This is a genomic window from Hymenobacter tibetensis, assembly GCF_022827545.1.
Taxonomy (GTDB): Bacteria; Bacteroidota; Bacteroidia; order Cytophagales; family Hymenobacteraceae; genus Hymenobacter; species Hymenobacter tibetensis.
Window position 1 is genome coordinate 75,001 of record NZ_CP094669.1, and the last position, 115,343, is coordinate 190,343.

Sequence of the window (115,343 nt, forward strand, 5' to 3'; positions counted from 1 at the left end):
TAGAGCTACCAATAGGACTAGGGGGTGTCACAGCCTACCGAATCCTGATGAACTCCGAATGCCACGTAATATAGCCGGCAGTGAGGCTTGGGGTGCTAAGGTCCCAGGCCGAGAGGGAAAGAACCCAGACCATCCGCTAAGGTCCCTAAATTCGGACTAAGTTGAACAAAGGAGGTCCACTTGCTTTGACAGCCAGGAGGTTGGCTTGGAAGCAGCCATTCCTTTAAAGAGTGCGTAACAGCTCACTGGTCGAGCGAGAGGGCATCGATAATACGCGGGCATCAAGTCCGGTACCGAAGCGATGGATTTGCATTATGTGCAAGTGGTAGGGGAGCATTCTCGTCAGCGGTGAAGGTGCCTTGTAAGGGGTGCTGGAGCGGCGAGAAAAGCAAATGTAGGCATGAGTAACGATAAGGCGGGTGAGAAACCCGCCCCCCGATAGACTAAGGTTTCCTGCTCAACGCTAATCGGAGCAGGGTTAGTCGGGACCTAAGGCTACGCCGAGAGGCTACGTCGATGGACAGCTGGTTGATATTCCAGCACCTAGGATTTGGAGTGATGCAGTGACACAGTAGTGAAAGTACCGCGAGCGGACGGAAGTGCTCGTTAAAGGGTGTAGGTATAGAGACGGTAGTTAAGTACGCCGACTTTGCTGAAACCCGATAGTACCCTACGGCCTCGGCCACGGGGATAGTGTACCTAATCAGACTGTCAAGAAAACCTGCTAAGCGTTTACTGAATTCTAGCCCGTACCGCAAACCGACACAGGTAGTCAAGGAGAGTATCCTGAGGGGCTCGAGTGAATCACAGCTAAGGAACTCGGCAAAATGGTCCTGTAACTTCGGGAGAAGGGACGCTTCCTCCTAGCAATAGGAGAAGCCGCAGTGAAAAGGCCCAGGCGACTGTTTAACAAAAACACATGACTTTGCGAACGCGCAAGCGGAAGTATAAGGTCTGACACCTGCCCGGTGCCGGAAGGTTAAGAGGGGAACTTAGTCGCAAGGCGAAGGTTTGAATCGAAGCCCCGGTAAACGGCGGCCGTAACTATAACGGTCCTAAGGTAGCGAAATTCCTTGTCGGGTAAGTTCCGACCTGCACGAATGGTGTAACGATCTGGGCGCTGTCTCAGCTGTGAGCTCGGTGAAATTGTAGTCTCGGTGAAGATGCCGAGTACCCGCCACGGGACGGAAAGACCCCGTGCACCTTTACTATAGGTTGACATTGACGCTGGACAACACATGTGTAGCATAGGTGGGAGACGTTGAGCCCGGGCCGCTAGGTCTGGGGGAGTCGCCGTTGAAATACCACCCTTGTGTTGTTTGGTGCCTAATCTAGAAATGGAAACAGTGTCTGCTGGGTAGTTTGACTGGGGTGGTCGCCTCCAAAAGAGTATCGGAGGCTTTCAAAGGTCCGCTCAGTCCGCTTGGTAACCGGACGTAGAGCGCAATAGCAGAAGCGGGCTTGACTGTGAGGCCTACAAGCCGAGCAGGGTCGAAAGACGGATATAGTGATCCGGTGGTTCCGCATGGAAGGGCCATCGCTCAAAGGATAAAAGGTACGCCGGGGATAACAGGCTGATCTCCCCCAAGAGCTCATATCGACGGGGAGGTTTGGCACCTCGATGTCGGCTCGTCACGTCCTGGGGCTGGAGAAGGTCCCAAGGGTTCGGCTGTTCGCCGATTAAAGTGGCACGCGAGCTGGGTTCAGAACGTCGTGAGACAGTTCGGTCCCTATCTGTGGTGGGCGCAGGAAATTTGACAGGACCTGACTTTAGTACGAGAGGACCGAGTTGGACTAGCCGCTCGTGCACCGGTTGTGGCGCCAGCTGCAGCGCCGGGTAGCGACGCTAGGATGAGATAAGCGCTGAAAGCATCTAAGTGCGAAACTCACCTGAAGATGAGATTTCCGATATAGGAAGAGTCGTGGGAGATGACCACGTTGATAGGCGGGAAGTGTAGAGGCCGAAATGCCACAGCTGACCCGTACTAATGACTCGAACGCTTCATGTATACACGACGCCGTGTAGGCTACTGGTTTTCTCGCTTGTCCTTGTGTCAATGACTTTGCGTTGGCTGTTCCTCCCGTGGTGGGGGCCGCAGCCAGCGGCACCAGTAATGGTGGCTTTAGCCCGGGTGTTCACCTCTTCCCATTCCGAACAGAGTCGTTAAGCCCCGGAGCGCCTATGGTACTGCCTTCATCGGTGGGAGAGTCGGTCGCCGCCAACCTTACTGTTACTAGTCCAGCGCCCCTCCGGCTTTCTGCCGTCGAGGGGCGTTGGCCGTTTATCGCTATTCGGTCTAAGTTGAGCTAGAGTGGATACACACTAAAGTTGTTGGAGGTGGAGACTCTTGTAGTGAACTTCTTACTATAAGCAGCAGCCTCTGTTTAGAATGTTCTATAGACTTGAATCTTGCTAGGCTGATTTTATTAGCTTGATATGCTAGCTGACTGACTTGCTAGTTACTGTTGTTGTCAGGTATCAGCTGGGATATTGCAGTACGTTCGAGCTTGCTATCTGCGAATTATTATAAGTCAAGCAAAATGCCGAACAGTAAGCTACACAGCTTACTGTTCGGCATTTTGCTTGACTTACTGCCATATATACTAGTGAAGTACTACAAAGTAGCGTTCCAACCAGATTTGAGTAATATGCTAGTCTTTAGCTGTAAGCAACACACTTGCGGTGTTGTTATTACCTATGAATGACCAGTTACTAGAAGGGATAGCCAATTGCAATGTTCAGTTTAATAGCTTTGTAACCAGTGTTGTTTGCAGGAATTGTAATGGTGGGTGTGGTAACGGTAGTGTTATCGTAAGGATAGAGTAATGGGTAGGCGGCATCCAAGCGGATGACGAAGAACTGTACATCGATGCGGAGGCCAGCACCAGCGCCTACTGCCATTTGCTGCAGGAAAGTTTTGAATTGAAACTGGCCATTCTGGCCGTCGAGGTTACCGTTGGAATCATAGGTGGCGCGGCTGGGGTCAGCGTTTACGAGCCAAATATTTCCTGCGTCCACAAACAAAGCACCTTTCACATACGGAAAGAGGTCTTGGCGGTATTCTATGTTGGCTTCTAACCGAATGTCTCCTACTTGGTCGTAGAATCCGCTGTTGGCGTTATTCTGCGCTTGGGAAGGGCGGTAGGTACCTGGGCCGATACCACGGGCATTGAACGCTCGTACGCTATTGGGGCCGCCAATACCATATTGCTTAAGATAAGGCAGCACACTGGAGTTTAGGTAAGGTAGCCCAACCCCAATAAGCACGCGGGTGGCAATCTTGTTGCCGCTGGTTGTGTTGGATGAAGTCCGGTAATAGTTGCGTACCTCGAAATCGACTTTGGTGTATTGCGAATACTCTTGCCCGAATAGAGCATAGGCCCCGTTCTCGGTTTTCGAGGAGCCAGTGAGGCTCTGGACTAGGTGAGCGACGTTACCAGATAAGTCTAGGCCACCGCTGAAATAGAATTGATTGCGGCGCTGCTCCAGTGCCTGTTGGTTGTAGGTGTATTGGTAGCTACTGCCTAAGATGAATTGCTGGCGAAAACTGTTTGCTAGGAATGGCCTTTCCTGCAACAAATCGGTGAACACTTGCTCTTGGTTGCTCAGCCGGAGGTAGCGTAAGTCGATGGGTTGTAGGCGCTGCTCGTTGGTGACTTTGGTTTTCCAGCTATACCCGTAGCCAAGATTGAAAATGTCTTCCTGGAAGTATTTGGTCCGCAGTACGTACTTGTACCCTGCTTCGAAAAAAGTGCGGGGCTGAAAGTCGGAGTTGCGTAGGCGGATATCGAAAGGTGGGGTGATTAGCCTGGGGACGAGCAACTGGGCATCGAGACCGTACTGCGTGGAGGTAACGCCCGATAACGCACCTTGTCCTGTTTCCACTGAGGCGCTGGCATTAACAAGGAGCTGTTCGGCGCCGCGCAATGCCGACCGATTACGATACTGTAGTACCAGGGACGGTCCCGTGAAGATGTTGGAGGTATTCATCTGCACTTCGGCCCGTAGAGACTTTTTGGGCACTTGGGTCATGCGCAGAATGGCGTTCAGGTGACCGTAGCCAGCGGAGTCTGGAACATTGCGAGCAGGCCGAAACCGGATATCGACATACTTGAACGTGCCCAAGCTCATGAGGCGGCTTAGAGTCTGATCGGAGCGGCGGCGGCGATAGAGGCTATCGGGGTAAAGGAAGGTGGCATTGGTAATGGCTTTCGCCTTAAACATTTCCTCATCGGGGAAATAGCGGTAGCCGTTGAAAAGAATAGGAGGGCGGCCAGCGGACGCTGTGTCGGAAAGCGAATAGTCGGTGTTGATGGTAACGCGGTTCAGGATGTAAGGGCGCACTGCACGGTCCGGAACACTGTTCTTTACGGTTACATAAATGTTTACCTGGTTGTCGAGTGTGCTATCAACTTGAAAGAGAATATTGTCGGGCGAGAAATAGTAGTAGCCCTGGTTTTTAAGGATGCCGTCAATACGGACTCGTTCGTTGACAAGCGTTTGGAGGTTGTACGGGTCACCTACTTTCAGTAATGTACCCGTCTTGGTGGCTTGAATGGCCTTGTCAACTAGTGTATCCCGGCTCGGAAACTGGACCTCTTTGATGGTATAGGGCTTGCCAACGGTGGCAGTATAGTCAACGGAAGCGGTTTGCTCTTCTACTGCAACCTTGGCATGCACAACGGGCTTGAAGTAGCCGTTGTTGTTGAGCCGGTTCGCCATCAACCCTTTCACTCGTTGGGTATCAACCTGGCTGAGCAACACCGGCTTTTCCCCGTATTTGTCGGCTAGCCATTTGCCTAAGCCTTTGGTTTTGCCTTCTCCGAGGTGCCAGAAGTAAAGCTTGGGACGCTGCCCTAGAATGGAGCTGTTAGGCTTAGGCGTGATGACACCTTCTAATTCGGTGGTTAGGAGGCTTTCGTTGGGAATAGGGGTGTCTGACTTCACCTTCACGGTGCTGCCAGTGTACAGCTTGGAACCTTCAGGAATATATTTAGTGCCAGAGCAGGATACCGCCGTCAGGAGGACAACTAGAGCTGTCCAACGCCTACACTCACTTTTCCAGCTTCTCGCTTTGGAAGCTGAAAAATGAGCCAGACTATTCATGACTGGACGAGGAGCACTAGGGAGCATATGCAAGAGGTTTCGTTAGGCTTCAAAAGAAAAAAGCTACCAAGCACGGCGTTGAAAAAGCTACAGGCCATTGGCTAGGCTAGCGGCCGGAAGTGGTAGCACGTTGGGCAGTCCGAAGAGAGTCGCGGCGGGGAGCGGTGGTAATGACGTTGGAAGAGTCCGGGTTGGCCTTCCGTTCGCGGCGGTCCCGCCGGCGGGTTTCTTTCACTTCCTCCTTCACTTCTTTATCAAGACCTTTGAACAGGTCTGCTAGGCTTTGGTAATCGCGCTGGAAAATCAGCGAAACACCGTTGCGAACATATTGACCGTCGATGTCGGCGTAGGCGTTGTTGCGGAAAGCCCGCAGACGGATGCGGCCGTTGGCCAACACGTTATATTCAATGCTTACGTCGCCAGCAAAGTTGCTGATGCCTTGCTGCCCCTGAGACGCTTGGTTGCCGCCGCCGCCCAATGGCACATCAGTACCCAAGCGGACGCTTACCCGGTCGTTGAACAGCTGCCGCCGAACAGCAACATTTAGGTCGGTACGGGTTTTCTCGGAGCCACTCGAGAAGTCAGCACTGGAGTTCACACCTAGTTCCACTCCTAGGTTGGAAAGGTAGCTACCCGTGAGGTTGTTGAGTTGCTGGGTGAGTACCTGGCTTGCACTGCCTCGCAACTGCTCGGCTACAATGTTGCCACTGCTGCTTTGGAATGGGTCACTTGCCAAGAAGCGGTTGAGTACGAGCAGCGAGAATACCTGCTTGTTGAGTTCTGACGATTCGCTGGGCTGGCGCAACTGCGCTAAGCGGGCTTCAATCTCGTCGCGGCCGTAGGCGTTGCTGTTCTCCGGGAGCTTGATGTCAAACCCAATCGTTGGCTTGAGTAGCTCACCCGTCACGTTGAGATACACCTGGAAAGGTGTGGCATTGCGAAGCCGGGGGTCATTGTCGGAGGGGCCTTGGGCTGCCAGCAGTTCGGCTGGTGCGGCTTTCACGTTGTAGATGGCCGCTATGTTGAGCTGCGCATTGTACGGGTCGCCGCTCCAGACGAGGTAGCTACCCGGTCCGATGGCGAATTCGCGAGAAGCTAAATCATATAGAGACATGTAATAGCTGCCTTCTGCTACTTCAAGCCGGCCGGCAAGAGTAATAGAGCCAGCCGCATCAATACTGGTGTTGAGCGTTCCGTTGGCGCGTACTTTCAGGTTGTCGCCGGAAAGCGGGTCGATGATAACCGTGAACTGGCTCTTGTCGGTGACTGATATGCGGGCACTGATATTATAGCCGGAAGCAGTTTTGGCAGTGTCCAGCGCCAATTGTCGGCTTAGCATAGTATCGATAGGAGCACTTTTATCTACCCACTCCACTATCCCATCCGTCTCGACGAGGCCTGCTTCGTCATTAGGCGTTACGATAGTCAGGGTGGAATTATCCTCCACAACAGCGCGCGTGTTGAGCACAGGTAACGCTAGATTGCCCGTAATGCGCGTATCTGAATCAACGATCAGCCTACCGTAGAAGAGCGGATTGTCGCGGACCGTGCTTTGGATGGCTACGAAGTCTTCGGTGGTTGCATTGAGGTTAAAGCGGTAATCATCGACGTAGTTCTGCGTGAGCACCCGGCCGTTCACTACCGCCTTGTTGCCCAAGGAATCCAACACTGTGAAATCGTCGAAGCGCAAGCCCTGATTATCAAAGTTGATAGACTGGCTTTGGATGCGGAACGGAGCACCTAGCTGCGTGGCCGTGAAGCCGGCATCGGCGGTAGTGGTTAGTTGGCCATTGATGCGAGGCTGACTGACCGTGCCGTTCACGGTGAGGTTGCCGGTGATACCGCCAGACGTTTCGCGCAGCTCGCCGGCTGAAAACGGCTCGGCAATCTTCAGGTCGAACCGGTTGACGTTGATTGCAAACTCGATGGGGCTAGGCGGAGTAGCTAGGTAATAGCCAAGGGCCTGCACATCCATTCCTTGCTGGTTGGTGAGGCGCAGGTCTACATTGTAACGGTCGGGGGTGGGGTTAGTGGCTTTTAGGTTGACATCACCCAGCACCGACTTGTTGTAGGCGAAACCCGTTAGCGACACGTCGGCGGTGAAGGCCTGCTTGGGTTGCCCAAGGCTGAAGGCCACCGCTTGGCCGTTGAGCGTACCAGCCACCAGCGAGTCCTGCAGACCAGCAGCTCGGGCCAGCCCGTTGACTTCCAGATTACCCAAGCTTACTTGGAGGGGGTATTGTGCACCTGCTAGCGTTTGCAGCGTAAGGAAACGCTGGTTGCGGCGGATGTCTACATTCTGCGCAAAAATAGCTCCCGTTGCAGTGGTGTACCGCAGTTCATTGCCGGGTGTTACGTTCCATTCCACCTTGTCGAGCATCAGCTTCGGCTCGAAGCTGAAGGCATAGGCATCTCCGCCCCCTAGCACCCGCAGCACTCCTGCCATGTTCAGCCGTTCGGCACTGTCTGATTCCGCGATGCGCAGACGGGTACCAATCTGATTGTTTTGGATGCTACCTGCCAAGGTCGGGTTCGGGATGCGTAGGCTGGTATCCTGGCTGATTTGGCGCAGCCCCAACGCATAGTCTAGCTTCTCGGCATTTGAACTAACATCGAACTTCAAGGAGTCGAGGGCGAAGCCGGTGTACACAATCCGCTGAATGCGGGTGGCTAGGCGTAGGTCGGCGGCGCGGCTATCATAGGAGCCGGTTATTTTGAACGGGGTGAGCTGCTTGAGGTCGGGTACCAGCTTCTGCACCAGCTGCGTGTTCTTCACATTGGCATCAAAAGAGAACTGCCGGTAGGTGGAGGACGGACGGTACTGCACACCCGGCAGATCAAAGTACCGGTCGATGTGGCGTTGCAGTTCCAAGGCCAAGTCGCCGAGGGCAGTGTTGCCTTGCAGGTTGAAGTCGGCAATGTTGGAGTTGAAGGCTACCTCCGTGCGGCCCGGCCGCTGCACAATGCGCCCACTAACTGAGTCCAGCGCAATAGGCTGGTTGTCGCGCACGATAACGATGTTTCGGCCCGCAAACGTACCGTTGATGGAGTTGGCATCAGCGCCACGCAAATTGGCCGTTAGGTCGCCTTGCACGCGTAGGTCGCCACCGGTGTAGAAGCCGAGGGCAGTGAGGTTGGCGCCGCGCAGGTTTAGCTGCTGCACTTCATAGCTTGGGTTGTTGGTGTCGCGCAGGTTGATGGTAGCCAGCAAGTCCAGGTTGAGGTTGGGGTCTTGGCGGCTACGGGCATCCACCACGTACCGATTCCGGTCGATGCCGACTTTGGCTGTGATGCCACGGTAGGTGTAGCCGTTGTAGGTGGCACTGCGCACGTTGGCGGTTAGTTGTCCACGCAGCAAGTTGGGGTCGAGGCCACCGCGCCCAGCCAGGCGGCCCGTAGCCGTAACCCGCCCAATGGTGGGGTCGCGCAGGACTTTGCCTACGTCGAATCCTTGCACATTGAAGGTTGCCGTTATAGGCTCCTGGCCTTTGGGGCCGGCACCCAAGTCAACCTTGGCCGCTATGTTGCCAAAGCTGGTGGTAGCCCGCAAATCGGTGTCGAAGAGTAGGGCAGTAGGCCTGCCCCTGAACGTGCCCGCCACGTTGATGCGCGGTGGCAGCTGGAAGTCGGGCGGGATGGTGCCTTTCGGGGCCAAGCTCTTGATGTCGGCCGCGGTGGTAGTGAACTGCTTGATGTTGAAATCAGTGTACAGCCGCTGGTCGGTTTCTGGCAGGCCCTGAATCCGGCCGCTGGCCCGTACGATGGTGTTGCGGAAACCTGTGAAATCCAGGTCCCGGATGCGCAGGTCACCAACGCGCCCACTCACACGCCCACTCACCAGCACCGACTGGTTGGGACCGGTGTTGAAGGGTGGGGTGGTAGCCAAATCGGGCGCCAAGTACAGGATGTCGCGGAAGCCGATGCGCACGTCGCGCAAGTCGCCCTCGATGCCGAGGTTGGGAAGCTGCTTGGTATCCGACAACGCATCGAGGCTAGCGTAGCGCATACCCAGTGTTTGGCGGATGCGGGTGTGGGGCGTGATGAGGTCGAGGTTGGTGAGGCGCGTTTGCACCGAGTCGAACACCACATCGGCCTTGGTTGAAGTAATCTGGAACCCGCTTTGGTCTTTGCCCGCTAGCTGCGTGATGCGGCCCGTAGTGCGGTTTTCCGAGTAAAATAGGTTCTCTATGTTGAGCGTGAGGTCCGTGAACTTGAGGTGATTGTAGTCTAGCGCAGGTACTCGGGTTTTCTGCTTGGGCTCGTCGAAATTGTCGAACGCCACATCTACCCCGCTGATGTCGGAGCGTTTCAGCGTGACCACCCAGCTAGCTTCCTGACCAGTGGCTTTTTCTACAGCGTCGTTTAGGTCACGCACGGCCTCGGCGGGGTTTACCAGGCGCTTCTCAGTCGGTACATTCTCGTTTTGCGCGTATGCAATGCTGGTATTGCGCAACTGGAGGGTATTCAGCGCCACCCGTGAATTAATTAGGTCGATGTCGTCGGCGGTGATGTTGGCCTCGCCCACACGGGTGCTGATAAACTGCGCCGACGGGGAGTTTCGGTACACCAGGCTTACATTGTTGAGAATAGCCTTGTTGAGTCCCAGCGTCAGGTCCAACGGTTCGGAAACGGCCGTATCAGGTGGAGCCGTTTTGCTTTGCGTCATGCTGATGCTGGTGTTGCGCAGGGCCGCCTCATCTATCCTATAGATGGATTGGTCGACGTCTACAGCATCCATGTTCACGGCTAGCTCGCCCACCTTGGTGCTGAGGTCCAGGCCATCCACCTGGTCGTTGTAGGTAAGGTAAATGCCCGTCAGGCGTAGGTCACCGATGTTGTATTTAAAGCCTGATCCGGTGGTGTCAGCAGGAGTGGTAGTGGTGGTATCGCCGGCTGTAAAGGCGTTGACAATGAAGTCGTAGTTGGAAATACTGTCGGGCTCGGTGCGGCTGATTGCTAGGCGACCCTCGTTGAGTTCCAGGGACTTTAGGTTGATTTCCGACTTAGTCAGCGCCCAGATATCGAGGTCCACGCCCAGATGGCCCACGGAGAGTAAGGTGTCACCCTTCTGGTCTTCGATGTAGACACCATCCAGATTTAGGGCGTGTCGGAAGTCGGTGCGGAACTTACCGATGCGCACTTCCGTGCCAATTTTGTCTTGCAAGTATGTGGCCGCTTTACGCGCAACAAAATCCTGCGTAGAAGGAAACTGCAAGGCTACCACTGCCCCTATAACAAGTAGCAGAACGAAGCCAACGAGCCCCAAGACAACATATAGAGTACGACGAAGGTAAGTAGGCACAGTATTGACAATCAGGCGTAGTGGCGGTTTTACACAACCAAACGAGAAAAACTGCCCGCGGGTTGGAAACGGGCTGTTGAGTTCCATTTTAGAGCCCTAGCACAACCTATTGCGTGTCTGCCCGTCCTAGCAACTCCAGCGAGTAGCCCCAGGACTAACCCCTATACTCCCTATCTTTCGTCTTCAACTGCTTTCCCCATCCCCATCCATGATTCTACGTTTTTCCTTGCCCTTCCGTACTGCATGGGGCCAGCGACTGATGGTGTGCGGCTCCGAGCCCAGCCTAGGCCATTGGAACCCCGACCAGGCGCTACCGCTACGTTATCATCCTGATTCCGGCCGTTGGATGCACGAAATCAGTGTGCCTGATGACCAGCCCGGTACCATTGCCTATAAGTATGTGTTGGTTGATGAGCGGGACAACAGCCGACAGCAGGAATGGGGACCTAACCGCACCGTCGCGTATGATGGTCGCCAGTTCAGCCAACTCGTGCTCGAAGACTTTTGGCGCGCACCCGCTGAACCTGAAAATGAGCTGTTCACGGCCGCCTTCACCCGGGCCTTGTTCCGCCGCCCGGCCAAAACCAACACCCCAGCTTCCACTGCCCGAATAGCCGATTCGGTGGTGCGTTTTCAGCTGGAAGCACCTCGCGTGGAGCTAGGCCAGCAGCTATGCGTGTTAGGCTCCGATGCCGCGCTTGGCGCCTGGGATGGTCGCAAAGCGCTGGTGCTGACCGATTCTGCCTACCCAACTTGGACGGCGGAAGTGGCCTTAGAGCAACCCGAGTTGGCCGTACGCTATAAGTATGGTATATGGGACCCGCAGGAAAAGAAACTAGTGCAGCTGGAAGCTGGCGACGACCGAGTACTGGAACCCTTCACCGAGCGCCGAACCTTACGACTGCGGGCCGACGATAAGTTCCGGTACCTCTCCACGTGGCGGGGCGCTGGGGTGGCCCTGCCGGTATTTGCGTTGCGCAGCAACCGAGGCTTAGGTGTTGGCGAATTTCCCGACCTGAAGCTCCTTGTCGATTGGGCCGTAAGCACCGGCATGAAATTGGTGCAGATTCTGCCCATCAACGACACAGTGGCTACGCATACCTGGGTTGACTCGTACCCGTACGCCGCCATTTCCGTGTTTGCGCTGCACCCGCAGTACCTCCACCTCGATGCAGTAGCGCCACTGCAAGACGCGGCCGCTCAGCAGGAAATGGAAACGCTGCGGCAGCAACTGAACAGTCTCGACTTCGTGGATTACGAGCCAGTGATGCAGGCGAAGTGGAAGTATATCAAACAGCTATACCAGCAGGAAAAAGCAGCCTTCCTCGCTGACCCTGAGTTCCAAGCTTACTATCAAGAGCAACGTGCGTGGCTGAAACCGTACGCGGCTTTCTCCGGTTTGCGCGACCGATTCAACACGGCTGACTTTCAGCAGTGGCCCGAAGAGTACCGTACGCCCGCATTAGTAGACCAGCTAACCCAAGAAAACGCGCCGGATTTCGATGACTTCGGGGTGCATTTCTTCACGCAATTTCACCTCGACAAGCAGCTACGCGAGGCAGTGGAGTACGCGCGGCAGCACGGCGTGGTGCTTAAAGGCGACCTACCGATTGGCATCTACCGCCATTCTGTGGATGCCTGGACCCAGCCCGAACTCTATCACATGCACCAGCAAGCCGGTGCCCCACCCGACGACTTCTCGACGACCGGACAAAACTGGCGCTTTCCTACTTACAACTGGGAGCGTATGGCCGAAGATGGGTATGCGTGGTGGAAGCAACGCATGGGCCAGCTAGCCCGCTACTTCGACGCCCTCCGCATCGACCATATCCTGGGTTTCTTTCGCATCTGGGAGATTCCCGAGCATTCGGTGGAAGGCTTGCTAGGGCATTTTTCACCGGCGCTGCCTTTGTCACAGCAGGAAATACAGCAGCGGCTAGGCTGGTTCGACTACAGCCGGTTGTGTGAACCGCATATCCGTTGGCACACGCTGCAACGCATATTCCACGGGCAGGCACAGGCTGTGTTCGACGAGTTTATGGAAGATGCTGGTGCGCACGGAGCTATCCGGCTACGAGAGCATGTGCGCACCCAACGCCAAGTGGAAGCCGTATTTCAGGAAAAAACCACTGCGGATCCTACCAACGCCGACCATTACAAATGGCTTCGTACGGGGCTCTACCAGCTCATAAACGACGTGCTGTTCGTACCTGATGACCTGCAGCCCGGCCACTACCACCCGCGCATAACGCTCAACAAAAGCAACTCGTTTGCGGAGCTTGATGAGGAGTCGCGCTGGCGGCTGTATGATGGCATCTATGTGGATTTCTTCTATCATCGGCATGAAGGTTTCTGGCGCGAGCAAGGCCTGGTGAAACTGCCTCCGGTGCGGTATGCCACCGATATGCTGATCTGTGGCGAAGACCTAGGCATGGTACCCGAATCGGTGCCGGGCGTGATGAAGGCATTGGGCATTTTGGGGCTCAACATCCAGCGGATGCCATCCAACCCCAATACCGAGTTCGGCCACCCCAATGATGCGCCTTATTTGTCGGTTGTGAGCCCCGGCTCCCACGATATGAGTACGCTCCGCGGCTGGTGGGAAGAAGACCGCCAGATAACGCAACGGTTTTTTGAAACGATACTAGGTCACCATGGCGAGCAGGCACCGTACTACTGTGAGGCGCCAGTGGTGCGCGAGATAGTGACGCAACACCTGCATTCGCCGGCCATGTGGGCTATATTCCCACTACAGGATTTGCTGGCGATGAGCCCAGAACTACGGCGCACCAACCCGCAGGACGAGCAAATCAACGTGCCAGCCAACCCACAACATTTCTGGAAATATAGAATGCATTTGCCGCTGGAAGAATTAAACTATAATTTTGTATTTAATAATGAATTAAAAGTGATAGTGGAAGGTAGTGGACGTTAAAAAACGTTGATTAGAGGCATAGAACACGCATCATTGCAATACAAGGCCCTGCTGGACAAGCAGGGCCTTTTTACTGTCCTAAAACGGGATAAATCCGAATTGGTATTCATTTACGTAGCGCGAAATCTGCCTCTTTAGCTCGTAAAAGGCCTGTATGTCATTCTAGGAATGAGCCAGTCAGTTGTCCCGTAAATAGAACTATTTAGCGTGATTTGGATTGCGTTCATCGAAAAGCTCGACTGTAACCTATAGATAACAATTAGGTTTGTTGAGTCAGTTAGCTGTCTGTCGGATGACGCTCTAATATGGCTTTACCTAGTACGATACTTCGCTGCCAATATTCCTGTTCATGAGACTAGCATTACGCGCTTTACTTGGGACACTCTTGCTGCTCCCCGCATTTAGTACCAAAACCCTGGCTCAAACGCCGGGCCCAGCCTATTCGTGTGATGGTACATTCTACCAAACCCGTCAGGTAGCCATTGGTGCAAATTTTCACTCCCAACTATTCCGAGTTGACCGGAACGTAGCTCCCGCTGCTGATCCGACCACCACCATGTATACCACTACACTGGTGCAGGATCTGGCAACGGGCCTTGGACTACCATCTACCACTGATTTCGTTGTTAACTCCTTGGCGTATAACCCGCTGGATGGTTATCTGTACGCTCTAACCTATCCGGTAAATAACAGCGCGACCTATCCTGAAATTCACCTCTACCGCATCGGGCAGACTGGTGTTCAGGATATCGGTCGGATTACCATCAATGGGGCCGTACCAACGCAGTATCCGCAGCTGGCGGCCGGGGTTATCGACAAGGATGGTATGTACTATGCTACCGCGCGGAACCTGTCCAGTGCGACTAACAAGAATAACCTGTTTCGGCTCAACCTAAACCAGTCTTCGGATGCGGCTAAGCTCAACGCGGTAACTGTGCCAATGGATTTCTACACCACGGCCAGCCCCAACACAATAGTTACACCGGCGAGCACGCAAGACTTTAGCTTTATCGACATTGGCTTCAACCCTGCCGACAACTTGCTATATGGAATTTATAGCGCGGGTTCAGTATACAAATTTGATTTCACAACCACTCCTGGCCGGGCCCGCGTTACGCGGATTGGTACTGCTCCTGCCGCTTCTCCCAACTTTGGTTCGGTCAGTTTCGACTTGGTTGGCAACATGTTCGCGTATTCCAACGAAGGCGACTTTTACTCTGTGAATATCACTACAGGTGCCTCAACCGATATTGGTGATGTACCTAACGCAGGTGTAACCGACGGAGCCAGCTGCGTGAATCCTAGCCAGCGCATCGACGTGGTGAAGGAGGTGACCGGGGTAAGCTTTGTGAGCGGCACCACCTATGACGTGTCGTTTGCTATTCGGGTGAAAAATACGGGCACGGTTACAGCTACCAACGTGCAAGTGAGCGACTTCCTGCGCGGTGCCACCAATAACACCACCTTTCCTACGTCCACCTCGCTGACAGTTTCCGGGCTGGCAGTAACAAACACCGGCGGCTCATTGGCCCCTAACACCAATTACTCAGGCCAAGGCGGAAATGCCGACCTGCTCACCGGCAACCAGCAACTGACTGCCGGCCAGAGTGCCTTGATTACGTTCACGGCTCGTGTGGTTTTCCCAACAGGTTCGGTACCTACCACTGCTCAAAACAACACTGCGTATGCTTCCAGCACGGCGGGCACGGCCGCTAACCCCGGTTATGCGCTACAAACCACCGATGGTAGCTTGATTCTGCCGCCCGGCAACCTGGTAGCCGTTGATGCTTCAACGAACAGCGCTGCCCTCCCACTCACTCCCAACGGTGACGTGGCTTCGCCTAGCCCCGTGTATTTCCAAACGGCCATTTTGGGCAACGTTTTCGAAGACGCCAACTACGGTGGTGGTGCCGGCCGCTCGCAGGCTACCAGCAACGGCGAGGGCGTGTTTCAGGCCCGCGTTGAGCTGTATTCGTCGTCGGTGGCAGGTGCATACATCGGATTCACTACTACGGATGCGGCCGGTAACTATAGCTTTATAAACGGAGTGGACGGCATTACGCTGGCGGCAAGCACGATATATCGAGTGCGGGTGGTCAACTCGACGGTAGTAAGCAACCGTCCTGGTAGCACTGCAGGCTTGCTGCCTGTGCAGACCTTCCTTAACGGCAACGTAAACCGGGTTGGCGGCGAAAACCCCAACCAAAACGATGCAGCCCAGAACTCCGGTAATCAAAGCGTAAACGCACTGGAATTAGCGAGCAACTCCACTACCATCCAAACCATCACCCCTACTACTGGTGCCGGTACTGTTACCACACCGAATAGTGGCCCGCTCGTGGGAGTTGACTTCGGCTTCAACTTTGATACGGTAGTGAATACCAACGACAGTGGCCAAGGTTCGTTGCGGCAGTTTATTACCAACTCCAATACCCTCACTAACGCCAACCTGAATCAGGCTTATTCCGGCGCGGTGGCTGGTGAGGAAGCGGCCATCTTCATGCTCAACGATGGCCGCATTTTAGGCACTGCTCCTGCTGGCTTGCGGCTGAATATGGCGGTTGTATCGGGCTACGATAACGGGACTAAGGTGTTTACCATCACGCCTGCCACCGCCTTGCCAGCTATTTCGGATGCTAATACGACCATTGACGGGGAGCGCCAAACTGCTGTTACTGGTAACAACGTAACGCCTGCCGCTGGAACATCAACTGGGGCTGACGTGGTTATCAACTTCAACAACTTGGCTGGTTTAGTGGTAACAGGTGGCAACACCCACATTGAAAACCTGGGCCTCAACAATGCCCGGGGCACCAGCACTGCTGCCACTGGCGCAGTAGTAGCCGATGGTGCTGGTGTTACCTTCAGCGGGGCGGCCACTACGGGCTCCGTAGTAAATCTGGTAACAACCTCGGGCAACACCACAGCGGGTGTGCGGCTGCAAAACGGAGCCACTGGCGTAACCGTTTCCAACAACGTGCTGAACGGCAGCATAACTTCAGGCGCCGTAAACGGAGAAGGACTCGTGCTTTCGGGCGCTTCACAAAACACAATTTCTGGCAACACCATCGCCAACAACAGCGGGTACGGCGTACTGCTGGAAAGTGGGCAGGTGAACAACGAAAACACGATTTTCGGCAATATCATCCGTAACAACGGTGGTGGGCCCAACCCCGAAAATGCTGGGTTGGCAATTGCTGGGGGCAACAACAACTTGATTCTCCAGAACACATTCAGCGCCAATGCCGGCGCGGCGGTAGTAGCGGCCAACAGCACGAGCGGCAACCGTATCAGCCAAAACAGTATGTCGGGCAACGTAGGGGAGGGCATTGACTTGATGCCCACTGGTACCGCCGGAGTAGCCGGCAATGGCGTAACCCGCAACGACGACAACGATACTGACACCGGTGCCAACGGGCTGCTTAACTTCCCTGTCTTCACGCAGGCCGTAACTCTCAACGGCAACTTTATTGTGACGGGTTTCGCACCAGCAGGCGCTGTAGTGGAATTGTTTGTAGCCGATGTGAAAGCTGATGGCTTCGGCGAAGGGCAACTCTACCTCACCAGCCGGACCGAAGGCTCACCCCAAGATAGTGATACGGGCCGTAGCGGATACAGCGGGCCGCTGTGGGGAGTGGATCAAGGAAGTGAAGTGTGGGCTCCCCGCTTCCAGTTCTCTATTCCCCTCACTAGCCTTTCAGATGTGCAACGCACCGCACTCCTTGCTGAAGGAGCTCGGATTACGGCCACTGCTACAATTGCAAGTACCTCTAATGGGTTGGCAGTTGGGAACACCTCGGAGTTTTCGGGTAACATAGCGCTGTTACAGAACCGGCCACTCCCAGTGCAACTGGTGCGCTTCACCGCCGTGGCGCAAAACACAGACACTCAACTGAACTGGAACACAGCCTCCGAGAAAAACAACGCCCGCTTTGTAGTAGAACGTAGCTTCAACGGCAGCACATTTGAAGCTGTTGGCTCAGTGAATGGCCAAGGAACCAGCGCTAGCGGCCACAACTATCAGTTCGTAGATCGTGCGGCAGGTGCTATGGCTGGTGTAGTGTACTACCGCCTCCGTCAGGAAGACACGGATGGTACCAATAGTTTCAGCAACATTCAGGCAGTGCATTTCGCTCAAGCTACCACCGTTTCCTTCATTACTCTTTCGCCAAACCCAGCCACTACCACTACTGCTGTGGACTTGCGCAACCTGCCGGCGGGTGGCGGCGAAGTTCGCATAACCGACTTAACAGGTCGTCTTCTTTTCAGATCAACTGTAACAACGGGTCAAGTTTATCCTCTCTCTCTCTCATCGTTGCCAAGTGGAAGTTACTTGATTACATTTCTAGGAATGGGACAAAAGAAAGCTCAGGTCTTAGTGAAGCAGTAGCCTCGTTAATTCTTATTTCCAATAAGTTGAAAACCCCCTTCGTCTACTTGACGGAGGGGGTTTTTAATTTGCGCCTATTTGAAAAATTCAATAAAACAATGTGCATGCATATTATGACTATTCTGCTTAAATATGTTGTTGAAATAAGATTAAAACACTGAATTCTAAAATGTGGAATCATGTTATAATCCTTAATGATTAAGGAATGAATTAATATAGGGTTCTGTAATTCAAACTTTTATAATAATAACGTAATAATATTTACATGAGTAAATCCACCTTATGTTATAGTTCGTAAGCTCTTTTTAGCTTTGCATCTTTCCACTAAACAGTTATTTGAATACAAATGGAGTGGCAAGTAATCGGCCTAAAAGCCGGTATTCGCCGAGTCGAGGTCTTTATTCAGCGAAAACGTTCTTTACCTGTCTGTTGCCTGCTATAGTTTTGAAAAGTAAGCTCATCAACATGTGTCTCTTAAAATGGATTGCGCCGCATCACTCACTCTAGTTTTCCACCTCTTTTTATAGCTCTATGAGAATAACCTTACGGTTTGCAGTCTTGCTTCTCGCATGGCTGACGCTGCTACGAACTGACGCCTGGGCGCAAACGTGCCCGGGGTCGGCTCCTGGCGGCATAAATTATATAACCACTACTGATGTCGGCAGCCGTCAAGGGACGGGCACCGCGGGCACGGTTGGTTCTGCCAACACGTTCACCGACGCATCGGGTAGTACAGGGACCACTGTAACGTTCAACAACTACCGGAAACTTGGTGCAACAGGTAACACCAACACTTTTGCAGTAGGTACCAATGGTAGCCTCTCTGGGCAATCGTTGGTATGGCAGTTGAACTATAACTCGGGTGGAGGAATCTTGTCGCCTCCTGCTGACGCATTAGCCGACAACCAAGCCTCTGTTACGCTAACCTTCGGACGCTCCGTTAGTGGCCTCACACTCCGGCTTCAGGATCTAGACCTAGGTGGTAACTTCCGGGATAACGTAACCTTCAACGGCTACACCGCAGTAACTGCTACGGGCACTCCAACGGGTACTCCTGTAACACTTAGCAGTGCCAACTTTGCGGTTGGTACTGCCAACCAGTATGTTGCTGGAACTAACTCAGTACAAGGTATCGGTGCTAGTGACCCAGGAGGAGCCACGGCTCCAAACGGTAACCTAACGGTTAGCTTTTCGCAGGACATTCGGGCACTGACCATCATATACAGAAATACCCAGCCTATTACGGTCAATACTGACCGTACTCAGACGTTGGGTATCAACTCTGTCAGCTGGTGCCGCTTAGCTCCAATAGCGAACAACGTAACCAATTCGGTTACGCTACCTACCAGTGCAGGTCAGGTGGATATAGATGGCCTGAGCAGTACCGTGGATGGTACACTTCAAAGCTACACCATCACGGCTATCCCGCCTGCTACACAAGGTGTTCTATACTACAACACAACGGGTTCTACTTATGTAGCAGTTGCTAACAACCAGGTTTTGACGGCGGCCCAGGCTGCCAGCTTGCGTTTCGAGCCAGCCAGCAATGGCACTGCCACTAGTGCGTCCTTCTCTTACAGAGCAACCGATGATGCTGGTTTGTTGTCAGCTAACACAGCCACATTTACTATCCCATTGCGGGTACTGGCACCGTGCGTATCTATTAGTACGCTGAGCTTCAATGCCCCTCGGGCCACAGGCCAGGATTGGCGAGCTCGGGCCGCGGAAAGCGTACCGGCTGCTTCGCCGGTTACCCAGGTTACAACCAGCAATTACGCTGTAGGAGCAAACGCTGCCAACTCTTTAACAACAGCAGGTTTCAATAGCACCCAAACACTGCTTTGGAACACAGACTACTCGGCAAACAGCGCTAACAAGTCAGCCACTGTTACCTTCAATTTCACCCGCCCAGTTTCCAACTTCAGGGTGCAAGTGCAAGACATTGATAGCGGAACTGACTACATAGACCAAGTTACGTTTACGGGCGCTAATGCCGGGACTGCGATAACGCCGTCTTTGAGCAAAGTAAACAGCAACTCCACTTTTGTTTCCGTTAGCGGGAACAGTGCTACTGGCTCAGGAAACACCAATAGCCCGACGGAAGCAACAGTAATTGCTTACTTCCCCGAGGCCATTACAAGCCTTACCATAACGTATAGAAACGTTGAAAACACGAATGACGGTGCCAGTGCTTTCATTGGGATCGACTTCATGGACTGGTGCCGTTTAGCGCCAGAAACTGAAAACATCACCAATTCGGTTGTGTCGAATGCGGCGGGCCAAGTTCCCGTCAATGAGTTAAGCTCTATAGTAGATGGTGCCGTATCTACGTACCGGATTTTAACTATCCCAACAGCAGCACAGGGCATACTGTACGTGAACGGGGTAGCAGTGACAGGCGCTCGGAACCTAACGGCTCTGGAAGCAACCCAACTGACATTCGATCCGGCCGCTACCTCCTCTGGTACGGTGAGCTTCACGTACACCGTTACGGACGACGCTACCCAAACCGACCAAACTCCCGCTACCTATACTATTCCAGTATCTGCTTCGGGGGCTGCCGGCACGGTTGCCGCTTGCGCTAACCCCGGCCGTGATGGATCTCCCACTGGTTTGACCACCAACCCTAACACGTACTATCCAGGTACGGCTACTGCCGCAGTAGGCGCTACTGCTATTACGGTGGGTGGCGCTACGGGCGCAACTCCTATTGCTGTTGGCGACCTGCTGTTGGTTATCCAGATGCAAGGTGCCGATATCAACGCTACCAACACCGACGCTTACGGCGACGGTGTAGCAGGTGGTGCAGGTAATGGAAACTTAGACAACGCCAACTTCACGGCAGGCAACTACGAGTATGTGGTTGCTAACAGCGCTGTAGGTACCACTGGTGGTACCATTCAGCTGACTTCGGCTTTAAAGAACGGCTACCAGAACGCTAACGCTACGAATGCCACCGGCCAGCGCCGGTTTCAGGTAATTCGGGTACCTCAGTACGGCAACCTCACTTTGGGGGCAAGCATCACGGCAACGGCTTGGAATGGTACCGTAGGTGGTATCGTGGTTATTGATGTTGCCAAGCAGCTTAATCTGAATGGCAACACTATCAATGCAAGTGGCGCTGGCTTCCGTGGTGGAGCAGGTCGTCTGTTGGGTGGTACGGCAGGTTTCCTTGCCACCGATTACCGGACGGCTTCCACTTCCAACGGTAGCAAAGGGGAAGGCACAGCAGGTACGCCTCGCTACGTTAACTCTGGCACGGCCGTGTTGGATAACACGACAGATGGCTATCCAACCGGGGACAACGGCCGCGGAGCTCCTGGCAACGCAGGTGGTGGCGGAACGGATGGTAATCCAACCGGAAATGATCAGAACACCGGCGGTGGCGGTGGCGCCAACGGTGGTAGTGGTGGCAGAGGCGGTAACGCCTGGGCTACCGGCCGAGTTGTAGGGGGTGAGCCAGGTGCCGCTTTCTCGGCTGTGAGCAGCAGCCGGCTGGTACTTGGTGGTGGCGGCGGCGCAGGCGTAGTCAACAACAACACGCCTTATGCCTCTAGCGGTACTGCTGGTGGCGGTATCGTAATTGTGCGCACTGGTACCGTGAGCGGTACTGGTTCTATCATTGCAAACGGTACCAACGTTCCGAATGGTGCTACCATTGACGGTAGCGGTGGTGGTGGTGCCGGTGGTTCCATCTTGATTACGGCCACTACTCCTACAAGCTTAAGCGGCCTTACACTAACTGCTAACGGTGGCAATGGTGGCAGCAACAGTCCTGGTGCTGAGCCACACGGTCCTGGCGGCGGTGGTGGTGGCGGCGTGATTCTGGCTAACGGTGCAGTACAAGCTAGCAACGTAGTAGCTGGTCTCAACGGTGTTACCAACTCCACCAACACCCCAGGAGCCTACGGGGCACAGCCAGGTTTGGTGGGCGCTACCAACACGCAAATCAACGCTGCTATTGCGAACAGCACGAGCGGTGCAAACTGTCCCGCCGACGTGACGACGACTATCACGGGGCCAACTACGCTGAGCGTAGGCCAGCCAGCGGGTTCTAACACTAGCTACACGGCTACCTTTACCAACAACGGTACTGGTGCAGCTGCCAACGTAACTCGGCTTGTAACCCTGCCAGCAGGTGCTACCGTAACGGCAGCCAACTTGCCGGCTGGTGCTACCTTCACTACGGTTGGCAACGTAACGACTATCGATTTCGGTACAACAGCTACGCTAGCTAGCGGGGCTTCCAACTCGGTTTCGTTCAGCTTCACGGCTCCTACTACTGCTGGCTCGTATGCTTTAACGAGCAACGTAGCAACTGATGCCAACCAGGGTGTTGATGCGGCCGCGAATACAGCTACGCTCACTCTTCAAGTGAACAGCGCGCCAGCCAACTGCGGCCCTTCTTATTTCGATGGGGTGAATGCCTACAGCGGTTTGTCGGCTGATTACTTCGCTGGTTATTTCGGGGTGGATGGCACGGCAGCCAATGACAGACTCGGGTACTTCAACACCAACGCTGGTGCCAGCAGCACCATCAAGCGGGTTGATCCGCAGGTGAACTTTATGAACAGCGGAACGGCTGCTTGGGGCAACATCATTCCTCCAGCAGCAGGCAACACCACAAACCTCGATTCTTATAGTGCGCGGTATCGTGGTAGCATCAACATAGCCCAGGCGGGAACCTATACGTTCTACCTCAGCTCTGATGACGCCTCTTACCTCTGGATTGACGGTGCAGCTGTTCCTGCTGTTCCAACACTAGGCACTGCGTTAATCAACAACGGAGGTACACATGGTGCGCAGGAAAGAACTTCCGCCACCATCAACCTCTCGGCTGGACTGCACAACATCCTCTTATTCTACGGGGAGCAGTTTGGCGAAAATACGTTCACGTTCTCTTACGCTGGCACCACTGCCACGGGTGTTACCATTGCCAAGCAGATTGTACCTAATACTATCCTGTGCGCAGGCTTATCGAACATCCCGCCAGTTGCTACCACGGTAACCAACTCGCCGGCGATGGCGAATACCAATGGCCCAACGACTATCAATTCGTTGGCTGGTACCGACCAAGATGGCACTGTAACAGGGTACGTTATTACCACGTTGCCAACCCCAGCACAAGGTGTGCTGAGCCTCAACAACGTTGCGGTAACGGCAGGCCAGGTGATTACGGCAGCGCAAGCTGCTCAGCTGCAATTCGATCCGGCCGGTACTTTCAACGGTCCGACGGCTTCGTTCACCTTCCAAGCAGTCGATAACACGGGGCAGTATTCCAACGATGCTGTAGCCTACAACATTCCGGTATTCTCTGCTACCAACATTGCAGGTACTGTATTTGAAGATGTGAACTATGGTGGCGGCAGCGGCCGTACCCTGGCAGCCAGCAGTGGCGTAGGGCGTACGGGTGCTACTGTGGAACTCTACAATGCTAGCGGGGCACTAGTTGCTACCACTACCACCACGGCTGGTGGCGCTTATAGCTTCACCGGCGTAGGTACTGGCACGTACAGTGTTCGGGTAGTGAACAGCACCGTTACGAGCAGCCGCACAGGCTACGTAGCAGGGTTGATACCGGTACAAACCTTCGTGAATGGTGACGTAAACCGCGTAGGCGGTGAAGCACCAGAAAAGCAGGATGCCGCCGCAAACACAGGCAGCCAGACGCTTGCTCAGCTTACTTCCGGTACGCTGACTGCTCAGTCGATTGCGAGCGTAACGGTGGGAGCCACGCCGGCCCCTGTTAGCAACGTCAACTTCGGATTCAACTTCGATGTGGTGACCAACACCAACAACACGGGTCAAGGGTCGCTGCGTCAGTTTATCACGAACTCCAACGCACTCGGTGACGAGGCGAGCTTAACACAAAGCGGCAGCAACGCCGCCGGTACGCTGGCTGCTGGCAAAGAAACCAGCATCTTCATGATTCCTTCGGGTAACTCGGTGGCCGGTTTGCGTGCTGGCTTGGTCAGCGGCCTAACCAACGGGGTAGCTATTATTTCGCCTACCGCCGTGTTGCCTACTATTACGGGAGCCAACACCACTATTGATGGTACAACCCAAACGTTCAACGTGGGCAATACCAACAGTGTAACGTTAGGCGCTGGTGGTACGGTTGGTACTGCTGCTACGGCATTAAGCCAAGTGGGTGGTCCGGAAGTGCAGATAGTAGGTGCTCGCGCTACCTACAACGGTCTGAACACCACGGCCACGAACACAACTTTCCGCGGGTTGAGCATCTATGGGTTCACGGATAACATCAACACCGATATCAACGCGGCGAATGTGTTGGTTGAGCAGAACGTAATTGGCGCTTCGGCTACCAGCTTCACCGATCCAGGAGCTACGGCTCGCACTATCGGTGAGGGTATCAACCTCACCAGTTCAGACAACGGCATTATCCGCAACAACCTTGTTGGGTTTAATGGTGGTATGGGCATCTGGGTGTTGGGCAACGGCAACAACGGTGCGAACAACAACCTGATCAGCAACAACGAAATCCGCGGCAATGCCCGGGAAGCAACTGCTGCTCCAGAGCGTCTGGTTTATGATGGGGTAGAGCTACAGGGAGCCAGCACTGGCAACACTGTATCGGGCAACCTGATTACTGAATCAGTTGGCCATGGTATCGACTCGTTCGCCAATACCATCGGCGGCAACACCGTGTCAGGCAACACCATTAGCAACAATGGTCAGGGTGTTGTCAATAACACGGGCGAAGAAGGTTCTGGTATACGGGTATTCAGCACCACCAACCCAACGAACATCACGGGTAACGTACTAACGGGCAACAATGGCTCCGGCGTGTTTGTCGTGAATGGCGGCAATCAGGTTACTATCTCACAAAACTCGATTTTCAGCAACACCCGCTTGGGTATTGACTTGCTGAGCAACGCGGAGGGAGTCAACGGCAACACGAACCCAAACACTTGGAATGGTCTTACGGGCGCCTCTTCCAACGTCACGATCAACGACAACGGCGACGGTGATGGTGGTGGAAACGGCCTGCTGAACTTCCCGGTTATCACGTCGGCTACCATTCAGGGTACCAACTTGGTGGTGCAGGGCTTCGCCCGTCCGGGTGCAGTTATCGAGTTCTTCAATCCTGGTACTACTGCCGATGGTAGTGGCTTCGGGGAAGGGCAGACCTACTTGGGTACGTTCACGGAAGGCAGCACGGCAGATACCAACGCAGGTACTGGCACGTATGGCACCGCGAACATAAACGGCCTAAACCAGGGCACGGATAACACCAACCGTTTCACGTTCACGATTCCATTGACAGGCAGCTTCGCTGGCCTAACCAGCGGATCGTTCTTAACCAGCACCGCTACCATCGGCAACTCCACCTCGGAGTTCTCGGGCAACGCACCGGTGAATACGCCGCCAGTACCGCGCGACGTAACCAACGTGGCAGTAGCCAACAACAGCGGTCCGTTGGTTCTTAACCCCAACCTGACTGCCACAGCCAATGGTCTTGCGAACGGTGTAGCAAATACTATTGCGAGCTACACTGTAACCGCACTGCCAACCAGCGGTACGCTCGCCTACAACGGCGTGACCTTAACCAGCGCTAACATCGCTACCACGGTCATCAGCGACAAGAACTTGCTGACGTATCAGCCAGCCGCAGGCTTCTCGGGTAGCGTAAGCTTCACGTACACTGCAACGGATGCTAACGGCATTGTGAGCACCACCCACCTCAACGAGGCAGGTACCACGACCACTGCTGGTCCGGCTACCTACACCATCCCGGTGAATGCTGCGTCTGACGTGACAACGACGCTTGCCGGCCCAACCATCTTGAACGCAGGCTTGCCTTCCGGTACGTTCACGGCCACGTTCACCAACAATGGTCCGAACGCTGCTTCCAACGTAACGCAGCAGGTGACTCTGCCAGCTGGTGCCACGAACATAATAGTGCCAGCCGGTGCTACCACTAGTACCGCGGGCGGTCTAACGACCATCAACTTCGGCACAGTTACGACTCTGGCCAGTGGGGTTACCAATACGTTCAACTACAGCTTCACGGCGCCGACAACGAGCGGCTCTATTTCGCAGAATAGCAACGTAGGCACCGGTTCCAGCCAAGGCGCTAATACCGCCGCCGACGTGGCTATACTCAACGGCACGGTGAACCCGGTTGCTGATGTGGCTACCACGATAGTTGGCTCAGCTGCTTCGGTACCCAACGGACAGCCGGCTTCCTTCACGGTTACCTTCACCAACAACGGTCCTTCTTCAGCAAGCGGCGTTACGGGAAGCGTGCAACTACCAGTAGGTCTGACGGGTGTTGTGGTTACCGGCGCTGCTGGTACGTACAACTCTACTACAGGTGTGGTAACGTACTCGCTGGGAACAGTGGCGAATGGTGGTACTACCAACTCGGTGATATCGTTCACGATGCCTGCTAACGGCGCGGTAACGGCTATTTCTACCATCAACACTACGACCAACGAAGCTGGTCAGACGGCCAACGATGTTGCCTCGGCTACCATCAGCGGAACCCCAACCTTCGACGTAACCACGCTGATTACGGGTCCTGCTACCACGGTAGCTGGTACGATGACGACATACAGTGTGTTGACCATCAACAATGGGCCTTCTACGGCTACCAATATTGGCCAGACAGTGCAGCTGCCAGCCAACTTGACAAACGTATTTGTCTCGAACGGTGGTACCTATAACGTGATGACGGGTGTGGTGACGTTCCCAACGCTGGGAGCTATTGCAAGTGGAGTGAAGGTGAACAACACTGTTAGCTTCGTGGCGCCAGCTTTCGTGGCACCAGCTACAACCTTCCCGATTTCCGCCACTGTGAGCGGTGATACCAACACGGCCAATAACACGGCGTTCTTGAATGGCAATGCAACGTTGACAAACGTAGAGGTGACACCCGCTTCCACGATCAATGCCAACATATACACCACCATCACGACGCCGAGTGCCGAAGCACTGCCTGGTGCTCCGGTTACCTTCACGGTAGTAGCGGGCAACAAAGGACAGAGCACGGCTACCAACGTGGTAGAGCGCATTGCGCTACCAGCCGGCCTGACGGGCGTGACCATCTCGGGCAACGGGGCTACCAATGCCAACTACGACCCAAGCACTGGTCTGGTGACGTTGCCAACCATCAATTCCTTGGTTTCCGGCTCGGCTAACACGTACACCATCACGGTGAGCGCGCCTACTTCGGGCATGATAGCGGCGGTGGCAAGCATCTCGGCCGCAACCAACGATGTGATGGTAGCCGACAACGTGGCCACTACAGACGTAACGGTGAATGCTGTTTCGGATGTGGCTACCACCATCTCGGGCCCAGCTAAAGTGAATGCCGGCCAGAGCGTGACCTACAACGTAACCACGACCAACAACGGCCTCGTGCCAGCGGCCAACGTGGTGCAGACGGTGAACATTCCAGCAGGCTTGACCAGCGTGATTCTCTCCGGCAACGGTACCTACAACCCGAACACGGGTATCGTAACGTTCCCGGCCATTGCCAGCCAGGTCAGCGGCAACACGGTGCAGAACACCATCACGTACAATGCACCAGCGGTTAACTCTCTGATGGTTATTGCGTCGGTAACTTCTGCTTCGCCGGACAACGTGAAGACCAACAACACGGCTTCGGTAACGACTACCACGGATGCCATTGCGGATGCCACAGTTGTTATCAGTGGTCCTACTACTATCGTCCAAGGCAACCAGATCGACTACTTGGTGGTGACTACCAACAACGGTCCTTCGACGGCAGCCAACGTAGCTACGCGAGTACAGCTACCAAGTGGTTTGACTGGAGTAGTTCTTTCACAGGGGGGGGCTTACAACTCTACCACTGGTGTGGTTACTTTCTCGACGCTGGCAACACAGCGGTCTGGGCAAGAAGGAACCATAACCAACGTTATCCGATTCATTGCTCCTGCTGGTGTAAGCCAGATCAATGCAACGGCAAGCGTATCGACGACGACGGAAGAGGCCAGCTACGGCAACAATACCTCAAGCATTGTAACGACCGAGGTTGCGCCAACAACTGCTCAAACCAACTTGAGCAACACTATCTCGTCTACGCCAAGTGATTTAACTGCTGGGCAGCCAGTAACCTTGTCGGTAACTACTACCAATGGTGGTACTAACGCGGCAACTGGGGTTGTACAGCGAGTAGCGTTGGAGGTAGGGTTGACTATCACGTCGATCAGCAACAATGGAACGTATGACCCAGCAACAGGTATCGTAACCTTCCCAGCCATTGCGCTGCCGTCTGGTACGGCTGTTACCAACACGATTGTGTTGGCGGCTCCTGGCACTACTCCGCTGCAAGTGCGTGCACTGGTAACGGGTGAGCAGTCAGATCCGGTGTCAACAAACAACTCGGCTTTCCTAAGCCTGGACGTTACGCCTCGTGCTGACGTACTCACTACGGTGAGCGGTCCGACATCGGTAGTTGCCGGTGACGCCGTAACCTACTCGGTGGTTACGCTCAACAACGGTCCTTCGTTGGCCGCCAGCGTTGTGCAGACGGTTACTATCCCAACTGGTTTGACGGGTGTAGTAGTGTCGAATGGTGGTACCTACAACCAGATGACGGGTGTAGTAACCTTCAGCACTATCACGACGCAGGGTATCGGTGCAAGTGGTCAGGTGATGAACACCATCTCCTTCACTGCTCCAAGCAGCGCGTACACGGTAGTCGGCAGCGTGTCGACTACTACCACCGAGCCAGCCGGTGCAGGCACCAACAACTCCTCGACGGTAATGGTAGGTCCTGCCAACCTGGCGCCAGTAGCCAACTCAGTGGTGAATGCACTACAGACCCCAGAGGGCAACACGGCTGGTCCGTTATCTCTCTCTCCGCTGCAAGGCACCGATGCGAATGGCAACAACACCATCGCCTCGTACCGCATCACTTCCATCCCACCAACAACTCAAGGCGTTCTGTCGCTGAACGGTACTGCTGTGGTGGTTGGTCAGCCAATTGATGCAGCTGATGCTGGAAACCTGAAGTTCGATCCGGCCGCCGGCTTTATCGGCAACGCCTTCTTCGGCTACAACGCGGTTGACAACGCCGGAGCTGTTTCAGCAGCGCCCGCACTGTACACCATCCCAGTGGGTCAGGACATCAACTCGGTGTATACCCTGACTACGCCAAAAGGAGAAGCTAACCCGTACGTGAACGGCGACATCATTGCCAACGTGTTCGACGTGAACAGTGGTGCCTACAACAACGCCACTCCGCAAGCCGTAACCGACAACGGTGTGCGTACGGCTTCGCTCACGACTGGCACACTGCCCGCTGGTACTACTCTTGATCCTGCTACGGGTATTATCACGGTAACTAACCGCGCCTTGCTAGTTGCTGGTAGCTATCCAGTAACCATCACGACGGTGGATGCCAACGGCGGTACCAACCCGAATAGCTTCGTCATCGTCATCGGCACTCGTCCGTTGCCAGTTGAGTTGAAGACCTTCACGGTACGGGCCGAGAAAGTAGATGCGCTGTTGGATTGGACTACGGCTTCAGAGAAGAACAGCGACCGTTTCGAAATCGAGCGTAGCCTCAACAGCACCACTTTCGAGAAGATCGGTACGGTACGTGCACAGGGTACCACCCAGAACACGACCACGTATGCCTTCACGGATGCTGGTATCGGTGCCAAGACGCAAGGGATAGTGTACTACCGTCTGCGCCAGGTAGACACCGACGGTACGGTTTCTTACTCGCCAGTTCGCACGGTACGCTTCGAAGCCCAGGCCGCAGTTACAGCCAAGCTGAGCGTGTTCCCGAACCCTGCTACTGCTTCCGACCGGGTGGTAACGCTTGACCTGAGCACCCTGCCAAAGGGTACGTACCAGGCTTCACTGCTCGACGCTACCGGCCGCTTGCTAGGCACCTACTCGGTAGAGGGTGGGGTCAACAAAGTAGTGGATGTACAAACGCTGCCAACGGGTACCTACATCGTAGTAGTACGCGGCAACGGCCTGAACCTGAGCCAGCGCCTGATCAAGGAATAGCCAGCCAGCTTCAGTGAATTAAAAAGGCCCTGCCGGTATTCGGCAGGGCCTTTTTTTTGTGCCAGCACGAAGCCACGCTACTGTGCTGCTACAAGTAAATCTCCACCTCGACGCCTAACATATGACGGGTGTTGGAGGTATATGTATGCTGACTTTCCTTTGTTATTCTGTTCCATGACTGCTATTGCTGCTCCTACTTCTGCCCCTCGCCCGCGTCGTCATCGACCGCCAGCGGCCCCTCTGCTCGACTACGATGTCGTGATAGTAGGAGCGGGGAGTGCTGGCTTGAGCGCCGCACTGGTATTAGGCCGCTGCCTGCGGCGGGTGCTGATCTGCGACGGAGGAGCTCCCCGTAATGCCCCTTCGCCAGGAGTGCAAAGCTTCTTCACCCGCGACGGAATCAAACCGGCTGAGCTGTTGCGCATTGGGCACGAACAGCTCCGGCCCTACGCTACCGTGGAAGTTCGCGGCGTGCGCGTGACAGACTTGGAAGTGCTGCCCGTCGGCTTTCAGTTGACCTTGGAGGATGAATCAGGGAAAACCAGTACCTGCATGACGCGCAAAGTCTTGTTGGCAACGGGTGTGGAAGATGTGTTGCCGGCCGTAGAAGGCATGCACGAGTTGTGGGGAACTGGGGTGCTCCATTGCCCGTATTGCCACGGCTGGGAAGTGCGCAATCAGCCGCTGGCGGTGTTTGGGCACAGCAAATCGGTGACGGGGCTGGCGCTGCTCGTGAGCCGGTGGAGCGACGACGTAGTGGTATGCACCGATGGCTCGACCTGCCTGACCGACAACGCCTTGCGCCGCTTGCGCCAGCACCGAGTTCGGGTACGGCAGGAAAAGGTCAGCCACTTGGAAGGCACCAAGCGTGGCAAGCTGCAACACATTGTATTTGAAAATGGGGAGAAGCTGGCCCGGGCAGCCGTCTTCATACACCCGCATCAGGAACAGCGCAGTCATTTAGCTGAAAAGCTGGGGTGCCGTTTCACGAAGAAGGGCAGTCTGTGGGTCAACAAGAACTCAGAAACCACCTTCCCCGGCCTTTACGCTGCCGGTGATGCTACGCCCGGTACCCAACAAGCCCTGCTAGCTGCTGCCAAAGGAGGCCAAGCGGCTATCTGCATCAACGAGCAGCTCACCCGGGAAGAGTGTCCCAAGTAGCTAGGAGGTGGGTGTATTACAGCCAACTCCAAGAGAGCCGCAAACCACACAACCAGTACCCAGCACCCAGCCAGAAACAACCAAGCATAGCCGGTACGCTACATAGAAATGGAAGGTACAGACAACCGCCTACTGCTAACCTCACCCTAGCGCTTGGGACCGAATGCAGGGTAGCCACCACCTAGCTTTTTGCGTAGACAATAGACCAACCTCTACCGTACCACCTCATGGCCGCTAAGAAAGCTACTGCTCCGAAAGATTCTGCCGCAAAAGACGCTACACCCTCCAAGCCCACTGCCAGCCAAAAAAGTGTTGCTACCCCTGCGGCCAAAGCGGCTGCAAAAGCTACAACTGCTCCCAAGCCAGTGAAGCGCCCCACGGCCAAAGACATGCAGGAGCACGCACAGAAGCTGCCATATCCGGGCAAGCAGGCCGACATGAAATTGCAGCCGGCTATGAGCTTCAGCACGTACCGCGCGGCCAGCAAACTCCAAGACAAGATTGCGCTGATAACCGGAGCCGACTCGGGTATCGGGCGGGCCGTAGCCGTGGCCTTCGCTATGGAGGGGGCGCACGTAGCAGTGCTATACAACGAAAACACGGTGGATGCCGAAGAAACCAAGCGCCTGGTAGAAGCGCAGGACCGCCGCTGCATCTTGCTCCAGTACGATGTGCGCGACCCAGAGCAATGCAAGCAAGCCGTCCGCCGGACGCGCGCTGAATTGGGTGGCTTGAATATTCTGGTCAACAATGCGGCCTTCCAAATGAGCCAGGAGAAGTTCGAGGACATTTCCGAGGAGCAGATTCGCCGCACGTTTGACACCAATATTCTCGGCTATATCTGGATGGCCCAGGCCGCCATTCCACACCTTCGGCAAGACGACAGCATCATCAATACCGGCAGCATTGTGGGCCTTACCGGCATCCCGATTCTAGTGGATTATGCCTGCACCAAATCGGCCATTCATGCCCTTACTAAGAGCCTCGCTACCTACCTCGGCGAGAAAGGTATTCGGGTAAACTGCGTGGTGCCTGGCCCAGTCTGGACGCCTAACATTCCGGGTACGATGCCCGCCGAAGAAATCGAGAAGTTTGGGTACGAAGTAGCCCTAGCGCGGCCGGGCCAGCCTGAGGAATTAGCCCCGGCGTATGTGCTGCTAGCTTCACAAGACGGCTCCTTCATGACGGGCTCCTTGGTACACGTGACGGGTGGCAAGATGAGTTCCGACCAATAACGGCCCGCTAACAAGAAGTGCCCGTTTGCGTCGCGTGGCCTATCTTACCAGCCTCTGGGTGTTCTAAAGCTCAGCCTTTGGTATGAAAAAACGCTACGCTTCTGTTCTGTTACCACTGGTAGCACTGGTTGGTTTTGCTGCACCTGATACGGCCTTACAGAAGGTGCGGCAATACCGTCAGGCGCACGAGTTGCCGTTGCTGAAGGAATACATGCAGTTTCTGGCCGTACCCAACGTAGCCGCCGACAGTGCCAACCTCCGCCAGACGGCCCGCTTCATTATGGGCATGATGCAGAAGCGCGGTATTCGGGCGCAGCTGTTGTCGGCCACCACGCCGGGCGTGCCGCCGGTGGTGTATGGCGAAGTGCGGACGCCGGGGGCCAAGCGAACTATTGTGTTTTATGCGCACTACGACGGACAGCCCGTGAATGCCGCGCAGTGGGCGGCAGGCTTGAGCCCGTTCCAGCCGCAACTAGCCACTACGCTACTAGCGCAAGGTGGCAAATTGCTCCCGATGGTGGAGGCGGGCCAGCCCATCAGCCCCGATTGGCGCCTGTACGGCCGCAGCAGCTCCGACGACAAGGCCGGCGTAATGGCTATCCTAGCAGGCTACGAAGCGCTGGCGCAAAGCAAGCTCAAGGCCGGGGTCAATATCAAGTTCTTTTTCGAAGGTGAAGAGGAAAAAGGCTCGCCCCATCTCAGCGAAATAGTGGAAAAGCACCGGACGCTGCTGGCTTCCGACCTGTGGATAATTTGCGACGGGCCGGTGCATCAGTCCGGGCAAAAGCAGGTGGTGTTCGGGGCCCGTGGCGACGTGAACGTCAACCTCACCGTGTATGCTTCCAAGCGGCCCTTGCACAGCGGCCACTACGGCAACTGGGCGCCCAATCCGGCCCTGGAACTAGCCCATCTCCTGGCTTCTATGAAAGACAGTACCGGCCGCGTCACCGTTGCGGGGTTCTATGATGATGTGGTGCCACTCAGCCCGTTAGAGCGCCAGGCGTTGGGCCGAGTTCCTAACTTGGATGCTACCATTCAGCAGGGTCTGGGCTTTGCCCGCCCCGACGGCAACGGCCAGACGCTGAACGAGCTAATCAACCAACCCTCGCTCAACATCAACGGTATGCGCAGCGCCAATGTGGGGGCGCAGGCCGCCAACGTCATTCCCACCACGGCCGAAGCCGCCCTGGATTTGCGCTTAGTGCTCGGCAATGACAGCAAGCGGCAAGTGGAAAAAGTGGTGCGCCACATCCAGCGCCAGGGCTTCTTTGTGACAGCGCAGGAGCCCACCGACGCCGAGCGGGCCCGTTACCCCCGCATCGTGCGGGTAGCCCCCGAATCTGGCTACAACGCCGAGCGCACGCCTATGGACCTGCCCATGGCCCGCGAGGTGGTGGCGGCCGTGCAGCGGACTACCGCGCAACCGGTGGTGCAGTTGCCTACTTCGGGCGGCAGCTTGCCCCTGTATGTTTTCAAGAAAATAAACGCCGTAACGCTCACGGTGCCTATCGCCAACTACGACAACAACCAGCACGCCGAAAACGAAAATTTGCGCCTCGGCAACCTCTGGGACGGGCTGGAAACGATGGCCGCCATCATGCAGTTGAAATAACCTGGGGAGCTCAACCGTAATACCAAGAATATTTTCATCCTACGGGAGCATTTTGTCCGTAAGCGGTTTATACCTCAACAGTATCCGTTGTGCTGTGTTAGCTGCCTTACAATGTCTGCTCCTCTATATCCTTCCGGCACCGTCCGGGCGCTGTTGGCCACTGATCTGGTAACCGATGCCACCCGCGCAGCCCTGCAAGCCCGCCTCGATGCGCCGGTGCATGAGCCCGTATTTTTCGAGCCGCATACCTATGCGCTATTCCAAACGGTAGCCGCGCGCCTCATTCCGCAGCCCGACCGGGCCGAGCCAATTGATGTGGTGGGTGGAGTGGATAAACGACTTGCCGAAGGCAAAGCCGACGGCTGGCGCTACGATGCCATGCCTCCTGACCGAGAAGCCTACCGCCTGGGGCTGGGTGGCATCAACCAAGCCGCTGAAGCCCTGTTTCAACACCCGTTTGTGGCCCTCTCCGAAAGTCAGCAAGATGCGGTGCTCGAAGCGGTGGCAGCAGGTACGGCACCGGGCGAGAACTGGCAGCAACTGCCGGTTGGCCGGTTCTTCGAGGAGATGCTGGCCGAGCTAACCGAGAACTACTATGCCCACCCGCTGGCGCAAGAGGAAATTGGGTACGTCGGCATGGCGGACGTTCCCGGCTGGACCCACATTCAGCCTAACAGCTTAGAACCCCGCGAACCGGAAGAGGTGAAATAGGGAACTGGTGAAACAGTGAGTTGTCCGCTTCAGCGGTGCGAGTCGGTACCGGCTGTGCCCACAGAACATCAAACTCATTCACTCACCAGCACAGCAAACTCACCAGTTCACCACCTCACTATTTCACTGCACATGCCCGACGAAGAAGTTCTCGAAGAAGGCGTTCTGAACCCAATAAAAACCGAAATCCAGGATCCGCTCTTGCAAGCCATTCTGGAAGAAAATGGCACCTCCCTCACGGCCCCAACGGAGCTAGAGCAGCCCGCACCCGTACCCAACCCAACCGAGGAAGTGGACTGCGTAGTGATTGGAACCGGAGCCGGCGGTGCGCCACTACTGGCCCGGCTAGCTATGGCTGGCCTGAAAGTGGTAGCCCTGGAAGCTGGCCCCCGCCGCAACCCCATCACCGACTACGCCACCGACGAAAAAGCCCAGTCGTTCCTGTTTTGGAACGATGAGCGCCTATCCGCGGGGAAAAATCCGGTGGCCTTTGGCAACAACAATTCGGGCACCGGGGTAGGGGGCTCCACCCTGCATTACACCGCCTACACGCCGCGCGCCCAAGACGACGACCTGCACCTGCACCGCGACTTTGGCGTAGGAGTGGATTGGCCGTTCGGGATAGACGAGCTGGAGCCGTACTACACGGAGCTAGAGCAGTTCCTGGGTATATCGGGGCCAACACCATACCCGTGGAGTGGCCCGCGGAGCAAAGGCTATCCGTTGGCGCCATTGCCACTCAACGGCGCGGCGTTGCTGATGCAGCAGGCGTGTGCGCAGCTAGGCATTCAAACGTCGCCGGCCGCCAATGCGGCTTTGTCGGCGCGCTACTATCAGGCGGGCATTGGGTGGCGTGAGGCCTGTACCAACCGTGGCTTTTGCCAAGCAGGTTGCAACGTAGGGGCCAAGGCCAGCATGGACGTCACGTTCCTGCCGTTGGCCGAAGCGCACGGTGCCGAAATCCGAGCCGATGCATTTGTAACCGAAATCGAGCGCGACGAAAAAGGTCGTATCACGGCCGTGGTGTATGAGCAACACGGCCAGACGGTGCGCCAGCGCTGCCGCCACTTGTTCTTGTGCGCCGGGGCGGTGGAAACGCCGCGTCTGTTGCTGCTTAACGAATTGGCCCTCACCAGCGGACAAGTAGGCAAGCACTTCATGGCGCACCCAGGTATGCAGGTATGGGGTACGTTCTCGGAAGATATGCGGCCCTACAAAGGCATTCCGGGCGGCTTGATTTCCGAGGATACGCACCGGCCCAAAGACGCCGATTTTGTGGGCGGCTACCTTTTGCAAAGCATTGGGGTGATGCCCGTAACGTTTGCCTCGCAGATGGCGCGGGGCCGCAAGCTCTGGGGCCAGCAACTGCGCGACTACATGCGCAACTACAACCACGTTTCCGGCATCAACATCCTCGGCGACTGTCTGCCCCACGAAAGTAATTTCCTGGAGCTAGCCGACGAAAAAGACGCCCGCGGCCTGCCCAAGCCTCGCCTGCACTTCACGGCCCAGGAAAACGAGCAGCGCATGAACGCGCACTCCGAGAAGCTGATGCGCGACATCTGGACCGCTGCCGGTGCCACCGACCTTTGGTCTTTCGAGCGCTACGCCCACGTCATCGGGACAGCCCGCATGGGCTTGAGCGGCGACGATGCCGTAGTCAACCCCGACGGCCGCGCCTTTGATGTGCCTAACCTCTACATCTGCGACAACTCGGTGTTTCCGAGCGCGCTCAGCGTCAATCCGGCCCTCACTATCATGGCCCTCAGCCTGCGCACCGCCGACAAGTTCTTGGCCGCCCAAGCCCGGCTCGATGGAAATAACTAACTGAACGTCAACGTTCCTCCGCGGTGAAGGAGCGTTGCGTCAGTGCGGTTCCGCTTCCACTATTTCGCGCACTTCCCACCACCCAACATCAGCACAAGTCAACTCCTAGCTGCCGCAGGGAGTTGACGTTCACAGCTACACACCTCATGGCCAAAAGCTTCCTCACCCATATCACAGATCATTTCGGCGACGGTAGCTACGAGGGCGACGAGTTCGGTGGGGCCGCCGGCCACGATGGCAGCGGCTTGCCTACTGGCGCGCCCGGCAACTTTATGTTTGCCACTGGCATTGAGTGCTCGTACCCTACCATTGCGGGCGGCACCATCCGGCGCGACCTGCTAGCCGAAACCGACCACTACAACCGCTACAAGGAAGACTTGGGCTTGGTGAAGGAAATGGGGCTCAAGGTGTTGCGCTACAACCTCCCGTACTACCTCATTCAGAAAGCGCCCGGCAAGTACGACTGGGAGTTTGCCGACAAGGCCATGGCCGAAATGCAGCGCCTGGGCATCACGCCCATCCTGGATTTGATGCACTTCGGGGTGCCCGACTGGATTGGCAACTTTCAGAACCCTGAGCTGCCCGTATTCTTTGCCGAGTACTGCGGGGCCGTGGCCAAGCGCTACCCGTGGGTACGGTTCTATACGCCTGTAAACGAGATATACGTGACGGCCCGCGCTTCCGCCAAAGACGGAATCTGGAACGAGCAGCTCAAAGACGACCGGGCGTTTATCACGGCCATGAAGCACATTACGGCGGCCAGCATCATGGGCACGCAGCAAATTGCCAGATACCGGCCCGACTGCGTGATTGTGCAAAGCGAATCGGCGGAGTACATCCATGAAATGCGTGCTGTGCCTACCCCCGAAATCTGCCTCATCAATAAGCTCCGGTTCCTAAGTCTGGACTTGCTGTACGCGCACCCGCTCGATTCGGAAGTGTTGCTCTATTGCCTCGACAACGGCATGACCCGGCAGGAACTCGACTGGTTTATGGCCGGTGAGCCACCCGGCTACCAGGTGATGGGCAACGACTACTACGGCCGCAACGAACGGATTATCAAGCCCGATGGTACGTTATGCCAGGCCGAAGACGTGCTGGGCTGGTACACCATGACGCGCCAGTATTACGAGCGGTACCGCAAGCCCGTGATGCACACCGAAACCAACACCTTCGACGCCAAAGACGCGGAGTGCTGGCTCTGGAAGCAGTGGGTGAATGTGATGCGCATTCGGCAAGACGGCATTCCGGTTATCGGCTTCACGTGGTACTCCCTGCTCGACCAACTGGACTGGGATATTTCGCTGGCCGAAAAACGCCTCACCGTCAATGCTTGCGGCCTCTACGACTTGGACCGCAAAATCAGGCCAGTAGGGGAGAGCTACAAGATGATGATCCGGGAGTTCGGCCAGATAACCATGGTGCCCTACGCCGAGATGTTCGCCATCAACAGCCAGCCCGCCGCGCTGAAAGTGAAGGTGTAGAAGCGGCCAGACGATAAGAGAACTGGGAGCATGCGAAAGGTCCCCTTTTCGTAGGAAAGCAGAAAAGCTACTACGGGAAGGGGCCTCTTAGATCTGGTGCTGTAGATAGTTGGCTTAACCTTTGCCTAGCGAGGGGTATTCCATCCGGCACAGCTTCCTTCCTGTATTCTATGAGACTTTCTACCCGCACGCTTTTCCTAGCCGCTCTGGCTACTGTCTTGGCTACCGCTTGTTCCGACAAAACAGAAGAACCAATTCCCGCCGATCCAGACTCCACTTTACGGATGGGAAGCTACTTCGACTTCACTACCATTACGCCTGCTGGCGGCACTGCTCATTCCGGCTTTGGCACCACGCACTCCTCGCTCGACATCAAGGGTAGTGCCGCCATGGATACCCACCTGCTGGTGTTGGATTTTAGCGCGGGCACTGATGCCGTTCATTTCGAAATAGACCGCACCAAGCTAACGGCTAGCTTATTAGGTGCTTATGCCTTGCGCAGCAGTGCCCGCCCCACCGAGCCGGTTTTCACATCGTATGTATACCGCCGCAACGGAGGTTCTTCTATCTACCGGTTCAGCGACTTCACGCAAAACCTAACCGGCGATGTGACCATCACCGCCTACGACGCCAAGCGGCAGCTAGCAAGCGGGCATTACGAGGTGCGGGCCCCCGAACAACGCGACCCTACCAGCATCGGCATCAACAACGATCCGACCTGCACCATCCTGCTGGCCGGTGACTTCGAAAACCTGAAAGTGAAGACGCAGTAGCTGCTCAGCGTACCGCACAAAAAAGCCGCTCCGAGTTTTCGGAGAGGCTTTTTTAGTGGCGGTTAGGTGCCGCTATACGGTAGCAGCGGCAGGGGCGTGCTCCATCGGCATCTCGGCATCAACGCCTAAGCCTTTGGCAATGGCCATGCCCAACCGAACATCGGCGCGGAACCAATGGCACAGCTGGCGCTGGGTGATGAGGTCTTTCTTGGGGCCTTCGATGCCGCTCATGGCACCTACCACGTTGTTGATGAGGTTGCGTTGCGCTTGCGGATCGAGCAGACGGAACAGGTTGCCGGCCTGGGTGTAGTGGTCGTCGTTGCCGGGGCCTTCGTTGCGGTCATAGCGGGCCGCGAAACCGTCGAGCTCCTGCGCAGGCTCCCCTTGAGTTTTGTCTTCTACGGGGCCGTCGAACGAGTTCGGGAAGTAGTTCGGGCCGGGGCCACCGTTGTCGCCGAGGGCCATCTGGCCGTCGCGCTGGTAGTTGCTGAAACCGAAGGGGCAAGCATTGACGGGCAGGTGCTCGTAGTTCACGCCCAGGCGGTAACGGTGCGCGTCGGGGTAGCTCAGGATGCGGCCTTGCAGCATCTTGTCGGGCGAGTAGCCGATGCCGTCCACCACGTGAGCGGGCGCGAAGGCAGACTGCTCAACGTGCGCGTGGTAGTTGTTTGGCACTTGGTTCAGCTCCATCACGCCTACTTCTTGCAGCGGGAACTCGCCCTGAGGCCATACTTTGGTAAGGTCGAAGGGGTTCCAGCGGAAGTCGCGGGCCTGCTCCTCGGTCATGGTCTGGATGAACATGGTCCACTTCGGGAAGTTGCCGTTGTCGATGGCGTCCACCAAATCGTGCTGCGCGAAATCAGCGTCCTCGGCTTTCATCATCTTCGCATCCTCATCAGAGAAGTTCTTCACGCCCTGCTGGGTACGGAAGTGAAACTTCACCCACGTCCGCTCGTTAGCGGCGTTGATCAGGGAGAAGGTGTGCGAGCCGTAGCCGTGCATGTGGCGGTAGCCATAGGGTGTGCCCCGGTCCGACATCAGGATGGTCACTTGGTGCAGGCTCTCGGGGTTCAAACTCCAATAGTCCCACATCATGGTAGGGCTTTTGCGGTTGCTGCGCGCCTCCCGCTTCTGGGTATGGATGAAGTCCATGAACTTCAGTGGGTCCTTCACGAAGAACACCGGCGTGTTGTTGCCCACCAAGTCCCAGTTGCCGTCCTCGGTGTAGAATTTCAACGCGAAGCCGCGGGGGTCCCGCTCGGTATCGGCCGAGCCTTTCTCGCCGCCCACCGTGCTGAAGCGCGCGAACATCTTGCACTCGTTGCCCACCTTGCTGAACAGCTTGGCCCGAGTTAGATGCGTGATGTCGTGCGTGACGGTGAACTTACCGTAAGCGCCGCTGCCTTTGGCGTGTACCACGCGCTCCGGAATCCGCTCCCGGTTGAAGTGCGCTGACTTCTCGTGCAGGAAGTAGTCTTGGAGCAACAGTGGGCCGCGGGCACCAGCAGACTGCGAGTTTTGGTTGTCGAAAATCGGGCGACCCGAAGCGGTGGTCAGCTTCTTCGGTTGGGTTGATTCTTCCATAGGAGTACAAAGAGTTGAAGCGGGAGTAGCCGCCACCAAGCTAAACAGGAAGCCAGCGGAAGCTCGACAAAGGTGAGTCCTATCCGACTATAAGAAAAATCGATTTTATTGATTGCAGTATAGATTTAAACTATAGGATTAGTGTTGTGCTTCTTGTTACTGCGGGCGTTACTTGCCATGCCGTAGCGCAAAGAAATTTCCAGCTAGCAGCTATCCAGTTCCTTCCTTTTCAATCAGCTTTCTATGACGGTTCAGCAGCTAGAATACTTGGTGGCGCTCGACACACATCGGCAGTTTGTGCTGGCGGCCGAGAAGTGCTTTGTGACGCAGCCCACCCTGAGCATGCAGCTGCAAAAGCTGGAAGACGAACTAGGCGTGCTGCTCTTCGACCGAACCAACAAAGGCGTGCAGCCCACTGCGGTAGGGGCAAAGGTGGTGCAGCAAGCCCGCCAAGTGCTGCGTGAGGTGCAGCAACTGCGCGAAGTGGTGCAGCTAGAAAAAGGCGAGTTCGTGGGCGAGCTGCGGTTAGGCATCATTCCTACGCTAGCTCCGTATTTGGTGCCGTTGTTTCTGGTAGAGCTGGTAGAGCAGCATCCGCAGCTACGAGTGCAAGTAGAGGAGTTGCAGTCGGCCCAGATTGTGCAGCAGCTAAAGGACCATACCTTGGATGTAGGCTTGCTCGTCACGCCGCTCGACGACCGGCAGTTGCGCGAAATGCCAGTGCTGGAAGAACCCTTCCTCGGGTATATTGCCGCCGACCACCCGCTCTACCAGCAGAACGTTATTCAGCCGCAGGACATGGGCATGCCGGGCTTGTGGTTGCTCCAACAAGGGCATTGCTTCCGCCACCAAGTACTCAATATCTGCGCCCCGGCTCCCGTGGACACCACCCGCCCATTCACCTACGAAAGCGGCTCCATTGAAACCCTGAAAGAACTGGTCCGCCACAACCACGGCTACACCCTAGTGCCAGAACTATCGGTGTTGCAGGAACTCGACAACCCGATGGTGAAGCGCTTTGCCGCCCCCGAGCCCGTGCGCGAAGTCAGCTTGGTAGTGCACAAAGGCTTCGTGCGGCTGCCGCTGCTGGCATCATTGCGTAACATCATCCTTAATAAAGTGCCTGAGCGCTTACGCGCTGGCAAATCAACCCAGAAAATCCGCTGGAAATAGCTTTGCTATAACCCTATAACTGACGGCAAGGCCTGCTGCGCACGCCGCTCGGGCATTGCTGGGGAGTCTATAGCTTGGCGAAGCAGGTGCGTACTGTTAAGCCGTAGCGTAGTGGCAGCGTGAAGAACAAACAACACCTAACAAACAGATCCTGAGAGCAGCAACTGGCGGAAGTGGGAAGGAAAGGGAAGAATATTATAATACTAAAATACGGAGAATCTCATACACTAAACCATTGTGTAGTAGGAGCTTGTTACTGTTGAGGTGTACGCAGTAGCCAAGTCGTGCTCTATGGCTACTGAGCGGGTGAAAAAGCGCCGCAAGCCACTTATGAGCAAACTAGAAGCAAGCTTGTATGCACAAGCTTTTGTCATTGATTCCGAAGTTTTTTTCAGGTGTTATAAACTATAATTATTTGAGGATTTTGCTATAAGCGTGGCAAAAAGTATACTACTTTATCGCGCAAAAGATCCTATATTCAGCAGCTTGAATTGAGCAAGTTTCCCCGAAAGCAGAGACAGTGGCAGTGGCAATACGGGTTCATTACCAAACAAGTAGCACCACACCATCGTAACGTGACTTAGCGGCTGCTGACGGCTGAGCGCATCCAACATATTGCCTTTTCCTTTCTTTACTCCTTATCTCTTTTATTGCATGAAAACAAATCTTTACCCCCTCACATCTTGGCTATCTGATGGGCTCCGGCCGCAGTTGGCTGCGTTCGCCACCGCCATGTTGCTCGCTCCGGCGGCAATGGCACAGGCTCCTGCCAACGACAACTGCGCTGGCGCTATTGCCCTAACCACGGGCACCACTTGCGCCGTAACCACCGGCACTACCGTAGGAGCCACCAACGGTGCTGCTCCTTCATGCGGCAGTACCTCTGGTCCAGCCAGCAATGATGTGTGGTACAGAACAGTGGTGCCAGCCAACGGCACCGTGACGGTTACCACCAGCCCCGTAGCCGGTAGCGCCTTCGACGACAGCGTAGTGGAGATATTCACAGGCGCTTGCGGCGCCCTTACCACAGTAGCGTGCAACGATGATGCTAACGGAACCTTGTATTCCAGCGCAACGGCTACAGGCCTTGCCGTTGGCAGTACCGTTTACATCCGGGTGTTTGGCTATGATGCTAGTGTTCCAACCGGGCAGTTTGGCATCTGCGCAACTACGCCTGTTCCATTGCCCGCCAATGATGCAGCAGTTCAGATTGTCTACTCGGTAGGTAAAGCACCGATATCTTCTCGGCAAGTGATTCAGGCAACTGTGCGTAACGCTGGCTCATCTGTTCTAACCAACCTGCCCGTTATCCTCACCGTAACCGGAACGTCTCCTTTCACCAATGGAAAAGTTGTTCCAACGTTGGCAGTTGGCGCTACTACTACCGTTACGTTTGACCCTTATAGCCCAACCACCCTTGGCAGCAATACCGTGACGGTATCGGTGCCAGCCGATGGCGGCAATACCAATAACTCGCAGACATACCCAGTACTCGTTACCGCCAACAACCTCTCGTATCTCAACGATAATGCGCCTGTTACGGCTAGCGTAGGGGTTTCCAGCACCACGCCTGGCGGTACGCTGGCGTCAAGATATACCATCAACAGTGCTTCTACCATCGGTGAAGTGCGGCTGAGCTTCTTGGCCAGTGCTACCACCACGTCCACCTATCAGGTGGTGGTGCTCGGGGCTACTGCCGCCGGGTTGCCTAGCACTGTGCTCTTCACTTCGCCTACTCTGAGCCGGCCCACTACGGCTGGGGTAGTGACCGTACCCGTGGCCAACGTGCCCGTGAACGGCACGTTCTTCGTGGGCCTAAAGGAAATTTCAGGCAACGTAGGCATTGGTTATCAGGTGGAGAATCCGTTGCGGTCGGGCACGTTCTTTTATCAGATTGCCACGGGTGGCGTCTGGACAGACGTGAATACCACTACGCTGCAGACACGTCTGGGCATTGAGGTCGGCTTTAGCGCCCGGGTACTGTCCAACAAGCGCAGTGCTGCTCTAGCCCAGGCTATCGATGTGTATCCAAATCCAGCGCACGAGTCCTTCTCATTGCGCTTGCCTGCTATGGCTGGTCAGCGCAGCGCCAAGCTGACGTTGCTCAACACCTTGGGCCAGCAGGTGCAGACCCGCACGGTGCAGCTAAACGCGAGCGGCACGGAAACGCAAGTGAACATCAGTGGTCTGGCCAAGGGCCTCTACACCTTGCAGATTCAAACCGCCGACCAATATACTACCAAGCAAGTGGTGGTAGAATAAACGGCACACGTATTCGGCAGTAGGACGTACACCTCGTCCGGACTGTTTACAAAAAGAGCCCGGCTTCCACGAAGCCGGGCTCTTTTTGTATGGCGTTGGGCGCCGAGCTACCGGGTGCATATGGTAGCTGCAACTTCATCTGATGGGCTCTTAGTAAGGTAGCGGCGGTTGCTAGATATCAAGCCTTGTGCTGCCTTGCTTGTCCAAGCTACTAGGTAGTGGCAGAGGCGCCCCAACGACAGGCATCATGATATTAATACTACTTATAGAAGAAAAGCTTCTATATTGATCTGGGTAAAATTAAGACTCTGAAACGACTCTCTCTCAGTCCAAAAAATACTTCTATATCTTATATAGGCACATTCACTTATATAGTATCAAGTTGCTTCACTCCTTCTTCCTTTGCTTATGAAAGTAAAATCCTACTCAAGCACACCCGGCATACTAAAAGAGCTTCGGCCTCGATTGGCCGCGCTGGCTACCGCCTTGTTGTTGGCTCCGGCAGCATGGGCACAAGCGCCCGCCAACGACAACTGCACCGGCGCTATACCATTGACTGTTGGGGCCATCTGTACGCTGACAACCGGCACGAACGTGAATGCAACGGATGGTGCCACCCCAGCGCCTTCGTGTGGCGACACCTCCATACCAGCCAGCAAAGACGTGTGGTACAGCCTAGTAGTGCCAGCTGGGGGCAGTTTCAACGTCTCTACTAGCGCCGTAGCAGGTAGCAGTTTCGATGACACGGTAGTGGAAATCTACTCCGGTACCTGCAATAGCCTCACGTCTATTGGCTGCAACGACGATATCCTTGATGGGGAAGAGCGCTTCTCCTCCGTAACGGTCAGGGGGCAAACGCCGGGCAACACGGTGTACGTGCGGGTGTTTGGCTTCGATGCTAGCGTAGCAACCGGGCAGTTTGGCATTTGCGCTACGCTGCCTCCCGCCAACGACAACTGCGCCGGCGCTATTGCCCTGACCACGGGAGCAACTTGCACCGTAACAACGGGCACGACAGTAGGAGCCTCTGATGGTCCTGGTCCGGCTCCTTCCTGTGGCGGCGGCGGCGCCTACAACGATGTGTGGTACACCACGGTCGTGCCAGCGGGTGGCAGAATAGCCGTTACAACCAGTGCTGTGGCCGGCAGCCTTTTCGACGATACGGTAGTGGACTTGTTCACCGGTACGTGCGGTAGCCTTACTGCGGTAGCCTGCAACGACGAGGCGGGTGGGACAAGCTTCTCCAGCGCGGTAGCTTCTGGCCTCACCGTTGGCAGCACCGTCTACATTCGGGTATCTGGCTTCGATGCCGGAATTCCAACCGGGCAGTTTGGCATTTGTGCTACCATACCCCCTCCTGCACCTGTCAACGACAATCCTGCGGAAGCCATCACTTTGCCTATTGCCGCCACCTGCACCCCACTGAACGGCACGAATGCTGGCGCTACCACTACTCCTGTAAGCGGCTACCTAAACGGTACCAACCCAAATACTGCCTGCGGTATTGCGGCTAACCCCAAGGACGTGTGGTATAAATTTACCACTGCCGTGAGTGGTGCAGGCAGCACCGCAGTTGCTATTCAAGTGACAGGAAACGCTGCTGGCTATTTGCGTTTGTTTTCCTCTCCTAGCGGGGCGGCTACGGGCCCATTCACCGAAATAGCGTGCTCTTCAGGAGGCGCTAACAATACGGTGTCGGCTCCGTTGACTGCGTATACACTTACGGCCAACACCACGTACTATGTGTTCGTGTCCGGCTATGGCTCCAACGATACGCAAGGAGACTTTACCATCTGCGCGGTTTCAGTACCTGCCAATGATGCTGCCGTTCAGAGTATTTACGCGCTAGGTAAGACGCCGACGAATACTGGGCAAGTAATACAGGCAGTGGTACGCAATGCCGGTTCAGAGGCACTCTCTAACGTGGTGGTACTCCTAAATGTAACGGGCGCCAACACGTTTAACGATGGTAAAATCGTGCCTTCGCTGGCACCGGGAGCATCTGCTACGGTTTCTTTCGCCGCCTTCACTCCCGTAGCGGTTGGCAACAATACGCTAACTGTGAATGTGCTTGCTGATGACCTTGCCTCGAACAACTCGCAGGCCTACTCTCAACAAGTGCAAACTACCACCTACTCGGCAGCAGATCCAAACGAAGGCGCAACCGGCGGTAGCGTGGGCTTTACGGCTAGTGCTACAGCCGCTGGTAGCGGCATCTTTGCGGTGAAGTACACTGCCAGCGTAGCCCGTACAGTCACGGCCGTCAACGCGTGGTTGGACGGAGCCCCGGCCTCAGTCGGCCAGACGGTATATGGGGTAGTATTAAGCAGCACAGGCACTATCTTAGGTCGTACGCCCGATTATGTCATTCAAACAGCTGATATAGGAGCTTACAAGACGTTCACTCTTGCCACGCCAGTTGCTGTGCCAGTTGGTGAATTTTACGCTGGTTTTGCGCAGGCGGCCTCTCCTGCTGGTACCGCTCCCTTCTATCCGCTGGGTCTACAGACAGAAACGCCTACCCGGTTGGGTGCTTTCTACTCGGTGGCGCTGACAGGAGGTGTACCAGCCGATGCAGCATCTAACAACCTTGGGCGCTTTATGATTGAGGCTGTGACCAGCGCGGTGTTGTCTAGCAAGCGTAGCGCCGCCTTGGCTCAGGCTATCGATGTGTATCCAAACCCGGCTAGCCAAGTCTTCGCGGTGCGTTTGCCCGCTATGGCTGGCCAGCGTACCGCGCAGCTTACGTTGCTTAATACGCTAGGGCAGCAAGTACAAACCCGTACAGTACAGCTCCATAGCGCTGGCACGGAAACCCTAGTGAATGTAAACGGTCTGGCAGCAGGTGTATATACCCTACAGATTCAGACGGCCGACCAAGTTGCCACCAAGCAAGTGGTGGTGGAATAGGTAGCGCACCTCCTCGGCAGCAGGACGCCCGTCGTGCTACTGGCTTGTTGAAAGAGCCCGGCTTATGCAAAGCCGGGCTCTTTTTGCATGTATTTCGGCAGGAAGAGGGCCGGGTGCGTATGCTGATGGTAGCTCAACCTTGGCCTTGCCATTCAGCTAAGGTTCATTGCCCGGCTGCGTCCTGTACCCTGATTCTGTTTCCTATGTCTTTGCCACCCTCTCCGGCCGTCCCTGGGGCCGCTTCCCTTACGTTTGTGTGTTTGCATTATTGGGCTGGCTCGGGCCGGGAGTGGCAAGCGGTAGCTGCGTTTCTGGCGCCCGACTACGCGGTGCTAGCGCCCGATTTGGGTGGGTTTGGGGAAGCACCAGCGCCTGTCGGGGGATACTCCGTGGAAGCATACGCCGACCAAGTGGCCGCGCTTATAGCAGCACAGCAGCTCCAACAGTATGTGCTGGTAGGGCACAGTATGGGCGGCAAAATTGCTTTGGCCCTGGCTGCGCGGCAGCCTGTGGGGTTGGTGGGAGTGGCCCTGCTGAGCCCGTCGCCGCCCACACCCGAACCGATGACCGAAGACGAGCGCCACGATAGTTTGCGGGCCTTTGGAGAGCAGGCGGCGGCCGAAAAAACGATGCGCACCATCACCGCTCGGCCGCTGCCCGACCTCTTGCAGCAGCAAATCATTCACGACAATTTGCGCAGCACCAAACCTGCCTGGGACGCGTGGCTGCTCCACGGCAGCCGCGAGAATATAGCCGCTCAGCTCTGCCAGGTGCAGGTGCCCTGCACGGTGCTGGCCGGCGACCAGGACGCCATCATGTCGCCATCGGTGCACGGGCTCGAAACACTGCCTTTGCTGCCCGTGGGTACGCCCCTGGAAATTGTGGGTGGGGCCGGACACTTGCTGCCTTACGAGGCGCCCGAGGAAGTAGCCGCTTTGCTGCGAACTTTTGCCCAGCAACTCGCACGTGCTGAAAACTAACCCGCAGGTCAGTCCGTTGGAAGAAGGTGCATGAACCTTCCCAAGCAGTAACAACAGGACCGGGCCAACTGGTAGCCGCGTGGCGCCGACACTGGCCTCACTACCTGGCCGAGGCGCTGGGGTTAGCCTTCTTCGTCGTCAGTGCCAGCCTGATGACGGTGCTACTGGAGCACCCATCATCAGTAGTGCACCAAGCCCTGCCCGATTCGGAAGTGGTACGGCGTGGGGTGTTGGGCGCAGTGATGTGGCTGGTGTTGGCTGCTATTGTGTACAACCCCTGGGGCAAACGCTCGGGCGCGCACATCAACCCAGCCGTAACGCTGGCGTTCTGGCAGCTAGGCAAAATGCGTACTGCCGATGCCGTGTGGTATGTGCTGGCCCAAATAGCTGGGGCTATTGCAGCAGCGCAGCTTATGTCGGTGGTGCTGGGGGCCTTGTATGCGCATCCTGACGTGAAGTACGCCGTAACGCAGCCAAAGCCCGGAGGCGAACTGCTGGCCTTTGCTGCCGAGTTCGTTATTTCCTTCGTTCTGATGAGCGTACTCCTGACGGCCCTGCATTCCAGCAAGCTCAAAGAAGCCGCCGGCTGGATACTAGGCGGCCTCGTTGCGTTCTACATCCTGGTCGAGACGCCGTATTCGGGTATGAGCTTGAATCCGGCCCGCAGCCTCGGGACGGCCATAGCAGCCGGCAACTACCAGGGGCTGTGGCTGTACTGGGTGGCCCCGCCCTTGGCTATGTGGCTGGCCACGGTGCTGTTTCGGCGCTTCTACCACGGCGAAGCCTTGGATTGTGCGGTGCTGGCTGGCTGCGGCCCCGGCACCTCGTCGCCTCACTCCCCTGACGAAGAACCTCCGCAGTATCCGGATGAGTGAAACCACGGCACTTTGCCTTACATCCTATCCAAGTAGGTTCTGTCCTTCCGACGCAGGAGGAGTCTGAAGCAAGCCCTACGACGATTCTATTCAGATTCCTCCTGCGTCGGAAGGCCAAGCCTTTCAGCTAGTTGAATAGGGCCCTAGTCGAGCGGCCTCTCGCGGAAGAGCACGTAGCCGATGTGGGCAAACACCCCAAATTTATGGTCGGGGTCATCGTAATGAATGAACTGAAGCGAGGCAGGTCCTACAGGAGTTTGGTACACCACGCCGGTCATGGCAGTGAGGTAGGGGCGGCTGATAGTGGTGCCCCGGCTGGCAAGCAGCGTGTTACGATCCAGCCGCTCCCAAGGCCGGAACAAGGTGTGCACATACACCTCACTGCGCCATTCCAACGAACCAGCAATGCCTTTGATGTAGCGCAGCCCCAATGCGGCGTAGGCCGTGCCCCGGTAACGGTCCAGAAACAAGGTGCGCGAATCAGGCAGCGGCAGAAAAGCGGCTGATGACGTGAGAGAGGAGCGGTACGTGGAAAACCGGCCCTGGGTGGTGGCTACGGCATCTATGGTATAGCCCCAGGCATGCACGCGCCGGCCCACCGAGTCAACCTTATGAAACGTGAAGTACTGCTCGGTATAGAACTTGGCTTGCAGCCACTGGTGGTCTTTGGTGCGTGAGGTGAGGCCAACTGCCGTGGAGCCCGGTGTGTATTTTTCTTCCCCTACCACTCCCCGAAACCGAAATTCGGCTCGGCGGCCACTTACAGCGTACTGCCGCCGGTTTAGCGAGTTGCGCTGAAACTGCACGGCTGCCGTCAAGCCATTGAGGCGGTTTTGATCTAGCTGGTCGCCGCTATTTATTTCGTTGGCATTAGCAAACCGGTCACGGAGCCTGAATACGCTGCCACTCAAGATGAAACGGCTCCGGTAGTTGGGGCTATACCCCACCACGACCCCCGTTTTCAGGTCGCGCTGCTGGAGTTGCGTGTTCTGGGCAGTGCTACCCAGCAGAATGCCCGTGTCCTGGTAGTTGAAGTTGTTGAAGGTAATAAGCGGCTCGATGTAGAACGGCGCTTTGCCGGGAATGCTCACTCGGAATGTACCTTCCGCGCCGTTGTAGAAGCGGCCAATGGTGGCATCGGCGTGCACGGTGTACAAGAGCCGGTTCAGATAGCGGTAGGCACCTCCCAGGTAGAAATTGCTCATCGAGCGGGAAGACAGCAGCACCCCTAGGTCGGTGGTGAGGTTGCTGTTTTGGCGGGCGTCCAAGTTCATCACGTACCCTTGCTGCTTGGTGTCGTAGCGGACGCGCGGGTACACGTTGTTGAAGAAGTCGTTGTTAACGAGGCGGTAGTAGCCTTCTTCCACGTCGCCGGGCGAGTAAACAGAACCCGTGCGCTGGAAAAAGCGCCGGATAAACGCCTGTTGCTGAGGAGGTACGCCTTGCACGGTTATCTGCTTGAAATCGGGGCGGGGCGCTTGCTCCTGAAACGACCGGCGACGTTGCTGTAGCGCCAATGTGTCTTCGCGCCGCGGAATCCGGGTCAGCAACTCGTCCAACTTGCGCTCAGCGGCCTGCTTGCCCAACGCAACCAACTGGCCTACTTTATTGAAGTCGCCGGCCGTGAAACCGGTGATGTTGGGTTGAATGAACACCCCGTTGCGGCCTACGGAAGTGGTGTCGGCCCCGTTGAAACCCACAAACAAGATGGTGTTGGTCAGCAGCTCGTCGTCTTTCTCTTTCGGGTACTTGTCGAATGCCACATCCCCCACGTTCACCCCGATAATAATGTCGGGCTTGAACTCTTCACGCATTACGTCAGTGGGGAAGTTGTCCACCACGGCCCCATCAAAAAGGTAGCGGCCGTCAGCCTGCCGGATAGGCCGGAACGCCAGCGGAAACGCCATGGAATTGCGTACCGCATCAGAAAGGGAGCCATTGCGCTGCACCACTTTCTCCCGCGTGAACACTTCCGAAGCCACGCTCCGGTAAGGCACCAGCAGCTTATCGAAGTTGTAGCCGGAAACAGCGCCAGCCGGGGCCAGCATGGTAGCCAGCACGTAGTTGAGCGTGACGTCGTCTACGAGTTTGGGTGTCACGCGGGCTTTCAGCGTCGAGTCAAGGGCGAGGCGCAGGTGCAGGGCAGCTGGGTTGTAGTCGTCGTCGTAGTAGTTGTAGACCTTGCCTTCCAGCGGCTGACCCGACACCCAGTTTTGAAACTCGGGCTTAAGCACAATCTCCTTGATTTCGCGGGGCGAGTAGCCGGCGGCGTACATGCCGCCCACAATGGCGCCCATACTAGTGCCCACGATGTAGTCGATGGGAATCTGGTTTTTCTCCAGCACCTCCAACACCCCCACGTGAGCCAGGCCCTTGGCCCCGCCGCCACTAAGTACCAACCCCACTTTCTGGGCCTCCGCTGCTGGGCCACCTAGCAGCACAAACACCAGCAATAACAATTCAAGGAGACGATACGGCTTTTGCATACAACAAGAAAAAAGGCGCCGCTGCTGAAGCGGCGGGTTGCTTACGCTGGCTCAACTGGGAGGTTGCACCCAGAAAGCAGCGTGAACGGTATGGAACATAGTGGCTAGGAAACTACTGGCAAGCAAGCTCGTCAGAAGCAGCCCGTGAAGATACCGGCTTGTACAACCAGTTTTCACTGAAATTTATACCACCAGTTGTTTAGTACAAGTTCCCGAACATCCTAACGCATTCTGGTGCCTTATCTTGCGGATAGCAAGCAGGATTCGTTGCGAGCAGGCATACAGAACAAACAACCTCGCCTAGCCACAAGTGCCCCAGGGAAAGGCTGCCTGATAGGAGGTAAGAATACAGTGTACTTCAGGGAGCGAGCCATGCCCCTAATGGCCCGGGCAGGTTACGCAGCACCGTAAACAGAACGGTAAGGCCCACTACGCCCCAGCCCAACCACGGCCGATACAACAGCACACTCCGTTGTGCACTGCCGCCGAGCCACCCGCGCACTTCCGCGGCAACCCCCAGCACCACCACAGGGGCAAACAACGCAGCCAGCACATTGAAGCCAACCGCCTCCAAGAGGCGCCCGTGTAAGAGAGCATGCACGGCCCGTTGGGTGCCGCAGCCTGGGCAGTGCAGCCCGGTCAGCCAGTGCACCGGGCAGCGCGGAAACGGATAGCGGGCCGGGTCGAGGCGAAAGTACAGAACGGCTAGCCCCGACCCCACCAGCAGGCTTAGTACCACTATATGGTGCGCTTGTCGGCGCCTCCTAACTGAAAAGCTGCCTTCAGTCACTTAGTCGGTGATAGAGCCCAGAAGGGCACCGCCAATACCCATCACAAAAACCACAAAAATCGGTACCACAACTTGCAGCACGCCGCCTATTAGGCCATATTTCACCCATTTGCCGGCATTGACGGAAGCTTCTTGGGCGCCAGCATAGTCGCCAAGTGCCAAGCGGGAATTAACATTGGCGGCATTGATAATGGCTACGATACCGAAAGGCAAGCAGCAGAAGATGGTAATGAGAATGGACTCGACCAGCCAGTTCTTGGGAGGGATGCCCCCACCCGGCGGGATGCCAGTGGGCGAAGCGTACGATTGTTCCATGTGGGAAAGAAAGTTGATTTGATTGTGAAATGTATATATTCCCACACAAACCTCAAGTGCCTCACCCTCAATTCGTCATTTCTTGAAAATGAAGTAAACGGCCGCCATCAACAGTGCAAAGCCAACCAAGTGGTTCCAGGCGAGCTTGTCGGTCTTGAACACAAACACGGCGCACAGCGTGAAAACAGTAAGCGAAACCGCTTCTTGTATCACCTTGAGCTGGAACAGGTTGAATGGTCCGCCATTCTCCTCGAACCCTAACCGGTTGGCGGGCACCTGAAACAAATACTCGAAAAAGGCCAGTCCCCAGCTCAGAAAAATCACCCCCACGAGGCCGAGGCCGTGCAGCCAGCTTATCTTTTTAAACTGCAAGTGCCCATACCAGGCAAACGTCATAAAGAGGTTGGAAACAACAAGCAGCAGAATGGTGGTGAGGCTTTTCATAAGGTAAGGGTGTCGTGAGGCAAATGAACCGCTTTTTCTGGGAGTGATGGGTGCGCCCGCTCCACATCTTGTTGGCGCCCGCCGCTAGGTGTAGGCACAAGCCGTTGAAACATGCTTTCCGGTTGGGGTGTCGTTGAATGGTTTCTGCTGTTGCAGTGGCTCCACTTTCGCATAGCCCGCTGCCCCGGAACTGCTGTAGTACCTGCCGATAACTTGCTGCAAGAGCTAGGACTCGTAGCGCTCAGGCGGGTGATTGTTACGCTTACACAGAGGCCAGAGCGGCACTCATGTTGGCGTTGGGGTAGGGTGCTGAAGTAGGGTAGTGGTCGGCCACTTGCTCGGTTGTAGTAAGCTCAACCACACCATGCTAACGTCATGCCTACCGTGGGAAGAGTAGAGGATGAGCCTAGCAAACAAAATTTCTGCTAATAAGGCTAATTTTTGCACTTTACTGGCAAAAGTTTGAAGTTCAATTAGGTCTGTTAAACCGGTGTAATAGATGCAGTTGGAAATGCTTTATATTGTAGCGGCCTCTGTAAATGGGCTCGTTTGGGCGGGAACAAGCAGGGGTGCTGAATGCTTTTTGGGTGCGGTGCGGTTTGCTGCTTCTTGGACTTTTCCAGTTTGTTACTTCAATCTTTCTTTACGCTGTGCGATATATACTGTTCCGGTCTTTAATCGGGCTCGGCTTACTAGGTGGAACGCTAGTAGGCTCGTCTTTAACTGCGGCTCCGGGCCGCCCCGGGCCGCCCACCCGGCTGCTACATAAGGCGGGAGCCGAAGCTCCCGCGCAAGGTCCCGTCAACGGACTAACGGCCGTATATTTCAGCAACGGTACGCTAGCGGGTGCTCCTGCCCTCAAGCGGATCGATGCGGCCATTGACTTTCAGTGGGCTGCTGGTTCTCCCGGGCCTGGCGTTCCCCCCGACAACTTTTCGGTACGCTGGGAAGGGCTCTTGGCTGCTCCTACCACGGGCCGCTACAAGTTCTCGGTGCTAACCGCTGAAAGCGTGCGGCTGTGGGTGAACGGCAAAAAAGTGCTGGATACCTGGGACGGCAAAAAAGCTGATATAGCAGGTGCTTACGCTAACCTAGCGGCTGGCGAGAAAACCAGCATCAAGCTCGAGTATTACGACGAACAGGGGGAAGCTCGGATTCAGCTCCAATGGACCCCACCCGGCCAAGCCGCCCAAACTATTCCTACTGCCAACTTATATCCGCTGGGGGTTTCTGTTCCGATCGATCAAGCTGGGGCGGGTAGCGCGCCGGTAGCAGCTACCCCAAAAGCTGCTCCTGCGGCAGCTCCGGCCAAGAAGGCGCCAGTAGCCGCTAAAGAGCCCGTTGCTCCTAAGGAGCCGGCTGTAGCTAAAAAGCCCAAGGCCGTTAAAGAGCCGAAACCAACTCCCGCAGAGCCGGAAGTAGCGGAAGCGGACAGCAAGCCCGCGTCAGAAGCCAAGTCGGGGGCGGTGGCCATGGCCGAGTTTGTGCCGGGCGTCTATACCATCACAACCCGCTCCGATGGCAAGTCATTGGAAGTGGCCGACCAGGCGCAACCCAACATTGCCGTAAACCCTTCGGCAGCACTAGCCACTAACGGAGTGCCCCAGTGGAGCATAGAGAGTGCCGGCAATGGCTACTACCGCATTGCCGTACAGGGTGGGCGCAAAGTGCTGGAAGTATTGGGCAGTGCTACCTCCAACGGCACTCCGCTTAGCCTGTGGCCTTTCTATAGCGGCAACAACCAGCTCTGGACGATAGAGCCAGCCGAAGAAGGCTTCTATAAAATCACTGCCAAGCACAGCAAAAAGTCCATTACGCTGAACACCCCCGAGGAAGGTGGCCTACAGCAGCGGCGCTACGCCAGCCGGCTTACGCAGCAGTGGAAGCTGGAGCCAGCAGCGCCAGTGGCCGCGCTACCGGTTAGCGCCCCTAGCAATACACCGAGCGTGGGCGCCAACCGGCTGAGCGTATACCCCAACCCAAGCAACGGGGTGATGCAGATGGCCTATCAGCTTGGCGCTGACCAGCCCATCGGGTGGGTGCTGTACAACCAGAATGGCGTGGCTGTTCGGGTTTCCGACTACCGTCGTCAGACAACTGGTGCGCACAACCAAACCCTCGACTTTCGGGCCCTACCCCCTGGCGACTACAACCTGAACCTAACGGTAGGCACCAGCAATACCAAGCACCCCGTGCTAATCCGCCGTCCTAAGGCGGAGGCACCTACGCAGGAAACCGGTACCACCGAGTAGAAGACTACGTAGCTGAAAAGCCGAGGGTCGGCAGCGCCAATGGTTCGCAAACCGTTGATGCTGCTGACCCTCGGCTTTTGCAAGAATGTGTGCCTCCGCTTGTTGAAGCTGAGAGCCGCTAGGCTTTCCAATGGAGAATGGTGCTAGCTCTCGAATACGTTCATCTGGGCCCAAAGCCGCTCGAACTCTTGCGCATAGGGCTGTACCGTATGGTGGTCGTCGGTGATGAGCAGGTTTTCCAGGTTGTGCTCCGCGGCAGACCGGGTCCAGTTGTAGGAGCCAGTAAGGACGGTGCGCTTATCGGCCACGGCGAATTTATGGTGCATGTGGTACTCGGTATGATCGACGCGTACCGGAATGCCAGCGGTTGCCAGTTCGCGCACATCAGAGCCACGGTCGAAAAGCTTGTCGTTGTCGGTGAGCAGGCGTACCTGCACCCCACGGTGGTGGGCAGTGAGCAAGGCTTCCGTTAGGCGGTCGTCGGCGACTGTGAACACGCATATATCCAGTTGCCGCGCGGCCTGCCCAATAAAGCGCTGAATGGCGGCCACGCATTCAGTACCCGGGCTGAAATACACTTCGGAGCGGGTAGGCCGAGCTGGCGGAGCCGATGGAGGAAGTAGCAACGCGCTGGCTGTCTCCAGCCATTCCACCACCGCTTTGTCTTGGAAGTTGTTGAACCGGCTGCGGGCCAGCCCAAACAATTCGTGCCGCAACTCGTGCAAATCAGTGCCGTGCTGCCCATGCTCCGCGAGCCGCTGTCGCAACTGCCGCGCCTCTTCCACCGACAAGGTAGAGTCGGCGAAAGCCCGCTTGAAGTGCTGTAGCAGCTCGGCAGTTGCGGCTGTGAGGCGGCGCGTACCATTCGGGTTTTCCGGCATAGACAAACAAGGAGCAAGTGTGAAAAGCAAGAGTACAACAAGCACGTGGTGCACCACCAGAGTCAGCACCTATCCTGCGTATTTAGAGGCCGGTCAACTTAAGCCTTTGCAGTGAGGGTTAGATCAGAACCTCGGCACTGGCAGGTGCCACCGAGGCGCGCCGAACACGAGTTTGGGCTTCCTGTAGGGCCTTGGCGTAGGGCTCGTGCAAGACTCGTATGGGTGGGCCGTCGGGCTGCAGCACGGCGTCCCAGAGTCCGGACCGGTGCCATTCACGGTCCAGGAAATCCCAGTCGGGCCGGTCGAGGATAGGGTAGAGGCACACGCCCCAAAGCGGAACCCCCATGCGAATAGTCGCAGCGCATTCCCGCCCTATCATGTCCATCCACTTGGGCCGATCAACGCCGGGGTGGCTGGTTTCCGTTACCACTACTGGGCAGTTGTAGCGTTGGTGGGCCATGGCTAGCAGCTGCCGCAACGAGCGCCAACGTCGGTCGGCAGGCTTTTCGGCCCACGGAATGCGGTAGTGCGGGTCCAGCTCCCACTGGTTGTCGTAGTAGAAGTTGAATCCCAGAATATCCAAGTACTCGGGGCGGCCGCCCAACTCAGGGCAGATGCGGCCCGCCAGCATATCCACCGTTTGGAATTGGTAGTCGTGGAATTCGGCGGCTCGGATCCGTTCGGCACGGCTAGCCCCACTTCGGGGGATGATGTTGACGAGCGGTTCCGTGGTAAGAATTCGAATGCTAGGGTCTATTTCGCGCATGGCGGCTACGCCCTCGATGTAGGCCCGCATCAGCCCCCGCTTCACCTCCCAGCCCTGCCCCACACAATACGGAGTGGTGCCCCGGACGTCGCCGCCCAGCCAGCTCATAAAGCTAACCTCGTTGATGGGTGTCACAATTAGTTCGCCCTCTGGTACTTCACTGCGGTAGAAACGCACGAAAGCCCGGCACAATGCCGCGAAGCGCTGTGCGAACAGTGGGTGCAGGGGCGTCAGGTCGTCGGGGTAGCCGAAGTGGCAGATGTCCCAAAGCTGCTGAATGCCGTGGCGGCGCCCGGCGGCCAGCATGGTACGCACCGTGCTCCAGTCGTACTGGTAGGGTATTTTCTCGACCTGGCTCCAGCGGATGCCTTCGCGCACCGTGGTTAGCTGGTACTGCTGCAGGTCTTGGTAGTCCTGATCGAGTAATTGAAGATGGCCGGTGAGAGGCAGAAAATCGACGCGGTGTCCGAAGCAGTTGAGCTGGTCAGTACATTCGTAGCCCGCCATCCAAAATGATTGAAATGGATTGGTGCGAACAGGTGCAGGGGGCATAAGTGCAGTTATGAGAGGAGAGCGGACACACCAAAGTAGGCGTATCCGCTTCCTTTTACCGGAATATACGAGTTGGAGTTGGATCGGAGAGTATCGGGCAGCGTGGTTGTGCTTCACTTACGCCCGTGTTTGCATAGCGCCACGCATAGAAATGCGTGCTTCCACGCAGCAAGCCCAACACTACGGTGCTACTAGATCTGAGGCGAAACACCCGCTGAGTCGGCGGGCAGGGGCGCACGCTCCGTGTCCGTAATCGACTTGGCTTCAATGAAGATGCGCTTGAAATCCGGAAACTTCACGCGCACCGAGTCTTGTAGCCGCCTTACGGCTTGCTCCACCTCGTTGGAGGAAAGATGGTCGTGAAAATCAACGTCGAGTGCCAGCACAACATCATGCGGACCCATGTACATGGTAAGCGGCCGACGAATGGCTTCCACGGCGTGGTCCTGCCGGGCCAGTGCTTCCACCTCTTCCAGTGTGGTGTCGTCTACGCCTTCGCCAACCAGCAATCCTTTGGTTTTGTATATCAAGAAGATAGCCACCGTTACGAGCAGGATGCCGATGCAGATGGAAGCGCCGCCATCGAAATACGGGTTGCTGAGCAGGTGCCCGAAATACACCCCCGCAAGGGCAATAGTCAAACCCAGCAAAGCTGCCAGATCTTCCATCAGAATAGCGAATACCGAGGGGTCTTTGCTGCGACCCAAGGCTTGCCAGAAGCCAAATTCACCCCGGCTCTTATTGAACTCGCGGAACGCCAAAAAGCAGGATATTCCCTCGAACAACAGCGAAAGGCCCAGTACTACGTAGTTCCAGGTGGGGTCGGTGATGGGGGAGGGGTGCTGCAAGTGCTGAACGCCTTCATAGAACGACATGCCGCCACCCACTGAAAACACCAGGATGGCCACAATCAACGACCAGAAATACAGTTCCTTGCTGCGCCCAAACGGGTGTTGGGCATCGGCGGGTTTCTCGGCCTGCCTCACTCCGTACAGAATCAGAATGCCGTTGCCACTGTCTACCAGCGAGTGAATTCCTTCGGACAGCATAGCCGAACTGCCCGTAAAGAAGGCGGCTACAAATTTGGAAACGGCAATGGCGACATTCGCCGCAATAGCTCCGTAAATGGCAATCTTAGAACCCCCAGCAGACATGTAGTACGTAGTTTGATACGGCCCCGAAAAAAACGGGCTCTTCGTCGTACGAGGCGAGGCGAAGCGAGGTTAGGAGCAGCTACCGAATAGCAGTGGCGGCAATGTGCCGTATGGTTGAGGTAGAAAACTCTAAGCCGGAGTGCCTACTGGTGCGGGAGTAACACGTCGGCGCTTACTGAAAATACGTTTGGAGTCAGGTTCGGACAGCATGCTGATGCTGCCCGTAAAGTAGGCCGCCAAACTCTTGAAAACAGCACTAGCCAGCTTGGCTCAACGGTTCCGTACACTGCTGTCTGGGATGGAAGAATTGCCGGCCATGCAACTCAACAGACAGGGTAGTAGTAAGGCGTACCTAGCCTCTGCAAGTGCAGTTCAGCTAGCCGTTTGGCAGCACCTATGACTGTACGGTTCAGCTTCAGGAATTGCCTGCCGGGTTCGTTCTTTCCACCTGCGTAGTGGTAGTAGCCAGAACATTCCACTTTTATTCGACTTTTACGCCTCTATGGCTGCACCTTCTACTGATCCTATAGATCCTACTGCCACCACTGCTCCCCTCCGTCGTCGGCTGGGGCTGGTGCAGGCTACCGCCCTCAACATGATTGACATGGTGGGCATTGGTCCCTTCGTCACGCTACCGCTGGTGATGGGGTTCATGGGGCCAAACTTTCTGCTGGGCTGGCTGGCCGGCGCGGTACTGGCCCTGGTTGATGGCTTGATTTGGAGTGAGTTGGGCGCGGCCTATCCGGAGGCAGGTGGGTCCTACCGGTTTCTGAAGCTAGCCTACGGCGAACAGAAATGGGGCCGGCTCATGTCGTTTCTGTACGTGTGGCAAACGCTGGTGCAGGCGCCGTTGGTGGTGGCATCAGGCGCTATCGGCTTTGCGCAATACTTCAGCTACCTGGTTCCCCTCAACGACACCTGGCAGCCCAAACTAGTGTCGGGTACGGTGGTGCTGCTGCTGATTGCGCTGCTCTACCGCCGCATTGATGATATTGGGCGCCTGGGAGTCATGCTGTGGGTGGGCGTGCTCGGGCTGATGGGCTGGCTGATTTTCGGGGGCCTCACACACACCACATACGAAGTGGCCTGGCTGCCAGAAGGCGGTTTGTCGGGGTTGATTTCCTGGCACGATGGCCAACTGACGGGCTTGCTGCTTTCGGCCGCATTGGGGCAGGCCGCCGTCAAAACCATCTACTCGTATTTGGGCTACTACAACGTGTGCCACCTGGGCGGCGAGATAATCAACCCGCAGCAGGTAATTCCACGCAGTATTTTCCTGAGCATTCTGGGTATCATGGTGTTGTACTTGCTGCTCAACTGGAGCGTGGGTACCGTTGTTCCGTGGCAGGAAGCCAGCCAGTCGCAGTTTATTGTTAGCTCGTTTGTGGAAAAGCTCTACGGCGCTACGGCGGCCAAAGCCGCTACGGCGTTGGTGCTGTGGGTGGCGTTTGCGTCGCTCTTCGCGGTGCTACTGGGCTACTCGCGCATTCCGTACGCCGCCGCCGCTGATGGCGAGTTTCTGCCGGTTTTCGCTAAAACCCACCCCACCAAGCAGTTTCCCCACGTGTCGTTGCTGATTCTGGGAGGAGTGGGCTTCGTGTTTAGTTTGCTGTTCCGGCTGGGCGAGGTGATCAGCGCCATCCTGGCCATGCGGATTCTGGTGCAGTTTGTGGGGCAGGCGGTAGGGCTGGTGCTGCTGCGCCGGCGCCGGGGCACCCAGGGCCTGCCGTTCAAAATGCCACTCTACCCGCTGCCCGTGGTAGTGGCCGTTGTGGTGTGGTTGTGGGTGTTCGGGAGCATCAAGGATGGCGCCGTGCTCTACGAAAACGCGGATACGCGCATCTTTCTACCGTTTCAAGTGGCGGCGTTGCTGATGATGGCAGTTGGGTCGGTGGTGTTTCTGCTTTGGAGCCGGCGGTTAGGCCGGTGGCCGTTTGCCAATCGGGTAGCCGCCAGCAAACCCGGTAGCTAGCTACAGCGCCCGCACCAGCGCCACCCCCGCAAACGTGGCCAATAAGCCCAAGAACACGCTGCCTGCTAGGTACAGCGCCACCAGCACGTACTCGCCGTTTTCAAACAGAGTCAGGGTTTCGTAGGAGAAGGTGGAAAACGTGGTGAAGCCACCGCAAAAGCCTGTGGTGAGCAACAGGCGTAGCTCGGGCGTACTTATGGTGCCCTTTTCCGCTAGGGCGTAGAACAAGCCAATAAGCAAGCAGCCTAACACATTAACCAGCAACGTACCCAGCGGAAACGGCGTGGTAAAGTGGCGCGCCACCGCCAGCTGCAACAAGTAGCGCGCTACACTGCCCACCGCTCCACCAGTGGCAACAACAGCTAGAAGTCGAAGCATACTACATAGTTGAAAATGCATCCTGGGCCTACACCAGCCACCGTGTCTGCAGTGAGCCAGTTGTTTGTCCCCTGAAAAGTACTCACAGAATCAATACCAGCGTGCCGCCAATAATAAGGGCCGCGCCGAGGGCCGCTTTCAGCGTGAGCGCCTCACCCAAAAACAACACCGACAACACAATGGCAATAGCCACGCTGAGCTTGTCTACAGGAGCCACCTGCGACACCTTACCTAGCTGCAACGCCTTGAAATAGAAGATCCAAGACAAGCCGGTAGCCACACCTGACAGCCCTAGAAACAGCCAGTTGCGGGGAGTGAGGGTGTACACGTCCGCGGCACTGCCCCGAGCCAGCACAATGCCCCAAGCCACCAACAGAATAACTACCGTGCGAATGGCCGTGGCCAAGTCGGAGTTGACGCCTTTGATACCAACTTTGGCTAGTATGGCCGTAAGCGCCGCAAATACAGCCGAGAGCAAAGCATACGTCCACCACATACAGGTTAATTGTTGTTGGTTGATGCTTGTTAACGGCAACCAGCCAGCAACAACTAACAATCAGCCTACAATGTCTTCTCGTAGCAGAAGAAGCGCAGACCAGGGCGGAAAGCCAGCGTGATTTCGCCCGCAAATCGGTAACCTAGCTTGGGGAACAGGCGTTGAGTGGCGGCGTTTTCCGAGTTGGTGTCCACGCGTAAGGTGTTCAACCCCCATTGGTGCGCCAGCGCCTCGGCTTGCTGCAACAGGGCTGCCGCCACTCCCTGGCCCTGGGCTGCGGGGTCCACAGCCAACCGGTGCGTCACAACGGCCGGGGTGCTTGGGTCCCAATCGGCTTGGGCGTACTCGGCATCCTGTGCGTTGTTGGTAAGAGCCGCCATGCCGGCTAACGCGCCACCGTCAAGCTCTGCCACCCACAGTTGCTGCTGACGGATATCCTCCTGAAAAACAGCTTCATTGGGGTAGTCGGCAGACCATTGCTGGTTGCCATTGGCTTGCATGAAGGGAACCACGCGGCGGACAATACCCAGGATGGCTGGTAGATCGGAAGGGGTAGCGAGACGGATTGAAAGCATAAGCGAATGTAGTGCGAAGCGCTGGCTTGGCGCCTCATGGCGGCGCAGATAACCACTGATTTCCTGGCCTAACTCAGAGCATATTGCGCAAGTAACTTAAGAGTGGAGCAGCGTATTCGCAAAACAAGGCGTCCGGCCGAGCCAGACGCCTTGTAGCAGAACCACTGACTGGAGGGTAGCAGTTTCTTCGAAAAGCTGATGTTAGCCGCGGCGCAGTACGTCGGCGGCTTCCTTGGCGAAGTACGTGAGGATGGCGTCGGCGCCCGCGCGCTTGATGCTGGTCAACACTTCCATCATGGCTTTCTCGCCGTCGATCCAGCCGTTTTGGGCGGCGGCTTTCACCATGGCGTACTCGCCCGAAATGTTGTAGGCCGTAACGGGTAAGGTGGTGGCGTTTTTCACTTCTCGGATGATGTCGAGGTAGCTTAATGCCGGCTTTATCATCACCATGTCAGCACCTTCGGCCTCGTCTAGCGCTAGTTCGCGCAGAGCTTCGAGGCGGTTGGCGTAATTCATCTGATATGATTTCTTGTCGCCTTTTTTGGGGGCCGAATCCAGCGCGTCGCGGAAGGGACCGTAAAAGGCCGAGGCGTACTTGGCCGTGTAGCTCATGATGCTCACGTGCGAGAAACCGTTGCTGTCGAGCACGTCCCGAATCCAGCCAACGCGGCCGTCCATCATGTCGCTCGGCCCGATGATGTCGGCGCCAGCGCGGGCCTGCGCCAACGCCATTTGCCCGAGAATTTCCAAGGAAGCATCGTTTAGTATCTCCCCCGAATCCACATCTACCACGCCATCGTGGCCGTCAGAGGAGTAGGGGTCCATGGCTACGTCGGTCATAATGGCCACCTCCGGAAACTGCCGCTTGATGTCGGCCACGGTGCGCAGGTACAGCCCCTCGGGGTTGGTTGATTCTTTGGCGAGCCGGTCTTTTAGCGCATCATTGATGGCTGGAAACGGCGCGAAACTTTTGATACCCAACTCCACGCAACGCCCGATTTCGTCGATAAGCCGGTCGGCAGTGAAGCGGTATACACCCGGCATCGAGTGAATTTCGAGGGCCTGGCTCTGACCTTCAATCAGGAAAACCGGGTAAATAAAGTCGTGGGTCGTGAGGCGAGTTTCCTGTACCATGTCGCGGATAACCTGAGACTTGCGGTTACGACGCGGACGGTGTATAGGGACGTTGGGCATGGTGGCGGTAGTTGGTAAGACAGGATAGAACAGCTAACGCAAAGGTAAGGTTGCGGCCGAGGTAGTGGGTTTACTACTTGATACCTCCGTAAGCAACCCCAGCCATAAGGACTCCTGCTGCAAGAATGATAGCGCCTACAGTAAAGCCTGAGCTTCCTCCGATTATTAGGCCAATGACAATTCCCAACAGAATCATAATCGATCCTGTCACAAACAGAATTTCACCAATACTTATTTGCTCTTTCATTCCTAAAGTATTGAACGCAGGAAATCGTCGATAGCGGAAAGCGTCTTTTGACACCCTTTGAGCTTTAGTATCATAAGATAGAAGACGACGAACTGGCTGTACAGCATCTTGGTATAGTTGAACCGGTTTTTTATGGTCGTGCTGAGCTGCTTTGCTTTGCCTGGAGGCAAGTTGATTGAATGGACTGGAAGAGGGTGCAGTATGCGGTACAGTCTTCGCGGCAGTATTTCTTGATACCACTAATCCGCTATGCTGCATCGTATCAACCCGCGCTGCCAAACGCTGTGTCGGCCGGAACTGAAACACTGCCTTCTCACTGCGGCAGCTGGACAACAACAGCATTGGGAATAGAAATCGCCAGGGAATGGATAAGGTGATCATAATGGGGAGATAATAAGAGAGAAATCGGCTGTGAGACGACGAAGTAAAAGAGGAATAAAAGCTTAACAGTGAAGCTCAACACTACGTAAGGGCGTAAATTTTTTTCTATACCCTCTTCTAGTTTGGCCGTAGAACCAAGCAGATTACCAGCACCTATTCCTACCCGTTTTTCAACAATTAGCTGAACGCCATGAAAGACAATAAGAAAACCGAATCGTCGCCAAACAGTGCCGAACAAGGCAAGAAAGTATCTGGGATAAACGGCCAGCCATCAGGCCCGCACGAAGGCCCCGTAGCCGGCGATGCTACCAACACCCGCGGTGAAAACGTGCCCAGCCGGGAGGGACACGGCGGTGGTGCTAAGAAAGGCAAGTTCGATCCTGAAAAGCACAGCCCGCAAGGCTCCAACGCCGCCCCGTCGGATGACCGTGGCGCCGATAGCTCCGATAAAGAGTTCCGCAACAATCAACCAAACGACAGTACCTCGCAAACTGGCCGCCACACCAGCTAGTACGCTAGGTAGTTAGTGTTACAGCAAGGGCCTCGGAGTGGCAGTTTGAACTAGTTCAAACTGCCACTCCGAGGCCCTTGCTTGCGAGCTGGTCAGTGCAAATGGTGTCGGCACGGACGGGAAGCTGCCAGTGGCGTAACAGCCTAGTGGTTAGGGTGCTATCTGACTACATATTGAAGAACTCCTGGAAAACTTCCAGCCATGCGTGCTCCCCACCAAAGGCCAGCCCCAGAAAGTAGTAGCCGGCCAGTACGATAAGAGCTGCTACCCCAAAACCGGCCCATCCGCCAATCACGAGGCCCGTTGTTACGCCGCCCGCTAGTAGCAAAATGCCTAATACCAAGTGCCTGGTTCCGTGCTTTGTAGTCGCATGCGGGTGGCGCTGGGCTGGGTGGCGCGCTACTGCTGCGTGGCTGGCTGCCTCGGTGTGTTGTCCTGCGGGCACCCGGTATAGCGCCTTCGCTTGCGTAGCCCGTCGTTGGGTAGTGCGGGCCGGTTCAACAGGAGTGATGGTACGTGGGGCAGGCATCACTGCGGAGGCTAATACGGGTTCATAGGAACGGCCCGCCGGCAGCTGCGGCAAACGGTTAGGCTGGGGTGCTTGTGCGGAAGCGGGCTGGAAGGAAAAGCTGGCTTTATGAGTATAGCAGCCGGTTAGCAGTACTAGGGTAAGCAGTAGGCCAAAGCGTAAAGAAGTTAAAATCATACAGTTATTCTCTCTTCTTCGCTCCGAACGGTAGTTGGTTTTACGGCCGCCGCCGATTCAATTATGCGTAAATAACGCTGTGATACCACTTCGGGTTGGTGCGCTAGCAGATGGGCTGGAGCGGCCTGGCGAAGCTCTAGCTCCAGCATGGGGTTGTGCAGAATCTCCCAGATGGTATCAGCCAGAGACTGGGCGTTTCCACGCTTGAACACTAGGCCGGCTTTGCCTGCCGCATCAGGCAAGCCGTCGCTGTCCGACACGATAGGCAGGCATCCACAGGCGATTCCTTCGAGCACCACATTGCCAAACGCCTCGCCAAACAACGATGGCACCAGCAAATACCGGTATCGGTTAAGCTCTCGGGCCAACGTTTCGCCGTGCAGAAAACCAACAAACCGGACATGCGCGCTCAACCCCAGCCTGTCCACCAGCTGTTCCAAGTTGTCTCGTTCTGGCCCGTCACCGATAATGGTTAGGGACGGCTTATCACCAAGGAATTGCCGTTCGTCTAGCATCCCCAGAAACAAATGAAACGCCTCAATAGCCAAGGCGGTGCCCTTCTGGGAAACCAGGCGTCCTAGGAAAACGAAATCGTTTGTTTGCGGGATGTCAGAAAAAATCTTGAACTGGTCGGCCCGGTAAGGGTTACCGATGACGTGTGCAGCAGGCCAGCTCTGCTTGCGTACTGCCTCACTCACCGAAATGACCGACTTCGCTCGTTGCAGCCAGCCGCGCTTCAACCAGTTAACCCCTTCTTGCCAGTACAGTGCCGTGTTCAAGGAAATGACGGAGGGACAACCGTAGAATACGCCTGGCCAGGCCAGCCGCATACAGGGGTTGTTTTCGAACACAACCTCGGCCCAAGCATGCTGCTGAAATAAGATTCGGGTATTTGGGTTTCGAACTACTGTGAAAGGGTAGTTTTTGTCTTTACTAGGCGCCGCGACGGTCCAGGTGAGTACCCGCACCTCATGACCGGCCGCCGAAAAAGCTCTGGCATAAATTTCAGAGTTAACCTCAATCCCCCCAACATCTGGATGAAACTTGTGAGACAGGAGTAAGATTTTCAGAGACATACAACCAACTTGAAGGGAACCAGTGAACAGCTTGCTAACCCTTAACTACCTCACTTTAACAATTGCACACAGTTTAATTCGATGGCAATAAAGTGGTAAGTATAGCCAATGTCCGAATAATCATAAAGATTATTTGCTCCCTACAATAAACTGTTGGGCTTATGCAGGCGGAGTGTAATTTATGCGTAACAAACAGTACTTCTTGCTCTCAGATTACAAATTCTTCCATACTACAGGTGGAGAGAGTATCTTGCGGCCACCCTGAAGCCGCCTCTTTCTGCTTCAACTACCTCTACGTTTATTGATGATAAAAAGGGCAGAAGTAATTCGGTTTGGGGTGCTTTGCCAGGGGCCCCAACTAAGTGTATGGGAAAGCCAAGTACTGGAAGCTGTCCTGCTCCTTGGCCATACGTCGCTGGAAGTTTTGCTTCACACCGAGTTGCCAGCAGCAGAGGCAGCATCTACCACGAGGGCCAGCACTAGCCTTGCGTGGCGCTTCTACCGCAAGTGGCTTTATCGGCCCGTGGCCCTCCGGCGTGCTCCCGCCACTGCTGCCCGCAACACCCCACGTCTTGCTTGCACTACCCAGTCGTTGCGCGGTGAACTGGGCTTGGACGAGTCTACGAGGGCAGCAGTAAGCAAGTGCCAGCTCGACTTCATCGTAAGCTTTGTTGCGCAGCCAACCGGGCGTTTGTTTGCCGGGTTAGCTCAACTGGGGGTGTGGGGTTTTCAGTTTGGTTCGTGGCAGAACACGGCGGAAGTGCCCATTAGCTTTTGGGAGGTATATACGAGCCAGCTGACTAGCTATGCGGCATTGTATCGGATGACTGGTTCCGAAGAATGTGACGTGCTACAGGAGGGGGTTTTCCGAACGTTGCTGCACAGCCCTACCCATAGCGCGGCAGCTATGTACAAGGAATGCGCAAACTGGCCGGCCGATATCTGCCGGGGGGTAATGCAGGGTGGTGAGCTGAAGCGCACAGGCCGTCAGCTGGCGCCTCCCATTGTGGATTTCCAACCCCCAGCAAACGCGGCCTTGCTGGCTTTTCTGGGGCGTTTGAGTGGCAGAAAGCTTCGGCAGCTCTACGAGACGTACTTGCAGGCCGACCAATGGAACATGGGCGTGGTGAACCGGCCCATTCAGGATTTTCTGCGGCCCGATTCGCTCCGGGATGCCCACGTAGATGCACCTCCTCTTCCAGACCGCAACGTGTTCTACGCCGACAGCTTTGCCCGGCAGGAAGAAAACAAAACCGTAGTGTATTTCGAGTTCTACGACTACCGGGTCCGCAGAGGCAACATTTCCCGGCTTAGCTATCCGTGGCAGGCCGGCGAAGTACCCGCGCCCGTGCTGAGCTTTCCCCATCATCTTTCTTACCCCTTCCTGCACGGGCCTTATTGCATGCCGGAGGCCTGGGTCACCAACAGCATCCGCCTCTACGATCTGCGGGCGCCGGTAACAGACCACACGGCTGGCCAACTGCTGCTAGAAGCTCCCGCCGTGGATTCCACGCTGCTCGAATACCAAGGCCGTCACTGGCTGTTCTATGCCCGTATGGACCGGGACCCTATGCTGAACCTCTTCATTGCCTACGCCGATACGCTAGAAGGCCCCTGGCATGAGCATCCGCAAAATCCCGTCAAAACCACTATTCGGAGCGCGCGGCCGGGTGGCCCGTTTTTCGAGCACGCCGGCAAGCTCTACCGCCCCGCCCAAGACTGCGCGCAGGATTACGGCTACGGCATCACCATCAACCAGGTGCTGACCCTCACGCCAACAGAATACGCCGAGCAGGAGGTGGCCGCTCTGACCTCGCCGCACCCCGGCTATCCGGATGGGCTGCATACCATTGCGGCTGTTGACGAGGCATCAACTCTCATTGATTTCAAGCGCCGCCGTTTTATTCCGTTTGCTACCCTGCTAGCGCTCTGGATAACCGTATCTGGGGTTATCCCATTCAAACGCAAGCGGCGTTAAGGACACCTCGCGCACAAGCTAAGGTGGCGAAACCAAGTGGGTAGGGTCTAGTTTGCCTTTCTGCCCGTAATGACGTAGTGCTTGCAGAAAAGCTGTTTGAACGGATACATCTGCTTCTTTAGCGGTTCGGGCAGCCTCGTTTTCAGCCGTCGTAAGTACAAAAGCTGCAAGGGATAAATCAGTAAAGCAGCCGGCAAATAAACCAAGTCTTTCAGGTAGGAAGACGTGTACTCTATTCGCTCAATAACAATGTTGTTGGTGCGCAGCAGGCGGCATAGCTCTTGCACCGGAACGTTCTCCGTTAGCTCCTCCGTATCGTCGTAAATCGGTCTGAACAGCCGGTAGCCGCCAAAAACCAGATACGCCAATCGGTCGATGATGGTAGCAGAATTGTCGTTGGTGATAATGAACACGCCACCTGGTTTCAGCCGTGCCGTGCAATTGCGGATGAACGACAACGTATTACTGAACATCATCACCCCGCTAATGGAGGTAATCAGATCAAACTTCTGATGCTCAGGCAACGTGAAGTCCCTGGTCAGATCCATCTTCACAAACGAGATAGTAGGATGGATAACCGCCGGGGACATTAGGTCTGCGCCCGTCAGCGTGGCCGCCGGAAACAACTCGCGCACATAATTCAGAAAATCCAGCCTGCCACAAGGAAGATCGAGCACTTCAATGGCGGCATCTTTGGGAAAGGCGTTGACTGCCTCCGTCAGCACGGTATAATTGACGTCTTTCTGAGTCTCACCCCGCACAACAACAAAGTCGGCTGGAAGCGTGGTTCTTAAAGTCATAGTCTACCGTCAAGATTCGTTGCAATGCACGTAGCCAGAGCCGTGCAGGTTGGATGTTCTACAAACTCCTTACGGGTTTATCACCGCCGTTTCGAAGCCCTTCATTACTTTCTCAATCGAAAGGTAGTTCTCGGCGTAGATGCGGGCATTGTGGGTGAGATGCAAGCTGTTCTCATCAATAGCCTTCCGAATGCCCTCATTCAAGGCCTGCTGGCTCTCTGCTTCCACCAGCAGCCCCATCTTGTGCTTGTCCAGCAAAGAGTACAGGCCAGAACCTGGGTTTGCCGTCACAACAGCCAGCCCCCCTACCGCCAGTATCGTGGTCAGTTTGGAGGGCATCACCAAGTCGCCCGCGTTGCCTTTCTGAATGACCAAGTGAATATCTGCCATATTCAAAAACTTGTTGAATTTCTCGAAGGGCTGCAAGGGCAGAAATACAACGTTCTTCAAGTGCAGGCTCTCGGCCATGCTTTGCAGCTTTTCCTTGTAGGGGCCCGAGCCACAAATTACAAACTTGACAGCCGGCCTACTTTCAAAGCTTTTGGCAGCGTGCAAAATATATTCGAGGCCCTGTTTTTCCCCAATAGCTCCCGAATACAAAACAACGGTGTCGTTGGCGCTGAAACCAAACTCCTCTTTGAGCCCCGTCTTATTATCTATCGGGAAGAATAAAGAATTGTCTGTCCAGTTCGGAAACAGCAAGACTTTTTTCTGGGCCTTGGCTTCTATCTTCTTTATCATATCATCTGATATACTACTAATGTAATCAGCTTGATTGAAGATGAATTTTTCTATTTTAAAGAGAAAATCAATTACTCCCTTAGAGCGAATCATATTCAGGTCCCTAGCCGCTTCTATTTGCAGGTCCTGTATATGATAAGCGAATTTCGCTTTCGATAGGGCTTTACAAGCGGCTCCTAGTAAGCCGAATTGGAAAGAAGGGGCAACGGTAATAACAACATCAAACTTTTTGGTTACGAGCAGCTGCATAAGCTTCAGGGATGCCGTTATAGAAAACGACATATCCAATAGCATGCGCTTTAAACCCGAAGGAACTGCCGGAACATACATTGGGCACCGATGTACGGTGATGCGGCCCCCAGCGCGTGGCGTAACCTCTTCCGTTTTGAAACTATATCTGCTTTTATAATAATCGCCCTGTACTTTCCACTGCGGATAATAAGGGTACGCCGTAATTACTTCACACGCGTAATTGTTTTTAGCAAGCCATTCCATCATCTCCCCGCTGTACTTGCCAATGCCGGTTGGTTCAGGAGAAAAGTTATACCCAATAAGCAATATTCTTTTCTTCATGCTGCTGGAAAAAGGTTCGGGTTTTGCCGTTTCAACTTCGCTTACTTCGTGATTTCACGCTTGCGAATATAGGTTGCTGGGTTGCCTGCATAAATGCCCCACGCCTCTAGGTTCTTGGTTGCCACTGAATGTACCGTCAGGATGGAATGCGAGCCGCAGACGATGCCAGGGCACACCACCGACTGTGCGCCAATCCAAACGCCATCCTCCAGGTTGATTTTGCCTAGTTTGTAGGGAAAGCTGCTGACTTTATAGTCGTGGTTGCCCGTGAGCAGCATAGCGCCCTGCGAGAGCGTGACGTTGCTGCCTATCACCACGTCCTCTAGGTTGTCAATCCAAACCGACTCGCCCACCCAGCAATTATCCCCAATGGTTAGGCGCCACGGGTTCTTGATTCTCACTTTATTCTTGATAACCAATCCGGTGCCTACTCGCGCGCCAAAAAGCCGCAGAAGGGCGCTTTTCATCTTGTAAGGCCACGGAAAATAGCTGTCCAGTATCAGGTAGTTAAAGAAAAACCAAATCAATACTTTGAGCTTCGGGCCTGCCACGTAGCCATCCGTATCGAATTTAGACAAATCTGTTTGCAACATGTATTAGGTGTTATCTGGTTTGGTTTCTAAAGCTACTCCAAAGGATTTTATACAAATAAATTCCGATGACAACACCCGTTACATTCAACAACAAGTCGTCGATGTCAGGAACACCTATTTCTAAAAGAAACTGAATAAACTCGATAGAGAAGCTAATACAAAATCCGATAACTATTATCTGTCTTTTCGTATATACACCAAAGATGTTTACCAGAAAAAAAGCTAAAGGAATAAAGATGATTATATTCCCGAATATGTTGCTGAGGAAATTCACAATGCCAATTTCCTCGATTTGTGAAAAGGTTCGAATGGTATGCCGTATCGGCACTAAATTGACCAGCTTGTTGCTCCATATCAATCCATTTCTTCTGCGAGAGAAAAAAACGATATAAAGGAGCAAGCTAGAGTAAAGAATGAATAAGATATTAGTAATGTGCTTCATTACACTCTTTAATTGAAATGGTGCTTGTGCTCATTTTAAATTCACTTTGCTAGCAATGTTTTATAATAATCTGTGTATTGATTGGTGAGGTAATCTTTATTGAAATCATGTGCAATAATGGCAGGTGCCGTTTCTTTGATTACCTCTTGTTTGTGTTTCTCTTTGTACACACGCTCCAGGTTTGTAGTCACCTCACTGATATCTTCTATATCGGTAACCCAGCCCAAATCTTTGCTTTCCACGTAGCCCGACAGCCCTACGCTCCTGCTTAAGAACACAGGTGTGCCAATCGACAAGGACTCGATTACTACAACCGCGAAGTTTTCATTGTGCGAGGTCAGGGCAAACAAATCTATTTCAGAATAGAATTGCATCTTCTGCACGTTGTTTTTCCACCCGACCCATTTAACTTTATCGGCGTTTCCGCACTCCACTGCTAGGGCTTTCAGCGAGTTAACGTACTCGTCTTCGCCAGTGCCTGCAACCTGTAGCCTGTAATCGAAGCTTACTTTCGATAACGCTTTAATTAATATGTCTAGTCCTTTCTTGGGGTCTATTCTTGATATAAAGCCAATTGTGAAAGGCTGACCTGGCTTTTTCCCGCCCGTGGGCTTTACGCTGTCTAGTTCGACCAGATTCGATATGATAGCCCCTTCCCAAGGGTTCTTCAGGATGGCCTGGCTTTCCTTCCACTCCATGGGGGTGGATACATGAAGGAACGTGTTTTTGAGCAAGGACTTCCCAACCACCGTTTGCAGTATCTGCTTTTTGACCTTGTTGTTGGTGGTGAGGATATAGTCGCAGAACATGCCATGGGGCGAAAGGATGGGCTTCACCCCCCGCAGCCGACATACTGCTGCTGCTGCCACAATAGCTGGGCTCCACCAAGAGTGCAAATGCACGACATCGAAATCCTTTACAGTAAGGAATATTTTGTTCCAAAAGCCCGGCGACAAGTGGGAGTTGCCTTTCGTGTACCTTTTGAAATAAAAGACCTTAACCCCATCAACGAGTACTTCCTCTCCAACTTTAACGTCTAGCTCTTCTTTTCCATTTGCCGTGGTGGTATACACCGTTACATCGTGCCCATTCCGGACCAACGATTCGGCTAATAGGTACACAACAGCCATAAGCCCACCATATATATAGGCGGGCTTATAAACAGGAATTACGAACAGTATTTTCATGTGTGATTTACAAATCTGCGGGTGTCATTTGTGCGCAGGTTGAACAAAGCTATACCACCGAGTTGGAGACAACCCAGAGTGAGAGAAGAAAACGACGTGGCAGGGAAACAAACCGCCTTGCGTGCGAGCAGTGGGACGAGGCATAGAAAGCACGCCGTTCGTCGTTGTGTCGGCACCAAGGACGTGGAACTTACCGGTTGTAAGAACTGGGTTTGCCGAGCTTACTGCTTTATTAATGACTCCCTCTGCACCTGTTAGTGCCCTCCTTCTGCCCACCATGCTACAACTCTTGCGCGAGTAAGCACCTACCCTGAGACGATAGCCTTCCGCGCAACTTGGTGTTGGTTAGAGCGCGTGAGCAAAACTATGAGCGGTTCAAGGCAAGCTTCTTGTTGGCTGGGTTACGTAGTGAAGCTATCTGCAAGCCAGCTATGATGGTGCTGAATCCTAGCACAGTTGGTTGTGCCCACTGCCCTTGCGGGATGGTTAGTAGGCTAAAGCTAAGCAGCACCCAAGGCAGAAAATCACCAGCAACAACTTTGCTGTAAGAAGCAATACTAAGCTTCAAGGCAAAGCCTAGCCGAATCAAGATCATGCTGATACCCAATAGGGGGCCTAGCTCACCAATTATGCGTCCCCATTCATCTTCGGCTATCAGGAAGGCGATATCTCCGCTCAGAAGCATACTACCCACGTTTGTACCCATTCCGAGGCCCAAACCGAAGAAGGGTACTTTAGCGGCTCCCGCAAAAGCACCGAAAAAGCCTCCTAAGTACCGAGTGCCTATGGTGCCCTCTAAACCACCTTCCACTTCACTGGCACCCGTAAACCGGGAAGTAAGAACTTCTGTCGCGGTTTGAAACATGCTTATCTGGCTCAAGGCTGCCAGTGCTATTACCAATACAATTCCGATGGGAATTATTTGGATCAGGTACTTAGGCCTTCTGGCAAGCGCAATCAGAATGAAGATGACCGTAACGCCAACACTAAAAAACAAGGAGCGGCTGATAGAAAGAGGTATTGCCGCAAGCAAACCGAAAGTAGCCGCAATCAGAATTAGGCGGTTAATCTCTTTTGTATTCAGCCAGAAGTACAGAATAAAGCAAGCTGCAAACGAGAAGAAGTGCGTGTTGCCAGTGGTAAAAGAAAACGTGCCCGGCGGCCGGAAGTATTCTCCCGCACCGCTGTAGCCAGCGCCCGCCATATCACCCCCAACTCCTCTGTTCACCCACGCCGACTGCGGGCTATAAAACTGCAGGGCAATTAGGACCGTCATGGGAATGGCTATCCAGACGGTCGCCTTGCCTATCCTCACCACATCCTCGCGGGTGAAAATGCGGCCTATGACAAAAACTAATGGGAAGTGCAGCACCAATATGCGCGCTCCGTAGATAGCAACTGGAAAGCTACCATGCCCCAACGCAACAGCTGTAACCGTACCGATGGCTCCAATCAGGAGCATGCCAATCAAGTAGGGGTTGGCTGCGATAAGGCCGCGCTGCCAAGCAACAACAAGCAACCATAGAACCAGCGGGTCGCGGACAACGAGCAGGGGAGCGGCGAGGCCCGGCAGAAACCATTTTCGCAGTGCCCCCTCGAAAAGCAATAGTAGGAAATAAGCCCAGATTCCGATCCTGAGGGAGCGGTAGGGGTCTTTGGCTCCACTTTTCCCTTGCTCCAACATAGCCCGTATTTCAGGGTGGACGGTGGTAATGCTAGTAGTGGACACTGCGAGAATGCTTAAGTTGAAATAATCGACTATTGTGGCTCCAGGCTCTTCTTTCTTGAGCTCACACTCGTCTCCTCGCCGTAGCCATAGCCGTAGCTTGGGCTATGCTCCTTCTTCGCATCGTTCAGCACAATCATCGGATGGTTCAGGCGCTTGTTCTTGTAGATAGCGTCGATGATTTCGATCTGTTTCTTGTAGGTATAGCCGTAGCGCAACAGATAGATGGTCGAATCAACAAGAGGGCTCAAGCTGAAGGCATCCGATACCTGCCCGATAGGGGCGGTGTCAATGATGATGTAGTCGAAGATGTCTTTCAGCTCGTCGATGAGGTGAGCTAGCTTCGCGGACATCATCAGCTCTGCCGGGTTAGGAGGCAATGGGCCCGAACTTACCACGAACAAGTCCGGTGCCTTTTCCGACGTTCTGATAATCTCGTTTATGTTGAGTGTATCGGAAGTGAGGTAGTTGGTAATCCCCACGTTGTCGGTCAAACCTAATCTGGTAGACAAGGATGGTTTGCGCAAGTCAAGCTCCAACAAAACCACCTTCTTCCCAGTCAAAGCCAAGCTGGCTCCCAGGTTGATGCTGAAGAAGGTTTTGCCTTCACCGCTCATACTGGAGGTGATGAGCATCACCTTGTTCTCCTTGCCAATAGCCGCAAAATGGAGGTTTGCCCGCACCAAGCGGAACATTTCCACTATGGGGCTCCGGCTGTCTTTGTTCACCACCACCGCGTTGCGGGCGCTCCGGGAGTTGTGGCATATCTCCCCAAGAATTGGGGTTTGCGTTGCCTTCTCGACCTCCAAGCGGCTCTGCACCTTGTCGTTCAAAAGGTTCTTCAGGAAAATACCAGCGAACGGAATGCCAAGGCCCAAGATTAGGGCAATCAGGTACACGTTCTGAGAGCTTGGGCTATAAGGGTAGGGAGTGCTTACCGCCCGGTCGATAACCCGCGTGTTAGACACGGTAGCGGCCAATGCTAAGGCTACTTCCTCGCGCTTTTGCAACAAGAACAGGTACAGGTTCTGCTTGATTTCTTGCTGTCTGTTAATCTCGAGCAGCTCGCGCTCCATGAGCGGCACTTTTCTGATCCTAGACTGGAACTTGCCGGAGCTTTGCTTCAGGTTGTTGCTGGTGATAATCAAGCCGCGCTTGATATTCCGCAGGTTCTCTAAAATGTTGGACCGGAGGTTTGCTAGCTGCTCGTTGATACCCAACACAAGCGGGTTGTCAGGTTGCGTTGTGCGCAGCATGCGCTCCGCTTCCAATTGCAGTTCGTTGAACTTGTTGATCAGACCTAGCAGCGTAGGATCCTGAATGCCCAGTGAGCTAGGTACCGTCTTGTACTGCGTGGCATTGGCAGTCATGTACTGCTCGATGGATTCCAACACGTCAATCTGGATGGCCCACTCGGACAGCTGCCGGTTGTAGTCGCTGGCTTGCTCCAAGTAGTTCGAAGCCTGCGTGCTTACGTCCGTTACTTCGTTCTGGCTCTTATACTGCTGAACATTCTTCTCTACGCCAGAGAGTTCGGCCGTGATATATTTCAAACGCTCATCCAAGAAAGCAACGGTCTGTGCTGCTTTGGCATTTTTATCTTCAACCGATTCCTTCTCGTAAACTTCAATAACCTTGTTGATGATATCCTCGCCACGCTCCGGAATAGCATCAGATATTCCCATGTTAATTACGCTGGCATTTTTAGCGCTGGGCTTGATAGAAACAGCCGCGTAAAAGTTGTCGGCAGCATCTTTAAGCTGATTGAAACGAACGATGATTCTCTTCCGATCCGCTGTGTTGCTTGCGTAAAATGCATTGCCTGGTACTACTGTGAACGTACCGTATGGCTTGGTAATTTCCTTTCCCAGCTGATAGATATTGCTTTTCCCATCGCTATCTGTCAGCAGGAAAGCATTGCTCGTTTTGAGCGTGATGATAAAGGATGGGTTAGGAAACTTAGGGTTTAGTTTATTTACGATAACTTTTACAGGCAGACCCTTGCCGTAAATCTCTACGTCGCGAATGCGGCCTTCTATGATATAGCTGATAGACAAGTCCAGTTCCTTTACCACACGCTGCATTAGCGTTTTGGATTTCAGGACTTCCACTTCATCGTCAACGTTTTTTGAGGATTTGAAGAGGTCCGGATCATTGATGGCCATTGCTGTGGAACTACCACCATCCGACTTTTCATCCTTGATCAAAATCAAGCTGCTGATGTAGTATTGCGGAACAGCATAATAGCGGAGGTACGCGTAGGCCGTGCCTATGGCAATTATACCGCCAAGCGCAAACCAGTACCAGTACCGGAGATATTTTGAAAGAATGGACTTGAAATCCACGGCCTCACTCCTTTCTGAAGCTAGAGGAAACAATTCTTGATTATTCATACAATCTAAATGCTAAGGTTCGAGCGATTGAGGAATTTTTATCTAAATGCGAATAGCAAAACACTTACGATAGATGCAATGGTTGATACTAGTGGCAAGTAATAGTTGGTGCTACTAGCTTGCAGCCCTTTCGCCTTTTCAGGCTCTACATATATTATATCATTCTGCTGCAAATAGTAGTAAGGAGAATTCAAGCTTGCCTTATTAGACAAGTTAATTCTAGCAGTATTGCGTACGCCATCTTTCTCCCGAATAATTAACACGTTGGTTCGCTTGCCATAAATGGTCATGTCGCCAGCAAGGCCCAACGCTTCTACAACATTTATTCGTTCGGTTGGCACACTGATAGTTGCTGGGCGGTTTACTTCGCCAACTACCGTCACCTTGAAATTTAGAAAGCGAATATTAATTATAGGGTTCTTTACGTATTGCGTGATCTTGGTAGTTAGAAGCTGCGTTGCTTCCGCCTTGGTAAGGCCCGCGAGTTTGAGGGTGCCTAAGACAGGAAAATTGATTGTGCCTGCTTTGTCTACCAAGTATCCTTCGTTTAATCTCTCGCCAGATCCAGCGCTGTTGGAGCTACCTGCACCCTGCAAAATACCGTTATTGAAAAGTACGTTTGATTCTGGGTTGAGGCTGCTTAGTGTAATGCTTAATAAATCGTCGGGTTGAATAACGGGGTCTACTTTATTGGTAATAGTTGAGGTATATGTCTCAGATTCTTTTAAATCAGAGAAATATGTAATGTTTCTTCCTGTTCCACACGAAGTGAAAAACAGCAATGCAATAAAATATTGAAAATTTCTTTGCATTTTCGAAACGTTGGAAAGTGTGAGCATTGTGATTGTTTAGTAATAAATCATTGTCACTTGCAATAAGCAATGATTTATCAGGTTGTATTAAATGCTAAGGTACTAGATTTCAATGGACTTTTCACAGTTGCGCTGCTACTGCTGCCGGCTGGCTGACGAGTAACGCCTTGTAAATGAGTTCACTGCGCGTGCGGTGTTGTTTGGCTGGCTGCTTCACATACAAAGGCGGCTTATTTTGGTGTACACCGAACAAACGGACAAAGAACTACACAGCAGTAGCCATTGCCCGTTCAATAGGGGAGGGAAATCTAGATGAAGTGGCGGCCTCCAAACCGGAGTATTTGCTCGCTAGCAAACGTTGGGTTCAGGCATTTATACACCTGATACTTATTAGGAGTGAGCTTCGGGTGTTCTGTTACGCTCACACAAAAGATTTTCAGTTTAGAAAACGTTGTTGTTTTTCCAAAACACCTGCAAAACCGTCATCAAAACAATCTTTACGTCGAGCATAAACGACCAATTCTCGATGTAATGCAGGTCGGCATTCACTCGCTTTATCATGGCTTCTATTTCCTTGGTTTCGCCCCGGTGACCTGATACCTGCGCTAGGCCAGTGATGCCAGGCATGATAAGGTGACGGTCCATGAAGTTGTGGATGTACTTGGAATAGTCTTCTGTGTGCCGAATCATGTGGGGACGAGGGCCCACTACAGACATTTCGCCTTTGAGCACATTGATAAACTGGGGAAGTTCGTCTAGGCTGGTTTTACGCAGGATGGCTCCTAGTTTGGTGATGCGGCTGTCTCCTCTGCTTGCTTGCTTGAAGTCGGCATCTGAGTTAAGACGCATGCTTCTGAACTTGTAGCAGTAGAAGGGTACACCGTTCTTACCGGTGCGGAGCTGCTTGAAAAACACGGGTCCTCTCGATTCGAGCTTAATTAGAAGCGCGATAATAGGAACCAGCCAGCTCAACAAGAATACTGCAACGAGAGCAGCAAACAAGATATCGAAAGTGCGCTTTGGTAACGGGGTGCGAGAGGTCAGCTTAGCCTTAATGGGCTGAGCATGATGGGCTCTCACAGTACGGTCAGATAGTACGGGCACGGAATTCCACTCAAGTTGCATGGCGGATTGGTGTTGCATGAAACTAATATCATATGTATTAGCCTCAAAATTACCATTGATATCCGTCCTTTCAAAAAATAAATACAAATTAATTAAGGAATATTGATAAAATATAATTTTTCATTCTATGTTTATATCAACTTAAAATGAGACAATTTAAGATGGTCTCAACTACGTAGAGAGGAGTCTTACGTGGGTTCATTCGCGCAATAGGATGTATATTAGACCATATAGCATTATGTAATACCTCTAAGCAAGAACGGCACCAAAGTCAACTAGAGTCTAATACTTTCAGTAAATGATACGAGTTAACATCCCTACAGAATGTTAAAAAATTGTTATAATCAATGAATGATTATAAATCGTAGTTGAAATGCGCTGTCGAGTTTTTTCAAGTGTCTCAAGCTTGGTCAACGACTCCCACTCGGTGAGTAAACGAGCAATAGCGTATGATGCATAGGGCTGATAGTGTTGTTATTATGTAAAATGCCCTGTCCGATGCCGAGTAAAAGCAGCCTGTGCAAAAGGAAAGCATAAAGCTGAGTGAGCTGTGAAGTGTCAACCTCTAAAGCCTGTTTCAGGCAAAAAGAAAGCGGACCACTCAGTGAGTGGTCCGCTTTCTTTTTGCCTGAAACAGGCTTAAAACTCTAAAATCACCTGCTCGATTACGTCGCAGGCTTCGTGTAGCTGTTCCTCAGTGATAACTAAAGGAGGCGCAAAACGGATGATATCGCCATGCGTGGGCTTGGCCAACACGCCACGTTCCATCAGAGTGACGCAGACATCCCAGGCCGTGCGGCCATCGGCGTGCGGCCTGATAACTACCGCGTTTAGCAGGCCTTTGCCACGGACCAACTCCACCACTTCAGGGCGCTTGGCTTGGACCCGACGCATCCGTTCCCGGAACACCTCTCCTAGTGCTCGGGCATTCTGAACTAGCTTCTCATCGAGCAATACGTCTAGGGCTGCTCGCAATACTACACTGGCCAACGGATTGCCGCCGAAGGTGGAGCCGTGCTGCCCAGGCTGAATGGTAAGCATAATTTCGTTGCGAGCTAGCACTGCCGACACAGGCAATACGCCGCCGCTTAGGGCTTTGCCCAAAATCAAAATATCGGCGTGTACTCCCTCATAGCATACGGCCAATAGCTCGCCCGTGCGCCCTAGCCCCGTCTGGATTTCATCGGCAATGAACAGGACCTTATGTGCCTTGCAGATGGCTGCAGCCTTGGCCAAATAGCCCTCCGAGGGCACTACTACGCCCGCTTCGCCCTGGATAGGTTCCACCATAAAGGCGCACACGTGCGGATCTTGCACGGCCTCTTCCAGGGCTTCTAGGTCGTCATAGGGTACCACTTGGTAGCCGGGTACGTAAGGGCCAAAGCCTCCTGTTGAGTCAGGGTCGGTGCTGAAGGAGATGATGCCAGTGGTGCGGCCATGGAAGTTGTGCTCGGCTACCACAATGCGTGCTTGGTTGGGGGCAATGCCCTTCTCCTGGTAGCCCCACTTTCGAGCCAACTTCAGAGCTGTTTCTACGGCTTCGGCACCGGAGTTCATGAGCAGCGCCTTGTCGTAATTGAATAGGTCGCAAAGCTGTTTCTCGGCGGCGCCCAACTGGTCGTTGAAGAAGGCCCTGGAGGTGAGGGTAAGACGCTGCGCCTGGGTGGTGAGGGCGCCGATGATGCGGGGGTGGCAATGCCCCTGGTTGACAGCGGAATACGCTGAAAGGAAGTCATAGTAGTGCTTGCCATCCACATCCCAGAGGTGCACGCCTTCACCTCTGCTAAGCACCACGGGCAAGGGGTGGTAGTTGTGGGCTCCATACTGGTCTTCGAGCGCCATCAGCTCTTGGCTGCGGCTCTGGGTATCGGTTGAAGATGGGTGCGACATGGGAAGGGTGGGGTAAGAATGGATGCTTGAAAAAACTGCTTGAAACTACGCAAAAGGGTTTGGTAAGAGTACCCGGTGGAAGAGGTGAGAGGGAGCGTGCTAGCTGTATCCGCCGCACTGCTTCCGCTAGGGAAGTTTGCTGGAAATAATGAAACGTAAGGTCTGTGTCCAGCAAAAGCTGTTTGCTGATAACAACAGGGGTGGAATCAAAGAAAAGAGCTGTTTCGGAGTTGACGCAGTTAGCAGAGTCACTGGTAAGGTTTCAGTCTATAACCAAAATGCGGTAGGGTTTGATACCAACAAAAGGTTGCCGCTAGAACAAGTAGAACGCATCCGCCCTTCGCAGGCGAAAAGCTATTAGTTGCCACTATAACTATCCGTACTACTAATATAATGGGCAGCCGCAACGAGAAACGAGAGGGACCAGCGGCCATGCTCAAAGAACAGGCGAAAAGTAGCTGCCGCGAGAAGTGCACGGTATAGAATAGGCATGCCTACCACGTCGCAAGATAAATCCAGGGGAGTGCTCGGTTGGTGCTTCCGGCTTGGGTGCAAACACCCGCTACCTACCAGAGCTAGCTGGTGAGACCTATAATGCCTACTGGGTTCAGCTTGTTAAACCCTATCAGGTAGCGTTTTATGTAGTGAGAAGAGTGCGTCAAGGGCATGGTGTAACTGGGCTTCAAATAAGCCGCAAAGCAGTTGCTGCTCGCTATAGATGAGGCCGCCGACGGGTAGCTCGACTATAACAAGTTACCCCTTGAGGTTCGTATGGATTTGTAAAATGCTGACTAGTAAAACTTTGTAAGGTTGAGCTTGAAGCTGAACACTAAACTGCACTCAACCTGAAGCATTATGGCCAATCGTTCCTTTATCCAACGTCATCCTATCATGTCCGTGTTATTGGCTTTGCTGCTGTTACTGGGGGCATGGGTGGGGTGGGTATACCTAAAAAACGACAACGGTAAGGGTCTGGTGCCTACTCTCGCCGAAAAGGGGAAAGAGCTACTTCCTACGTTGGAAAACACCAGCCTTTCCATCACCAACATCACCCCCGACTCATTGAAGGCGCAAGTGAAAATGGACGTGCACAATAACATGCCCATCACGCTGCGCATTGACAGCCTCCGCTACCAAACCCACGTAGACGGAACCATGCTCACGCGGGGCGCCAAAAATGAGCCCCTAGTATTGCACGGTGACTCCCTTAGCCACCTTCAGCTGCCGGTAGCTATGGACTTGAGCAAGGTGAAAGACAAAGTGAAAACAGCGCAGCAGGACTGCGTAGATGTGGAGCTTCGGATGGAATTGTATACCAAGTTGCCAATAGCCGGCACCAAGAAAATACCCGTTACGCTAAAAAAGCGCGTGTACGTACCGAAACTACCCAAAGTGGAAATAGCCGATGTAGACGTGACAGACCTAGGCCTCAAGAACGGAGAAGCTATTGTCCGGTTCAACATCACCAACTACAATCCTTTTCCTGTTACCATCAAGCAGGTGAAGTACCGCTTCCGCATTGGTGGCGACGATATGGATATCCAAGGCACTGAAACCAAGGATGTGACTTTCCGCAAACGGGGTACTGAGATCATGCCCGTACATATTCGGTTTCAACCCAAGGCCTTACCCAAAGTAGCCTACAAAACGCTGTTTAAAGCCAAGAAGACCTCCTACGAGCTAACGGGTGCTGTACTGATAGCTGCCGGGAAACACAACCCCAAAGACATGACGATGAAGTTCAACAGCACAGGCTCCCTTAAAGACCTGAAGGACATTCCCAAGTAGCGCGTAGCGCAGCATCGGAGACCAGTTGCCCAATTGAAAGGTCAATGTGTGCCTCGTCGTAGGGCTGTGAGGTTGGTACGCCTTTCTTGAAACTGTTCCTAAAGCACTAGGCCAGGCGGAAACAAGTCTCCGCCTGGCCTGGTGCTTTGTATACTATAATGTAGTGTTGAGGCTAGCTAGGTCAAGTTGAAACGCACTTTGTTTAGTGTGTCATACACTTGGTATAGTTTGTTTTTCAGTAAAGAAACAGCAACCTGTTTCATTTTACTGTTGACCACTCCTGACCGAAATAAGTAGTCGATATTCTCTGTAGTTGAAACGGACCGAAGATTTTCAATTCTCTTATGCTTCGGCATCGGCACTTTGTATTTATACATACAGCTGTTGATGCTTCTAAACAGAGACTCATAGGCAAGCTTGTACAAAACGTTTTGAGCGCCTTGGGTGAGCTTGAATTTCTTGCTGTATAAGGCAGCTATTTGTTTTGTGAATTCAAAAAATATGATTTCACTTTCAAAACTTGCAGTGCTATTTGATAGAGACGATTTGGTGTAATCTATAGCATAATGATAATTAGCGGTTGGGTCAAAAATTATAGTATCTATGTGTTTAAGATATTCTATCATAAACATAGCATCTTCTCGGAAAGAAACTTTTTCGTTGAAGGTAATAGTGTTGTTTTTAATAATAGAAGAACGGTAAAGCTTTGCGAATGGAACACCCCATTCCAGCCAATTCATATCCGTTAGTTTATTGAGTGCTTCCTCTAAGCTATATTTTCCGTAGGAGAATTTGCACCAATTAAACGAGTCAGTGGTGCCATTCTTGTATTTTAGATCAGCAATGAAATCCTGAAAGACAAACGTTGTGGTATCTACCTTCTTTTCAACTATCAGCTTATTGAAGCTCTGCACAAAATCAGGCAATAAATAGTCGTCAGCATCTACAAATAAGATGTACTCATTTTGCGCCATCTTGATGGCGTTGTTTCTGGCGGCTGAAACGCCTGCATTTTCTTGTTTATGATATTTAATTCGGCTGTCTATGCTATAGTATTTCTGGCATACCTCGTGCGTTTTATCTTTGCTGCCATCATCAATAATAATAAGCTCGTATAAAGTATAGCTTTGACCTAACACGCTTTTTATGCAGTTTTCGATTACATGCTCTCCGTTATATACAGGAACTATAATTGAGAATGCCGGTGCAGTTTCGCTTGCCATAAGTACTGTGTGTTAAAAACACGTGATTTTACGTGTTCAAGGCTGATCAAAGCTAAGTCATAAACGAGGACCTCCCAAATCGGGCGGTGGAACTGCTGGGGGTGCTGCGTACCCATAATTAGCCTTTGCGGCGAATAGGGGCAGTCGTTGGCTCCGGCGCCGGGTGATGGTAGGGTTCAGCTCTTGCACACAGGTTTGATGAATAGCAATGCTCAGATAGGTAGTCATGCCTAGCTTACATAAGGATCATAACGCTGGTGCCGTAGGAGGTGAAGCCACTGGTAAAAGCACCCATGGAGTAGCCCATTGTTCACTTGTTCCGCGCACTTATCTTCGCCTTCATCACCTTTTTTTTGTCTTCCTAATGGCTCTGCTTACCACTGCCCATGCTTACCTAGCCTCGCCGTTGGGCACAGTGGACCTTTGTGGCACCGATGCCGGCCTCACATCCGTGCAGTTTTTGGACCAGGCCCTGCCGGAAACAGCGCCTACGGCAGTGCCAGAATGCTTGCGCGAAGCCTACCGCCAAGTAGGTGCGTACTTCGGGCGCGACTTGCGCGCCTTTACTTTGCGCTACAATGTGGCGCAAGGCACGGATTTTCAGCGGCGAGTGTGGGCAGCGTTGTCCGCCGTGGAATTTGGTCGGACAGCATCTTATTCGGATGTGGCCCGGCAACTAGGTAACCCTGGGGCCGTGCGGGCTGTTGGTGCGGCAAACGGCCAGAACCCTTTAGGGCTGGTGTGGCCTTGTCACCGCATTATTGGCGCTAATGGACAGCTAACGGGCTACGCCGGGGGCTTATGGCGCAAAAAATGGCTCTTGGATTTCGAGCGGCCAGTTGCTCAGGGCAGTTTGTGGTAGTATAGGGAAGGGGTGAGGCTGTGGTTGGTGGGTTGCCACTTACGCCAGCTCATGGCCAAGTGAGACTATCTACCCATTTACCATCTTCAGCAGTTCCTGGTAAATCACGTTGTCTTTCCAGTACAGCTGCAAAACCATGGGGGCGTGCTTCTTGCCGGGCAGCACTGTGAACTGTGGCGGGCGGCCAAGGCTTGTGAGCTTCTGCTGAAACTTACGGCTGCTGTTGCGGATGGAAGGATAGGTTTCGCCTCCAATGAAGACAATGAAAGGCGCCGTTGCAGCCGTTACATGATACAATGCGGAAACGTCTTTCCATACTTCGGGCTGCTTGCCGTACGGAATCAAGTATTGCGCGTCGTCGGGGTACTCGAGTTTGGTGAGGTAGTCAAGCATATCCAGGCCGGCGGGGTCGTCGAGGAGAGTGCCCCGGACGGGGTTGGTGGCGAGGCCGCGCCGCGCCAAGAGGCGGTTGTCGGCGGCGAGCAGCGCGGCGAGGCCTGCGCCCGCCGAGTGTCCCATCAGGAACAGCCGTTGTGGGTCGCCGCCGTATTCCTGGATGTGTTGGGTGGTCCAAACCACCGCACGGGCGCAGTCGTCAGCCATGGCCGGCACTTCCACTTTGGGCGAAAGCCGATAGTTGATAACTACCGCCACCACGCCTTGCTTGGCTAGTCGGCGTCCAATAAAGGAGTAGAAGTTTTTGTTGCCGCTGTTCCAACTGCCCCCATGGATGAAAACCACCACCGGGTACGGCGTTGTAGATTTCTTGCGGGGAGCATACACATCAAGCAGGTGCCGCTCGGCATCGAAGGTTGGATCGGTGGAAGGCACGTACGCCACATCCTGCGTGCGGCGGCTTGGGCGGGCAGTGGCATATTCATTGGCTACCAGCAGCAGCAACGGAACTATCAACAAAGCTGGCGCAAGCAACCAGCGGCGAGAAAACAACATACGATCAGACAAAGAAACAGCCCGCTGGAAATCGGCGGCAGTCTGCACGTACGCACTGCCGTGGTAGTTGGATGATAGGTGCTAGGTTGCAGCCACTAAATCAGGGGCTTGTGGCTACCCGTTCGTTCTGCTTTCAGTAGGTGCTGTGTGCTGCCATGCGAGTAACCAGCCATACGTGCAGCAAGCTGACACCGCTCATCTGCCCCAACGATTGGGGAGTTGGGTAGTAGCCAGAAAATGTGTCCTGCTTATGCACGCCTTGTTTTCGGCAGAGCAATTCTAATCGTCGCTAGTGTCCTTGGCTTGGGGGGTGCCCTAGTTGCCTCGGGTAGGCTTTATGGTGTTGTACGGGGGCTACACACGATGACGGCATTCGGGACGTTATATTTGTAGAACCTGTATCGGCCGCTTTCCTGTTGGCCGACAACCTGCTCTTTCGTACCTGCTAACTCACATGAAATACCCACTTTATGTAGCCCTCGGGCTATTTGCCTTGCTAGCGCAGCCAGCAGAAGCTCAACGCAAAACCAAAGTTAAAGCCAAGGGCGAGGCCGCTGTTACCGCCGCCAACCGCTTGCAGCCTCTGTTTGGTGGCATCTCGCAAACGCAGGCCCAAGCTTTAGTAGGAGCCGCTTTCCTGGCCGATGTGGAGCGAAGCTTCACGTCGAAAACGGAAGCCAGCCGCTTTTTTGCCACCAAAGGCTACGAGTACCTGACCGAAGGCAAAGCAGATACGGCCATCTATCGGTTCAACTTGGCTTGGCTGCTCGACCCCAAAAACACCGATGCGTACCGCGGCCTGGGCGTCATAGCCAGCCGCAACCCCACTCCCGACGAGTCGATTGAGTTGCTGGGGCAGGGGCTGGCACTGGCTCCCAACGATGCGCTCATCCTCAGCGACTTGGGCAGCAGCTATATGATTCGGTACGAGCAAAGCAAAAAGAAGAAGGACCTGACCACCGGCCACGACTACTTACAGCGGGCCGTAGCCGCCGACCCTAACAACGCGGTAGCCTGGCAGCAACTGGCCCGTTCTTTCTACTTTCAAGAGAAGTACGCCGAGGCTTGGGATGCCACACACAAAGGCGGCAACCTGAGCATAAACAGCGTTGACTTCGCTTTTTTGAGTGAGTTGATGGCTAAAATGCCTGATCCACAGGGCAAATTCAAGTAGGGTAGGACTGCTTCGGTGCTGATCCTGCTCATTTTGCCAACCGGGGCCAGCTACTCTGCGTAGCCAGCGGATTGGCTTGTTCCCTTAACCTTACTGCGTGAAGCATTTTCTGCTGATTTCTTCTCTCGCGACCAGCCTCCTGCTGGCGCATTCCGCTACCGCTCAAGAAGGCCCAGAGCGCCGGCGCCGCCACTACAATGGGCAGGCGCGGGCCTACTACCGGGGGCCGGTGCGCTTTACGGCCGGTGGGGGCGTGGCGTTCTACAGCGGCGACCTAACCAGTAGCCTCTCCGAAAACTTTCCGGGCGGGAGCTTCAGCTTAGGGGTGCTGTACTTGGTGCGGCCGCATTGGGTGTTGGGCGCCGAAGCAAGCTATTTTCAGCTTGGCGCCAAAGACCAATTGCCTGAGCGCGGCCTGGCTTTCCGAGGACGGAACGCAAGTGGAGTGGGGTTTCTGCGCTACGAGCTATTGCGGGATGAAAGCGAATTTGCCAGCCCCAAAGCAGGAGCGGCGCTGGTTAAGCCGTACTTGAAAGCGGGCTTTGGGTTTATGCTGTTCAACCCGCAGGCATACCGCGGCACCGAGCGTGCTACTGACCGCACCGTGTTCCTGGAGCCAGAACGCTACGACTACCCGGCTCCCACGTTTGTGGCTCCTGTTGGGTTGGGAGTGGTGCTGCGCCTGAGCCCCAAGCTCAACGCTACCATTGAAGCTGCCTACTACTTCACCACCACCGACCACCTAGACGATATCAGCCAGCGCGCCAACCCCAATCAAGACGATGGCTATGGCGTCGCGGAGTTAAAGCTGGAATACGCACCCTGGGGCCGTTAGAAGGAGCGGTGCTGCTGACCTGCATAGAAATGAAGCCAGCAGCAACAAGTAAAGCCTCCTGGGCGGACTACACCGCTCAGACAAAAGCCAGAACAACAAAAAGGCCCGTCCAACGACGGGCCTTTTTGTTGAGTACGTTAAGTAGCCGCGGCTTTACAGCAACGCATCCACGCTTATTGCTTCGCGAACCGCTGGTGGAATACTTTCTGCCCATCAGAAACGGTGAGCGTATAAATGCCTTTCGCTAAGGCGCCCACGTTCAGTTGGTTGTCTTCGAGCTGGCTGGCTGCCACCCGCACACCCCGGATATCCGTCACGCTTACGGATACCACCTTCGCGTTGCCGGGCATGGCAATGCGCAGCAAGTCGGTAGCGGGATTCGGGTACAACTCCAAGCGCTGTGTGGTGCTCTGGGCCGTGGTAGCGCCCAAAGGAGTGAGGCCCATGCTTCCACCGCCAACCAAGCCGTTGTCGGCAATGGCGGCGCCACCCGAAATGGTGATGCTGTAGTCTTCGGTTTCCCCGTAGCCATAGGAGCCACAGCTGGTAGTTGAGGAGGCATCGCTCAGCAGGATGCGCAGGCGGGTGACACCGTTTTTGGCCGAGGCAGGCACCGTGAAGTTGCTACTAAGCGTGGCGGCACTGCTGCTGCTCCCGTTCACTACAGTTTCGCCGCTGTCGGTGAAGTCGCCGTCTTGGTTGTAGTCGATGAAGATCTTCCAGTACTCGGTGTACGCCGTGGAAGCAAAGCCTGCCGAGAAGCTGATGGTTTGGGCGGCGCCAGCGGTTAAGGTGGTATTGAGGGCCGTGCCATCATAGTAGCCACCATCAGCAATGGAGGTGCGGCTGATGCTGCCGAGGCGTACCAGGTCAATCCATTCGTAGCGTACGTCCGTGCCTTTGCTGGTGCAATACGCTCCCGCAGTAGGCGGTGGCGTGGCACCACCGGCGGCTGCGCCTACGCCCACCGCGTACCACGCGTTGGTAACGGCCGTTACTTGGGTAGAAGCTGCCCCATAGAGGTCGGTAGCCGCCTGAATAGAATATGTGCGGGCAGCCGCGTAGTTCGAGGAAGCCGTCAGGTACACACTTTCCGTGCGGTAGGCAATTTTAGCGGCGGCCTCAATGCCGATGCCCGTTACGCTGTAGGCGCTGCCGATGTCGTTGGTGCCCGTTTTGCCAACGCTCAGAATGTAGAACCAGTGGTTGAGCACGCCGCTGTTGGTGTGCACGCCGCCGTTGTCGCCGGTGCCGCTGTACCAGCTGGTGCCTTTGTAGGTATCGGGTTGCCCTTCCGCGTTGGGGTTGCTCATCGAGCGGAGCGAAGGCCGCACTTTGTCGATGTCTTCGCCAATCAGCCAAGTAGCCTTGGTTGGGGCTTTGTAATACTCCACGGCGGCGCCCCAAATGTCGGAGAAGCCTTCGTTGAGGGCCCCCGACTCGTTGGAATACGTGAGGTTGGCGGTGCTAGAGCACACGGCATGACCAATTTCGTGGGCGCACACGTCCAGCGAAGTCAGCGGGTCGAAGCGGGTGTCGCCGTCGCCGTAGGTCATAACCGAGCCGTTCCAGTAGGCGTTTTCGTAGCCGCGGCCGTCGCCGGGCGTATCATCGAAGTGGATGTAGCTTCTGATTTTGGCGCCGGCATTGTTGTAGGAATTGCGGGCGTGCACGTTTTTCCAGTAGTCGTACACGGTCTGGGCGCCCCAATGCGCGTCCAAGGCGGCGTTATCGAAGTTGGCGTTGGCGTACTCGGTCCAGCTGTTGTCGGCATCCGTGAAGTCGACGGCGCTGGTGTAGCTGTTGCCTTTTTTGCAGTTGTAGGTTTCAATACCCGAGCCGCGGGTTAGCTCCCGGAGGCGGAAGCTGCCATTGATGCTTTCCGTGGCGCTGGTTTGGCTGCCCGCGTACTTGGTAGCAAGAGTGCCGGTAGCTGCGGCATGTTTGATAATAGCGTCCTGCAACACCACCTCACCCGAATGCGCGTCTACGTAGATGTAGGCCCGGCTTACCGGCGCCTGTGCATATACATCAAACTTCCAGGCCAGGGTAGGCTTGCTGTGGCGCAGCGGATTGGTGCTCCGCTCGTTGCGCACAATCACCAACTCACCCTGCGGGCGGTACGTGGCGCTGGGGTTGTTTTCCTGCTGCTTGAGGCCAGCTTCTTCGGCGGCATCTTGCCACATGTAGCGGGTGGCGCCCACGAAGGCCAAGGCCCGCTGTAGGGCGGCAGCAGCATCCATTGAAGGAGTCACGCTTAGTCCGCTGATGCGCTCCACTTGGCCGCTCATGCTTTCCACTTTGCCTTGCTTGGCATGCAGGGTGTACGCGGCGTGCTCTACTTTGATGCCTTTGTAGAACTGGTTGTACTTCTCGTGCACGAAACCCAGGTTATCGGTTTCGGTGCGGGCCTGCTGCATCTGGTCGTCGCTCTTGAGCTGGAGCTGCTCTATTAGAGCCTGCCGGGCTTGGCTCAGCGTGTAAGCCGACGACTCGGGGCGGAACTGTACCAAGGCGGGGGTGCCGTCTTCGGCCAGAAATTTTTGGGCAGCGCGAGTGGCTTCCTGCGCGTATGCGGTTGGAAGCGCACCAAGCAGTAACAGTGCTGCTACAGAGTAATGTTTGGTCATAGTGGTTGGTTGGAAGGAGGATGGGGATGTAGCCACCTTATTTTGATTCGGTGGGCTGTCAATTTACTTTATTTATAATGAACAGGGTCTTTTATTAAAATTATCGTTATCATATGAGTATATAATTTAAAATATATCAATAATATTAGTTATAGCGATTCTTGCCAAAGTTTTATTCAGGCTCGTTATACCCACTAAGAGAGCATACCGTCCTTCATGAAAAGCCATAGTTTTACACCTTCCTCTCACCAACTCACATGCCTCAACTTCATCCTTCATTGCAACAACGCTGGAGCCTGTCCGGCCAACTCGCCGTCGTGACGGGGGCATCCAAAGGAATAGGCGCCGCCATAGCAGCCGAGCTGCTGGCCTTCGGTGCCACAGTGGTAGCAGTAGCCCGGCAAGCCCCCGAACTGGAAGCCCAGGTGGCGGAATGGCGCGCCGCCGGCCTCGATGCGCACGCCGTAGCAGCCGACGTGAGCCAGGAAGCGGGCCGCCAGCAAGTGCTAGCCAAAACCGCTCAACTTGGCCCCGCGCTGCATATCCTCGTCAACAATGTGGGCACCAACATCCGCAAGCCCACCACCGACTATTCGGCCACCGAGTATCAGTATTTGTTGGCTACCAATCTAGAGTCGGCCTTTGGGCTGTGCCAGGGGGCATATCCGCAGCTGCAAGCCGCTGGCAAAGCCAGCATCATCAACGTGTCGTCGGTGGCGGGGCTGGTGCACGTACGGACCGGTTCCATCTATGGCATGACCAAAGCCGCCCTTATTCAGCTCAGCCGCAACTTGGCCGTGGAGTGGGCTTCGGCAGGAATCCGAGTGAATGCCGTGGCGCCCTGGTACATCCAAACGCCCCTGGCCGCTACCGTCCTCCGCAACCCCGAGTATCTGCAGCAAGTCGTTGATCGTACTCCCATGGGCCGCGTGGGCAAATCCGAAGAGGTAGCCGCGGCGGTTGCTTTCTTGTGCCTGCCTGCGGCCAGTTACATCACCGGCCAATGCTTGAGCGTGGACGGTGGCTTCGAGGTGAACGGCTTCTAGTAGTAAGGCGCTTACAAAGCGGCTGACTTATAGGAACCCGCTGCTTTTTCTGACTTGCACCTGTACTCTCTAACGACGAGCGGCTTGCCACTGGCAAGCCGCTCGTCGTTAAACAAGGTTTAAAAATGTCTTTCTGGCTACTTCACAGAAGCCTTGAGCTTGGTTTCGTAACGAGCAAATGAGCCTTCTGCGGTGTCTAGGTACAGGAACGGCTCGATGAGCTCCAACTCCATCAGCAACAGTTCACCGTTGGCGTCTACACCATCTACGCGAGCATACAGGCAGTCAGCCGCAAACCGCTGCACAATGTCGTCGGCGGTGCGCCGCAGGTGGGCAGGGGCTTCGCGGGGCTCGATGCCGCCGCCGAGGTAGTGCTGCACGCGGAAGTCACCCGACTTCGGCGTTTTGAGCACGCAGTGGCTGTACTCTCCGCCCAGATAAACGAGCGACCATTCTCCCTCCGTTTGAATCTGAGGCAAAAAAGGCTGCGCCAGAAAGTCTTCTTCCCGCAACAGTTCGGTCAGCTCGGCACTGCGGCGCTCTGCTTCGGCCAGGTTCAGGTCGAACGTATTTTTAGCGCCGCCGCTCACGGCCGGTTTCACCACCAGCCGGTCTGTGCCCAGGGCCGCAAATACAACTTGGGCCTGGAACTGCGTGCCGCACGGAAGCCAGTGCGTAGGCACAATGCGCACGCCTTGCCGCTCCATGTCCAGCAAATACTGCTTATCGGCATTCCAACGTACCGTCGATACAGGGTTAAGCATGCGAATCCCTTCGCCCTCCATCCGGTCCAGCCAAGCGTAGAACTCCTGCACCCGGTCGAAATAATCCCACGGCGACTTCAGCAGCACCACGTCGTAGGCGTGCCAGTCCACGGCGGGGTTGCTCCAGATGCGCGGCTCTACGTGGTGGCCCTGCGCCCGCAGGTGGCGGGTTAGTAGGCTATCTTCGTCGTCGATGTTGGGGGCCGCATACTGGGCCAGGCTTTCGCAAGTGACGAGGGCTATATTCATTATAGGTTCCACTGATTTTTCCGCGAATTACGCAGATTCTGGCAGTGCGGACACATAACCCGGCTTCAATACCCACCAGAGGGTGGGGTTACTGCTGCTTTTTCATGCTCAGGTAGTCGGCGGCCAGCGTGGCTAAGGTCTTCACACCCAATGTGAAGCCGCTTTCATCGAGCTTGAAGCCAGCGGTGTGGTGGTCGGCGGTGTTGGCTGGGTTGGCGCCCTTGCTCATGCCACCCACAAACACGAACAAGCCCGGCACTTTATTGGCGAAGAAAGAGAAATCCTCGGCCCCAGTTTTGGCTTTGATTTCCTGCACATTGGTTGCGCCGCCAGCCACAGTCTGCAGGGTAGGGAGCATCTGGGCAGTCAGGGGCAAGCTGTTAAACGTGACGGGTACGTAGGGCTCGATGCTGACTTCGGCCGTGGCGCCGGCGCTTTCGGCAATGCCCTTAGCCGTGCGGCGGATGGCCGCCCACAGTTGCTTCTGGGTGGTTTCGTCGAGGGCGCGGATGGTACCGCTCAGCTCCACATCGGCCGGAATCACGTTGTAGCGGGTGCCGCCTTTCAGCGTGCCCACGGTCACCACAGCCGCGTCGTCGGTGAGGTTCACTTGCCGGCTGACGATGGTTTGCAAACCCAGGATAATTTGGGCGGCTGTCACCACGGGGTCCACGCTGTTCCAGGGGGCGGCGCCGTGCGCGCCTTTGCCTATCACTTTAATGGTAAATCGGTCGGAACTGGCCATTTCACCCCCCGGCCGGTAAGTAAGCGTCCCGACTTCGTTCTGGGCCCACACGTGCACCCCGAACACAGCGTCTACTTTCGGGTTTTCTAGCACGCCTTCTTTCACCATAAGCTTGGCGCCCCCTTCCACGCCGGGCAAGGAGCCTTCCTCGGCCGGCTGAAAGATAAATTTGACTGTACCTGGCAAGTCGTTCTTCACCTCACTCAGCACCTCGGCTGCACCCATTAGCATGGCGGTGTGCGAGTCGTGGCCGCAGGCGTGCATCACGCCCACCGGCTGGCCCAGGTAGGTGCTCTTCACCGTGGACGCAAAGGCCAGGCCAGGCGCTTCAGTTACGGGCAGTGCGTCCATGTCGGCGCGCAGTGCTACCACGGGCCCCGGTTTGCCGCCTTTCAAGATGCCGACCACGCCGGTGCGGGCTACGCCGGTTTTCACCTCGAATCCCAACTTACGCAGGTGGGCCGCCACAATACCCGCGGTTCGGGTTTCTTCGTTGCCTAGCTCGGGGTGCTGGTGAAAGTCGCGCCGCCAGGCAATTACCTTGGCCTCCTTATCCTGCGCAAGCTGGGCAATGCGGGCGTTAAGCGTAGCGTTTTGGGCGGCAGCAGGCAGCGTTAAGGAGGCACCAAGGCAAGTCAGCAACGAAAAGCGTTTCATAGAGAAGAAGTGATAAGCGGGCGAATACGTTGAAAGATAGTGCCAAGCGCCACGTAGCAAACAGTATGTGCTGATATATCACGCCGTGCGCACCCGCCACCTGAGCCGTTGAGGCGGTGGTAGCCACCGTGAAAACAGGGAATGTTCGCAGGTGCCCGCTCTTCTATTTCAGCTGATATGCAGTAGTCCGCCCGCACTCCTGCTTACAACCAGACCGTGTCCTTCCGACGCAGAAGGAATCTGAGTAAGATCATCGAACAACCGAACCCAGATTCCTCCTGCGTCGGAAGGACACGGGCTATTAGTGTGGGCTTTCTGTACGCTTTGGGTGGCGACTACCAGCAGGCTTTCTATTTCTTCGAGCCAAGATAATCGGCGGCCAGGGTGGCAATGGTTTGGACGCCCAGGGTGAGGCCACTCTCATCCACAAAAAAGCCGGGCGTATGGTGCGGCGCTGTTTCGGCTGGGTTCTTGCCTTTTGGCATGCCGCCCACGAACACAAACAGGCCGGGTACCTTCTCCTGGAAATACGCGAAGTCCTCGGCCCCGGTCACCGCTTTTTGCAGTACCACGTGAGACGGCCCCGCCACCCGTTGCAGGGTAGGCAGCATCCGCTCGGTCAGGCGCGGGTCGTTGTAGGTGATGGGTGCATAGTTGACGATGTCCACTTCGGCAGTGGCACCGACGCTTTCCGCAATGTTGGTGGCTGTTCGGCGAATGGCCGCCCAGATTTGCTGCTGCATGTCTTTGTCGAGGGTGCGAATGGTGCCGGTCAGTTCCACCTGGTCGGGGATGATGTTGTTGCGCACCCCGCCATGAATCATGCCCACGGTCAGCACGGCCGCGTCTTCCGTTAGTTCGGTTTGGCGGCTGATAATGGTTTGCAGGCCTGTTACAATCTGCGCGGCCGTCACGACTGGGTCCACTGCCAACCAAGGGTAGGCCCCGTGCGCCGATTTGCCTTTCACTTTAATGGTGAATACGTCGGCGGCGGCCATGGTGCCTTCGGGACGGTACTTGAGCGTGCCTACTTCGGTTTGGGCGTTGATGTGCAAGCCAAAGATGGCGTCCACTTTAGGGTTGTCGAGGACGCCTTCCTGCACCATGAGCTTGGCGCCGCCCGTCACGCCGGGCAAGGAGCCTTCTTCGGCCGGCTGAAAGATGAACTTCACTGTGCCCGGCAGGTCCTTCTTTACCTCACTCAGCACGGCGGCAGCGCTTAGCAGCATGGCCACGTGGGTGTCGTGGCCGCAGGCGTGCATCACACCCACTTCCTGGCCGTTGTAGGTGGTTTTGGCTTTCGAGGCGAAAGACAGATTGGCGGTTTCCGTCACCGGTAAACCATCCATATCGGCTCGCAAGGCTACCACCGGTCCGGGCTTGCCGCCTTTCAGGATGCCAACCACGCCGGTGCGAGCTACGCCGGTTTGCACTTCCAGCCCTAGTTTTTTCAATTGCTCGGCCACAATGCCGGCGGTGCGGGTTTCTTGGTTGCCAAGTTCAGGGTGCTCGTGCAGGTCGCGGCGGCAGGCAATAAGCTTGCTTTCCTGAGCGGTGGCTAGCTTGGCTATGCGGGCATTGAGGGCGGTATTTTGCGCCGTGGCCGACAAGGTGAGCGTGGCGGCGAAAGAAGTGAAAAGGAACGTGTGCTTCATGTAAAACGAGGAAAGTAGCCGCAAAAGATACGGCGTGCTGTTGAAGGCTACCAGCACGGCGCCCGGTTTCCGGTGGTGGACGCTCTATAGCAGGCCACTATGCGCGTCGGGTATTCAGCAGCCACCCGGGCAAGAAGCACAATGTAAGAATAGGCTCACGGGAGCTACTTTTGTGGCTGTAGTTGTTCGTTTGTTTGCCCTATGCCTCGTCTGGTTGCCGCCCCCGATTCTCTGCCCCGTACGTGGTCTGTTGCCTGGCAGCAGTCAGCTTTCCGGTATCGGCTGCTGCTTACGCTGGGGCTGTTGCTGGTGCTCGTGGCCAACCTGCCGCCGTTTTTCGCATGGGTGCAGGCGCGGCCGGGCGCTCATCTGCCCGACCCGTTGCTGGCCTTGCTGCCCGTGCAGGATGTGTCGTGGCCCATTTTCATCATCATCTACCTGAGCGTAGGGGCTACCCTGCATTACGTGCTGCCGCGCCCGTATTTGCTGCTGCGCTTATTGGCCGCTTACTGGTTGATGCAGGTTTGTCGCGTAGCCCTGCTGGCCCTACTGCCCCTGGAGCCGCCCATCGGCCTGCTCCCTCTCCGCGACCCAATCATTGATACGTTCATCTACGTTGCGGCCGGGCCCATCACCAAAGACTTGTTCTTTTCCGGCCACACCGCTACCGTAGTGCTGCTCGCCCTAGGAGTGGGGCCGGGCCGTCGGCGGCAGTGGTTGCTGGCAGCGGCAGCGGCGGTGGGGTTGCTGGTGCTGGTGCAGCATGTGCACTACACCTATGATGTAGTAGCCGCGCCTTTTTTTGCTTCCGTTTGCTATTGGGTAGCCGGCCGGTTCGGGCAGGCAGGTACCCAATAGCAAACGGAAGAAGACAACGCTTAACGTTGGTGGGTGCCGCGCAATACGTAGCAGCGCCGCCCGCCGGTTTATAGTCGGCGTACTTTACTCTACTTCAGATACTTCTCGTAGATGCCAGCGGCAATTTTCTCGGTCAGGGCTTTGGGAACCAAGCCTGTGAGCTTCGAGGAAATCTTGTTCAAGGCACCCGGAATAATTTCCGCTTCCCCGGCTAGCAGCGCCGCAATACCGGCTTGCGCCACTTGCGCGGGCGTCATAGATACCTTGTTGGCGGTTTCCTGTAGGCCCGCACTCATGCCGGCCCGGTCGGCGAAATCGGTGGTGGTAGCACCGGGGCTGAGGCAGCTAACCGACACCACAGAATCACGCAGCTCGTAGCGCAAACCACGCGAGAAGCTGAGCAAGAACGACTTACTGGCCGCGTAAAGCGTAAGAGTAGGCACCGCCTGGTACGCAGCAGTGCTGGCTACATTCAGGATGTAAGCCTTGGGCTGCTGGCGCAGCGTAGGCAACAGCAGGTGCGTGAGGGCCACTGGCAAGTGCATGTTGAGCTGCAACATGTTCTGCTGCTCTACTAGTGTGAGCTCCTCGAAGCGGCCCCACAGCCCATAGCCCGCGTTGTTCACCAAGATGGTTAGCTCCGGCGTTTGAGTACGCACCCAGTCCGCTACCCGCTGGGCTGCGCCTTGCTCCGCCAGGTCGCAGGCAAGGCTATGGGCGCTGATGCCGTGTTGAGTGCGCAGTTCGGTAGCTACCAGTTCCAACTGGTCGGCGGAGCGGGCAACCAACAGCAGGTCGTAGCGGCGGCGCGCCAGCTCGGTGGCGAAAGCCCGGCCAATACCGCGCGACGCGCCGGTGATGAGAGCAGTAGGCATAGGGGCGTTGTGGGTTGGGGCGGACGCCCAGACAGAACGGAGGTTCTACTTGGGCGTCCGCGTGCTATTTCACTAGGTGTAGAAACCGCAAATAGAAGGGGGTCGGGCTGTTCTCGGTCTTGGGTTGATACTTACCCGCCAAGATGGGCACGTACATGACGCGGCGGCGCGATGCTTCGCCTACCAGCGGCGACTGGGCTACCCGGTGCCACATGCGGCCGTCGTGCACGGTCAGGTCGCCGGCTTCCGTTTCCACCGCAATTTCGTTGGGGTCGGAGCTGACGTCCTTGTAATATTTCTTGCGAAACAGCATCTCGCGCAGCGGCTGGCGGTGCGTACCCGGTATCAGGCGCAGGCCCCCATTGGTAGCAGGCGTACCATCGAGGTGGAACCCAACGTTGAGCATCGGGCCAATGCGCTTGCCATAAAACACGTCGCGCAGCGAATCCGTGTGCCACCCCATCTGCGAAAACTCGCTGCCGGTTACGTTCACGTAGTGGTTGATAACGAGGCCATCTTTCTCGTTGATGCCAACCCGGCCGCCGGGGGCTTCCAGCAACGGAAATAGCGCTTGGAAACGCGGCTCTTCCAAAAATTCGCGGAGTTCGGGGCTGTAGTGGTTGGCAAAAGCGAAGCGCTGTACTATCGGGGAGCCATCAACGTCCTTGCCGTATTTGATGGGCACGCCGTTCACTTTCTGCACTTCATCGGTCAGCCACTGTCGCTGGACCTGCTCGGTAGCACGCAGGAGCCGGTGCACGGTGCTTAGATCGGCAAAAGCTCTAAAATGCAGAAAACCATATTGTTGAAAGAACGCCAGTTGTTCAGCCGTAAGCGTGGAGCCCAGGGTGAAGCGCGGATAAGTATGTAGTGAAGACATAGGGAGCGGAGGCGACGGGCAAAGACGCCTGCGGGCACAAAGATACGGGAGCAAAACTCACGGTGTCGTGCCCGACGTAAAGTTAGGGTAACAAGAAATGATGCTCTACCATGAGCCGACCATTGCGCGGCCAATCTGCGGGCGGTTAGATGAAGAACGTGTGAACCAACCCGCCAACCGCCTGGAGGTTTTATGGGCTTGCGTACCTTCGTTGAAATGCCTGGTTTTCGGTTGTTTTTATTTTCCTTCTGGCAGCGGCTTCGCTTGGCGCTATGCGTGCTAGTGCTGCTGAGCGAGGGCGCGGCACTGGCCCAAACCACCAAGGGCCCCTTGGTGCCTTTTCGCCGCGGCAGCCGCTGGGGCTACGCCGACCGTACGCGCCGGGTAGTGCTGCCCCTACTCTACAACGAGGCCGGACCGTTTGTAAACGAGGTAGCCTGGGTGCGCCAAGGCCTATTGTATGGCTACATTGATGCGGGCGGCAACTCTATTACACCCGTGCAATTCAGCCGCGCCAGCAACTTCCAGCAAGGCCGTGCTACCGTCGAGCTAAGCGGAGAAACCTTCGACATCAACTCCAGCGGCCAACGCTTGAGCACGCCCCCTGACCCCGAACCAGAGACCGACTACCTGGAGCAAGGCGACCTAATGCGCCGCCAGGGCAAAGTGGGGTTCCGCTTCACGGTGGGCTCCACTACTGTAGTGCTCGCCGAATACGACGAAATCCGGGACCTGCACCACGACGGCCTGCTACTAGTCCGCCAAGGCGCAAAATGGGGCGTACTGAATGCCGAAGGCAAGCGCACGCTGCCGCTGGAATACGATGCCATCCAGGCCACAAGCGCCAACGGCTTTGCGTATCCTATAGTAGAGCAGGCTGGCCGCTTTGGCTATGTGAGCACCGAGGGCCGCCTGCTTACCCCTGTTGCATACGCTGCCGCCGAGCCCTTCATCGAAGAAGTGGCTCGCGTAACCACTCCCGATGGCAAAATTGGCTATATCGACAGCCGTGGCAAAGAGTATTTCGAGGAGTAGGACTGGCTGCAAAATAGGGCGTGAACGGGTCGTAAGCCGACCGGCAAGCTGAGCTTGCCGAAGCAGTAGAAATGCTTCGATAAGCTCAGCCTGCTGGGTGGTTTCTAAGCTAGAACCCACGTCTAGCTACCTGTTCGTACTGCCTGAAAGGAGCAGCGCAAGATTCCTGTTCGCTATGCGTTGCACGTTATATTCAAGCCCTGCTAGATAAGCCGCTATGCTGCCCCTGCCTATCCTCAACGTCCGCCTGAATGCCTGCCACGAAGACTGGCAGCAGATGACACCTACCGAACAAGGCCGCCACTGTGCCCACTGCGACCGGACGGTCCTGGATTTCACTGCAAGCACGCAAGCTGACCTGGACGCAGCCTTTCAAACTTCCCCGGATGGCCGGGTCTGCGGCCGGTTTCGCCCAAGTCAACTCGCGCCCCAGCCGCAACTGCGCCCGAAGCTGCGGCGGTTTTTGGTAGCGCTGGTGCTAGTGTGCGGGTTAGGGCTGACGAGTGGTGAAGCGTGGGCGCAGGTGCAAAAGGCAACGAAAGTAGCTGCGCAAGCAACACCACATGTCGTATTTGGAGGAGCAGAACAGATGCCTGTTTATAAGAATGGTGGATCTGAAGGGGTAATGAAATTTGTGCAAAAGAATGTGCGCTGGCCAGCTGGTAGCGAAATGCTTGACGCAGAGGGAAAAGTATTTATCGGCTTCGTCATCGACAAAACAGGACAGGTGCGCAACGCGAAAGTGCTGAAAGGCATTCACCCACTACTGGATGCGGAGGCGCTGCGGGTAGTGCAACTACTGGATGGACAATTTGAGCCAGGCAAGCAGAACAACAAACCTGTAGATGTGAGCTACACTATTCCTGTCACCTTTAAGCGCGATTGATGTGTTCCAATTACTCCTCTTTATACTGGTATCTGGGCTGTGCTTGGGGAGCGGAGGAGTGTGGGCGCAGTCTGAAAAGCTAGCATCTACTCCAGAAAATCTTGCCGTCGATGTGCCAGTTTCTCACATACAGGACACATTAAGCAATCCGGACCTAACCGGTTTACAAGAACTAAAGGTCGGATGGATATTTGTTGAGCAGATGCCTATTTATAGAGGTATTGATAAGAAGTCTGGCGGTTGGGAAGGTTTGACGAGATTCATTCAGCAAAACCTAAGCTGGCCACCGGAAGCACCACAGGAAAGCGGCAAGGTTTACGTTAGCTTCGTTATCGATAAGAGTGGTAGCATCCGGGATACCAAGGTTGTAAGATGGCTACATCCGGCAATGGATGCCGAAGCCTTGCGAGTAGTGCAGCTGCTTGACTATCAGTTTACACCGGCTCAGACAAACGGCCATCCGGTGAGCGTGCCCTATACTATTCCAATCATTTTCAGCAAAGAACCTGTAGAAGAGTTGCAAAGCAGGCGTCACCGCTGAATTCATGAAATGGAGTGGCCGTGGTTCTTTGTACAGTCTGCTATTCCCCGAAAAATTCCGACTTTACTGCCCGCATCGTCCTACTCCCACCTTCGTTCCGGTTCCTATGATCTTCACGCCTAGCCCCATGATGCTGAAGCTGCTCTACACGCGCGGTAGCCTGCACAACACGCCTAATGGCGTGGCCTTCAGCATCAAGAACCGCCTCGATACCGTCCGCTTCACCCGGCTGGATTACGTGCAGATAGGCGACCAGCGCGTGGCGCCCGACAACATTGCCTTGGACCTCGGCGACGGTGACATCAGGCCCGTGCGCGACGCGCTGAGCCGCACACCGGGTGGCCTGGAATTCCCAGTAGGGCACAGCATCACCTTTCACCTGACGGCTACTGCTTTGCCCGAGGGCGTCCATCCCATACGCGTGCAGTTTGCGGCCGACCCCTTCGGTGACTTGCACGTGGAAGTGGAAGATGCCATTATGCAAAGCGCTGACAACCGCACCCGCATTCCGCGCCAAGACCAAGACGACTATTCCGACGACGCCATTCAGGCCCGGCAGCGCTTCGCCGAGGAGTTTTCGGGGCAGGAGTTCAAGCACCTCAAGCACTACTCCTTTGATGCCCACACGCTGCGAGGCAACTGCGAGCATTTCACGGGTGTGGCGCAAATTCCGATAGGGCTGGCCGGTCCGTTGCGCGTGAACGGGGAAGTTGCCCAAGGCGACTTCCTGATTCCGATGGCCACCACCGAAGGGACGCTGGTAGCCAGCTACAACCGGGGTATTCAGGTGCTTAACCTGTGCGGCGGCGTAAAGTGCACTGTCATCGGCGACGCCATGCAGCGGGCCCCGGTGTTTGTGTTCGATGATGCCCGCGGTGCTCGGGACTTCGGGCGGTGGGTGGCCGAAACCATCGACCAGATTCGGCCGGAGGCAGAAAGCACCTCTAGCGTCGCCAAACTGCAATACATTGATACGTACTTAGCCAACAAGTTCGCCTACCTGCGTTTCAACTACAGCACCGGCGACGCGGCAGGCCAGAACATGGTAGGCCGTGCCACCTTCGCGGCCTGCTCCTGGATTCTGGAGCATTACAAGGAGGCCCCCGTCCGCCACTTCTACCTCGAATCCAACTTCGCTACCGACAAGAAAGCCTCTCAAATCAACGTGATGCGCACCCGCGGCAAACGCGTGGTGGCCGAGGCCGTTATCAAGCGCGAAGTGCTGCAACAGCGCATGCGCGTGACGCCCGAGCAGCTAGCCTACCACGGGCAAGTAAGCAACGTAGGCGCCTTTCTGTCGGGAGCCAACAACAACGGGGCGCACTCCGCGAATGGTATCACGGCCATGTTCATTGCCACCGGCCAGGACGTGGCCAACGTGTCGGAATCGTCGGCTGGCGTGCTGTATTCCGAAGTTACCAAGGAAGGCGACCTGTATTTGAGCATCACCATTCCCTCACTGATTGTAGCTACGCACGGTGGGGGTACCGGGCTGGCCACGCAGAACGAGTGTTTGCGGATGTTGGGCTGCGTGGGGCGTGGCACGGTCAATAAGTTTGCGGAGATAGTGGCCGGCGTGGTGCTGGCCGGTGAGCTCAGCCTGGGCTCGGCCATTTCCTCTTCCGACTGGGTAAGCAGCCACGAGCAGTACGGCCGAAACCGCTAAGCGTCCTTTACCCAACCTTTCATGCTTTATGCGGAAAGCAAGGACAGACAAAAGCCCCATCCAAGTTGGTTTGGATGGGGCTTTTGTCTGCAAGCAAGCGTTGATTACAGCGGATCAGCCGTGACTTGAAAGCGGGTGTCGCAGCGCAGGGTGATGTCGCTGGAAATAGGCTTTCTGATTTTGGCCTCTGTGGTGAGCGTGTAGCTTTTGGCCTTGATGTACTTGTCGAGCACGGCGTTGGTTGGATTCAGCGTAATAGTTTTGACACCGGTCGGCACCGGGTCCAGCGAAGCCAGCAAAATCTTGTCGTTGCCATCAGTGCTGATGTAGATTTTGATAAGCTCTAGGAAGTCGAAGTTTTCGTTGTTCGGGTTGGTGATGGTGAGGGTGAGTTGGTTCAGGGTTACTTTCTTGACCAAGTTGGCACTGGTACCCTCGTTGCTGAACTTCTCCTCTGATTTGGTAGGGACGCTAAGCGGCGTAAGAGGTACTATCTGCCCCAACGGGAAGCCACCCGATACTTTGATGTTCTGGGAGTCTTCGATGTTGAAGGTGAGAAGCTTATCAATCTTCTTGCACCCCATGGCCGCTAGCAGCAAGACAAGGGGAAATAGCAGCAGTATTTTTTTCATGGCAGTTGAATTTTGCCTTGAAAATACGGCGAGAAATGATGGCTAGATTCACCGGAAGGTGAAATAAAACGCCTTCCCAAACAAGTTCAGGAAGGCGTGCAACTAGATGTTGTTCAATTACTAATCCATCATGTCGGCGGGTTTCGGCGCATCGGGCACGAAGCCCGGCTGCCAGCTCATTGGGTAGCGTGGGTCCACGTACGGTAGGGCGGCTTCGGTGAGGTAAAGCGGCCGGAACGTGTCCACCATGACGGCTAACTCGTGGGTTTCCTTTTTGCCGAGGCTGGCTTCCACGGTCCCAGGGTGGGGCCCGTGCGGAATGCCGCTGGGGTGCCACGTAAACGAGGCCAAATCCACGCCCTTGCGCGACATGAAGTTGCCGGCCACGTAGTACAGCACCTCGTCGGAATCCACGTTGGAGTGGTTATAGGGCGCCGGAATGCTGAGCGGGTGATAGTCGAAGAGGCGCGGCACAAACGAGCAAATCACGAAGTTGTGGCCCTCGAAATGCTGGTGCACGGGCGGTGGCTGATGCAAACGGCCCGTTATCGGCTCGAAGTCGTGGATGCTGGTGGCGTAGGGGTAGAAGTACCCGTCCCAGCCCACCACATCGAAGGGCGAATGGGCGTAAGTGAGGTGGTGCAGTTGGCCTTCTTTCTTGATTTTGAGTAGGTACTCGCCCGACTCCTGCGCATCATCCACTACCAGCTCGCTTGGGGGCCGAATGTCCCGTTCGCAATACGGCGAGTGTTCCAGCAGTTGTCCGAAGTGGTTGCGGTAGCGCCGGCAGGTTTCCACCGCACTGAACGACTCGATGATCAGCAGTCGAACCGGACCCTCCTCGAAGTGCAGCTGGTGGATGATGGTGCGTGGGATGACCACATAGTCGCCGGGCTCGAACGCCACTTTGCCCATCTGGCTCCACAGCTCGCCCCGGCCTTCGTGCACGAAAATCACTTCGTCGGCCAGCGCGTTTTTGTAGTAGTAGCTCATGCGCCGCTCCGTAGGGTTGCAGATGCTGAGCGTCACGTCGGCGTTGCCGAGCAGGGTTTGGCGGGCGGCCAGGTAGTCGCCACCGGTGGTGGTTTGGGCCAGGGTGCGGAGGTGGCTGGGCTGCAAGGGCCGGTCTTTGAGCAGCTTCGGGCTATAAGGCTCGGGCACGCCTACGTTCCGAATATCGGTGGGCGGATGCCGGTGGTAGAGCAACGACGAGACACCGTGAAAACCCAGCGTACCCACGAGTTGCTCGGAGTACAAGGTGCCATCGGGCTGGCGAAACTGGGTGTGGCGCTTGCGCGGAATCTGGCCGAGGCGGTGGTAATAAGCCATACGAACAGGGTGGGATGGGGTGGGGGAATGGGCAGAAAGCTCGGAACGTGAAGGTAAGAAGGTTTAAGGGAGTAAGCTCGTCCCGCGCCCCGTTGTTGCCGCTGCCAGCAGTCCATCAACGGGCCACCACTACCGGCTGGCCCAGTTCGAATAAGTGTCGGTACGTCAGCCCCAGCACCAGGGTCACAGTTAGCGTCCAGGCCGTGACTAGTATTGGGGAACCCAAAATCCAATACGTTGCCAGAAACCCACTAGCTAGCAACGAGTTCAAGGCCCCTAGCACCACTACAAATACCACCACCGTAGGGAGCAGGAAGAAGGCCAGCCACATCCAAATCCGCCTCGGCGACAAGAGCACAGTGTACGCCCGAACCAGCGGCGGTACGGTAGCCAGCAGCACCAGCACCGCGCCCAGGGGCCAAGCCACCGCGTAGGGCAGGAGCTTGCTTAAGGCATACACCTCGTCGTTGCCACCCATCAGGGCGCCCAGTATCCGCGCAAAGGGTAGGGTGGCAAACACCAGCGCAAACCCCACCGCCTGTTTGGATGCGTGGTTGCGCGAATCAAGCAGAAAGTAGCCCCACCACCCCACCGCAAACGTGAAAATCGGTCCGGCGAAAGTTGCGGCCAAGTTCCAGGGGCGGCCCACCGCGCACGTGTCGCACAGGGTCCACACGTTGAAGTCGCGCTGCCCCCAGCCGCCGCACAGCAGCCGGCCCAAGCCCGTGTGCACTAGTTCGTGCGCTTCGCCCAGGAAGAACAGCAAGGCGACGAAGGCCAGCAGTGAAGACCAGGTAAGCGTGAGTTTCATAAAGCGGAAGCAGTAAACAAAATGGAGTGGCCCGAAAAAGAAGGCAGCGTTTCTATTTCGCTTTCAGAAGTGGCAACACCTCCTGCACTTCAAGCAAAGAGTTATGCAGCAGCTGCTCTTTCAGAAAAGAGACGTGGCCAGCCCCGATGATGAGAATGATAGACCGGTCTTTCTGAAAATCAACGGCCCGCAGCATATTAGTGTAGATGCGCATGTTGCGCTTGTAGAACTCACCGGCCAGGTCGGCCCCCACGTAATTGGTGCCGCCACCCACGCGGGCCCCCGTGAGTAGATACCAGTCCATGTTGCTGCGCTCAGCCGCGGGTGTGTTGTTGGAGATGATAATGTCGGTGATGGTCAGTGGCTTTTTCGGTCCTTTCGGGGCGGGATGCTCCGGCCCGTAGATGGCATGGTACCGAGCCGTAATCAGGCGGCCAATGCTGTCTGGGGCCGAGGGAGCCTCTGTGCTCTTTCCATCGTTTTTCAGGATGTCGGCTTGGTTGTGCTCTTTGGCGTACTCCATAGCCGCGCCATAATCGAATACGCCCTCGGCATCAGCACAGTACACGCGGGAGCGGTTCAGCTTGGCCGCCAGCCGGTACCCCACCTGAAACACTTCATTGTTGCCAAGCTTGAACTGGTTTTGGCGGTAGAGCGCATACGTGCTGTCCACGTACGACTGGCGATTTTGCTTCCATTCCACAAATACCTTGTCGGCTTTGGTTTTGGTGAGCTTGTTGGCCAGGTCCTCTAATTCCTGCTGTCTGGTAGGCGTCTGCATATCCGACTTGCTCCCTTTCACGACGTCCGTGGTCGAGCCGTTGAAATGAAACGTGCCCAGCAGATACACCTTGATTTTGGTGGCGGGCGGCGCAGCAACACTTGCTTGAGCCCAAGCCGGGCAAGTGCCACCCAGCAGCGTGGTGGAAAGCAGTGCTACGAGAAGGGAAAGAGTTTTCATGGGTAATGAAGTAGGGAAGGGTACGTGCTGACCAGCGGCCAGCGCCACGAGCAGCAATACTGAAAAGGGTACTGCTTGCCGTTGATGCAGCAAAAGAGCTAGCCCCCGGCGCGTCCCTCAATTTTATTATCCCAACCCATCCATACGCCGGACCAACCCGCTACTGCAAGGCCAATAGGGTAGGGGCTCTCTGCGGCGGCGTTGGTCCGGCCACCGGGGGCGTTCAGATAATAGTCTCGTGCAAACAAGAGCGTCCTGCTACCTTCAAAGCATGAACCGCACCCGTATTTTTTTCTACCAGGTTCTGGGCTGGTTGCTTATCATCGGCTACGACCTGTGGTGGATTCTGCGCGATACCACCGAAACGGGTGCTGCGCTACAACGGTCACTGCTGCTGCAGGTCACTTTTCTGCTTAGCTCCATCAGCTTGTTCTACTATTGTTATTTGCTGGTTTTCTCGCAAGGCATGCGGAAGGGGCACTGGCAGGTGCTCGTGCTAGGTCTGCTAGGAGCACCAGTGGTTTTTGCGGCTACGCGCTACCTGCTCGAAGAAGTGATGCTGCCGCTATTCTTCGGTTTTCGTAATTACACGCCGGGCACCACGCTCACCTACTACCTTCTCGACAATGCCTATTACCTCCCGCCCATGATGGTAGCTGCCGCTGCCGTTTGGGGCGTGAAGGACGCCTTCCTGCGCGAAAAAGCGCGTGAAAACCACCTTCGGCTGCAAGTGCTGGAGCAAGAAAAAATGCAGGCTGAGTTGGCCTTCTTACGCACCCAAATCAACCCGCACTTTCTCTACAACACGCTCAACTACATCTACTCGCTAGCTTACCCCGTGTCGGAACCGCTGGCTGAAGCCATCCTCAAACTGTCGGAGCTGATGCGCTACATGCTGCACGAGAGCCCCGATGGCAAAGTGGAGCTACAGAAAGAAGTGGACTACCTGCATCATTACCTTGCTATCTACCGGCTGCGCTTCGAGGGCAACTTCTTTGTTGATTTCCAGTGCGACGGCCGCGCCAACGGGCAGCGGGTGGCCGCCTTGCTGCTGATTCCGTTCGTGGAAAACGCACTAAAGCACGGGGTGTTAGATGAAGCCAGTCAGCCAATGGAAATCCGCCTGACGCTGCCCGCTACTACCCCAGGGCTTACTTTTGAAGTGCGCAACCACATCAGCCAGCACCAGAAAGACGCTACCACCGGCATCGGCCTGGGCAATATCCGGCGGCGGCTGGAGTTGCTGTATCCTGGCAAGCACCAGTTGGTTGTGCAGCAGGAAGCGGCCGTGCATTACACCCGGTTGGAGCTGTATTCTCTTCACTAATTCCTTTGGCCTGTGCTTCGCTGTATTGCTGTTGACGATGAAGCCTACGCGACCCGCATCTTGGCGGCCTACATCGAGAAAGTGCCTTTTCTGGATCTGGTAGGCACCACCACCAAGCCCATTGAAGCGCTGCTCTGGGTGCAGGAGGGGCGCGCCGACGTGGTGTTTCTGGATATTCAGATGCCCGAGCTGACTGGTTTGCAATTTCTCAAGCTGTGCGGCAACAAATGCAAGGTTATCCTTACCACTGCCTACCCCGAGCACGCCCTCGAAGGCTTCAACCACGATGTGGTGGACTACTTGCTCAAACCCATTGCCTTCGACCGGTTTTTGCGCGCTGCTCACAAAGCCTATGCTTTGCTGGCGCCCCCCGCCACAGCCGCGGTGTCTGCTTCCCCGGCGCCGCCAAGTGCAGCACCAAACTATATGTTTGTGAAGGGCGAAACCAAAAACAAGTTTCTTCGGCTCGATTTCACGGATATTCTCTACATCCAGGGCCTGAAGAACTACGTCTCTATTTTCGCAACTGGCCAGCGGATTGTCACCTATCAAACCTTGCGCGAGTTGGAAACGCAGTTACCCCAGCCGCCTTTTCTGCGGGTGCACAAGTCCTACATCGTGTCGCTCGATAAAGTCCGGATGGTGGAAGGCAACATGATTCATATTGCCCAAGACCAGATTCCGGTGGGCGAAACCTACCGCGACGCCTTCTTCCGGCTGATTCGGGACCGGGAGGCAACCTAACCCTCACGGAGGTAAAGTAAAGCGTGGCAAACAACGCCCTCGTCAATGCGTTATCTTTGCAGCGCCGGTGCCGTTCCGTATTGATCGGTCAGAGCTGCTTTCCTTCTGTGCTATGGTTGCTATACCTCGTTTTTTACTGCCCGTTAGTTTGGCGCTTCTTGTTGCAGCCGGTCCTGCCTCGGTGCCCAAAACCCGTACGTTCACCTTCGACTACAGGGCTACTATTCCCGCCGTGCCCGCCGGTGCCGATTCGGTGGAACTTTGGCTGCCTATTCCGCATCCTGATGCCTCGCAGGATATTCAGCAGCTGAAAATCAGTACAAAAGCACCTTACACGATTGACAATGCTGCCTACGGCAATAAAGTGCTGCATCTGAAGGTGCCCGCTGCGCAGGCTGCGGGCCTCACCGTGGATATGCAGTTCCAGGCCACCCGGCGCGAGCATCAGAACCCGTTTTTGACGAATGCGGCCACCAAGAAAGCAGGAGCCACCGAAGCCAATGACCCGAACATGGCGCGCTGGCTGGCACCAGACCGCCTCGTGCCCCTCGACCCCAAAATCAAAGGGTGGGCGCAGGAAGTGGTAACCAAGGCCAAAGCCAAAACCGACTTAGAGAAAGCGCGTGCCGTGTATGAGCACGTGGTGAGCACCGTTACGTACGACAAAACCGGCCAGGGCTGGGGCCGCGGCGACATCTATTACGCCTGCGACGCCCGCCGTGGCAACTGCACCGACTTCCACGCGGTGTTCATCGGCTACTGCCGCGCCCTTGGTATTCCCGCCCGCTTCAGCATCGGGTTTCCGCTGCCGGCCGAGCGCGGCGCCGGCGAAATCAAAGGCTACCACTGCTGGGCCGAGTTCTACACCAAACAAACCGGCTGGGTACCTGTCGATGCGTCGGAAGCAGCCAAAGACCCGTCGCGCCGCACCTACTTCTTTGGCGCCCACGACGAGAACCGCGTGGAGCTTACCCGGGGCCGCGACTTGGTGCTGAGCCCGCAACAGAAAGGCGCGCCGCTCAACTACTTTGTCTATCCCTACGCCGAAGCCGACGGCAAACCGCTTGAGGGTGTAAGTGGACAATTTCGGTATCAGGATAAAACGCAGTAGAGCAGCTGCCGCAAGCACCGCATCAGGGCTTGCACTTTCCTAAAGCAGAACAGTGTTATAGGGGTGTTGCATCCGAAGGTGCCCCGCACAAAGCGCCCGGGCCCCCGGGTGGTCGACTACCGGTAGTCGACCACCCGGGGGCCCGGGCGCTTTGTGCGGGGCCTTTGCATATAGAGGTCAAAGAATATAAGCGGCAGTAGTATAGCGACTGTGGGAGTTGCTTAAACGTTTTATGCATGCGGGCAATAGCGCCGCTCCTCCTGTCTGGTTTCTCACGCCCATCTTCTCAATTGGAAGTAGGTTGTTTGCGGGTCGTCAGCGAAAGTGCCTAGTAAACAGGCAGCTAGGAAGCGCTTGCCAGAGCGTATGGGGGCAGTGTAGCGTGCTTGGGCAGGGCAGCAGCTTGCTGTCTGTGCCGCAAAACGGCTCCAGTCTCGGCTAGCTTCTATACCTTTTCATCACATTCTTCGAAAAAATATAAACGAATGGTGATAAATTATTTATATCATTACCGACTGTCGAGGGCATGTCCCTTTGACTCGCCGCTTGTTTCTCTCATGCGGTGCCTGCTCTCTGCCTACTAAATCCCACATATTTTCCTTCCAGATCATGGAAAAAAACACGTATGATGCTATTGTCATCGGGTCCGGTATTTCCGGCGGTATGGCAGCTAAAGAACTGACAGAGAAAGGTCTAAAGACCATTATGCTGGAGCGTGGCCGCAACATAGAACATATCAAGGACTATGTGAACGCCAACAAAGACCCATGGGAGTTTCCGCATCGAGGAGGCAAAACCCAGCAGATGATCGAGGATTACCCGGTGCTGAAGCGCGACTACACGCTCAACGAAAGCAACCTCGATTACTGGGTTAACGAAAAGGAAAGCCCCTATGTAGAAGTGAAGCCCTTCGACTGGTTTCGGGGCTACCATGTAGGTGGCCGCTCCCTGATGTGGGGCCGGCAGTCCTACCGGCTGAGCGACTACGATTTCGAAGCCAATGCCAAAGATGGTATTGCCGTCGATTGGCCGATTCGCTACAAGGATCTGGCGCCGTGGTACAGCAAGGTCGAGAAATTTGTGGGCATTAGCGGGTCCAAGGAAGGGCTGCCCCAACTCCCCGACGGCGAGTTTATGCCGCCCATGGAAATGAACATCGTGGAGAAGGATGTGGCCGCCCGCATCAAGAAAAACTACGAGCACCGGCGCATGGTGATTGGCCGCACGGCCAACATCACGCAAAACCACAACAACCGGGTAAGCTGCCAGTACCGCAACAAATGTTGGTTAGGCTGCCAGTTTGGAGCCTATTACAGCACCCAATCAGCCGCGTTGCCCGCAGCAGTAGCTACCGGCAACCTTACACTGCGTCCGTTTTCTATCGTTACCAAAATCCTCTACGACAAGGATACCAAGCGGGCTAAGGGCGTAGAGATATTAGACGCCGAAACCAACCAGACCTACGAATACTTCGCAAAGGTGATCTTCCTAAACGCCTCGGCCCTAAATTCGGCTTGGGTGTTAATGAATTCGGCTACTGATGTTTGGCCCGGCGGGCTAGGCAGCAGCAGCGGTGAATTGGGCCACAATCTGATGGACCACCACTTCCGGGCGGGTGCCCGGGGCACCGTGGAAGGCTACGACGACAAATACGTGTACGGCCGCCGCGCCAACGGTATTTACGTGCCACGTTTCCGCAACCTGTTCGGCGACAAGCGCGACTACATTCGCGGCTTTGGCTACCAGGGCAGCGCCGGCCGTGAAGGCTGGGCGCGCGAAATCCCCGAAATGAATATTGGTGGCGAGTTCAAGGACGCCCTAAGCGAGCCTGGCCAATGGAACATGGGCCTAACAGGTTTCGGCGAAACCCTGCCCTACCACGACAACCAAGTAACGCTCGACAAAACCAAGAAAGACAAGTGGGGTCTGCCCGTTCTTGCCATTGATGCCCATATCCGTGAAAACGAGCAGAAAATGCGCATCGATATGATGAATGATGCGCAGGAAATGCTGGAGAAGGCTGGTCTGAAGAACGTGAAAACCTACAACGGGGGCTACACCCTGGGTGGCGGCATCCATGAAATGGGTACCGCTCGCATGGGCCGCGACCCCAAAACGTCGGTGCTCAATGAGTTCAACCAAGTGTGGGACGCACCGAACGTGTACGTCACCGACGGCGCCGCCATGACGTCGGCTGCCTGCCAGAACCCTTCCCTGACCTATATGGCTCTCACCGCCCGGGCCGTGGATCATGCAGTGGGCGAGCTCAAAAAACAGAACGTTTAAGCCCCCACCGCTATGAATCGTAGAGACGCCCTCGCCAGAGTTGCCATCATCATGGGCAGCACCGTTATTGGTGCTGACGTATTCCTGACTGGCTGTTCTTCCCCCGCCAAAAAAGAAGCAAAAACCGATAAGCCGGTTGCCGCCACGAAACCCAAAGACCTGCTCAACCAGAGCCAGATTCAACTGCTCGATGAAGTGGGCGATACTATTTTGCCCGCCACCAAGACGCCCGGGGCCAAAGCCGCTCAAGTAGGCAGCTTCATGGCCGTTATGGTTCGGGACTGCTATCCGCCCGAAGATCAGAAGGCGTTTATGGCTGGCCTCACGCAGCTCGACAAAGACTGCCAGAAGCAGTACGGCAAAGGCTTTATGGCCCTTGATGCCACCCAGCGTACCGCCTTCCTAACTGAGCGCGACAAAGAGCAAAAAGCTTTTACTGCCAACGAGCGCAAGGACGACCCAAGCCGCTATTTCCGCATGATGAAGGAACTGACGTTGCTCGGTTACTTCACCTCGGAAGTTGGTGCCACCAAGGCATTGCGCTACTTGCCCGTACCCGGCCGCTACGACGGCAATGTGCCCTACAAAAAAGGCGATAGAGCCTGGGCCACAACCTAAAAGGCGCTGGTGCTGCCAGCGGAAGACCCATGATGCTGCGTGCGCATGGGGCAGGCCGCTAGCGTGGCAAATGCAAGGAAGTGCTACTGCTTCGGCGGCGCTGAGCAGCAGATTCGCAACAAGCAATGATTGTCAACTATATCTAGCCCCTCCTCACATGAGGAGGGGAGCTAGCCTTCTACACGCTAGAAGCGCTGCATCCGCAACAGATATGCTTCGGTGAATCGATAGGCCACTGGCTTATCGATTTCGCTTGAAATTTAAAGCCCCCAACCCACCCCGTATGAGCCCTGTCATTCGCTTTAAGTTATCCTTGATGATGTTCCTAGAGTTTTTCATCTGGGGCGCTTGGTTTGTTACGTTAGGGACCTACCTGCTGCAAAACCTGCACACCACCGGTACGCAGGTGGGCGTGGCGGTGCTCACGCAGTCCATCGGTGCCATCGTGGCGCCGTTCATCATTGGTTTGATTGCCGACCGGTTTTTCTCCGCCCAGAAGATTCTGGGTGTGCTGCATCTGGCGGGTGCGGCGTTGCTATGGCGGGCTTCGATGGCCGCTGATTTCAGCAGCTTCTACCCGAGCATCCTCACCTACATGATTCTGTATATGCCCACGTTGGCTTTGGTGAACTCCATTTCCTTCCGGCAGATGCAGAATCCGCAGAAGGAGTTTGCTATGATTCGGGTGTTGGGTACGCTGGGCTGGATTATTGCCGGCCTCACTATTGGCTGGCTGAACTGGGAGCAAAATGGCAACTTGGTGCTCACGTTCCGGATGGCAGCTGGCGCGTCGGCAATACTCGGGCTGTTTAGTTTCACCTTGCCCGCCACGCCACCCATCAAGAAAGAAGGCAAAAGCAGCATCGGCGACATGCTGGGCCTGGAAGCCGTTCGACTGCTTAAAAACCGTTCGTACCTGATTTTCTTCTTGGCTTCCATCGCCATTTGTGTACCGCTTTCCTTCTACTACGGCTTCACCAACCCCTTCCTCAACGAGTCGGGCATGAAATCGGCAGCGGGTGTGCAAAGCTTGGGGCAGGTATCGGAAGTGCTGTTTATGCTGCTGATTCCAGTTTTCTTTGTTCGGCTGGGCGTCAAGAAAATGCTAGCTATTGGCATGCTGGCCTGGGTGATTCGCTACCTGTTCTTTGCGTACGGCAACGGCGAGGCGTCGTACTGGATGCTGATTGCGGGCATTGTGCTGCACGGTATCTGCTACGATTTCTTCTTCGTAACCGGCCAGATTTACACCGACAACCTAGCCGGCGAGCAGTCGAAAAGCGCGGCGCAGGGCTTTATTACGCTGGCTACTTACGGCGTGGGAATGTTGCTGGGCTCGTTGCTTTCGGGCCAGATTGTGGACGCCCACAAAACCGCCGATAACCTGCACGACTGGCAAACCATCTGGCTGATTCCGGCCGGTATTGCGGCCGGGGTACTGGTGGCGTTCCTGCTGCTTTTCAAGGACCGGAATGCTCCTGCCGTGGCAACTGAAGAAATCAACTACGCCGAGGCGAATGCTCACCTGGAAGTGTAAGAATAAGAACCTCACAACTACCCTATGAAATTACGACTGGGCATGATCGGGGGAGGCCAAGGAGCCTTCATTGGGGCCGTGCACCGCCTGGCCGCCGCCCTCGACGGCTTATATGAATTGAAGGCTGGCGCTTTTAGCAGCGACGCCGAAAAGTCGCGGGCTACCGGCGTACTGCTGGGCCTGGCTCCCGACCGAGTGTATGCCTCCTACCAGGAGATGATAGCGCAGGAAAGCCAGCGGCCCGAAACCGAGCGGATTCAGGTTATTTCCATCGTGACGCCCAACCACATGCACTTCGAGCCCGCTCGGCTAGCCTTGGAAAGCGGCTTCCATGTGGTGCTAGACAAACCCATGACGTTTTCGCTGGCCGAGGCCAAGCAGCTAGCCGAAGTGGTAGCTGCCAGTGGCAAGAAGCTGTGTTTGACGCACACCTATTCCGGCTACCCCATGGTGAAGGAAGCGCGCCAACTGGTGGCTGCCGGCGCCCTTGGCAAGATCCGCAAGGTGTACGTGGAGTATCCGCAGGGCTGGCTCAGCGCCTTTGAGGAAGGCAGCGACAATAAGCAAGCTGCCTGGCGCACCGACCCCGCCCGTAGCGGTATTGCCGGCGCCATGGGCGACATTGGCACCCACGCCTTCAACTTGCTGGAGTACGTGTCGGGCTTGCAGGTCACGCAGCTGTGCGCCGATATCAACATTGTGGTGGAAGGCCGCCAACTCGATGATGATGGGGCTGTGCTGCTCAAACTCTCCAACGGCGCCAGCGCCGTGCTGACGGCGTCGCAGATTGCGGCCGGCGAGGAAAACAACGTTCGGATTCGGGTGTACGGCGAGCAGGGCGGCTTGGAATGGCAGCAAGTCGATGCCAACACCTTGTTGATGAAATGGTTGGACAGACCCGCGGAAATCCGGCGCACTGGCACCGGCTACGTTGGCTCATTCGCGCAGCACAATGCCCGCACTCCGGCTGGCCACCCCGAAGGCTACCTAGAGGCCTTTGCCAACTTGTACCGCAACTTCGCCCTAACTGTGCAAGCCGAGCTAGCCGGCGAAACAGCCTCCGCCGAAGCGCTAGACTACCCCAGCATAGAGGAAGGCGTACGAGGCATGGCCTTCATTGAAAATGTAATTGCCTCCGGCAAATCCGATAAAAAGTGGACTGCTTTCACGGTCTAATCAGCCTATGACTACTATTCAAGGACCTGCCATTTTTCTGGCTCAATTTGCCAGCGACCAAGCGCCGTTCCACAACCTGGAATCTATTTGTGCTTGGGCCGCGGGTTTAGGCTACAAAGGCGTTCAAGTGCCCACCAACGATACCCGTTACATCGATTTGCAGAAGGCGGCGGAAAGCAAAACCTACGCCGACGAAATAAACGGCATAGCGCAGGCTGCTGGGCTGCAAATCACCGAGCTGTCTACGCATTTGCAAGGGCAGTTGGTGGCCGTGAATCCGGTGTACGACCAGCTGTTTGATGGCTTTGCACCCGAGGCGTACCGCAACAACCCCACGGCCCGGCAGGAGTGGGCAGTGCAGCAGCTGCACTACGCTGCCAAAGCTTCGCAGAACCTAGGGCTGAAGGCACATGCTACATTCAGCGGTGCCCTGCTGTGGCCCATGGTGTACCCCTGGCCCCAGCGCCCAGCCGGCCTGGTTGATACAGGCTTCACGGAACTGGCCCGCCGCTGGACGCCGATACTCAACACGTTCGACGAATGCGGCATAGACTTGTGCTACGAGGTACACGCCGGCGAGGACCTGCACGATGGCATCAGCTACGAGATGTTTCTCGACAAAGTGAACCACCATCCACGGGCCTGCCTGCTCTATGACCCCTCGCACTTCATGTTGCAGTGCCTGGACTACCTGGAGTACATCGACCTGTACCACGAGCGAATTCGGATGTTCCACGTCAAGGATGCCGAGTTCAACCCCAGTGGCCGGCAGGGGGTGTACGGCGGCTACCAAAGCTGGCTCGACCGCGCCGGGCGCTTTCGCTCCCTCGGCGACGGGCAGGTTGATTTCAAGGCCATCTTCAGCAAAATGGCGCAGTACGACTTTCCGGGCTGGGCAGTGCTGGAATGGGAGTGCGCCCTCAAGCACCCCGAGGATGGAGCCCGCGAAGGTGCCACATTCATTCAGGACCACATCATTCGGGTTACGGACAAGGCCTTCGATGACTTTGCCGCTACTGCCACCGACTCTGACTTCAACAAAAAACTACTAGGGCTCTAAAACCACCCCTTTATGAAAAAGAACCTTCTGCTTTTCGGCTTAGGCGCACTGCTCGCCGCCTGCGGATCTGAACCTAAAAAAAAGGCCGACGACGCACCCACCATGCGCGAGGCGTCGGCTGCCGAACTCAATAGCGACAGTGTTTCGGCGGCTAACATGGCGGCTGTAGCCCACCAGCCCCAGATTGATACGAGCGTTACCAAAATCGGCAACGAGAAGACAGGCGGCATTATAGCTACCGGAGCCAAGCTGATAACGTCTTCTGACTGCACAAGCTGCCATAAGGAGCGCGAAAAGCTAGTAGGACCTGCCTACACCGCTGTGGCCGAGAAGTACCCTTCCAACGACGCCAACATCACAATGCTGGCCAACAAGATCATCCAAGGCGGTAAAGGCAACTGGGGCGAAATCCCTATGACGCCGCACCCAGGCCTGTCATTGGCCGACGCCAAGGAGATGAGCAAGTATATTCTTAGTATTAAGTAGTATGTACTTGGTATAAAAGCACTGTTCGGCTTCAGCGCCGGGAGTCGTTTCCTTCATGAAAATAACGTAAGCAACCTCGCCATGGCCCCGCTTCCCAACCGCCGAACGGTGATCAAAAATATCTTGGCCGGAACGGCGGCAGCAGGTACTACCGGTACACTAAGCGCTTTTATGCC

General features: G+C 55.3%; 78 protein-coding genes and 2 rRNA genes (2 of these 80 only partly in view). 41 read left to right on the plus strand and 39 right to left on the minus strand.

Annotated elements, in window-relative coordinates:
* Both MTX78_RS00345 and rrf read left to right on the plus strand, forming a co-directional pair.
* Positions 1–2,009: ribosomal RNA gene (locus MTX78_RS00345) — 23S ribosomal RNA — on the plus strand; it begins 900 nt to the left of the window's first position.
* Between the two features lie 104 nt (positions 2,010–2,113).
* Positions 2,114–2,225, plus strand: a 5S ribosomal RNA gene (gene rrf / locus MTX78_RS00350).
* A gap of 488 nt (positions 2,226–2,713) precedes the next feature.
* Here the strand turns inward: rrf and tamL are convergent.
* Positions 2,714–5,134, minus strand: a complete 2,421-nt coding sequence (tamL, locus tag MTX78_RS00355) for a translocation and assembly module lipoprotein TamL (protein ID WP_449555800.1) — start codon at positions 5,132–5,134, stop codon at positions 2,714–2,716.
* Between the two features lie 79 nt (positions 5,135–5,213).
* Positions 5,214–10,496 carry a translocation/assembly module TamB domain-containing protein gene (locus MTX78_RS00360; protein ID WP_243798872.1) on the minus strand — a complete coding sequence of 1,761 codons (5,283 nt, stop codon included), beginning with the start codon at positions 10,494–10,496 and terminating at the stop codon, positions 5,214–5,216.
* A 121-nt stretch (positions 10,497–10,617) separates the two neighbouring features.
* Between MTX78_RS00360 and MTX78_RS00365 the strand changes: the two genes are divergently transcribed.
* The 10 genes from MTX78_RS00365 (at position 10,618) to MTX78_RS00410 (ending at position 38,549) form a co-directional block, all read left to right on the plus strand.
* A complete protein-coding gene (locus MTX78_RS00365; RefSeq protein WP_243798873.1) occupies positions 10,618–13,344 on the plus strand; it encodes a 4-alpha-glucanotransferase in 2,727 nt (908 codons plus the stop codon).
* A 349-nt stretch (positions 13,345–13,693) separates the two neighbouring features.
* On the plus strand, positions 13,694–17,734 hold the full coding sequence (locus MTX78_RS00370) for a beta strand repeat-containing protein (protein WP_243798875.1): 4,041 nt from the start codon (positions 13,694–13,696) through the stop codon (positions 17,732–17,734).
* A gap of 531 nt (positions 17,735–18,265) precedes the next feature.
* Entirely contained in the window at positions 18,266–29,746 is an 11,481-nt protein-coding gene (locus MTX78_RS25240) for a right-handed parallel beta-helix repeat-containing protein (RefSeq protein WP_262924446.1), read from the plus strand.
* A gap of 174 nt (positions 29,747–29,920) precedes the next feature.
* Positions 29,921–30,907 (plus strand): NAD(P)/FAD-dependent oxidoreductase, encoded by a 987-nt coding sequence (locus MTX78_RS00380; protein ID WP_243798877.1) that lies wholly within the window; start codon positions 29,921–29,923, stop codon positions 30,905–30,907.
* Between the two features lie 227 nt (positions 30,908–31,134).
* Entirely contained in the window at positions 31,135–32,142 is a 1,008-nt protein-coding gene (locus tag MTX78_RS00385; RefSeq protein ID WP_243798878.1) for an SDR family oxidoreductase, read from the plus strand.
* 82 nt (positions 32,143–32,224) lie between these two features.
* Positions 32,225–33,754 (plus strand): M20/M25/M40 family metallo-hydrolase, encoded by a 1,530-nt coding sequence (locus MTX78_RS00390; RefSeq protein WP_243798880.1) that lies wholly within the window; start codon positions 32,225–32,227, stop codon positions 33,752–33,754.
* Positions 33,755–33,865: 111 nt separating this feature from the next.
* A complete protein-coding gene (locus tag MTX78_RS00395) occupies positions 33,866–34,465 on the plus strand; it encodes a gluconate 2-dehydrogenase subunit 3 family protein (RefSeq protein ID WP_243798882.1) in 600 nt (199 codons plus the stop codon).
* 132 nt (positions 34,466–34,597) lie between these two features.
* On the plus strand, positions 34,598–36,292 hold the full coding sequence (locus MTX78_RS00400) for a GMC family oxidoreductase (protein ID WP_243798884.1): 1,695 nt from the start codon (positions 34,598–34,600) through the stop codon (positions 36,290–36,292).
* Positions 36,293–36,438: 146 nt separating this feature from the next.
* Complete coding sequence (locus MTX78_RS00405; RefSeq protein ID WP_243798886.1) at positions 36,439–37,776, plus strand: family 1 glycosylhydrolase; 1,338 nt, start codon at positions 36,439–36,441, stop codon at positions 37,774–37,776.
* Positions 37,777–37,946: 170 nt separating this feature from the next.
* Positions 37,947–38,549: a hypothetical protein gene (locus tag MTX78_RS00410; protein ID WP_243798887.1), complete on the plus strand. Its 603-nt coding sequence runs from the start codon at positions 37,947–37,949 to the stop codon at positions 38,547–38,549.
* Between the two features lie 72 nt (positions 38,550–38,621).
* On the opposite strand, the gene MTX78_RS00415 is transcribed toward MTX78_RS00410, so the two are convergent.
* Positions 38,622–40,133: a catalase gene (locus tag MTX78_RS00415; protein ID WP_243798889.1), complete on the minus strand. Its 1,512-nt coding sequence runs from the start codon at positions 40,131–40,133 to the stop codon at positions 38,622–38,624.
* Between the two features lie 243 nt (positions 40,134–40,376).
* Between MTX78_RS00415 and MTX78_RS00420 the strand changes: the two genes are divergently transcribed.
* The 5 genes from MTX78_RS00420 to MTX78_RS00440 all read left to right on the plus strand — a co-directional run bounded on the left by MTX78_RS00420 (position 40,377) and on the right by MTX78_RS00440 (position 48,333).
* Positions 40,377–41,306 (plus strand): LysR substrate-binding domain-containing protein, encoded by a 930-nt coding sequence (locus MTX78_RS00420; protein WP_243798891.1) that lies wholly within the window; start codon positions 40,377–40,379, stop codon positions 41,304–41,306.
* A gap of 654 nt (positions 41,307–41,960) precedes the next feature.
* Positions 41,961–43,568 (plus strand): T9SS type A sorting domain-containing protein, encoded by a 1,608-nt coding sequence (locus MTX78_RS00425; RefSeq protein WP_243798893.1) that lies wholly within the window; start codon positions 41,961–41,963, stop codon positions 43,566–43,568.
* Positions 43,569–43,976: 408 nt separating this feature from the next.
* Positions 43,977–46,478 carry a T9SS type A sorting domain-containing protein gene (locus MTX78_RS00430; RefSeq protein ID WP_243798894.1) on the plus strand — a complete coding sequence of 834 codons (2,502 nt, stop codon included), beginning with the start codon at positions 43,977–43,979 and terminating at the stop codon, positions 46,476–46,478.
* Positions 46,479–46,681: 203 nt separating this feature from the next.
* Entirely contained in the window at positions 46,682–47,458 is a 777-nt protein-coding gene (locus tag MTX78_RS00435) for an alpha/beta fold hydrolase (protein ID WP_243798896.1), read from the plus strand.
* A gap of 26 nt (positions 47,459–47,484) precedes the next feature.
* On the plus strand, positions 47,485–48,333 hold the full coding sequence (locus MTX78_RS00440) for an MIP/aquaporin family protein (RefSeq protein WP_243798898.1): 849 nt from the start codon (positions 47,485–47,487) through the stop codon (positions 48,331–48,333).
* 143 nt (positions 48,334–48,476) lie between these two features.
* Here the strand turns inward: MTX78_RS00440 and MTX78_RS00445 are convergent, their stop codons facing one another.
* The 4 genes from MTX78_RS00445 to MTX78_RS00460 form a co-directional block, all read right to left on the minus strand.
* Positions 48,477–50,819 carry a patatin-like phospholipase family protein gene (locus MTX78_RS00445; RefSeq protein WP_243798900.1) on the minus strand — a complete coding sequence of 781 codons (2,343 nt, stop codon included), beginning with the start codon at positions 50,817–50,819 and terminating at the stop codon, positions 48,477–48,479.
* Positions 50,820–51,177: 358 nt separating this feature from the next.
* A complete protein-coding gene (locus MTX78_RS00450; RefSeq protein ID WP_243798902.1) occupies positions 51,178–51,558 on the minus strand; it encodes a DUF2752 domain-containing protein in 381 nt (126 codons plus the stop codon).
* 51 nt (positions 51,559–51,609) lie between these two features.
* The gene (locus tag MTX78_RS00455; RefSeq protein WP_243798904.1) at positions 51,610–51,924 is read right to left on the minus strand and encodes a CD225/dispanin family protein; all 315 of its coding nucleotides are present in this window, start codon (positions 51,922–51,924) and stop codon (positions 51,610–51,612) included.
* Between the two features lie 75 nt (positions 51,925–51,999).
* Positions 52,000–52,368 (minus strand): DMT family protein, encoded by a 369-nt coding sequence (locus MTX78_RS00460; protein ID WP_243798905.1) that lies wholly within the window; start codon positions 52,366–52,368, stop codon positions 52,000–52,002.
* A gap of 650 nt (positions 52,369–53,018) precedes the next feature.
* On the opposite strand from MTX78_RS00460, the gene MTX78_RS00465 reads away from it, so the two are divergent.
* Entirely contained in the window at positions 53,019–54,620 is a 1,602-nt protein-coding gene (locus tag MTX78_RS00465) for an RICIN domain-containing protein (RefSeq protein ID WP_243798907.1), read from the plus strand.
* A gap of 143 nt (positions 54,621–54,763) precedes the next feature.
* Here MTX78_RS00465 and MTX78_RS00470 read toward each other — a convergent pair whose 3' ends face one another.
* From MTX78_RS00470 to MTX78_RS00480, 3 genes are all read right to left on the minus strand, one after another.
* Positions 54,764–55,501: a phospholipase D-like domain-containing protein gene (locus MTX78_RS00470; RefSeq protein ID WP_243798909.1), complete on the minus strand. Its 738-nt coding sequence runs from the start codon at positions 55,499–55,501 to the stop codon at positions 54,764–54,766.
* 118 nt (positions 55,502–55,619) lie between these two features.
* Positions 55,620–56,819 carry a glycoside hydrolase family 1 protein gene (locus MTX78_RS00475; protein WP_243798911.1) on the minus strand — a complete coding sequence of 400 codons (1,200 nt, stop codon included), beginning with the start codon at positions 56,817–56,819 and terminating at the stop codon, positions 55,620–55,622.
* Positions 56,820–57,010: 191 nt separating this feature from the next.
* Complete coding sequence (locus tag MTX78_RS00480; RefSeq protein WP_243798913.1) at positions 57,011–57,973, minus strand: cation diffusion facilitator family transporter; 963 nt, start codon at positions 57,971–57,973, stop codon at positions 57,011–57,013.
* Positions 57,974–58,475: 502 nt separating this feature from the next.
* Between MTX78_RS00480 and MTX78_RS00485 the strand changes: the two genes are divergently transcribed.
* Entirely contained in the window at positions 58,476–59,945 is a 1,470-nt protein-coding gene (locus MTX78_RS00485) for an APC family permease (RefSeq protein WP_243798914.1), read from the plus strand.
* Here MTX78_RS00485 and crcB read toward each other — a convergent pair whose 3' ends face one another.
* The 5 genes from crcB to MTX78_RS00510 form a co-directional block, all read right to left on the minus strand.
* On the minus strand, positions 59,946–60,323 hold the full coding sequence (gene crcB / locus MTX78_RS00490) for a fluoride efflux transporter CrcB (RefSeq protein WP_243798916.1): 378 nt from the start codon (positions 60,321–60,323) through the stop codon (positions 59,946–59,948).
* An 82-nt stretch (positions 60,324–60,405) separates the two neighbouring features.
* A complete protein-coding gene (locus MTX78_RS00495; RefSeq protein WP_243798918.1) occupies positions 60,406–60,819 on the minus strand; it encodes an EamA family transporter in 414 nt (137 codons plus the stop codon).
* 65 nt (positions 60,820–60,884) lie between these two features.
* Positions 60,885–61,394 carry a GNAT family N-acetyltransferase gene (locus MTX78_RS00500; protein ID WP_243798920.1) on the minus strand — a complete coding sequence of 170 codons (510 nt, stop codon included), beginning with the start codon at positions 61,392–61,394 and terminating at the stop codon, positions 60,885–60,887.
* A gap of 201 nt (positions 61,395–61,595) precedes the next feature.
* Positions 61,596–62,588 (minus strand): porphobilinogen synthase, encoded by a 993-nt coding sequence (gene hemB, locus MTX78_RS00505; protein ID WP_243798921.1) that lies wholly within the window; start codon positions 62,586–62,588, stop codon positions 61,596–61,598.
* A gap of 73 nt (positions 62,589–62,661) precedes the next feature.
* Entirely contained in the window at positions 62,662–63,216 is a 555-nt protein-coding gene (locus MTX78_RS00510) for a hypothetical protein (RefSeq protein WP_243798923.1), read from the minus strand.
* Between the two features lie 190 nt (positions 63,217–63,406).
* Here MTX78_RS00510 and MTX78_RS00515 point away from each other — a divergent pair, with 190 nt between their 5' ends.
* Entirely contained in the window at positions 63,407–63,727 is a 321-nt protein-coding gene (locus tag MTX78_RS00515) for a hypothetical protein (RefSeq protein WP_243798924.1), read from the plus strand.
* A 166-nt stretch (positions 63,728–63,893) separates the two neighbouring features.
* Here MTX78_RS00515 and MTX78_RS00520 read toward each other — a convergent pair whose 3' ends face one another.
* Together MTX78_RS00520 and MTX78_RS00525 are read right to left on the minus strand one after the other, a co-directional pair.
* Positions 63,894–64,433 carry a hypothetical protein gene (locus MTX78_RS00520; RefSeq protein ID WP_243798926.1) on the minus strand — a complete coding sequence of 180 codons (540 nt, stop codon included), beginning with the start codon at positions 64,431–64,433 and terminating at the stop codon, positions 63,894–63,896.
* Complete coding sequence (locus MTX78_RS00525; RefSeq protein ID WP_243798928.1) at positions 64,430–65,509, minus strand: glycosyltransferase family 4 protein; 1,080 nt, start codon at positions 65,507–65,509, stop codon at positions 64,430–64,432. The genes MTX78_RS00520 and MTX78_RS00525 overlap by 4 nt, the downstream gene beginning before the upstream one ends.
* Positions 65,510–65,813: 304 nt before the next feature.
* Between MTX78_RS00525 and MTX78_RS00530 the strand changes: the two genes are divergently transcribed.
* Positions 65,814–67,487 carry a glucosamine inositolphosphorylceramide transferase family protein gene (locus MTX78_RS00530; protein WP_243798929.1) on the plus strand — a complete coding sequence of 558 codons (1,674 nt, stop codon included), beginning with the start codon at positions 65,814–65,816 and terminating at the stop codon, positions 67,485–67,487.
* Positions 67,488–67,534: 47 nt separating this feature from the next.
* Here MTX78_RS00530 and MTX78_RS00535 read toward each other — a convergent pair whose 3' ends face one another.
* From MTX78_RS00535 to rocD, 10 genes are all read right to left on the minus strand, one after another.
* Positions 67,535–68,287 carry a class I SAM-dependent methyltransferase gene (locus tag MTX78_RS00535; protein ID WP_243798931.1) on the minus strand — a complete coding sequence of 251 codons (753 nt, stop codon included), beginning with the start codon at positions 68,285–68,287 and terminating at the stop codon, positions 67,535–67,537.
* A gap of 69 nt (positions 68,288–68,356) precedes the next feature.
* Positions 68,357–69,601 (minus strand): WcaI family glycosyltransferase, encoded by a 1,245-nt coding sequence (locus tag MTX78_RS00540; RefSeq protein WP_243798933.1) that lies wholly within the window; start codon positions 69,599–69,601, stop codon positions 68,357–68,359.
* 41 nt (positions 69,602–69,642) lie between these two features.
* The gene (locus tag MTX78_RS00545) at positions 69,643–70,194 is read right to left on the minus strand and encodes a WcaF family extracellular polysaccharide biosynthesis acetyltransferase (protein ID WP_243798935.1); all 552 of its coding nucleotides are present in this window, start codon (positions 70,192–70,194) and stop codon (positions 69,643–69,645) included.
* Between the two features lie 10 nt (positions 70,195–70,204).
* Complete coding sequence (locus MTX78_RS25395) at positions 70,205–70,636, minus strand: VanZ family protein (RefSeq protein ID WP_394805603.1); 432 nt, start codon at positions 70,634–70,636, stop codon at positions 70,205–70,207.
* Positions 70,637–70,677: 41 nt separating this feature from the next.
* On the minus strand, positions 70,678–71,823 hold the full coding sequence (locus tag MTX78_RS00550) for an XrtY-associated glycosyltransferase XYAG1 (RefSeq protein WP_243798936.1): 1,146 nt from the start codon (positions 71,821–71,823) through the stop codon (positions 70,678–70,680).
* Positions 71,824–72,187: 364 nt separating this feature from the next.
* Positions 72,188–73,552 (minus strand): hypothetical protein, encoded by a 1,365-nt coding sequence (locus MTX78_RS00555; RefSeq protein ID WP_243798939.1) that lies wholly within the window; start codon positions 73,550–73,552, stop codon positions 72,188–72,190.
* 29 nt (positions 73,553–73,581) lie between these two features.
* Positions 73,582–75,942, minus strand: a complete 2,361-nt coding sequence (locus MTX78_RS00560) for a GumC family protein (protein WP_243798941.1) — start codon at positions 75,940–75,942, stop codon at positions 73,582–73,584.
* A 38-nt stretch (positions 75,943–75,980) separates the two neighbouring features.
* Positions 75,981–76,781, minus strand: coding sequence for a polysaccharide biosynthesis/export family protein (locus tag MTX78_RS00565; RefSeq protein ID WP_243798943.1), 801 nt, complete (start codon positions 76,779–76,781; stop codon positions 75,981–75,983).
* 414 nt (positions 76,782–77,195) lie between these two features.
* The gene (locus MTX78_RS00570) at positions 77,196–77,897 is read right to left on the minus strand and encodes an exopolysaccharide biosynthesis polyprenyl glycosylphosphotransferase (RefSeq protein ID WP_317258921.1); all 702 of its coding nucleotides are present in this window, start codon (positions 77,895–77,897) and stop codon (positions 77,196–77,198) included.
* A gap of 621 nt (positions 77,898–78,518) precedes the next feature.
* Positions 78,519–79,769 (minus strand): ornithine--oxo-acid transaminase, encoded by a 1,251-nt coding sequence (rocD, locus tag MTX78_RS00575; protein WP_243798945.1) that lies wholly within the window; start codon positions 79,767–79,769, stop codon positions 78,519–78,521.
* A gap of 855 nt (positions 79,770–80,624) precedes the next feature.
* Here rocD and MTX78_RS00580 point away from each other — a divergent pair.
* Entirely contained in the window at positions 80,625–81,557 is a 933-nt protein-coding gene (locus tag MTX78_RS00580) for an LEA type 2 family protein (RefSeq protein WP_243798946.1), read from the plus strand.
* A 176-nt stretch (positions 81,558–81,733) separates the two neighbouring features.
* Here the strand turns inward: MTX78_RS00580 and MTX78_RS00585 are convergent, their stop codons facing one another.
* Positions 81,734–82,780, minus strand: coding sequence for a glycosyltransferase family 2 protein (locus MTX78_RS00585; RefSeq protein WP_243798948.1), 1,047 nt, complete (start codon positions 82,778–82,780; stop codon positions 81,734–81,736).
* A gap of 364 nt (positions 82,781–83,144) precedes the next feature.
* Between MTX78_RS00585 and MTX78_RS00590 the strand changes: the two genes are divergently transcribed.
* Positions 83,145–83,642 carry a methylated-DNA--[protein]-cysteine S-methyltransferase gene (locus tag MTX78_RS00590; RefSeq protein WP_243798950.1) on the plus strand — a complete coding sequence of 166 codons (498 nt, stop codon included), beginning with the start codon at positions 83,145–83,147 and terminating at the stop codon, positions 83,640–83,642.
* A 69-nt stretch (positions 83,643–83,711) separates the two neighbouring features.
* Here the strand turns inward: MTX78_RS00590 and MTX78_RS00595 are convergent, their stop codons facing one another.
* Positions 83,712–84,593, minus strand: a complete 882-nt coding sequence (locus tag MTX78_RS00595) for an alpha/beta hydrolase (protein WP_243798952.1) — start codon at positions 84,591–84,593, stop codon at positions 83,712–83,714.
* Between the two features lie 454 nt (positions 84,594–85,047).
* Between MTX78_RS00595 and MTX78_RS00600 the strand changes: the two genes are divergently transcribed.
* The gene (locus MTX78_RS00600) at positions 85,048–85,767 is read left to right on the plus strand and encodes a tetratricopeptide repeat protein (RefSeq protein ID WP_243798954.1); all 720 of its coding nucleotides are present in this window, start codon (positions 85,048–85,050) and stop codon (positions 85,765–85,767) included.
* 97 nt (positions 85,768–85,864) lie between these two features.
* Positions 85,865–86,602, plus strand: a complete 738-nt coding sequence (locus MTX78_RS00605; RefSeq protein WP_243798956.1) for a hypothetical protein — start codon at positions 85,865–85,867, stop codon at positions 86,600–86,602.
* Between the two features lie 173 nt (positions 86,603–86,775).
* On the opposite strand, the gene MTX78_RS00610 is transcribed toward MTX78_RS00605, so the two are convergent.
* Complete coding sequence (locus MTX78_RS00610) at positions 86,776–89,232, minus strand: M4 family metallopeptidase (RefSeq protein ID WP_243798958.1); 2,457 nt, start codon at positions 89,230–89,232, stop codon at positions 86,776–86,778.
* Between the two features lie 257 nt (positions 89,233–89,489).
* On the opposite strand from MTX78_RS00610, the gene MTX78_RS00615 reads away from it, so the two are divergent.
* Complete coding sequence (locus MTX78_RS00615; RefSeq protein ID WP_243798960.1) at positions 89,490–90,278, plus strand: SDR family oxidoreductase; 789 nt, start codon at positions 89,490–89,492, stop codon at positions 90,276–90,278.
* A 137-nt stretch (positions 90,279–90,415) separates the two neighbouring features.
* Here MTX78_RS00615 and MTX78_RS00620 read toward each other — a convergent pair whose 3' ends face one another.
* The 3 genes from MTX78_RS00620 to MTX78_RS00630 all read right to left on the minus strand — a co-directional run bounded on the left by MTX78_RS00620 (position 90,416) and on the right by MTX78_RS00630 (position 94,348).
* Entirely contained in the window at positions 90,416–91,291 is an 876-nt protein-coding gene (locus MTX78_RS00620; RefSeq protein WP_243798961.1) for an ATP-grasp domain-containing protein, read from the minus strand.
* A gap of 88 nt (positions 91,292–91,379) precedes the next feature.
* Positions 91,380–92,693, minus strand: a complete 1,314-nt coding sequence (locus MTX78_RS00625) for an amidohydrolase (RefSeq protein WP_243798963.1) — start codon at positions 92,691–92,693, stop codon at positions 91,380–91,382.
* Positions 92,694–93,043: 350 nt separating this feature from the next.
* Entirely contained in the window at positions 93,044–94,348 is a 1,305-nt protein-coding gene (locus tag MTX78_RS00630) for an amidohydrolase (protein WP_243798965.1), read from the minus strand.
* A gap of 201 nt (positions 94,349–94,549) precedes the next feature.
* On the opposite strand from MTX78_RS00630, the gene MTX78_RS00635 reads away from it, so the two are divergent.
* Complete coding sequence (locus tag MTX78_RS00635; protein WP_243798967.1) at positions 94,550–95,206, plus strand: phosphatase PAP2-related protein; 657 nt, start codon at positions 94,550–94,552, stop codon at positions 95,204–95,206.
* Positions 95,207–95,295: 89 nt separating this feature from the next.
* Here the strand turns inward: MTX78_RS00635 and MTX78_RS00640 are convergent, their stop codons facing one another.
* On the minus strand, positions 95,296–96,081 hold the full coding sequence (locus tag MTX78_RS00640) for an SDR family NAD(P)-dependent oxidoreductase (protein WP_243798968.1): 786 nt from the start codon (positions 96,079–96,081) through the stop codon (positions 95,296–95,298).
* Between the two features lie 64 nt (positions 96,082–96,145).
* The gene (locus MTX78_RS00645; RefSeq protein WP_243798970.1) at positions 96,146–96,961 is read right to left on the minus strand and encodes a phytanoyl-CoA dioxygenase family protein; all 816 of its coding nucleotides are present in this window, start codon (positions 96,959–96,961) and stop codon (positions 96,146–96,148) included.
* Between the two features lie 192 nt (positions 96,962–97,153).
* Here MTX78_RS00645 and MTX78_RS00650 point away from each other — a divergent pair, with 192 nt between their 5' ends.
* The 4 genes from MTX78_RS00650 (at position 97,154) to MTX78_RS00665 (ending at position 101,089) form a co-directional block, all read left to right on the plus strand.
* A complete protein-coding gene (locus MTX78_RS00650) occupies positions 97,154–97,996 on the plus strand; it encodes a WG repeat-containing protein (RefSeq protein ID WP_243798972.1) in 843 nt (280 codons plus the stop codon).
* Positions 97,997–98,213: 217 nt separating this feature from the next.
* Complete coding sequence (locus MTX78_RS00655; RefSeq protein ID WP_243798973.1) at positions 98,214–98,882, plus strand: energy transducer TonB; 669 nt, start codon at positions 98,214–98,216, stop codon at positions 98,880–98,882.
* A gap of 1 nt (position 98,883) precedes the next feature.
* A complete protein-coding gene (locus tag MTX78_RS00660) occupies positions 98,884–99,423 on the plus strand; it encodes an energy transducer TonB (RefSeq protein ID WP_243798975.1) in 540 nt (179 codons plus the stop codon).
* A 106-nt stretch (positions 99,424–99,529) separates the two neighbouring features.
* The gene (locus MTX78_RS00665) at positions 99,530–101,089 is read left to right on the plus strand and encodes a hydroxymethylglutaryl-CoA reductase (protein WP_243798976.1); all 1,560 of its coding nucleotides are present in this window, start codon (positions 99,530–99,532) and stop codon (positions 101,087–101,089) included.
* Between the two features lie 104 nt (positions 101,090–101,193).
* Here the strand turns inward: MTX78_RS00665 and MTX78_RS00670 are convergent, their stop codons facing one another.
* The 4 genes from MTX78_RS00670 to MTX78_RS00685 form a co-directional block, all read right to left on the minus strand.
* Entirely contained in the window at positions 101,194–101,721 is a 528-nt protein-coding gene (locus MTX78_RS00670) for a hypothetical protein (protein ID WP_243798978.1), read from the minus strand.
* A gap of 120 nt (positions 101,722–101,841) precedes the next feature.
* Complete coding sequence (locus MTX78_RS00675) at positions 101,842–103,050, minus strand: homogentisate 1,2-dioxygenase (RefSeq protein WP_243798980.1); 1,209 nt, start codon at positions 103,048–103,050, stop codon at positions 101,842–101,844.
* A 115-nt stretch (positions 103,051–103,165) separates the two neighbouring features.
* On the minus strand, positions 103,166–103,861 hold the full coding sequence (locus tag MTX78_RS00680; protein WP_243798982.1) for a hypothetical protein: 696 nt from the start codon (positions 103,859–103,861) through the stop codon (positions 103,166–103,168).
* A gap of 52 nt (positions 103,862–103,913) precedes the next feature.
* On the minus strand, positions 103,914–104,822 hold the full coding sequence (locus MTX78_RS00685) for a DUF5694 domain-containing protein (protein ID WP_243798983.1): 909 nt from the start codon (positions 104,820–104,822) through the stop codon (positions 103,914–103,916).
* Positions 104,823–105,093: 271 nt separating this feature from the next.
* Between MTX78_RS00685 and MTX78_RS00690 the strand changes: the two genes are divergently transcribed.
* The 10 genes from MTX78_RS00690 to MTX78_RS00735 form a co-directional block, all read left to right on the plus strand.
* A complete protein-coding gene (locus MTX78_RS00690; protein ID WP_243798985.1) occupies positions 105,094–106,149 on the plus strand; it encodes a sensor histidine kinase in 1,056 nt (351 codons plus the stop codon).
* A 12-nt stretch (positions 106,150–106,161) separates the two neighbouring features.
* Positions 106,162–106,893: a LytR/AlgR family response regulator transcription factor gene (locus MTX78_RS00695; RefSeq protein WP_243798987.1), complete on the plus strand. Its 732-nt coding sequence runs from the start codon at positions 106,162–106,164 to the stop codon at positions 106,891–106,893.
* 112 nt (positions 106,894–107,005) lie between these two features.
* Positions 107,006–108,004: a transglutaminase-like domain-containing protein gene (locus tag MTX78_RS00700; RefSeq protein WP_243798989.1), complete on the plus strand. Its 999-nt coding sequence runs from the start codon at positions 107,006–107,008 to the stop codon at positions 108,002–108,004.
* Between the two features lie 609 nt (positions 108,005–108,613).
* Positions 108,614–110,290: a GMC oxidoreductase gene (locus MTX78_RS00705; protein WP_243798991.1), complete on the plus strand. Its 1,677-nt coding sequence runs from the start codon at positions 108,614–108,616 to the stop codon at positions 110,288–110,290.
* 12 nt (positions 110,291–110,302) lie between these two features.
* Positions 110,303–110,908 carry a gluconate 2-dehydrogenase subunit 3 family protein gene (locus MTX78_RS00710; protein ID WP_243798992.1) on the plus strand — a complete coding sequence of 202 codons (606 nt, stop codon included), beginning with the start codon at positions 110,303–110,305 and terminating at the stop codon, positions 110,906–110,908.
* Between the two features lie 283 nt (positions 110,909–111,191).
* Positions 111,192–112,445 (plus strand): nucleoside permease, encoded by a 1,254-nt coding sequence (locus MTX78_RS00715; protein WP_243798994.1) that lies wholly within the window; start codon positions 111,192–111,194, stop codon positions 112,443–112,445.
* Between the two features lie 24 nt (positions 112,446–112,469).
* Positions 112,470–113,621, plus strand: a complete 1,152-nt coding sequence (locus MTX78_RS00720) for a Gfo/Idh/MocA family protein (protein ID WP_243798996.1) — start codon at positions 112,470–112,472, stop codon at positions 113,619–113,621.
* A 7-nt stretch (positions 113,622–113,628) separates the two neighbouring features.
* Positions 113,629–114,681: a sugar phosphate isomerase/epimerase family protein gene (locus MTX78_RS00725; protein ID WP_243798998.1), complete on the plus strand. Its 1,053-nt coding sequence runs from the start codon at positions 113,629–113,631 to the stop codon at positions 114,679–114,681.
* Between the two features lie 12 nt (positions 114,682–114,693).
* Complete coding sequence (locus tag MTX78_RS00730) at positions 114,694–115,167, plus strand: c-type cytochrome (RefSeq protein ID WP_243799000.1); 474 nt, start codon at positions 114,694–114,696, stop codon at positions 115,165–115,167.
* 81 nt (positions 115,168–115,248) lie between these two features.
* Positions 115,249–115,343 carry the 5' portion of a hydroxypyruvate isomerase family protein gene (locus tag MTX78_RS00735; protein WP_243799002.1) on the plus strand. The gene runs 793 nt beyond the window's last position, so the window shows 95 of its 888 coding nt (coding positions 1–95); it begins with the start codon at positions 115,249–115,251; its stop codon lies beyond the right edge, outside the window.

Coding starts and splice junctions, on each gene's coding strand:
- MTX78_RS00625 (WP_243798963.1), bottom strand. CDS start 92,693: ATGAAACGCTTTTCGTTGCTGACTTGCCTTGGTGCCTCCTTAACGCTG.
- MTX78_RS00570 (WP_317258921.1), bottom strand. CDS start 77,897: ATGCAACACCAATCCGCCATGCAACTTGAGTGGAATTCCGTGCCCGTA.
- MTX78_RS25395 (WP_394805603.1), bottom strand. CDS start 70,636: ATGAAGCACATTACTAATATCTTATTCATTCTTTACTCTAGCTTGCTC.
- MTX78_RS00500 (WP_243798920.1), bottom strand. CDS start 61,394: ATGCTTTCAATCCGTCTCGCTACCCCTTCCGATCTACCAGCCATCCTG.
- MTX78_RS00710 (WP_243798992.1), top strand. CDS start 110,303: ATGAATCGTAGAGACGCCCTCGCCAGAGTTGCCATCATCATGGGCAGC.
- MTX78_RS00725 (WP_243798998.1), top strand. CDS start 113,629: ATGACTACTATTCAAGGACCTGCCATTTTTCTGGCTCAATTTGCCAGC.
- MTX78_RS00370 (WP_243798875.1), top strand. CDS start 13,694: ATGAGACTAGCATTACGCGCTTTACTTGGGACACTCTTGCTGCTCCCC.
- MTX78_RS00715 (WP_243798994.1), top strand. CDS start 111,192: ATGAGCCCTGTCATTCGCTTTAAGTTATCCTTGATGATGTTCCTAGAG.
- MTX78_RS00545 (WP_243798935.1), bottom strand. CDS start 70,194: ATGTTGCAAACAGATTTGTCTAAATTCGATACGGATGGCTACGTGGCA.
- MTX78_RS00580 (WP_243798946.1), top strand. CDS start 80,625: ATGGCCAATCGTTCCTTTATCCAACGTCATCCTATCATGTCCGTGTTA.
- MTX78_RS00380 (WP_243798877.1), top strand. CDS start 29,921: ATGACTGCTATTGCTGCTCCTACTTCTGCCCCTCGCCCGCGTCGTCAT.
- MTX78_RS00530 (WP_243798929.1), top strand. CDS start 65,814: ATGATAAAAAGGGCAGAAGTAATTCGGTTTGGGGTGCTTTGCCAGGGG.
- MTX78_RS00410 (WP_243798887.1), top strand. CDS start 37,947: ATGAGACTTTCTACCCGCACGCTTTTCCTAGCCGCTCTGGCTACTGTC.
- MTX78_RS00700 (WP_243798989.1), top strand. CDS start 107,006: ATGGTTGCTATACCTCGTTTTTTACTGCCCGTTAGTTTGGCGCTTCTT.
- MTX78_RS00495 (WP_243798918.1), bottom strand. CDS start 60,819: ATGTGGTGGACGTATGCTTTGCTCTCGGCTGTATTTGCGGCGCTTACG.
- MTX78_RS00515 (WP_243798924.1), top strand. CDS start 63,407: ATGAAAGACAATAAGAAAACCGAATCGTCGCCAAACAGTGCCGAACAA.
- MTX78_RS00685 (WP_243798983.1), bottom strand. CDS start 104,822: ATGAAAACTCTTTCCCTTCTCGTAGCACTGCTTTCCACCACGCTGCTG.
- MTX78_RS00635 (WP_243798967.1), top strand. CDS start 94,550: ATGCCTCGTCTGGTTGCCGCCCCCGATTCTCTGCCCCGTACGTGGTCT.
- MTX78_RS00365 (WP_243798873.1), top strand. CDS start 10,618: ATGATTCTACGTTTTTCCTTGCCCTTCCGTACTGCATGGGGCCAGCGA.
- MTX78_RS00405 (WP_243798886.1), top strand. CDS start 36,439: ATGGCCAAAAGCTTCCTCACCCATATCACAGATCATTTCGGCGACGGT.
- MTX78_RS00600 (WP_243798954.1), top strand. CDS start 85,048: ATGAAATACCCACTTTATGTAGCCCTCGGGCTATTTGCCTTGCTAGCG.
- MTX78_RS00430 (WP_243798894.1), top strand. CDS start 43,977: ATGAAAGTAAAATCCTACTCAAGCACACCCGGCATACTAAAAGAGCTT.
- hemB (WP_243798921.1), bottom strand. CDS start 62,588: ATGCCCAACGTCCCTATACACCGTCCGCGTCGTAACCGCAAGTCTCAG.
- MTX78_RS00645 (WP_243798970.1), bottom strand. CDS start 96,961: ATGTCTTCACTACATACTTATCCGCGCTTCACCCTGGGCTCCACGCTT.
- MTX78_RS00595 (WP_243798952.1), bottom strand. CDS start 84,593: ATGTTGTTTTCTCGCCGCTGGTTGCTTGCGCCAGCTTTGTTGATAGTT.
- MTX78_RS00610 (WP_243798958.1), bottom strand. CDS start 89,232: ATGACCAAACATTACTCTGTAGCAGCACTGTTACTGCTTGGTGCGCTT.
- MTX78_RS00690 (WP_243798985.1), top strand. CDS start 105,094: ATGAACCGCACCCGTATTTTTTTCTACCAGGTTCTGGGCTGGTTGCTT.
- MTX78_RS00475 (WP_243798911.1), bottom strand. CDS start 56,819: ATGCCCCCTGCACCTGTTCGCACCAATCCATTTCAATCATTTTGGATG.
- MTX78_RS00720 (WP_243798996.1), top strand. CDS start 112,470: ATGAAATTACGACTGGGCATGATCGGGGGAGGCCAAGGAGCCTTCATT.
- MTX78_RS00675 (WP_243798980.1), bottom strand. CDS start 103,050: ATGGCTTATTACCACCGCCTCGGCCAGATTCCGCGCAAGCGCCACACC.
- MTX78_RS00420 (WP_243798891.1), top strand. CDS start 40,377: ATGACGGTTCAGCAGCTAGAATACTTGGTGGCGCTCGACACACATCGG.
- MTX78_RS00415 (WP_243798889.1), bottom strand. CDS start 40,133: ATGGAAGAATCAACCCAACCGAAGAAGCTGACCACCGCTTCGGGTCGC.
- MTX78_RS00395 (WP_243798882.1), top strand. CDS start 33,866: ATGTCTGCTCCTCTATATCCTTCCGGCACCGTCCGGGCGCTGTTGGCC.
- MTX78_RS00670 (WP_243798978.1), bottom strand. CDS start 101,721: ATGAAAAAAATACTGCTGCTATTTCCCCTTGTCTTGCTGCTAGCGGCC.
- MTX78_RS00520 (WP_243798926.1), bottom strand. CDS start 64,433: ATGATTTTAACTTCTTTACGCTTTGGCCTACTGCTTACCCTAGTACTG.
- MTX78_RS00665 (WP_243798976.1), top strand. CDS start 99,530: ATGATCTTCACGCCTAGCCCCATGATGCTGAAGCTGCTCTACACGCGC.
- MTX78_RS00525 (WP_243798928.1), bottom strand. CDS start 65,509: ATGTCTCTGAAAATCTTACTCCTGTCTCACAAGTTTCATCCAGATGTT.
- MTX78_RS00705 (WP_243798991.1), top strand. CDS start 108,614: ATGGAAAAAAACACGTATGATGCTATTGTCATCGGGTCCGGTATTTCC.
- rocD (WP_243798945.1), bottom strand. CDS start 79,769: ATGTCGCACCCATCTTCAACCGATACCCAGAGCCGCAGCCAAGAGCTG.
- MTX78_RS00620 (WP_243798961.1), bottom strand. CDS start 91,291: ATGAATATAGCCCTCGTCACTTGCGAAAGCCTGGCCCAGTATGCGGCC.
- MTX78_RS00435 (WP_243798896.1), top strand. CDS start 46,682: ATGTCTTTGCCACCCTCTCCGGCCGTCCCTGGGGCCGCTTCCCTTACG.
- MTX78_RS00535 (WP_243798931.1), bottom strand. CDS start 68,287: ATGACTTTAAGAACCACGCTTCCAGCCGACTTTGTTGTTGTGCGGGGT.
- MTX78_RS00550 (WP_243798936.1), bottom strand. CDS start 71,823: ATGAAAATACTGTTCGTAATTCCTGTTTATAAGCCCGCCTATATATAT.
- MTX78_RS00470 (WP_243798909.1), bottom strand. CDS start 55,501: ATGCCGGAAAACCCGAATGGTACGCGCCGCCTCACAGCCGCAACTGCC.
- MTX78_RS00630 (WP_243798965.1), bottom strand. CDS start 94,348: ATGAAGCACACGTTCCTTTTCACTTCTTTCGCCGCCACGCTCACCTTG.
- crcB (WP_243798916.1), bottom strand. CDS start 60,323: ATGCTTCGACTTCTAGCTGTTGTTGCCACTGGTGGAGCGGTGGGCAGT.
- MTX78_RS00455 (WP_243798904.1), bottom strand. CDS start 51,924: ATGGAACAATCGTACGCTTCGCCCACTGGCATCCCGCCGGGTGGGGGC.
- MTX78_RS00730 (WP_243799000.1), top strand. CDS start 114,694: ATGAAAAAGAACCTTCTGCTTTTCGGCTTAGGCGCACTGCTCGCCGCC.
- MTX78_RS00400 (WP_243798884.1), top strand. CDS start 34,598: ATGCCCGACGAAGAAGTTCTCGAAGAAGGCGTTCTGAACCCAATAAAA.
- MTX78_RS00480 (WP_243798913.1), bottom strand. CDS start 57,973: ATGTCTGCTGGGGGTTCTAAGATTGCCATTTACGGAGCTATTGCGGCG.
- MTX78_RS00485 (WP_243798914.1), top strand. CDS start 58,476: ATGGCTGCACCTTCTACTGATCCTATAGATCCTACTGCCACCACTGCT.
- MTX78_RS00615 (WP_243798960.1), top strand. CDS start 89,490: ATGCCTCAACTTCATCCTTCATTGCAACAACGCTGGAGCCTGTCCGGC.
- MTX78_RS00540 (WP_243798933.1), bottom strand. CDS start 69,601: ATGAAGAAAAGAATATTGCTTATTGGGTATAACTTTTCTCCTGAACCA.
- MTX78_RS00510 (WP_243798923.1), bottom strand. CDS start 63,216: ATGATCACCTTATCCATTCCCTGGCGATTTCTATTCCCAATGCTGTTG.
- MTX78_RS00425 (WP_243798893.1), top strand. CDS start 41,961: ATGAAAACAAATCTTTACCCCCTCACATCTTGGCTATCTGATGGGCTC.
- MTX78_RS00360 (WP_243798872.1), bottom strand. CDS start 10,496: ATGGAACTCAACAGCCCGTTTCCAACCCGCGGGCAGTTTTTCTCGTTT.
- MTX78_RS00390 (WP_243798880.1), top strand. CDS start 32,225: ATGAAAAAACGCTACGCTTCTGTTCTGTTACCACTGGTAGCACTGGTT.
- MTX78_RS00680 (WP_243798982.1), bottom strand. CDS start 103,861: ATGAAACTCACGCTTACCTGGTCTTCACTGCTGGCCTTCGTCGCCTTG.
- MTX78_RS00640 (WP_243798968.1), bottom strand. CDS start 96,081: ATGCCTACTGCTCTCATCACCGGCGCGTCGCGCGGTATTGGCCGGGCT.
- MTX78_RS00650 (WP_243798972.1), top strand. CDS start 97,154: ATGGGCTTGCGTACCTTCGTTGAAATGCCTGGTTTTCGGTTGTTTTTA.
- MTX78_RS00565 (WP_243798943.1), bottom strand. CDS start 76,781: ATGCTCACACTTTCCAACGTTTCGAAAATGCAAAGAAATTTTCAATAT.
- MTX78_RS00590 (WP_243798950.1), top strand. CDS start 83,145: ATGGCTCTGCTTACCACTGCCCATGCTTACCTAGCCTCGCCGTTGGGC.
- MTX78_RS00585 (WP_243798948.1), bottom strand. CDS start 82,780: ATGGCAAGCGAAACTGCACCGGCATTCTCAATTATAGTTCCTGTATAT.
- MTX78_RS25240 (WP_262924446.1), top strand. CDS start 18,266: ATGAGAATAACCTTACGGTTTGCAGTCTTGCTTCTCGCATGGCTGACG.
- MTX78_RS00445 (WP_243798900.1), bottom strand. CDS start 50,819: ATGCAAAAGCCGTATCGTCTCCTTGAATTGTTATTGCTGGTGTTTGTG.
- MTX78_RS00655 (WP_243798973.1), top strand. CDS start 98,214: ATGCTGCCCCTGCCTATCCTCAACGTCCGCCTGAATGCCTGCCACGAA.
- MTX78_RS00385 (WP_243798878.1), top strand. CDS start 31,135: ATGGCCGCTAAGAAAGCTACTGCTCCGAAAGATTCTGCCGCAAAAGAC.
- tamL (WP_449555800.1), bottom strand. CDS start 5,134: ATGCTCCCTAGTGCTCCTCGTCCAGTCATGAATAGTCTGGCTCATTTT.
- MTX78_RS00460 (WP_243798905.1), bottom strand. CDS start 52,368: ATGAAAAGCCTCACCACCATTCTGCTGCTTGTTGTTTCCAACCTCTTT.
- MTX78_RS00560 (WP_243798941.1), bottom strand. CDS start 75,942: ATGAATAATCAAGAATTGTTTCCTCTAGCTTCAGAAAGGAGTGAGGCC.